Annotated in this window: 102 protein-coding genes, 1 tRNA gene, 2 pseudogenes and 4 other annotated features (1 of these 109 running past the window's edge); of the genes and pseudogenes, 64 read left to right on the forward strand and 41 right to left on the reverse strand. The window is 36.3% G+C overall.

What is annotated here, in order from left to right:
- Window positions 1–612: pseudogene (locus WAX78_RS12170) on the reverse strand (collagen-like domain-containing protein); the annotation flags it as partial.
- A gap of 286 nt (window positions 613–898) precedes the next feature.
- On the opposite strand from WAX78_RS12170, the gene WAX78_RS12175 reads away from it, so the two are divergent.
- Entirely contained in the window at window positions 899–1,960 is a 1,062-nt protein-coding gene (locus WAX78_RS12175) for a glycosyltransferase family 2 protein (protein ID WP_336483013.1), read from the forward strand.
- Window positions 1,961–2,069: 109 nt separating this feature from the next.
- Here the strand turns inward: WAX78_RS12175 and WAX78_RS12180 are convergent, their stop codons facing one another.
- Window positions 2,070–2,579, reverse strand: a complete 510-nt coding sequence (locus tag WAX78_RS12180; RefSeq protein WP_336482531.1) for a hypothetical protein — start codon at window positions 2,577–2,579, stop codon at window positions 2,070–2,072.
- Between the two features lie 239 nt (window positions 2,580–2,818).
- Between WAX78_RS12180 and WAX78_RS12185 the strand changes: the two genes are divergently transcribed.
- Window positions 2,819–3,733, forward strand: a complete 915-nt coding sequence (locus WAX78_RS12185; protein ID WP_336482532.1) for an NAD-dependent epimerase/dehydratase family protein — start codon at window positions 2,819–2,821, stop codon at window positions 3,731–3,733.
- A 289-nt stretch (window positions 3,734–4,022) separates the two neighbouring features.
- Window positions 4,023–4,187, forward strand: coding sequence for a hypothetical protein (locus tag WAX78_RS12190; protein ID WP_336482533.1), 165 nt, complete (start codon window positions 4,023–4,025; stop codon window positions 4,185–4,187).
- Between the two features lie 43 nt (window positions 4,188–4,230).
- Here WAX78_RS12190 and WAX78_RS12195 read toward each other — a convergent pair whose 3' ends face one another.
- Window positions 4,231–5,100: an exosporium glycoprotein BclB-related protein gene (locus WAX78_RS12195; RefSeq protein WP_336482534.1), complete on the reverse strand. Its 870-nt coding sequence runs from the start codon at window positions 5,098–5,100 to the stop codon at window positions 4,231–4,233.
- Between the two features lie 407 nt (window positions 5,101–5,507).
- Here WAX78_RS12195 and WAX78_RS12200 point away from each other — a divergent pair, with 407 nt between their 5' ends.
- Window positions 5,508–6,212 carry a CotO family spore coat protein gene (locus WAX78_RS12200; RefSeq protein ID WP_336482535.1) on the forward strand — a complete coding sequence of 235 codons (705 nt, stop codon included), beginning with the start codon at window positions 5,508–5,510 and terminating at the stop codon, window positions 6,210–6,212.
- 53 nt (window positions 6,213–6,265) lie between these two features.
- Here WAX78_RS12200 and WAX78_RS12205 read toward each other — a convergent pair whose 3' ends face one another.
- Window positions 6,266–6,712: a CotY/CotZ family spore coat protein gene (locus WAX78_RS12205; RefSeq protein WP_336482536.1), complete on the reverse strand. Its 447-nt coding sequence runs from the start codon at window positions 6,710–6,712 to the stop codon at window positions 6,266–6,268.
- 135 nt (window positions 6,713–6,847) lie between these two features.
- Here WAX78_RS12205 and WAX78_RS12210 point away from each other — a divergent pair, with 135 nt between their 5' ends.
- Window positions 6,848–7,207 (forward strand): DUF1360 domain-containing protein, encoded by a 360-nt coding sequence (locus tag WAX78_RS12210; RefSeq protein ID WP_336482537.1) that lies wholly within the window; start codon window positions 6,848–6,850, stop codon window positions 7,205–7,207.
- A gap of 73 nt (window positions 7,208–7,280) precedes the next feature.
- Complete coding sequence (locus WAX78_RS12215) at window positions 7,281–7,445, forward strand: cytochrome C oxidase subunit III (protein ID WP_176524710.1); 165 nt, start codon at window positions 7,281–7,283, stop codon at window positions 7,443–7,445.
- 180 nt (window positions 7,446–7,625) lie between these two features.
- Here WAX78_RS12215 and WAX78_RS12220 read toward each other — a convergent pair whose 3' ends face one another.
- From WAX78_RS12220 to WAX78_RS12235, 4 genes are all read right to left on the reverse strand, one after another.
- Window positions 7,626–9,692 (reverse strand): ATP-dependent helicase, encoded by a 2,067-nt coding sequence (locus tag WAX78_RS12220; protein WP_336482538.1) that lies wholly within the window; start codon window positions 9,690–9,692, stop codon window positions 7,626–7,628.
- A gap of 201 nt (window positions 9,693–9,893) precedes the next feature.
- Window positions 9,894–10,316: a GNAT family N-acetyltransferase gene (locus WAX78_RS12225; protein ID WP_336482539.1), complete on the reverse strand. Its 423-nt coding sequence runs from the start codon at window positions 10,314–10,316 to the stop codon at window positions 9,894–9,896.
- Between the two features lies 1 nt (window position 10,317).
- Entirely contained in the window at window positions 10,318–10,836 is a 519-nt protein-coding gene (locus WAX78_RS12230) for a YjcG family protein (protein ID WP_336482541.1), read from the reverse strand.
- 93 nt (window positions 10,837–10,929) lie between these two features.
- The gene (locus tag WAX78_RS12235; RefSeq protein WP_336482542.1) at window positions 10,930–11,661 is read right to left on the reverse strand and encodes an alpha/beta hydrolase; all 732 of its coding nucleotides are present in this window, start codon (window positions 11,659–11,661) and stop codon (window positions 10,930–10,932) included.
- A gap of 140 nt (window positions 11,662–11,801) precedes the next feature.
- Here WAX78_RS12235 and WAX78_RS12240 point away from each other — a divergent pair, with 140 nt between their 5' ends.
- Window positions 11,802–12,713: a DMT family transporter gene (locus WAX78_RS12240; RefSeq protein WP_336482543.1), complete on the forward strand. Its 912-nt coding sequence runs from the start codon at window positions 11,802–11,804 to the stop codon at window positions 12,711–12,713.
- Between the two features lie 52 nt (window positions 12,714–12,765).
- Here WAX78_RS12240 and WAX78_RS12245 read toward each other — a convergent pair whose 3' ends face one another.
- Window positions 12,766–13,143: an Ig-like domain-containing protein gene (locus tag WAX78_RS12245; RefSeq protein ID WP_336482544.1), complete on the reverse strand. Its 378-nt coding sequence runs from the start codon at window positions 13,141–13,143 to the stop codon at window positions 12,766–12,768.
- A 170-nt stretch (window positions 13,144–13,313) separates the two neighbouring features.
- A complete protein-coding gene (gene putP, locus WAX78_RS12250) occupies window positions 13,314–14,777 on the reverse strand; it encodes a sodium/proline symporter PutP (protein WP_336482545.1) in 1,464 nt (487 codons plus the stop codon).
- A 303-nt stretch (window positions 14,778–15,080) separates the two neighbouring features.
- Window positions 15,081–15,319 (forward strand) — a binding site (T-box leader).
- A gap of 42 nt (window positions 15,320–15,361) precedes the next feature.
- Window positions 15,362–15,596, forward strand: a binding site (T-box leader).
- Between the two features lie 51 nt (window positions 15,597–15,647).
- On the opposite strand from putP, the gene trpE reads away from it, so the two are divergent.
- The 13 genes from trpE (at window position 15,648) to WAX78_RS12315 (ending at window position 29,090) form a co-directional block, all read left to right on the forward strand.
- Entirely contained in the window at window positions 15,648–17,066 is a 1,419-nt protein-coding gene (gene trpE / locus WAX78_RS12255) for an anthranilate synthase component I (protein ID WP_336482546.1), read from the forward strand.
- The gene (locus tag WAX78_RS12260; RefSeq protein ID WP_336482547.1) at window positions 17,063–17,650 is read left to right on the forward strand and encodes an anthranilate synthase component II; all 588 of its coding nucleotides are present in this window, start codon (window positions 17,063–17,065) and stop codon (window positions 17,648–17,650) included. Before trpE ends, WAX78_RS12260 begins: the two co-directional genes overlap by 4 nt.
- On the forward strand, window positions 17,647–18,672 hold the full coding sequence (trpD, locus tag WAX78_RS12265) for an anthranilate phosphoribosyltransferase (RefSeq protein WP_336482548.1): 1,026 nt from the start codon (window positions 17,647–17,649) through the stop codon (window positions 18,670–18,672). The genes WAX78_RS12260 and trpD overlap by 4 nt, the downstream gene beginning before the upstream one ends.
- Window positions 18,673–19,434, forward strand: a complete 762-nt coding sequence (gene trpC / locus WAX78_RS12270) for an indole-3-glycerol phosphate synthase TrpC (protein ID WP_336482549.1) — start codon at window positions 18,673–18,675, stop codon at window positions 19,432–19,434.
- Window positions 19,431–20,039 carry a phosphoribosylanthranilate isomerase gene (locus WAX78_RS12275; RefSeq protein ID WP_336482550.1) on the forward strand — a complete coding sequence of 203 codons (609 nt, stop codon included), beginning with the start codon at window positions 19,431–19,433 and terminating at the stop codon, window positions 20,037–20,039. Before trpC ends, WAX78_RS12275 begins: the two co-directional genes overlap by 4 nt.
- Complete coding sequence (gene trpB / locus WAX78_RS12280) at window positions 20,036–21,229, forward strand: tryptophan synthase subunit beta (protein WP_336482551.1); 1,194 nt, start codon at window positions 20,036–20,038, stop codon at window positions 21,227–21,229. Before WAX78_RS12275 ends, trpB begins: the two co-directional genes overlap by 4 nt.
- A gap of 3 nt (window positions 21,230–21,232) precedes the next feature.
- On the forward strand, window positions 21,233–21,985 hold the full coding sequence (gene trpA, locus WAX78_RS12285) for a tryptophan synthase subunit alpha (RefSeq protein WP_336482552.1): 753 nt from the start codon (window positions 21,233–21,235) through the stop codon (window positions 21,983–21,985).
- Window positions 21,986–22,171: 186 nt separating this feature from the next.
- Window positions 22,172–23,668: an L-lactate permease gene (locus WAX78_RS12290; RefSeq protein ID WP_336482553.1), complete on the forward strand. Its 1,497-nt coding sequence runs from the start codon at window positions 22,172–22,174 to the stop codon at window positions 23,666–23,668.
- An 84-nt stretch (window positions 23,669–23,752) separates the two neighbouring features.
- The gene (locus WAX78_RS12295) at window positions 23,753–24,223 is read left to right on the forward strand and encodes a GNAT family N-acetyltransferase (RefSeq protein ID WP_336482554.1); all 471 of its coding nucleotides are present in this window, start codon (window positions 23,753–23,755) and stop codon (window positions 24,221–24,223) included.
- 78 nt (window positions 24,224–24,301) lie between these two features.
- Window positions 24,302–25,636 (forward strand): FAD-dependent oxidoreductase, encoded by a 1,335-nt coding sequence (locus WAX78_RS12300; RefSeq protein ID WP_336482555.1) that lies wholly within the window; start codon window positions 24,302–24,304, stop codon window positions 25,634–25,636.
- A 487-nt stretch (window positions 25,637–26,123) separates the two neighbouring features.
- Complete coding sequence (locus WAX78_RS12305) at window positions 26,124–26,834, forward strand: response regulator transcription factor (RefSeq protein ID WP_336482556.1); 711 nt, start codon at window positions 26,124–26,126, stop codon at window positions 26,832–26,834.
- Window positions 26,835–26,838: 4 nt separating this feature from the next.
- Entirely contained in the window at window positions 26,839–27,909 is a 1,071-nt protein-coding gene (locus WAX78_RS12310; RefSeq protein WP_336482557.1) for a sensor histidine kinase, read from the forward strand.
- Window positions 27,910–27,992: 83 nt separating this feature from the next.
- Window positions 27,993–29,090: a hypothetical protein gene (locus tag WAX78_RS12315; RefSeq protein WP_336482558.1), complete on the forward strand. Its 1,098-nt coding sequence runs from the start codon at window positions 27,993–27,995 to the stop codon at window positions 29,088–29,090.
- A 288-nt stretch (window positions 29,091–29,378) separates the two neighbouring features.
- Here WAX78_RS12315 and WAX78_RS12320 read toward each other — a convergent pair whose 3' ends face one another.
- Window positions 29,379–30,197: a hypothetical protein gene (locus WAX78_RS12320; RefSeq protein ID WP_336482559.1), complete on the reverse strand. Its 819-nt coding sequence runs from the start codon at window positions 30,195–30,197 to the stop codon at window positions 29,379–29,381.
- 58 nt (window positions 30,198–30,255) lie between these two features.
- Window positions 30,256–31,182 carry a DMT family transporter gene (locus WAX78_RS12325; RefSeq protein ID WP_336482560.1) on the reverse strand — a complete coding sequence of 309 codons (927 nt, stop codon included), beginning with the start codon at window positions 31,180–31,182 and terminating at the stop codon, window positions 30,256–30,258.
- A 192-nt stretch (window positions 31,183–31,374) separates the two neighbouring features.
- Here WAX78_RS12325 and WAX78_RS12330 point away from each other — a divergent pair, with 192 nt between their 5' ends.
- Window positions 31,375–31,944 carry a helix-turn-helix domain-containing protein gene (locus WAX78_RS12330; RefSeq protein ID WP_336482561.1) on the forward strand — a complete coding sequence of 190 codons (570 nt, stop codon included), beginning with the start codon at window positions 31,375–31,377 and terminating at the stop codon, window positions 31,942–31,944.
- Between the two features lie 45 nt (window positions 31,945–31,989).
- Here WAX78_RS12330 and odhB read toward each other — a convergent pair whose 3' ends face one another.
- On the reverse strand, window positions 31,990–33,237 hold the full coding sequence (odhB, locus tag WAX78_RS12335) for a 2-oxoglutarate dehydrogenase complex dihydrolipoyllysine-residue succinyltransferase (RefSeq protein WP_336482562.1): 1,248 nt from the start codon (window positions 33,235–33,237) through the stop codon (window positions 31,990–31,992).
- A gap of 105 nt (window positions 33,238–33,342) precedes the next feature.
- Complete coding sequence (locus tag WAX78_RS12340; RefSeq protein ID WP_336482563.1) at window positions 33,343–36,192, reverse strand: 2-oxoglutarate dehydrogenase E1 component; 2,850 nt, start codon at window positions 36,190–36,192, stop codon at window positions 33,343–33,345.
- 1,033 nt (window positions 36,193–37,225) lie between these two features.
- Between WAX78_RS12340 and WAX78_RS12345 the strand changes: the two genes are divergently transcribed.
- The 4 genes from WAX78_RS12345 (at window position 37,226) to WAX78_RS12360 (ending at window position 47,274) form a co-directional block, all read left to right on the forward strand.
- Window positions 37,226–38,584: a carotenoid oxygenase family protein gene (locus WAX78_RS12345; protein ID WP_336482564.1), complete on the forward strand. Its 1,359-nt coding sequence runs from the start codon at window positions 37,226–37,228 to the stop codon at window positions 38,582–38,584.
- A gap of 1 nt (window position 38,585) precedes the next feature.
- Window positions 38,586–39,218, forward strand: a complete 633-nt coding sequence (locus tag WAX78_RS12350) for a VC0807 family protein (RefSeq protein WP_336482565.1) — start codon at window positions 38,586–38,588, stop codon at window positions 39,216–39,218.
- 443 nt (window positions 39,219–39,661) lie between these two features.
- Window positions 39,662–43,573: a choice-of-anchor L domain-containing protein gene (locus WAX78_RS12355; protein ID WP_336482566.1), complete on the forward strand. Its 3,912-nt coding sequence runs from the start codon at window positions 39,662–39,664 to the stop codon at window positions 43,571–43,573.
- 47 nt (window positions 43,574–43,620) lie between these two features.
- Window positions 43,621–47,274, forward strand: coding sequence for an S-layer homology domain-containing protein (locus WAX78_RS12360; RefSeq protein ID WP_336482567.1), 3,654 nt, complete (start codon window positions 43,621–43,623; stop codon window positions 47,272–47,274).
- Window positions 47,275–47,356: 82 nt separating this feature from the next.
- On the opposite strand, the gene WAX78_RS12365 is transcribed toward WAX78_RS12360, so the two are convergent.
- Window positions 47,357–48,244, reverse strand: coding sequence for a DMT family transporter (locus WAX78_RS12365; protein WP_336482568.1), 888 nt, complete (start codon window positions 48,242–48,244; stop codon window positions 47,357–47,359).
- 710 nt (window positions 48,245–48,954) lie between these two features.
- Here WAX78_RS12365 and WAX78_RS12370 point away from each other — a divergent pair.
- Both WAX78_RS12370 and WAX78_RS12375 read left to right on the forward strand, forming a co-directional pair.
- The gene (locus WAX78_RS12370) at window positions 48,955–49,572 is read left to right on the forward strand and encodes a hypothetical protein (protein ID WP_336482569.1); all 618 of its coding nucleotides are present in this window, start codon (window positions 48,955–48,957) and stop codon (window positions 49,570–49,572) included.
- A 381-nt stretch (window positions 49,573–49,953) separates the two neighbouring features.
- Window positions 49,954–50,182, forward strand: a binding site (T-box leader).
- Window positions 50,183–50,228: 46 nt separating this feature from the next.
- Window positions 50,229–50,456 (forward strand) — a binding site (T-box leader).
- Between the two features lie 106 nt (window positions 50,457–50,562).
- Window positions 50,563–51,894 carry an amino acid permease gene (locus WAX78_RS12375; RefSeq protein WP_336482570.1) on the forward strand — a complete coding sequence of 444 codons (1,332 nt, stop codon included), beginning with the start codon at window positions 50,563–50,565 and terminating at the stop codon, window positions 51,892–51,894.
- A gap of 320 nt (window positions 51,895–52,214) precedes the next feature.
- On the opposite strand, the gene WAX78_RS12380 is transcribed toward WAX78_RS12375, so the two are convergent.
- Entirely contained in the window at window positions 52,215–52,760 is a 546-nt protein-coding gene (locus WAX78_RS12380; protein ID WP_336482571.1) for a GNAT family N-acetyltransferase, read from the reverse strand.
- A gap of 595 nt (window positions 52,761–53,355) precedes the next feature.
- On the opposite strand from WAX78_RS12380, the gene WAX78_RS12385 reads away from it, so the two are divergent.
- Window positions 53,356–53,631: a DUF1292 domain-containing protein gene (locus tag WAX78_RS12385; protein WP_336482572.1), complete on the forward strand. Its 276-nt coding sequence runs from the start codon at window positions 53,356–53,358 to the stop codon at window positions 53,629–53,631.
- 129 nt (window positions 53,632–53,760) lie between these two features.
- Here WAX78_RS12385 and WAX78_RS12390 read toward each other — a convergent pair whose 3' ends face one another.
- Complete coding sequence (locus tag WAX78_RS12390; protein ID WP_461781924.1) at window positions 53,761–54,267, reverse strand: DUF4825 domain-containing protein; 507 nt, start codon at window positions 54,265–54,267, stop codon at window positions 53,761–53,763.
- 475 nt (window positions 54,268–54,742) lie between these two features.
- Between WAX78_RS12390 and WAX78_RS12395 the strand changes: the two genes are divergently transcribed.
- Window positions 54,743–55,396, forward strand: coding sequence for a YdeI/OmpD-associated family protein (locus WAX78_RS12395; RefSeq protein WP_336482573.1), 654 nt, complete (start codon window positions 54,743–54,745; stop codon window positions 55,394–55,396).
- 194 nt (window positions 55,397–55,590) lie between these two features.
- On the opposite strand, the gene WAX78_RS12400 is transcribed toward WAX78_RS12395, so the two are convergent.
- The 5 genes from WAX78_RS12400 to WAX78_RS12420 form a co-directional block, all read right to left on the reverse strand.
- The gene (locus WAX78_RS12400; protein WP_336482574.1) at window positions 55,591–55,992 is read right to left on the reverse strand and encodes a DUF1259 domain-containing protein; all 402 of its coding nucleotides are present in this window, start codon (window positions 55,990–55,992) and stop codon (window positions 55,591–55,593) included.
- Window positions 55,993–56,246: 254 nt separating this feature from the next.
- Complete coding sequence (locus tag WAX78_RS12405; RefSeq protein ID WP_336482575.1) at window positions 56,247–56,684, reverse strand: BclA C-terminal domain-containing protein; 438 nt, start codon at window positions 56,682–56,684, stop codon at window positions 56,247–56,249.
- A gap of 843 nt (window positions 56,685–57,527) precedes the next feature.
- Complete coding sequence (locus WAX78_RS12410) at window positions 57,528–57,899, reverse strand: hypothetical protein (protein ID WP_336482576.1); 372 nt, start codon at window positions 57,897–57,899, stop codon at window positions 57,528–57,530.
- A 576-nt stretch (window positions 57,900–58,475) separates the two neighbouring features.
- Window positions 58,476–59,654 (reverse strand): NAD(P)/FAD-dependent oxidoreductase, encoded by a 1,179-nt coding sequence (locus tag WAX78_RS12415; RefSeq protein ID WP_336482577.1) that lies wholly within the window; start codon window positions 59,652–59,654, stop codon window positions 58,476–58,478.
- A gap of 40 nt (window positions 59,655–59,694) precedes the next feature.
- On the reverse strand, window positions 59,695–60,126 hold the full coding sequence (locus WAX78_RS12420; protein WP_413789193.1) for a helical membrane plugin domain-containing protein: 432 nt from the start codon (window positions 60,124–60,126) through the stop codon (window positions 59,695–59,697).
- 683 nt (window positions 60,127–60,809) lie between these two features.
- On the opposite strand from WAX78_RS12420, the gene sstT reads away from it, so the two are divergent.
- Window positions 60,810–62,048 carry a serine/threonine transporter SstT gene (gene sstT, locus WAX78_RS12425; RefSeq protein ID WP_336482578.1) on the forward strand — a complete coding sequence of 413 codons (1,239 nt, stop codon included), beginning with the start codon at window positions 60,810–60,812 and terminating at the stop codon, window positions 62,046–62,048.
- A gap of 281 nt (window positions 62,049–62,329) precedes the next feature.
- Here sstT and WAX78_RS12430 read toward each other — a convergent pair whose 3' ends face one another.
- Window positions 62,330–63,055 carry a MurR/RpiR family transcriptional regulator gene (locus WAX78_RS12430; RefSeq protein ID WP_336482579.1) on the reverse strand — a complete coding sequence of 242 codons (726 nt, stop codon included), beginning with the start codon at window positions 63,053–63,055 and terminating at the stop codon, window positions 62,330–62,332.
- 254 nt (window positions 63,056–63,309) lie between these two features.
- Between WAX78_RS12430 and WAX78_RS12435 the strand changes: the two genes are divergently transcribed.
- Entirely contained in the window at window positions 63,310–64,746 is a 1,437-nt protein-coding gene (locus tag WAX78_RS12435; protein WP_336482580.1) for a glycoside hydrolase family 1 protein, read from the forward strand.
- A gap of 359 nt (window positions 64,747–65,105) precedes the next feature.
- Here WAX78_RS12435 and WAX78_RS12440 read toward each other — a convergent pair whose 3' ends face one another.
- Window positions 65,106–65,495: a DUF1259 domain-containing protein gene (locus WAX78_RS12440; RefSeq protein ID WP_336483016.1), complete on the reverse strand. Its 390-nt coding sequence runs from the start codon at window positions 65,493–65,495 to the stop codon at window positions 65,106–65,108.
- 652 nt (window positions 65,496–66,147) lie between these two features.
- Here WAX78_RS12440 and WAX78_RS12445 point away from each other — a divergent pair.
- On the forward strand, window positions 66,148–66,516 hold the full coding sequence (locus tag WAX78_RS12445; RefSeq protein WP_336482581.1) for a DUF4180 domain-containing protein: 369 nt from the start codon (window positions 66,148–66,150) through the stop codon (window positions 66,514–66,516).
- Between the two features lie 675 nt (window positions 66,517–67,191).
- Here WAX78_RS12445 and WAX78_RS12450 read toward each other — a convergent pair.
- The gene (locus tag WAX78_RS12450; protein WP_336482582.1) at window positions 67,192–68,130 is read right to left on the reverse strand and encodes a phosphotransferase enzyme family protein; all 939 of its coding nucleotides are present in this window, start codon (window positions 68,128–68,130) and stop codon (window positions 67,192–67,194) included.
- Window positions 68,131–68,499: 369 nt separating this feature from the next.
- Window positions 68,500–68,572, reverse strand: a tRNA-Val gene (locus WAX78_RS12455).
- Between the two features lie 199 nt (window positions 68,573–68,771).
- Here WAX78_RS12455 and WAX78_RS12460 point away from each other — a divergent pair.
- The 6 genes from WAX78_RS12460 to WAX78_RS12485 all read left to right on the forward strand — a co-directional run bounded on the left by WAX78_RS12460 (window position 68,772) and on the right by WAX78_RS12485 (window position 73,841).
- Complete coding sequence (locus WAX78_RS12460) at window positions 68,772–68,999, forward strand: hypothetical protein (RefSeq protein ID WP_336482584.1); 228 nt, start codon at window positions 68,772–68,774, stop codon at window positions 68,997–68,999.
- Window positions 69,000–69,153: 154 nt separating this feature from the next.
- Complete coding sequence (locus tag WAX78_RS12465; RefSeq protein ID WP_336482585.1) at window positions 69,154–70,389, forward strand: D-alanyl-D-alanine carboxypeptidase family protein; 1,236 nt, start codon at window positions 69,154–69,156, stop codon at window positions 70,387–70,389.
- A 145-nt stretch (window positions 70,390–70,534) separates the two neighbouring features.
- Window positions 70,535–71,110, forward strand: a complete 576-nt coding sequence (gene sipW, locus WAX78_RS12470) for a signal peptidase I SipW (RefSeq protein WP_336482586.1) — start codon at window positions 70,535–70,537, stop codon at window positions 71,108–71,110.
- A gap of 135 nt (window positions 71,111–71,245) precedes the next feature.
- Window positions 71,246–71,851: a TasA family protein gene (locus WAX78_RS12475; RefSeq protein WP_336482587.1), complete on the forward strand. Its 606-nt coding sequence runs from the start codon at window positions 71,246–71,248 to the stop codon at window positions 71,849–71,851.
- A 256-nt stretch (window positions 71,852–72,107) separates the two neighbouring features.
- The gene (locus WAX78_RS12480) at window positions 72,108–72,839 is read left to right on the forward strand and encodes a DUF4047 domain-containing protein (protein ID WP_336482588.1); all 732 of its coding nucleotides are present in this window, start codon (window positions 72,108–72,110) and stop codon (window positions 72,837–72,839) included.
- 402 nt (window positions 72,840–73,241) lie between these two features.
- Window positions 73,242–73,841: a CalY family protein gene (locus WAX78_RS12485; protein WP_336482589.1), complete on the forward strand. Its 600-nt coding sequence runs from the start codon at window positions 73,242–73,244 to the stop codon at window positions 73,839–73,841.
- A gap of 95 nt (window positions 73,842–73,936) precedes the next feature.
- Here WAX78_RS12485 and WAX78_RS12490 read toward each other — a convergent pair whose 3' ends face one another.
- Window positions 73,937–74,260 (reverse strand): helix-turn-helix domain-containing protein, encoded by a 324-nt coding sequence (locus WAX78_RS12490; protein ID WP_336482590.1) that lies wholly within the window; start codon window positions 74,258–74,260, stop codon window positions 73,937–73,939.
- Window positions 74,261–74,344: 84 nt separating this feature from the next.
- Window positions 74,345–74,536 carry an anti-repressor SinI family protein gene (locus WAX78_RS12495; RefSeq protein ID WP_336482591.1) on the reverse strand — a complete coding sequence of 64 codons (192 nt, stop codon included), beginning with the start codon at window positions 74,534–74,536 and terminating at the stop codon, window positions 74,345–74,347.
- Window positions 74,537–74,831: 295 nt separating this feature from the next.
- Here WAX78_RS12495 and WAX78_RS12500 point away from each other — a divergent pair, with 295 nt between their 5' ends.
- The 10 genes from WAX78_RS12500 (at window position 74,832) to WAX78_RS12545 (ending at window position 87,890) form a co-directional block, all read left to right on the forward strand.
- The gene (locus WAX78_RS12500) at window positions 74,832–77,216 is read left to right on the forward strand and encodes an immune inhibitor A domain-containing protein (protein ID WP_336482592.1); all 2,385 of its coding nucleotides are present in this window, start codon (window positions 74,832–74,834) and stop codon (window positions 77,214–77,216) included.
- Between the two features lie 404 nt (window positions 77,217–77,620).
- On the forward strand, window positions 77,621–78,988 hold the full coding sequence (locus WAX78_RS12505; RefSeq protein WP_336482593.1) for an aldehyde dehydrogenase: 1,368 nt from the start codon (window positions 77,621–77,623) through the stop codon (window positions 78,986–78,988).
- Between the two features lie 326 nt (window positions 78,989–79,314).
- Window positions 79,315–80,298 carry an ABC transporter ATP-binding protein gene (locus WAX78_RS12510; protein WP_336482594.1) on the forward strand — a complete coding sequence of 328 codons (984 nt, stop codon included), beginning with the start codon at window positions 79,315–79,317 and terminating at the stop codon, window positions 80,296–80,298.
- On the forward strand, window positions 80,295–81,140 hold the full coding sequence (locus tag WAX78_RS12515; RefSeq protein ID WP_336482596.1) for an ABC transporter permease: 846 nt from the start codon (window positions 80,295–80,297) through the stop codon (window positions 81,138–81,140). Before WAX78_RS12510 ends, WAX78_RS12515 begins: the two co-directional genes overlap by 4 nt.
- Before the next feature lie 6 nt (window positions 81,141–81,146).
- The gene (locus WAX78_RS12520) at window positions 81,147–81,947 is read left to right on the forward strand and encodes an ABC transporter permease (RefSeq protein WP_336482597.1); all 801 of its coding nucleotides are present in this window, start codon (window positions 81,147–81,149) and stop codon (window positions 81,945–81,947) included.
- A 44-nt stretch (window positions 81,948–81,991) separates the two neighbouring features.
- Window positions 81,992–83,044 (forward strand): polyamine ABC transporter substrate-binding protein, encoded by a 1,053-nt coding sequence (locus tag WAX78_RS12525; RefSeq protein ID WP_336482598.1) that lies wholly within the window; start codon window positions 81,992–81,994, stop codon window positions 83,042–83,044.
- A gap of 57 nt (window positions 83,045–83,101) precedes the next feature.
- Window positions 83,102–83,749: a phosphatase PAP2 family protein gene (locus WAX78_RS12530; protein WP_336482599.1), complete on the forward strand. Its 648-nt coding sequence runs from the start codon at window positions 83,102–83,104 to the stop codon at window positions 83,747–83,749.
- A gap of 212 nt (window positions 83,750–83,961) precedes the next feature.
- Entirely contained in the window at window positions 83,962–86,157 is a 2,196-nt protein-coding gene (locus WAX78_RS12535) for an MMPL family transporter (protein WP_336482600.1), read from the forward strand.
- Between the two features lie 108 nt (window positions 86,158–86,265).
- Window positions 86,266–86,682 (forward strand): histidinol dehydrogenase, encoded by a 417-nt coding sequence (locus tag WAX78_RS12540; protein WP_336482601.1) that lies wholly within the window; start codon window positions 86,266–86,268, stop codon window positions 86,680–86,682.
- A gap of 287 nt (window positions 86,683–86,969) precedes the next feature.
- Entirely contained in the window at window positions 86,970–87,890 is a 921-nt protein-coding gene (locus tag WAX78_RS12545; RefSeq protein WP_336482602.1) for an RluA family pseudouridine synthase, read from the forward strand.
- 176 nt (window positions 87,891–88,066) lie between these two features.
- Here the strand turns inward: WAX78_RS12545 and WAX78_RS12550 are convergent, their stop codons facing one another.
- From WAX78_RS12550 to WAX78_RS12565, 4 genes are all read right to left on the reverse strand, one after another.
- On the reverse strand, window positions 88,067–88,888 hold the full coding sequence (locus WAX78_RS12550; RefSeq protein ID WP_461781925.1) for a CAP domain-containing protein: 822 nt from the start codon (window positions 88,886–88,888) through the stop codon (window positions 88,067–88,069).
- Window positions 88,889–89,630: 742 nt separating this feature from the next.
- The gene (locus WAX78_RS12555; protein WP_336482604.1) at window positions 89,631–90,962 is read right to left on the reverse strand and encodes a (Fe-S)-binding protein; all 1,332 of its coding nucleotides are present in this window, start codon (window positions 90,960–90,962) and stop codon (window positions 89,631–89,633) included.
- Window positions 90,959–92,371, reverse strand: coding sequence for a glycolate oxidase subunit GlcD (gene glcD / locus WAX78_RS12560; RefSeq protein WP_336482605.1), 1,413 nt, complete (start codon window positions 92,369–92,371; stop codon window positions 90,959–90,961). The genes WAX78_RS12555 and glcD overlap by 4 nt, the downstream gene beginning before the upstream one ends.
- A 121-nt stretch (window positions 92,372–92,492) precedes the next feature.
- Window positions 92,493–93,608: a CdaR family transcriptional regulator gene (locus WAX78_RS12565; RefSeq protein WP_336482606.1), complete on the reverse strand. Its 1,116-nt coding sequence runs from the start codon at window positions 93,606–93,608 to the stop codon at window positions 92,493–92,495.
- A gap of 138 nt (window positions 93,609–93,746) precedes the next feature.
- Between WAX78_RS12565 and WAX78_RS12570 the strand changes: the two genes are divergently transcribed.
- The 9 genes from WAX78_RS12570 (at window position 93,747) to WAX78_RS12610 (ending at window position 101,883) form a co-directional block, all read left to right on the forward strand.
- The gene (locus tag WAX78_RS12570) at window positions 93,747–94,718 is read left to right on the forward strand and encodes a YncE family protein (protein ID WP_336482607.1); all 972 of its coding nucleotides are present in this window, start codon (window positions 93,747–93,749) and stop codon (window positions 94,716–94,718) included.
- Complete coding sequence (locus tag WAX78_RS12575; protein ID WP_336482608.1) at window positions 94,715–95,386, forward strand: response regulator transcription factor; 672 nt, start codon at window positions 94,715–94,717, stop codon at window positions 95,384–95,386. Before WAX78_RS12570 ends, WAX78_RS12575 begins: the two co-directional genes overlap by 4 nt.
- 1 nt (window position 95,387) lies before the next feature.
- Window positions 95,388–96,779 carry a sensor histidine kinase gene (locus tag WAX78_RS12580; protein ID WP_336482609.1) on the forward strand — a complete coding sequence of 464 codons (1,392 nt, stop codon included), beginning with the start codon at window positions 95,388–95,390 and terminating at the stop codon, window positions 96,777–96,779.
- Window positions 96,780–96,993: 214 nt separating this feature from the next.
- Complete coding sequence (locus WAX78_RS12585) at window positions 96,994–97,683, forward strand: FadR/GntR family transcriptional regulator (protein ID WP_336483017.1); 690 nt, start codon at window positions 96,994–96,996, stop codon at window positions 97,681–97,683.
- Window positions 97,684–97,860: 177 nt separating this feature from the next.
- Window positions 97,861–98,577 (forward strand): (Fe-S)-binding protein, encoded by a 717-nt coding sequence (locus WAX78_RS12590; RefSeq protein WP_336482610.1) that lies wholly within the window; start codon window positions 97,861–97,863, stop codon window positions 98,575–98,577.
- Window positions 98,578–98,595: 18 nt separating this feature from the next.
- The gene (locus tag WAX78_RS12595; protein ID WP_336482611.1) at window positions 98,596–100,017 is read left to right on the forward strand and encodes a LutB/LldF family L-lactate oxidation iron-sulfur protein; all 1,422 of its coding nucleotides are present in this window, start codon (window positions 98,596–98,598) and stop codon (window positions 100,015–100,017) included.
- Entirely contained in the window at window positions 100,017–100,727 is a 711-nt protein-coding gene (locus WAX78_RS12600; protein WP_336482612.1) for a LutC/YkgG family protein, read from the forward strand. Before WAX78_RS12595 ends, WAX78_RS12600 begins: the two co-directional genes overlap by 1 nt.
- Before the next feature lie 111 nt (window positions 100,728–100,838).
- Complete coding sequence (locus WAX78_RS12605) at window positions 100,839–101,555, forward strand: prepilin peptidase (RefSeq protein WP_336482613.1); 717 nt, start codon at window positions 100,839–100,841, stop codon at window positions 101,553–101,555.
- A gap of 13 nt (window positions 101,556–101,568) precedes the next feature.
- Window positions 101,569–101,883 (forward strand): cyclic-phosphate processing receiver domain-containing protein, encoded by a 315-nt coding sequence (locus WAX78_RS12610; RefSeq protein ID WP_336482614.1) that lies wholly within the window; start codon window positions 101,569–101,571, stop codon window positions 101,881–101,883.
- 162 nt (window positions 101,884–102,045) lie between these two features.
- On the opposite strand, the gene WAX78_RS12615 is transcribed toward WAX78_RS12610, so the two are convergent.
- From WAX78_RS12615 to phaQ, 7 genes and pseudogenes are all read right to left on the reverse strand, one after another.
- Window positions 102,046–102,894 (reverse strand): formate/nitrite transporter family protein, encoded by an 849-nt coding sequence (locus WAX78_RS12615; protein ID WP_336482615.1) that lies wholly within the window; start codon window positions 102,892–102,894, stop codon window positions 102,046–102,048.
- A 197-nt stretch (window positions 102,895–103,091) separates the two neighbouring features.
- Complete coding sequence (locus tag WAX78_RS12620) at window positions 103,092–103,895, reverse strand: TerC family protein (protein WP_336482616.1); 804 nt, start codon at window positions 103,893–103,895, stop codon at window positions 103,092–103,094.
- Between the two features lie 375 nt (window positions 103,896–104,270).
- A pseudogene (locus tag WAX78_RS12625) lies at window positions 104,271–104,573 on the reverse strand (potassium transporter TrkG); the annotation flags it as partial.
- Window positions 104,574–104,696: 123 nt separating this feature from the next.
- Entirely contained in the window at window positions 104,697–104,882 is a 186-nt protein-coding gene (locus tag WAX78_RS12630; protein ID WP_020061915.1) for an alpha/beta-type small acid-soluble spore protein, read from the reverse strand.
- A 137-nt stretch (window positions 104,883–105,019) separates the two neighbouring features.
- Entirely contained in the window at window positions 105,020–105,463 is a 444-nt protein-coding gene (locus WAX78_RS12635; protein WP_336482618.1) for a MaoC family dehydratase, read from the reverse strand.
- Window positions 105,464–105,564: 101 nt separating this feature from the next.
- Window positions 105,565–106,089 (reverse strand): polyhydroxyalkanoic acid inclusion protein PhaP, encoded by a 525-nt coding sequence (gene phaP / locus WAX78_RS12640; RefSeq protein WP_336482619.1) that lies wholly within the window; start codon window positions 106,087–106,089, stop codon window positions 105,565–105,567.
- Window positions 106,090–106,132: 43 nt separating this feature from the next.
- The gene (gene phaQ, locus WAX78_RS12645; protein WP_336482620.1) at window positions 106,133–106,582 is read right to left on the reverse strand and encodes a poly-beta-hydroxybutyrate-responsive repressor; all 450 of its coding nucleotides are present in this window, start codon (window positions 106,580–106,582) and stop codon (window positions 106,133–106,135) included.
- A gap of 195 nt (window positions 106,583–106,777) precedes the next feature.
- Between phaQ and phaR the strand changes: the two genes are divergently transcribed.
- The 5 genes from phaR to WAX78_RS12670 all read left to right on the forward strand — a co-directional run bounded on the left by phaR (window position 106,778) and on the right by WAX78_RS12670 (window position 112,075).
- Window positions 106,778–107,245, forward strand: a complete 468-nt coding sequence (phaR, locus tag WAX78_RS12650) for a polyhydroxyalkanoic acid synthase subunit PhaR (protein WP_336482621.1) — start codon at window positions 106,778–106,780, stop codon at window positions 107,243–107,245.
- Window positions 107,246–107,397: 152 nt separating this feature from the next.
- Entirely contained in the window at window positions 107,398–108,141 is a 744-nt protein-coding gene (gene phbB / locus WAX78_RS12655; protein ID WP_098310903.1) for an acetoacetyl-CoA reductase, read from the forward strand.
- Between the two features lie 82 nt (window positions 108,142–108,223).
- Window positions 108,224–109,309 (forward strand): class III poly(R)-hydroxyalkanoic acid synthase subunit PhaC, encoded by a 1,086-nt coding sequence (phaC, locus tag WAX78_RS12660; RefSeq protein ID WP_336482622.1) that lies wholly within the window; start codon window positions 108,224–108,226, stop codon window positions 109,307–109,309.
- A 201-nt stretch (window positions 109,310–109,510) separates the two neighbouring features.
- On the forward strand, window positions 109,511–110,713 hold the full coding sequence (locus WAX78_RS12665) for an NAD(P)/FAD-dependent oxidoreductase (protein ID WP_336482623.1): 1,203 nt from the start codon (window positions 109,511–109,513) through the stop codon (window positions 110,711–110,713).
- A 12-nt stretch (window positions 110,714–110,725) separates the two neighbouring features.
- Window positions 110,726–112,075 carry a TrkH family potassium uptake protein gene (locus WAX78_RS12670; RefSeq protein WP_336482624.1) on the forward strand — a complete coding sequence of 450 codons (1,350 nt, stop codon included), beginning with the start codon at window positions 110,726–110,728 and terminating at the stop codon, window positions 112,073–112,075.
- A gap of 42 nt (window positions 112,076–112,117) precedes the next feature.
- Here WAX78_RS12670 and WAX78_RS12675 read toward each other — a convergent pair whose 3' ends face one another.
- A complete protein-coding gene (locus WAX78_RS12675; protein ID WP_336482625.1) occupies window positions 112,118–112,453 on the reverse strand; it encodes a DUF3905 domain-containing protein in 336 nt (111 codons plus the stop codon).
- Between the two features lie 176 nt (window positions 112,454–112,629).
- Here WAX78_RS12675 and WAX78_RS12680 point away from each other — a divergent pair, with 176 nt between their 5' ends.
- The gene (locus WAX78_RS12680) at window positions 112,630–112,782 is read left to right on the forward strand and encodes a hypothetical protein (protein WP_176524721.1); all 153 of its coding nucleotides are present in this window, start codon (window positions 112,630–112,632) and stop codon (window positions 112,780–112,782) included.
- A 383-nt stretch (window positions 112,783–113,165) separates the two neighbouring features.
- Window positions 113,166–113,948 (forward strand): DeoR/GlpR family DNA-binding transcription regulator, encoded by a 783-nt coding sequence (locus WAX78_RS12685; RefSeq protein WP_336482626.1) that lies wholly within the window; start codon window positions 113,166–113,168, stop codon window positions 113,946–113,948.
- Window positions 113,949–113,996: 48 nt separating this feature from the next.
- Here WAX78_RS12685 and WAX78_RS12690 read toward each other — a convergent pair whose 3' ends face one another.
- A protein-coding gene (locus WAX78_RS12690) for a B12-binding domain-containing radical SAM protein (protein ID WP_336482627.1) crosses the window boundary here: on the reverse strand, window positions 113,997–115,343 show its 3' portion. Its footprint extends 405 nt past the window's final position; 1,347 of the gene's 1,752 nt are visible here — the last part of the coding sequence; the start codon falls outside the window, past its right edge — the gene reads right to left on this strand; its stop codon occupies window positions 113,997–113,999.

A 115,343-nucleotide genomic window follows, 5' to 3' on the forward strand; every position in this document is an offset into this window, starting at 1 on the left:
ACCTTGAGGTCCGGTAGCGCCAGTGTCGCCGGTAGCCCCCGTTATGCCTTGGATACCTTGAGGCCCAGTGTCGCCGGTAGCCCCCGTTATGCCTTGGATACCTTGAGGCCCAGTAGCACCAGTGTCGCCGGTAGCCCCCGTTATGCCTTGGATACCTTGAGGCCCAGTAGCACCAGTGTCGCCGGTAGCCCCCGTTATGCCTTGGATACCTTGAGGCCCAGTAGCGCCAGTGTCGCCGGTAGCCCCCGTTATGCCTTGGATACCTTGAGGCCCAGTAGCGCCAGTGTCGCCGGTAGCTCCCGTTATGCCTTGGATACCTTGAGGCCCAGTAGCGCCAGTGTCGCCGGTAGCTCCCGTTATGCCTTGAATCCCCTGAGGTCCGGTAGCGCCAGTGTCACCAGTTACGCCTTGGATACCTTGAGGTCCAGTAGCGCCAGTGTCACCGGTCAGACCTTGAAGTCCCTGAGGCCCTTGAGGTCCAGTAGCGCCAGTGTCACCGGTCAGACCTTGAAGTCCCTGAGGCCCTTGAGGTCCAGTAGCACCGGTAACGCCAGTCGGCCCTTGAGGTCCAGTGGCTCCCGTAGCACCGGTAGGACCACTATTTCCACCAGGTGGGACTGGCGGCAGAGTAGGACCTAATACAGGAGAAACAACATACTCTATTGAATGGAATTGATTAGCGGATTTTTCATTTTTCATTAATTCACCTCCAAAAGCTATTCAATATATATTAAATGCAGAAGGGAATCGAAATGATATGGTTGTTTTGTTTATTTTAAAAACATTATATTCTGATTATATGTATTTGTATTAGTAAATTTTCCTTACTTTTTTCATATACTACAAGGGGAAAGGAGGAAGGGCTTTGGTAACAGGGAGCATTACAATTAGCTTATGTATGATTGTGAAAGATGAAGAACAGACAATTGCTAGATGTTTAGAATCAGTACGAGCGGTTGTTGATGAAATTATTATTGTAGATACTGGTTCAACGGATCAAACAAAAGAGATTGTTAGAGAGTATACTCCTTATATTTATGATTTTGAATGGATAGATGATTTTGCAGCTGCTCGAAATTTTGCATTTTCGAAAGCGACAAAGGACTATATTTTATGGCTAGACGCCGATGATATTTTAGTGGAAACAGAAAAAGAAAAGTTGTTACATCTGAAAGAAAACTTGGATTGTAATGTAGATGCAGTTTCGATGTCGTATTATCTTGCGGTTGATGAAAATGGGCAACCTACTTACAGTTCTGTTCGAAATCGTTTAGTAAAGCGGATGAGAAATTTCCAGTGGATTGGATTTGTCCATGAATATTTAGCTGTTTATGGGAATATATTGAAAAGCGATATAGCCATTATGCATAAAAAAGAAAAAGAACATACAGATCGTAATCTTCAAATTTTCGAGAAGGCACTCCGAGAAGGGAAAATTTTTACACCGAGGGATATCGTTTATTATGCTAATGAATGTGTCGATCATAAAAAGTATGAAAAGGCAATTGAATTATATAACCAGTTTTTAGATGGGAAAGAAGGTTGGGTGGAAGATTGTATACACGCATGTGGGAAATTAGCAGATTGTTATAAACAACTGCAAAAGTCGGAAGAAGCACTGCAAGCATGTTTTCGTTCTTTTCAATATGACATTCCAAGGGGAGAGATTTGTTGTCGCGCCGGTCACATATTTATGGAAAAAGAAGATTACAAGCAAGCAACCTTTTGGTATGAGAGGGCGATTACTGTCCCGTTTCAAGATTCAACTAGATTTATAGATTATGCATCTTATACATGGGTTCCCCATTTACAACTATGTGTTTGCTGTAGTCGGTTAGGGGATAATGAGAAAGCAAATTATCATAATGAACAAGCGGCAGTATATGTACCGGACCATCCTTCGGTGAAATATAACCGTGAATATTTTCGAAATCTATTTAAAGACCATACAAAAGAATAAGTTGCTTTATAAGAAGATTCATAAAAAGGAATGTATAAACATTTGATAAATTGATTCCCTTTTAAACGAAAAACAAAGCCATCTCACAATATATGAGGTGGCCTTATTTTTAAGCAATTTGTGTGACTGTTAAAGTAGCAGAGCGAACATCTACAGTGCTTGCTGAGTTTACTATATCTGTAGGGACAATTTGTATTAAGTCATTTTGGTATAAGTTAATCAAAGTTACGCTGCTTGTTACTATAACTAGACCTGTGTCATCGAAAGTTGTACGTACAGCCGTTCCAGAGCCGGGGATAGAATTAGAGACAGTCGTACCATTTAATGTTAAGAAAAATATAGCAGATTCGCGGCCGTCAGGTGAAGCAGGAGAATTATCTAAAGAGACTGTTAATGTATAGTTAAGCTGATAAATACCAGATCTTTTGATGAGAAGCCCATGCCCAGTACTTTCTACATCAAGAAGAACAGGGGTGGACACGTTTGGATTTGTATTATTATTTGGTAAAGGAATTGGTTGACCTGTAGAAACAGGTGTAGAGCTTACCGAAAAAGCAATCCCAAAGGCAGGGAATTCTTTTACTGGCAAAGCAAAGAAATTATCGCAAGAATAATCCATATTTTCCCTCCTTTATATATTCTCATTCTAGTTAATGAAAAAAATAAATGAAACGTTATAGACAAGATGCTAATTTCACTAAAAATAAGAAAAGCGCCTAATTGTAGCAAAATGTGTATAGTTTACATAAATTGTAAGAATATTGTTTTTGTAGAAATGCTAACTTCTTTAATTAAAAAAACAAGTATTTTTATTTGTCTTATATGTAAGGAAATATCGTTTTGGGGGAGGGGCAGGATTTGAAAGTTCTAGTCACAGGTGGAGCGGGTTTTATAGGTTCACATATTGTTGAAACCTTATTAGAAAACAATATAGAGACAGTGGTTATTGATAATTTGGTTACTGGTCATAAGGATAACATCCCATCAAGAGCTGCTTTTTATCATGTTGATATACGTGATCCCGATATTGATAAAATTTTCAAGATAGAAAAACCAGATTTTGTAATACATCAAGCGGCACAGGTATCTGTGCAGGAATCTGTAAAACAGCCACTTTATGATTGTAGTGAAAATATTATGGCCACTATAAATATTCTACAATCTTGTATAAAGTATAACGTGAAAAAATTTATCTATGCATCAACCGCTGCTGCATATGGGAATCCTAAATATTTACCTATTGATGAGAATCATGATCTTAATCCTGTATCATTTTATGGTTTGTCAAAATTGACCAGTGAAACCTACATTCAATTATTTGCAAAGCTTTCGGGTTTAAAGTATACGATTCTTAGATATTCTAATGTGTATGGCGCAAGGCAGGATGCAAATGGGGAAGCTGGTGTTATTTCTATTTTTATTGACCGACTATTAAAGAATGATAGTCCAATTATATATGGTGATGGAAAGCAAACAAGAGATTTTATTTTTGTTAAAGATGTAGCATATGCTAACTTCTTAGCTCTAAGGAATGCTGACAATCAAATATGTAATATTAGTTCGAATCAACAAACTTCAGTCAATGAATTGCTGAATATAATTTGTAGTGTAATGAAAATAGAAGATAAGAGAATATACAAAGAGAAAAGACCGGGAGATATTATTTCTAGCTCTCTATTAAACAATAAAGCTAGAAAACATTTAAATTGGGAGCCGCAGTTTTCATTGCTTCAAGGGCTGGAAGAAACTGTTTCTTTCTTTCGGAAAGAATAAATTGAGTGAACGTCTTCTAGAAAAATTATCACACTCCCTATAAAACTATTACAAATGCTTTTAGGAATAGATTTATAGGGAGTGTCGATTACTAATTGTAGAAATGTCTACTTTCTATAATTTTACAGACTTATTATTAATCACGGTAGGCAAATGAGGGAAAACTATGCACTAGAAGCATGTTTTTGTGGAATACCTGTACTTTCAACAAATATCGGATAAGTAAAAAAAGGTAACCAATTCAGGGTTTCTAATATTAGGTATTAGCAGTACGATTCCTATCTTATTTTTGAATTGGATTATAGGACATAATTTTACTTCATTTAGTAGAAATGGATGGATTGAAAAAGATGCTAATATTCACAATGTAAATAAGCAAGAAAAGGAAAAAGTAAATAATGAGGAGGCCGCAGTGCCTCCTCATTATTTACATATTTTTCGTTTTGTTGAATAGGTGTAGCGATGTTATGAAAACTTTACTACAGAAAATATTTCAACTAAACAATTTCAACTCCGCCACTTGCTGAACCTGTAAGAGTAGCAACAGAAATAAGACCACCAGTATCGATTATAGAAAAGACCATTAATAAACGATCTCCAGCAGTTACTGGCTGACTCACTGTAGTATTGGAACCAGCGAGATTTACAGGAAGTACAATTAATGATGTGATATTTGGACTTAAGTTTACAACAGTACTTGTAAGTTGAGTGAAAACGTTGGTGTTATTATTTGCCACAGTGTTTATATATAAAGATGCTTCAACGATGATGCTACTACCAAGAGGAAGAGATACATTAAGACCTGTAGCAGTAAAATTTGCCCATACTGATTCAATGGTGCCGTTACGAGGCATTGTAAATGCTTCAGTTGCTAGGGAAAGTGTAAGAGTATTAGGAGACGTTCCTAATAAAGTGATACTAGGAATAGAAGACCCAAAGCCAATAGCACTTCCAAGGGCAAGAGTTGTGCCTAAAGCAGTAGCTGGTGTAATAGGTGTTGTGCCAGATGCAAATGGAATGATAGTACTAGAGCCAGCAGGTCCAGTGCTACCAGTTTGTCCAGTCTGTCCAGTGGCGCCGGTCACACCTTGAATACCCTGAGGTCCTTGAGGTCCGGTATTACCAGTAGCACCTGTAACGCCTTGAAGTCCCTGAGGTCCTTGAGATCCGGTATTACCAGTAGTGCCTGTGACACCTTGAAGTCCCTGAGGTCCTTGAGGTCCCGTAGCGCCTGTGTTACCTTGAGGTCCAGTCGGCCCAATCGGTCCTCCAGACGGTCCAGTCGGTCCAGTTGGTCCGGTTGGGCCTATTTCTGGTATAGGAAATGCACAAGGAAACGGCATAAATCTATCTTGATTATTACCCAAATTTTTATCCTCCTTAATGATTTTATAAAAATAGTGACGTCAATACATTTTATGAATAATGCAGAAAATGGTACTAGGTTGTCTCTCAAAATGGGACATTTTCTTTTTAAAATCGCACTGTAACTCAAATTGTTTTTAAATTGCTTTTTTCTTGTGAAGGTAACCTAATTTCATTGTTTTATAAGAATTACATATAAACTTTATTTGAATGAACCAAGTTGACGCCTTCTTAACTTTTTTATAAAAAATGAAGGGAATAGAAAGTGTTATAGAACAATTTCTAATTTTAAGGCAATGGGTAATATACTTTATGTAGATAGATAAAGAATCGATTTTTAACGAAACTTCTCCGTCCTATATGAATATAACTGTAATAACGTACGTTTCAGTAAAAAGGAGGATTGAGGATGGCGGACAAACAAATAAAGGAAGGGAAAAATCAACCGTTATTATATACACAACATTTGGATTTATATAAACTCCAGCGCCATATGCAGCGGAGTGTGATTGTGAAACAGACGAAACAAACGGCTGAAATACAGGGAAACGAAATAGATAACGTTGAAAATAGTGAACAGACTCACCGTATTGTTGAGGAGATAGATGTCATTGATCAAGAAACCATGCAAACGGATGTAGAGGAGATAGATGTCGTTGATCAAGAAACCATGCAAACGGATGTAGAGGAGATAGATGTCGTTGATCAAGAAACCATGCAAACGGATGTAGAGGAGATAGATGTCATTGATCAAGAAACCATGCAAACGGATGTAGAGGAGATAGATGTCATTGATCAAAAAACCATGCAAACGGATGTAGTGGAAGAGAATCAATCAAAACAAAACGATGAACAATTTGTAGAATCTTCTAGTAACACATGGCAGAATAAGTCGTTTAAAGATATGAATAACGAAGAGAAAATTTATTTCTTGTTACATCGACCTCATTATATACCAAATGTGAAATGTATTGTAAAAACAGAAAAAGCTTCTTATGTAGGGGTTATTTCTTCTTATGAAAATGGGGTGCTGCAAATGGTGGTACCAGGCTATATTAGTAATTTTTTTCTTAATATAGAAGATATCATATCGATTCGAATGATGGGTTTTTAATGTGGAAAAGGTGGTAGGATTCCTACCACCTCAATAGTTTTTTGGTTTACACATTATACGCCTGCAACGTGTACGTCGCGTAAGCATTGAATTCCACAGAAACAATTTAAATCAACAGTAATAACAGCAGATGTTGCTTGTAGTGTAGCAGTAGGGGTGTTTAAGAAATAAGAAATTGCATTTTGACCATCTGGTACACCCACTACCTCTAATACACGTAATACTGCATAACAGTCATCTACGCTTTCTACGCGAAGAACAGAAGATAAAACTTCTGGACCATTAGAAGGGATATATGCACTGAATACAGCCCCCTGACCGTTATATAACACAAATGGGCGAGTGTTTGCGAGTCTAGAGCCTTGATGTGCACCAAGGAATGGAACATCGCATCCTGTTGGGCATGTGCCTGTTGCGCAGTCTTGTAATTCATTGATGAAGTTTATAACATCACATACGCAATTGATGTTTAAAACCTTTTTGTCATCATTGTTACCCATTCTTTTCACTCCTTATCATAAGTTTTGATTACACTATTAGAATATTGACTGCAGGGTAAATCTGTTCCTGCTCTCAAGTTGTTTTTTTCAACGGATAAGCCTGTATTTAGAGGACAAGAAAAGGAGATGAGGAACTTGGTTTTTGAGAGTTGGCTTATGTTTTTTATTTTCTCATTCGCAGTATTTCGGTTAACACATCTTCTTGTATATGATAAGATTACGTCTTTTATTCGTGCGCCTTTTATTGAAGAAATACAGATTACAGAAGAGGATGGTACGGTTTCAACGTATATGAAAATAAGAGAAACGGGCATACGTAAATTTTTTGGTGAATTGTTAAGCTGCCATTGGTGTACAGGAATATGGGTGAGCGCTCTATTGCTTTTGTGTTATGAATGGATTCCTAAAGTAGCAGAGCCAATTATTTTGTTATTAGCAGTTGCTGGGGTTGCAGCAATGATTGAGACGCTTGCGGGTCGAATGATGGGGAATTGAGAAATGAAGGAACGAAACAGAAGGGTTGTTCATATAGTAAAGAGAGCGTTTAAAAATAGAGGAGATGTTTGCCATGGCGAATTATCAGCAACCTAATCCATACAATAATCTTCAATATTGGTACAAAATGCAGCAACAGCAACAAGGGCAGCTGAATCAGCAGCAACAATTAGAACAACTAGGATATATAAAGAAACAAGGTTGTAACTGCAGCGGAAATAAAAAGAAAAATCAGTAACAATCAAAAGAGGTTTAAGGGATGAAAAAATTCCCACTGATAGAAGTTTTATTTTATGAAAAATAAAATAAAAAACACCTTGTTTTATCCTCTTTGTAAGGAAAAACAAGGTGTTTTTTGTTTTGCAGGATGATTATATTTCAGAAAGTTTCGCGTAGTGGCGTTTCAGGAAGAAATCATTTAATTTGTTATTTTGTTTTTTTGTAAGTCATCCCTCGTCAAAAATAAAAATCTAGAAACATCAAGTTTCTTCCCTCTAAAAAATTGCGGAGAAGAAATATACAATTCTTCTTTTGCACGCGTAATAGCAACATATGCTAAGCGGCGTTCTTCCTCTAATGCTTCCGAAGTATCAGTGACGCGATCGTTTGCGTCTTTTAAGGAGGAAGCATGCGGTAATATCCCATCGCTTGCACCGAGTAAGAAAACACATGGAAATTCAAGGCCTTTGGCGTTATGAATAGACATAAGCGATACAGCATCTTGCTGCGTTCTTGTTTTTAATGCTTCCATTTCTTTTTGATTTTGTATAGCTGTGTTTATAAATTCTAAATACGCTGGAATATCCGAAAAGCGATTTGCAGATTCAATAAGTTCTTCAAGCATTTCTTCTTGTATTTCTTTTTGCATCGTAAAGGAAGAGCGGTCATTGCTCTGCAAATACTCCAAATATTGTCCTTTTCCCTTAATGATTTCCTTTAATGCTTTTTTCGGTTCGAGCTCTTTAATGAATTTTAGAAAATCAATACGATCGTTAATTTTTTTTACTTGGAATGGCTTTAAATTTGGATTAAGTAAAAGAAAATGTAAAAGGGAAGGGAAGCGACCTTCACCGTATTTCCATTGTTCTCGTTCAATAAATGATATACATTCATCACGTCCAATATACATCGTTGGCAAAATACTTGCGAGTGATTCTAAACGAAATGGTTCAAAGGCCAAACGTAGTTGATCTAACACGGGTTTAATAAGTGAGTGTTCATAAAACGATTGACTTGCCCCATATTTGACGAACGGAATTTTATGAATTGTAAGCTGATCGAGTAAGGAACGGCTTACAGAATGCGTCCGGTATAACAAACAAAAGTCTGTATAGTTTCGTTCACCATTTGCTACTTTATCTTGAATGAGTTGCAGTACTTGATTTGCTTCATCTAATGTTGTTGCTGGTCTTGAATAAAATGGTTGTATACCTTCTTCGTGAACGGTGTACAATTCTTTGTTAAATCGTTCTTGATTCAGCTTAATGACTTCATTACCAAGTCCGACAATGTATGGATTTGAACGATAGTTTGTATTTAAAGTAATAATAGTTGTATCATCAAATTCTTTTGGGAAAGAAAGGATAATTTGATGACTAGCTCCGCGCCAACCGTAGATGGCTTGATCGTCATCGCCTGCAATAAATAAGTTGTTTTGCGGTGCTGCTAATAGTTTTACAATTTCATACTGGGCGTATGATGTATCTTGAAATTCATCCACTTCAATATATTGAAAGCGCCCTTGCAGCTGTGTTAATAATGTTGCATTATTTTCTAGTAAATAAAACGTTTCAAGTAAAATATCATCAAAATCTAGATAGCGATGACTTTGCTTTACGTCTTCATAGCGTTGATATACTTCTTGGAATTCACGTTCAACGGGTGTTTTGGCCTGTACATCTTTCGGTCTATTTAATTTATTTTTTTCAAGTGAAATCATTGCTAGCATACTTTCTGCATCATAGTCATCTTTTAAACGAAGTTCTTTTAAAATTTTCTTTATAATAATTTGCTTATGTTTTTCGTTTGCTAAAATTTGTTGGTTGTATCCTTGGCTGCGAAGTAATTTTAAGAAAACAGAGTGGAATGTTCCAGCAACAAGATATTGGCTCGCTGCATGTGTCATACCAGGTAATGTTGCTACGCGGCTTCGAATTTCTTCCGCTGCTTTTTGTGTAAATGTGAGCAGCAATATGTTGCGCGGGTGAACACCTTTTACGTTGACTAAATAGCCAACGCGCGTTGTTAAGACAGACGTTTTTCCACTGCCAGCGCCAGCTAATGTGAGAACGGGTCCTTCTGTCTGACGAACAGCTTCTAATTGTTTTTCATTTAAATGTATTCCTTGTTTTTCAAGAGCGCGAAAATAGGTAACATCTGCATCATTTTGATTAATTAATTCGGTAGATGTTTTAGGAATATGATAAGTTGCGCGAGGTATATTCGAATGTGTTAATGATTTTTGCGAAAAATTTTCCTTAGTCATAATTTCACCTTCAATAAGTAGCATCAACTTATAACTTTATCGGAAGATAGGGGAAATGGCAATGTAAAAAAGTGAGACATCGATGTGGTTGAATTTGAAAAATAGGGTGTTTTCGCGTAATTAGTAAGGTGAAAAGTGAATCACACGTTATTTCACTAGATGTAAAACAATATTAAAAAGAAGCGCTAATTAGCGCTTCTTTTATAGTTTTTTTATCATCACAACATGCGGAATATCAGCTTCCATAAACATTTCAGAAATTGTCTCATATCCAAGCTTATTATAAAACGGTTCAGCATGTGTTTGAGCATGAAGCTTTAGTTTTGGAAGAGCTTCCTCTTTCGCAAGAGTTTCTAACGCATTCATAATGATTTTCCCGGCCCCTTTTTGACGATGAGAGGATAGGACACAAATACGTTCCATTTTTCCTATGCCGTCAACGATACGAAAACGCCCAGCACCAACTGGAACACCTTCATCGTATAAAACAACATGTTTTGCGACATCTTCATATTCATCGTATTCTTCTTCGGCCGAAACATTTTGCTCGTCCACAAAAACCTGTTTGCGAACGGAAAATGCATCTTCTAGCTGCTTTTCATTTTGTACGACAATAACTTGCAAATTACTGTTGCTCCTTTCCTAAATGGAATGTCTCATATACTGTCCATGTCCCATTTTCTAATTGATATACTAAATGGAAACGGTCAATTGGTTGTTCATAATAGAAATCTTTCATTTTTAGGCGACCTAAAACATCAGCATGTTCAGCATCTGATAATTGTTGTCCAATTGTAAGGTGTGGCACAAAAGCATATTCGCGATCTTGTGTGAATATACCGCTATGCATTTCTTCATTTAGAAATGTTAATTCTGGTGTTTTTTCCACTTTAAAGTAAATAACATTATTTACAGGTGCAAACGAGCTCACTTTTCCAACATGTAGTGTAAACGGATTTGTTTTGCTTCCGATTGTACGCAGCTCGTTTACAATTGTTTCTAACTGTTCATCAGCCGCTTCAAAAGGTGTTTTTAATGTAATGTGTGGTGGAACTAATGCATAATGTGGATCGTAACGCTTACGCAGACCGTTTGCTTTATCTTGAATCATTTTTGATGGAAAAATTACAATACCTAGTTTCATCTCTAAATTCCTCCCTTTGTCTGAACGTAAAATGTTTTTGTAAAAAAAGAACTCTTCTTCATTATATCAGATGATTCTGAAAAATACTGTGTATTATTTCATTGATAACATATGAGAAAACGCATGTGGCAAGTTTTTTTGCCAATATTTCCATGTGTGATTACCATTAAACTCTTCGTAATAGGTTGTAAATCCCTTTTCCATAAGAAGATTATGCAATTCTCGGTTTGGTGCTACAAAATCAGAAATATTGCCATCTGTTGTTTTTACATTTGTTTCTTCTGTACCGATAATATGGTATAAATCTAACGTTTGCGGCTCCGTAAATGTTTTGGCACGTTCTAACACAGATTCATTAACAAATGGTGATTGCATAATCACTTTACCGAATGTATGCGGATACATAAGAGCTGTCATAAATGAAACTGTACCACCTAAAGAATCTCCAATTAAAACGCGGCCTTTTCCCATTTGATACGTTGGGTACTTCTCATCCAAATATGGAGCAAGCTCGTGAGCTAAAAAGCGAATATACATGTCATTTTGCGATCCGTTTGGATGATATTTTTCTTTTCGGTCGTGTACATCTTTATATGGAATACCAACAATAATAGTTCGATCAATTTCTTCTGTTTCACGAAGTGATTCTATCACGCGATGTGCTTTGCCGAGTTGAAAATAATCTCTTCCATCTTGTGCAATTACAATGGTGTGCTTATGAAGCGGCGTGAAGTTTGCTGGTAAATAAACGAGAAGCGAAATTTCTTCTTGCAATGATTTACTGTAAAATGTAAGTTCTTCAATTTTGCCTATTGTTTGTGTCATTGTGTAATCTCCCCTAATTTAAAAGTTACTACAATTTTATTTTAGCATAAGAATGAGAAGAATCTAAAAAATTAGTATTCAGTAATCGAAGAAAGGAGCTATAATGAAATAGGAATTTTTCATAGATAAGGAGATGACATATGAAGCAGCCAAAATCGATTGCCCTGCCGTTAGCGATTTCGATTATTACGATTTCATTTGCGGCTATTTTTGTAAAAATGTCCACAGCACCATCTTCTATTTTAAGTATGTATCGTTTATGGATTGTTGTGCTTATTATGCTTCCTATAGTTTGGAAGAGAAGAGAGGAATTTACGAGAATTCAGAAGAAGGACTGGGGATTTTTAATTGGATCTGGTTTCTTTTTAGCATTGCATTTTCTTCTGTGGTTTGCATCGTTAAAATTTACAACAGTTGCAAGTTCAACGATTATTTTAGCACTGCAGCCGCTCGTATCTCTTGTGGGAGGATTTTTCCTATTTAAAGAAAGAACAACACTTGTTGCACTTGCAACAATGGGAATTGCAATTATTGGTGTAGGGTGTATTGGATGGGGAGACCTAGGACTGAGCAGGGAAGCTATATTAGGAGATATACTATCATTTTTAAGTGTAATTGCAGTGGTTGGATATTTGTTCATTGGGCAAACAACAGTGAAAAAAGTGTCCCACTGGATATATAGTTTTACTGTCTTTACATTTGCAGCTTTATTTTTAAGTGCTTATAACATGATGCTGCAAATTCCATTTACAGGTTATTCATCAGGGGACTGGACTGTATTTTTCTTACTTGCAACTGTACCAACTGTATCTCAAATGATTCATAACTGGTTATTAAATTATGTGAATGCGACGACAATATCTATGAGTATTTTAGGGGAGCCTGTTGGTGCAACAATTCTTGCTTTCTTTTTACTAGGTGAAAAACTAAATGTAATGCAAGTAGTAGGAAGTTTTTTTGTATTATGCGGTGTAGGTCTATTTTTAGTACAACAGCAAAAGAGTGTATATAAAGAGCAAGTAGAAGGTGCGGTTTATACGCAAAAGACGTAATTATTATCGTGTATTGAACAGAAGTGAAACTTCCGCTATTGGAAGTTTCACTTTATTTTGGTTGTGTCATGTACGACTGAACGTGGACGATACATAAATCACGAAATTTTCCTTCTGCAGTTGTGACAATAATAACAGCTCGTCCAGCTTGTTTTCCTGTTACAGTTGTTTTATGCTTTACGGTATTAAGCTCTACAATGTCAGGATTCATGCTCGTCCAAATTAGCTCTTGGTTACTTGCTAGAGAAGGAAGAACAGTTGCTGTGAGTTCTGCACGTTGTCCAGTTTTTAGCTTTAATTTAGCTTTGTTTAGTTGTACGCCGATGACCGGCACAACAGAAGGAACAAGTTTAATATGAGGTGTATCTGTTTGTGTTTTAGCATATGAAGAAGTTGTAAAGTGTTTTTGTAGGCGAAATGATGATAACATGTGAGCGGTCTCCCTTCTGTATAATGTCTTTAGTTATACTATACATAAAAAATGTTAGGCTTAATTTAAGATAACATAAAGAATTTGTTAATTTCCAGAAAATTCAGTATGTAAGCGAGAAAAAAATCCCTGCTGCTATATCATAGAGGCAGGGATTTTTTTTTCTGAGATTAAGAAGCTATTTTTTCGAATTCTTCAAAGTCTTTTTGAACGTTTTCTGCTGGCTTTGTTAATAGACTTACAATGATAATAGCAAGTAAACTAGCAGCGAAACCAGGAATCATTTCATATAACATATCTTTTAAAAATTGAAATTGTGTCCACGTAATAACAGTTGTTGCCCCGGCAATCATACCAGCAAGAGCGCCCCATTTCGTCATTCGCTTCCAGTATAAGCTTAATAAAATGACTGGTCCAAATGAAGAACCAAAACCTGCCCAAGCGTAACCAACAAGTGCTAAAATTGTGCCATTTTGTTTAAAGGCAAGTCCACTTGCAATTAACGCAATGACAAGAACGGCCATACGTCCTACAAAAACAAGTTCGCGATCCGTTGCAGAACGGCGGAAAAATGTTCGGTATAAATCTTCTGTGACAGCACTTGATGTAACAAGAAGCTGTGAAGAAATGGTACTCATAATTGCTGCTAAAATGGCAGCTAATAAAAAGCCGGTAATGAGTGGGTGGAATAAAATATTTCCAAGCTCAAGGAAAATCGTTTCTGGATCTGCTAATTTTTTGCCCATGTCAGCATAATATGCAATCCCGATTAGTCCAGTAAACATAGCACCGACGATAGAGAAAATCATCCAGCTCATTCCGATGCGGCGAGCACTTTTTAATTCGTTTACAGATGAAATCGCCATAAAGCGAACGATAATATGAGGTTGTCCAACATAACCAAGACCCCAAGCGAATAAAGAAATAATGCCGAGTACAGAAGTACCTTTAAAAATATTTAATAATGTTGGGTCGATAGAGCGAATGGTATGAAATGCTGGTCCAAGACCATTTACATGCATAATTGTTACAATTGGAACTAAAACGAGTGCGACAACCATAATAATCCCTTGCACGAAGTCTGTCCAACTTACAGCTAAGAAACCACCGAATAACGTATAAGCTACAACAACAGCGGCAACGATGAAAAGTCCCATATGATAGTCCATTCCAAATGTATTACGAAATAGAACAGCGCCTGAAACTAATCCCGAAGCTACATAAAATGTAAAGAAAATCATAATAACAAGTCCGGAAACAAGGCGTAGCATATGAGATTTGTCATGGAAACGATGTTCTAAAAATTCTGGAATTGTAATCGAGTTGTTTGCCAGTTCAGAGTAGGTACGTAAGCGAGGAGCGACGTATAGCCAGTTTGCGTAAGCGCCGAGTGTTAAGCCAATCGCAATCCAACTGCTGCTTAGACCTGTTGCAAACATAGCACCGGGTAACCCCATTAACAGCCATCCGCTCATATCAGCAGCGCCTGCACTTAGTGCTGTTACTGCGGGACCTAATGTACGCCCGCCAAGCATATAATCTGTTAAGTTTGATGTTCGTTTGTAGGCAATGTAGCCAATTACTAACATCCCGATCATATAGATCGAAATTGAAATTAAAATCTGTGTATTCATGTAAGTCCCCTTTCGTAAGTAGTATCTTTTGATGTACCCCATAACTATAATCTAGCATAATTATGTATAAAATTCCATACACAAATAAGAATTTTCAGAAATGTAAGTGTTTTTTGATGGTATTTTATTTTTGTGATATAAAATCTTCTGACAATAAACAGCTATTTTTATAGAGTATTTATTATTTTTACATAAAGATGAGATATTTTGTCAATATAATATTTAACGTATGGATAAAAAATTTTTTTCGGAAAGTGTTGACTTCTAAAAAAAGAAAAGCATATAATGAGTTCAAATTTAAAAACGTGAGCGTTGATGAAGAAGAGTACATATTACGGACATGGCAGAGAGCTGATGGTTGGTGCGAATCAGTATGAAAGTAATATGGAATGGGCTTCGGAGCTTCCAAACCGAAACGAAAGAAGTAGGCTTTGGCGAAAAGATCTCATCGTTACAAGAGACACGTATTGTATTTCGATACGGAAAAGTGCGTTACTTTTGTAACGAATTAAGGTGGCACCACGGGAGTACCCGTCCTTTTTATAGGATGAGTACTCCCTTTTTGTATAGAAAAAAATGAATATGATAAATCGATGAGTAAGAAGAGTACGTACATTGGAGACGTTCCAGAGAGCCGGGGGTAGGTGAGAGCCCGGTGCGGTGCCAAGTACGGAATGGGCTTACGAGAGGTATGCTGAACGATAAGTAGGCAACCCGGGTTCCGCCGTTACAAGGATTGGGTATAATATTGTACCTGAAAAAGCGGGATGCTTTGCATCCAACAAGAGGTGGTACCGCGGTAAATTTATCGTCCTCTGCATATTTCCATATGCAGGGGACTTTTTTATTTTAGGCAGAGAGGTGACAGTGATGATAACGAAAGACCAATTTATGATGCGAAAACAACAAGGGAGAACCTTTCTTGTTATTCAAGAAGAAGAAGGAGATAGTTTGACACCTATTGCGTTATATCGCCGTATGAAAGGTGAGAAAAAATTTTTACTCGAAAGCTCGCAGCTTCATCAAGATAAAGGGCGTTATTCCTATTTAGGGTGTGATCCTTACGGTGAAATCAAAAGTATTGGCAAGGAAGTAGAGATTACGATAAATGGTGTGACGGAAAAGGTAAACGGAAACGTATTAAAGGAACTGGAAAGAATACTTGCACCAAATCAAGTCGAGAGTCCATTTCCGTTTTGCGGAGGAGCAGTTGGCTATATTGGCTATGATGTCATTCGGCAATACGAAGATATTGGAGAAATGTTGTCTGACCCATTAAATATTCCAGAAGTGCATGTGCTGCTTTATCGTATGTTTGTTGTATATGATCATCTGCGACAAAAGCTATCGTTTGTATATGTGTACCAAGGCGATGATACGGACTCGTATGAAGAAGTTTATGAGCAGCTGCAAGTATATAAACAGAAATTGTTACATGAATCAGAAGAACATGTGAAAGAGCTGTGTACTTCTTTATCATTTACATCTTCTGTAACAGAAGAAAAGTTTTACGAAATGGTTGAACAGGCAAAGGAACATATTCGGGCAGGAGACATCTTTCAAGTTGTGCTATCACAGCGTTTGCAAAGTGATTTTGCAGGGAACCCATTTGCGTTATATCGCCGGCTTCGCACCGCGAATCCATCTCCTTATATGTTTTATATTGATTTTCAAGATTATGTTGTACTCGGTTCTTCACCGGAAAGTTTGCTTTCTGTACGAGATGAAAAGGTTATGACGAATCCAATTGCAGGAACAAGGCCACGCGGAAAAACGAAAGAAGAGGATGAAAAGATAGCGAAAGAGTTGCTTGCAAACGAGAAGGAACGGGCGGAACATATGATGCTTGTAGATTTAGGGCGTAATGATATTGGCCGGGTGAGTGAGATTAGTTCAGTTCAATTAGATAAATATATGAAAATCGAGAAGTATTCGCATGTGATGCATATTGTATCTGAAGTTTCCGGAACATTGCGAAAAAATATGAACTGCTTTGATGCGTTAGCGCATTGCTTACCGGCAGGAACTGTATCAGGAGCTCCCAAAATTAGGGCAATGGAAATTATAAATGAATTAGAGACGGAAAAACGAAATGTGTATGCCGGAGCAGTTGGCTATATTGCTTTCTCGGGGAACATGGATATGGCACTTGCGATACGAACAATGGTTGTAAAAGATGAAAAAGCATATGTACAGGCGGGGGCTGGTATTGTGTATGATTCGAATCCCGTAGCAGAATATGAAGAAACATTAAATAAAGCAAAAGCGCTCTTGGAGGTAATGAAATGATTGTCCTTATTGATAATTATGATTCATTCACATATAACTTGTATCAATTGTTAGGTTCCAGCGCAGAGAACATCGTTGTGCTGCGTAATGATAAGGTCACAGTCAAAGAGTTGGAGGAAATGAAGCCACAAGCAATTATTCTTTCGCCAGGACCTGGAAGACCAGAAGATGCAGGGATTTGTATTGAAGTGATTCAACATTTTTATAAAAGTATTCCGATTCTTGGTATTTGTCTTGGACATCAAGCGATTGTTACTGCTTTCGGCGGAGAAATTGTGCAGGCAGAGCGGATTAAACACGGAAAAACGTCACTTGTGAAACATAATGGTACATCGATATTCTCATATGTAAAACAGCCGCTGACAGCGATGCGTTACCATTCACTCGTAGCAAAGCAGCATACTCTTCCTAATTGTTTTGATGTATTAGCTACAGCGATGGATGACCGAGAAATCATGGCAGTTCGTCATAATTATTATCCACTTTTCGGATTGCAGTTTCATCCGGAATCAATTGCAACTGAAGAAGGCGGGAAATTAATACAGGCATTTTTATCTAATGTGAAAGAGGTGGAGAGAGTATGAATCGCTATCTTCGAAAATTAGTAGAGAGGCAGAATTTAACGGAACATGAAATGTATGAAGCGGGGATTGCGTTATTAAGCGAAGATATTTTAGAAAGTGAGATTGCTGCTTTTTTAGCATTGTTAAAAGCAAAGGGAGAAACGGCGGATGAAATATACGGCCTTGTTCGCGCTCTTCGTGAAAAAGCATTGCCATTTTCTCATCATATTGTAGGTGCGATGGACAATTGCGGAACGGGCGGAGATGGGGCGCAAACATTTAATATTAGCACAACATCAGCCTTTGTACTTGCTGGTGCCGGTGTAAAAGTTGCGAAACACGGTAACCGTGCCGTTTCTAGTAAAACGGGAAGTGCGGATTTATTAGAGGAACTCGGTGTCAATATTGCATGTACACCAAAGCAAATTGATTATTTGTTAGAGTCAGTCGGGATTGCCTTTCTATTTGCACCGGCGATGCATCCAGCACTGCGCCGCATTATGAAAGTAAGAAAAGAATTAAATGTTCCAACAATCTTTAATTTGATTGGGCCACTTACAAATCCAATTGAGTTAGAAACGCAGTTCGTCGGTATTTACAAACGAGAGATGTTGCTTCCGGTAGCAAAGGTATTGCAAAAGCTTGGGAGAAAACAAGCAATTGTTGTAAATGGGAGTGGGTTTTTAGATGAAGCATCTTTGCAAGGAGAAAATCACGCAGCAATTTTAAAAGATAACAAGATTATCGAAGTAAGTATTTCCCCAGAAGAGTATGGATTTTCACGTGTGAAAAATGAAGCGATTAGAGGCGGAAATGCAAAGGAAAATGCCAATATTACATTAAATGTCTTGCGAGGAGAAGATAGCGTATACCGTGATACAGTGTTATTCAATGCAGGGCTTGCTCTTTTTGCAAACGGAAAGGCAGAAACAATTAAAGATGGTATTCGCTTAGCGGCTCATAGTATTGATTCGGGAAAGGCGTTAGAGAAATTAAATTTATTAATCGCGGCAAGTAATCAAAAGCTAGAGAGGGTGAACTAAATGGAAACGATTTTAACGAAAATTATCGAGCAAAAAAGGAAAGAAGTAGCGGTGTTATATGAAACATATACACCAGCGAAGAAAATGCGTAAATCATGTTCTCTTGTAGAAGCGCTGCAGCAATTTACTGTAATCGCAGAAATAAAACGTGCTTCACCGTCTAAAGGAGATATCAATTTACATGTTGATGTTGCTAAACAAGCTCAGCTCTATGAAACAAATGGTGCAGGGGCAATCTCTGTTTTAACAGATGGTCATTTTTTTAAGGGCTCTTTTCATGATTTAGAAACGGCAAGGGCACATACGAATGTACCGCTTTTATGTAAAGACTTTATCATTGATAGAATCCAGATTGACCGGGCATATGATGCGGGAGCAAATCTTATTTTACTCATTGTTGCTGCATTAACAAAAGAAAAATTATTTGAGCTATATGCGTATGTAAAAGAGCTCGGCTTAGAAGCGATTGTAGAGATTCATAATGAAGAGGAGTTAGAAACAGCATTAGAGTTAAATCCTGATGTCATTGGAGTAAACAATCGAAACTTGAAAACATTTGAAGTGGATTTACGTATAACAGAACGGCTCGGGGAGCGGTTAAATGAACAAAACGTACTTTGGATTAGCGAGAGCGGTGTTCATACGAAAGAAGATATTGTACGTGTTAAGCAAGCTGGCGCAAAAGGAATTCTTGTCGGAGAAGCATTCATGACAGCACCGTCTGTCGGAGACTTTTTTCAATCGCTGAAGGTGACGATATGAAAGTAAAGATTTGTGGTATTACCGATGTAGAAACAGCAAGAATTGCCTGTGAATACGGCGCCCATGCCATTGGATTTGTGTTTGCGAAAAGTAAGCGGGAAATTACCCCAGAGAAAGCAAAACAAATTATTGAAGAGCTTCCGGTGAATGTGATGAAAGTTGGCGTTTTCGTAAATGAATCAATCGACGTGATTCAGAAAATTGCAACATATTGTGGTTTAACACATGTACAACTGCATGGGGATGAGGAAAATCATCATATTAGGAGATTGAATATTCCGTCTATAAAAGCGGTTGGTGTAAGTTCGAGCGAAGATATAAAACGAGCACAAGAATATGAAACTGATTTTATATTATTTGATAGTCCAAAAGAAAAGTTTCATGGTGGAAATGGCAAAACATTTTCATGGGAGTTATTACGGTCAAATATCATTGAAAAAAAATGTATATTAGCTGGTGGATTACACCTTGAAAATATTACAGAAGCGATTGAAATCGTTCAGCCATATATGGTTGACGTGAGCAGTGGTGTTGAAACAGATGGTAAAAAAGATATCGAGAAAATAAAAAAATTTATAACAAAAGCGAAGGAGTGTTACAGATGAAATATGCATATCCAGATGAAAAAGGTCATTACGGGATTTATGGAGGACGTTACGTTCCAGAAACGTTAATGCAGTCTGTTTTAGAGTTAGAAGAAGCATATAAAGAAGCAATGCAAGATGAAGCGTTTGGGCAAGAGTTAGAGCATTATTTACAAACATATGTCGGGAGAGAAACACCTCTGTATTTTGCGGAAAATCTTACGAAGTATTGCGGCGGAGCCAAAATTTATTTAAAGCGAGAAGATTTAAATCATACAGGAGCTCATAAAATTAATAACACAATTGGGCAAGCGCTTCTTGCGGTGCGAATGGGTAAGAAAAAAGTTGTAGCTGAAACTGGTGCTGGGCAGCACGGGGTAGCAACAGCAACTGTATGTGCCCTGCTCGGTTTAGAGTGTGTTATTTTTATGGGAGAAGAGGATGTAAAACGCCAAAAGTTAAATGTTTTTCGGATGGAATTATTAGGTGCGAAAGTTGAAAGCGTCGCAGCAGGAAGCGGGACATTAAAGGATGCAGTAAATGAGGCACTTCGCTATTGGGTTGCACATGTACATGATACGCACTACGTAATGGGATCTGTTCTTGGTCCACATCCGTTTCCGCAAATCGTACGCGATTTTCAAAGTGTGATTGGTAAGGAAACGAAGAAACAATATACGAAGTTAGAGGGGAAATTACCAGAGGCAGTTGTAGCTTGCATTGGCGGCGGCAGTAATGCGATGGGAATGTTTTATCCATTTGTACAAGATGAAGAAGTTGCTCTTTACGGCGTAGAAGCAGCAGGGAAAGGGGTTCATACAGAGAAGCATGCGGCAACATTAACGAAAGGAAGCGTTGGTGTTCTGCACGGATCTATGATGTATCTTTTGCAAAATGAAGAGGGACAAATTCAAGAAGCACACTCCATTTCAGCAGGGCTGGATTACCCAGGGGTTGGTCCGGAGCATAGTTTATTAAAAGACATTGGCCGTGTATCTTATCATTCAATAACAGATGAAGAAGCGCTGCATGCTTTTCAGCTGTTAACGAAAAAAGAAGGAATTATACCAGCGTTAGAGAGCTCACATGCAGTGGCGTATGCACTTAAACTAGCGCAGGCTATGAAAAGTGATGAGGGGCTTGTCATTTGTCTATCAGGGCGTGGAGATAAAGATGTAGAAAGTATAAAACGTTATATGGAAGAGGTGTAATTGATGGGAGTAGAAAGAATTACTGCAGCGTTTCAAAATGGAAAAAAAGCATTTATCCCATACGTAATGGGAGGAGATGGCGATTTACAAGAACAAATTCGTTTCTTAGATGAAGCCGGGGCAAGCATTGTTGAAATTGGAATTCCTTTTTCTGATCCAGTTGCAGACGGACCAACGATTCAAAGGGCAGGAAAACGCGCATTAGATAATGGAACAACGTTAGAAGGAATTTTCCAAGCACTAGCGGAAGTGAGAACAGAAGTGCAAGTTCCATTTGTCTTAATGACATATTTCAATCCTATTTTAGCATTCGGGAAAGAACGTTTTATCGGGCGCTGCATCGAAGCAGGCGTCGATGGGATTATCGTTCCAGATCTTCCGTATGAAGAACAAGATATAATTGCACCATTGCTACGTGAGGCACAGATTGCTCTTATTCCGCTTGTAACAATAACAAGTTCGATTGAACGAGTTCAAAAGATTACAAGCGAATCACAAGGATTTGTATATGCTGTTACAGTAGCGGGTGTAACTGGGGTACGACGTGACTTCGAGCAAGAATTGCAAACTTATTTAGAAAAGGTGAAAGCGAATGTTCAGCTTCCGGTTGTTGCAGGATTTGGCATATCAACAACGGAGCAAATAGAAGAAATGATTAGAGTATGCGACGGAGTTGTCGTTGGGAGTAAAGTGATTGAGCTGTTAGAAAATGAAAAACAAGATGAAATTCGTGAGCTCATTGCTGCTGTGAAATAAAGTGAAACTTTCGTCAGTGGGGGGGATGTTACTGCCCGCGAATAGCGGGATAGAAGGGAGAGGCTGCTATTAAGGCAGCTTCTTTTTTGTATTATTGCTGGTAAAAAGGAATTCGAATTAATTGAAAATTCTTTCTTCTATTATATAATAAATACAATTGTATCTTCAAAGAAATGAGATGATTGTATGGCAGTATTGCTGGCTCTTATTCCAATTATGATGATTTTTATTTGTTTATTTGTATGCAAGCAAACATCGCTTAAAGCCTCATTAATTTCTTATGTTGTATGTATTGGAATCGTTTTATTAACACCGGCGTTTCGATTGCAAATTGGTGAGGTTGTCCATGCAACAATTAAAGGTGGTTTAATTTGTTTTATCGTTGGATATGTTTTGTTTTTCGGTATTTTTTTATTTCACCTTATGAATAAAATGGGGTATATCAATCAAGTTGCTCGCTTTATGGAACATGTTACACATGACCGTTTATTGCAAATGATGCTTATGTGTTTTGGGATTTGTCCTCTTATTGAATCGGTAAGCGGATTTGGAATTGGCTTTATGGTGGCGGCTCCTATTTTTCTTTCGCTTGGTTATAAGCCGTTTCAAGCAGTTTTACTTTCGTTTATCGGTTTATTAGCAAGCTCATGGGGAGCGATGGCAACTGGAACAATTATTGGATCAGGGCTTATTGGTATGCCTTTAGTACAACTTGGATCTGGTACGGCGCTATTAAGTATCCCGATATTTGCGTATTTTATCATGCTTTCTTTATATATAGTTGGCGGCTGGTCTGCAGTGGTACAAAAATGGAAAGAAGCAATGGGGTTTTTTCTATTATTCTCGTTATCTATTTATTTGTCCAATGCATATGTGAGTGTTGAATTAGCTGGGATTTTAAGTGCAATTGTAACGATAACATTTGGGTTTATCATCATTAAAATGACGGCAAGGCAACAGAAGGAAGTATACTCAGAACATGCAGCTGCCGAGCAGCAAGAAGTTTCTATTGTAAAGATTATTAGCCCGTATTTATTTTTGACAGTCTGTATATTACTCTCTCGCTTAGTTCCATCGTTACATAGTGCGTTACAATCATATGCTGTTATTAACCTGCCATCATACTCTTATAAACTTGAATTATTGTATTCACCAGGGTTTTGGCTTGGGATTACGTGTTTATTTACCATTATTTTCTTCCGAGTTCCTTCTATTATAATAAAGCAGTCATTGCAGCAAACAGTAAAACAATGGATCCCATTTGCGATTACAACGACTATGTTTATTGCCATTTCGGAACTAATGGGTGCATCAGGTATGCATATGTTATTAGCGGAAGCAGCCGGTCACGCATTTGGAATGATGTTTGTTTTCGTTGCACCATTTATCGGGGGTGTTGGTGGTTTTTTAACAGGAAGTAATGCTGGGTCAAATGCGATGTTTATTAAATTACAAATGCAGACAGCGCAAAATGTAGGACTTCCGTGGCAATTTGTCACAACGGTGCAAAATACAAGTTCTTCTTTTGCTACAATTGCTTGTCCATCACGAATTACGCTTGGCGCTTATTTGTGTAACATTCCATTCCGGGAAAATGAGTTGCTGAAGAAGACGACGCTTATGATTTTTGGTGCTGTTTTGATTGTGGTAGGAGAGGTTTTGGTGTGGTATTTGATTATGTAAAGAAACGCTTCTCTTATAGGAGAAGTGTTTTTGTTTGTAGAAATATATAACGTTGTAGATTAAAGAAGAAAGAGTGAGCATGGAATGAGTATAAGTTTGCGAGATATTACGAATGAGAATTGGATAGAATGTATATTCCTAACGACAAATAAAGAAGACAAACATTTCGTTTGTGAAGAGTTTGTAGCTTCAAATGCTTTATCATTGGCACAGTCAAAAGTTCAAAAAGGCTGGATTACAAAGGGAATATACAGCGATGAAACAATGGTCGGATTTACAATGTATGGATATTGTGAACAACATAACTTTTTTGAAATATGTAGACTCATGATAGATCATAAATATCAAGGAAAAGGTTACGGGAGGACAGCGCTATTACATGTAATAGAAGAGCTGAGAAAAGATGCTAATTGTAATGAAATTTTTTTATCTTTTGCACCGAAAAATCTAGTTGCAAAACAACTGTATGAAAGTATTGGATTTGAAGATACAGGGAGAATGGTTGAGGGGGAATGTTTGTATAAAATGCTATTAAAAAAGAGCTCACAATGTTAATGAAGAATGCAAAAAATGACTGATAAATGAAGAAAATGGGAAATGTAAACGATAGATGAGGATAGAAGGAGTGATACGGTGAAGTACGTTATTATAGGCGGAGATGCAGCCGGAATGAGTGCTGCTATGCAAATTATTCGGAATGACAAAGAAGCAAGTGTAATAACCTTAGAAAAGGGCGAGATATATTCGTATGCACAGTGCGGTCTTCCTTATGCGATTAGCGGAGTGATTGAGTCTACTGAAAAACTAATTGCCAGAGACGTTGATATATTTCGGAACAAGTATCATATTGATGCTAAAGTATATCATGAAGTGACACGTGTAGATCCAGCAAGTAAAAAAGTGTGCGGCATACATACGCAAACATCACAACCGTTCGAATATGAATACGATCGTTTATTAATTGCAACGGGAGTGCATCCGATTATGCCGGACTGGAGGGGGAGTAAGTTACAAGGGGTTCATGTATTAAAAACGATTCCGGATGCAAAGCGAATTATGGAGACACTTCATAATCAGAAAGTTGAACATGTTACGATAATTGGCGGCGGGGCAATTGGTCTCGAAATGGCAGAAACATTTGTTGAACTCGGTAAAAAAGTACGTATGATTGAGCGAAATCAATATATAGGTACTGTTTTCGATGAGGATATGGCAGCATATATTCATGAAGAAGCAAAAAAACATAACATTGAGATACTTACAAATGAAAATGTGAAATCGTTTCAAGGAAAAGAGCATGTTGAATCTGTGGAAACAGATAAAGGAACGTACAAAACAGATCTTGTTTTAGTATCAGTTGGAGTCAAACCAAATACTGATTTTCTAGAAGGAACAGAAATAATCAGAAACCCAAAAGGCGCTATCCAAGTTAACGCTTATATGCAAACAAATATAGAGGACATTTATGCGGCAGGAGACTGTGCTACGCAGTACCACATTATAAAAGAAAAACATGACCATATCCCGCTTGGAACAACGGCAAATAAACAAGGGAGAATTGCAGGATTGAATATGGTTAATAAACGAAGAGCGTTTAAAGGGATTGTCGGAACAGCGATTATGAAATTTATGGATATAACTTTAGGAAGAACGGGTTTGAACGAAAAAGAGGCAAAACAATTGCAAGTACCATATGAAATTGTAAAAATTGATGCGACAAACATAGCGGGGTACTATCCAAGTAAGAAACCACTGCATGTGAAATTATTGTATCGAACAGACACACAGCAAGTGCTAGGCGGACAGTTTATAGGAGAGCAGGGTGTGGATAAAAGAGTAGATGTACTGGCGATGGCACTGTTCCATAAAATGTCGATTCATGATTTAGAAGACGTAGACTTAAGTTACTCTCCTCCTTACAACAGTGTGTGGGATCCATTGCAGCAGGCAGCAAGAAGGGCAGAATAAAGCATCTCTTTTTTCAAGAGATGCTTTATTTCTGAAATTGCTTCCCATCCTAGTGCCCAATCTTCCTGCTCTGATGCATGTTTTTTATATTCTTCTAAAATCAATTCGTATTACCTCTTTAATCTTGATAAGGTTATATTATTACAATGACAAAATAATAGAATACTAACTTCTACTACTCTTCTTTAGCCTTAGGTTATATTTCCTTCGTATGTTTATATGTAAAATTATGTAAACTATAACCACTTAAACGCTAACACGTTTTGAAGTGGGGGCCTGAAAAAAGCCCTGGTTGTCTAGCCTCGGTCTTTCGTGGACTCCGTTCGTAGGTTGCATATCCAAGAATGATTCCCTAGTTCTTGGCTCTATGGTGGCTCTGTAACAGTTCTGATTGGGAAGGTGATTATCATTATTAAGCTATCAGAAATTGTCCGAAATCTTGAAGATTCAATGTTTAGTATATCTTATTACAAAGGTGGTTGAAGTCATGCGGAATGAAGCGATATTAGTGGTAGATGACGAGGAAGGCATTTTAACTATGCTTGAGAATCTTCTTCGAAAAGAAGGGTATATCCATGTTACTAAAGCAAGTTCCGCTGCTGATGCACTCATGGCTGTTCGAACAACACGCTTCGATATAATTGTGCTTGATATCATGCTTCCTGATATGGACGGATTCTCCTTGTGTATGGAGTTACGTAAAACCATAAAAACCCCTATTCTATTTCTTAGCGCCCGTTCCAGTGATCTGGATAAGTTGCAGGGGCTGTATTTAGGCGGGGACGATTATGTAACCAAACCGTTCAATCCGATGGAAGTTATTGCACGAATTCAGGCACATTTGAGACGGAGCACTCTCTATGCGTCTGATGTTGTAAGCGCTGAGGATTTGTATCAATATAATACTTTTTCGGTTAGCCGTACTACCGGACAACTGATTGTTAACAATGTAGATACTCCTTGTCCGGCCAAAGAACTCGAACTACTTCTCTATTTTTGTAAGCATCCAAATCAGGTATTTACAGCCCAGCAATTATATGAACAAGTGTGGGGGACAATGGTGCAAGGGGATGAGAAAACAGTCGTTATCCACATCTCCAGACTCAGAAAGAAGCTTGAGGTTGATCCGTCTAACCCAAAATTGATTGTTACCTTGAGAGGAATTGGATATAAATTTGTTCCACCCGCAGGAGGTTAGAACAATGAACTTTATGCTTCGCATAGCATTGCAACTGCTAATGGCCTTCTTTTTTCTGTTTGTTTGTATTCAAATAATTGTCATTGGGACGGCCTGGCTTTTTTGGCCACAAACAATCACGGATGGAAACAGTTCAGACATCTTTACGCTTTATGTATTGGTGGTGTGCGCCCTACTTTTTCTTCTGACTCTGCTTCTGATTGGGTGGTATCTTGGGAAGCCAATTTATTTCATTATTGTTTGGATTAGACGTTTGGCAAACGGTCAATATGATTTTCCTATACGCTGGGATGAGATCCACTCTCGTAAAAGCGGAACGTTGAAATTTCCATATGCAGTCTATAAGGAAGTGTTCGAGCATTTACGGATGCTTGGGAGCACACTCCAAAAAAACGAAAAAGAGTTGCGGGAGTCGGAACAAGCGAAACAAGAATGGATTCGAGGTATATCGCATGATTTAAAAACACCATTAACTTACATATCCTGTTATTCCACCATGCTGATAAATACGGAGTATCAATGGAGTGAAACGGAACAGAGGGAATTCTTGTCTATCATTCAACAGAAATCGGCTCACCTAAAAGAAATGGTGCAAGATCTCAATGAAACGATTCAAGGCCAGATTCCTCTAAAGGTCGAGGAAGTGGATACAGTTGAACTCGTACGCAGAGCAATGGCGGATGTCAGTAGTGCACCTTGGGCGGCCGGTCATCTGTTCATGATGGATTCGGAGCCAGAACAAATTTTTGTAACTTGCGATCCAAAGCTGTTGACACGCGCTATCCGTAATTTACTTGTCAATGCAGTCGTTCATAATCCAGAAGGCACCGAGATTGTGATTTGTATTTCGCAGCTTTATGACCGGATGGCGGAAATTCAGATTAAAGATAACGGGATTGGATTTAGTGAGTCGTTTGTTAAAAGTGATGCCGTAATAATACCCTCCGAACGCTCGGGCTTGGGACTGTCTATCGCCAAGCAACTAATTGAAGCCCATGGTGGAAAATTAATCGTCATCAGTAAGCCGAACGAAGGGACTTCTCTGTCGATTAGATTATTATTGGCGCAAATTTAAGGTGAAATTTATCGTCCGTTTACCTCCTGTTTACTAGCGCACCATATACTAAAAGAAATATCATATAAGGAGTTGTGATCTTCATGGATCCTGTAAATTTGAATACTGCATCTCATCCCAAGATGACTGGAGCAAAACATACATTGTTTCGCTGGTGGAGACTTTGGCCAGAATGGGTTCGATATGCAGCAATCATTTGGACTCTCATTTATGGTACGTTGGGGGTGTATTGGTCGCTTGGAGGCTTAGGTTTTCCATTAGGCTTGATGAACGATCCGAATGCGTTACATTCAGTTTTTAGACATGTTACAGCTACTGATGCAGGGCCAGTCATTGCTATTCTTTGTTTTTTGGGTGTGGTAGTGCTTTTTATGTTTAAGTTCAAAGTGCGTGGTTTTATCCGAACGATTCTCATTTTTTATGCTTGGAGCGTCGCGATGATTCTTTGCTTTACAATCCCGGATACCCGCCCAATTATGTTAGTAGCTTATGCTCCTATTTGCTTGATTGGGACTCTTTTCGGGCTATCGTTACATTATTTCGATCACATGACATGGCCGGTGGTAAATCAATTTATTTGTCTTGTAGGAGGGGGGCTATGGGCAGCGACGGTCTTGTCCTTTCAACGTCAATCCAGAGATGCTTGCAGATATTGTGGGCATAAAAATGGCACGAAGCGTTCGATGGCTTCCAATTCTATGGCGCGCTGGGGAAGATTAGTAACCTATGTTGCAATCCTTGCTCCTGCTTATTACGATATTACCCGCATTGCATGGCTGTTGGGAATACCTCTAGGAATTACAAAGGAATTATTTCAAAGTCTTCAAGATTCAGGGGCTGTATGGGCTGGAGCAGGCCTAGCTTTGGTATCGATTAGTGGAGCCATTCTTACCCGTGGACTTATAAAGCCGTGGGGAGAAATCTTTCCTCGTTGGATTCCGTTTTTGGCTGGGAAGCGCGTACCTCCTGCTTTGGCCATCATTCCTGCTGGATTTGTCTCCATAATGTTAACCGTTGCCGGTATTCAGATCGCCCTTGATTTCTCTTTTAGCAGCAACTTTCAGAATTGGGGAGCATCAACGCCTCTCTTGTTATTTCCAATTTGGGGAATCGCGTTAGGAGTGGCTACAATTTTCTATTATTACAAAAGGAAGGGGCGCTGCAATTATTGCGGTCAATAGGGGGGACAGGGACAGGTATATCGCACTGCTGCTTGTCAAAACATGAAAAAAATTGCCCTACATCTAATCTAAAAGGGTCAGATGTAGGGCAATTCCTCTTATTTTTTAGTGTGTGAATATCTAGCTAGATGCATTTACGTTTTATCCCGCTATTCGTGGGCAGTAAGACCCCCACCTCAAGATTCAAAGAAAAACGAGAAAGATAGGTGGGGGATAACTGCCCGTAAAAGTACGATTGGGCAGGCTTTCCATCAGTGGAGATGAAGAAAACCTCCACTGATGGAAGTTTCACTTTATCCGGTAAAGAATATAGCTGATGGCAAGAGTGACGCAAGAAAATAAAATAGCGATGCTAGAAAAAGCAAGGAAGTAAGCATTATACTTCGCTATATTTGCGATAATTGTATGACTATCAAAGTGAAGAAGGCCTCCTATAACGTTAAAGAGAAATAGGAGCAAGAAGATTGTAATCAGTCCATCTAATGCACCTTGTATGTCAGGTTTACTTAAGGCAATATGTGTAGAGATGCAAATTGCTAGGATAAGAAATATCCAAAAGTAAGGATTTAATAGATTACTAATAGTAAAAATACTTTTTAATAATAGGATAGAAGATAATACAGTGTGTTTGATCATATCACTCATAGCGCCGTTTGGTTCAATATTTGTTTCAATACCATTCATAAATACCGAGTATGAGTGGGGGATAAGACAATACATTAAGCCAACTAGCGCTGCAATTCCTGAAAAAATAGGGGCAACACCGATGAAAAAATTACCTATTTTTTGATAGATACTTTTCGGATTATATTCGTGCTGTACATATCCTAAATACCCATTATTTGTATTCGTTGGAAACCATTGAATACCCACGATTTTATGCCGAAATAAGATGCACATAAAGGCATGCCCAAATTCATGAATGGGTGTTCCAATCCATGAGGTAAGTAGGAATCCGTTTCTTCCAAAGGCCTTTGTCCAATATGTTCGCGAACGATTTTCTAAATATCCTAATAAAAGTCCAACTAAAATAATGCATCCTACTAACGAAGCTAGCTGTATAAAGGTTGTAATAAGCGTATTAAAAAAGAAGTTTCCTAATTCCATTTTGTCACCTTGTCTATATGTTAGTTTATAAGTAGTAGATTACGATAATTTCTTAGTGTTAGTCTACTGTTATTTTTGTATGTCTCGTTTTGTTTTCTAACTTTACAGGTTTATTGTACATTAAGAATAAAAAGATACCCGTTAATATAATACTAGACCCTACCAATTGCTGAACAGTAACTACCTCATGCAGAATAAAATAAGCTAATACACATGTCCCAACTGGTTCACCTAATATACTCATTGAGATCGTTGAAGTATTGAGCCATTTAATGAGCCAATTAAAAATGGTTTGCCCAAGTAATGTTGAAATAAATGCTAAACAAAAGAACCATAGCCAGTCATATGATGAGTGACCTGTTAGAGGATATCCCAGAGTAAACGAATATCCAAATAGGAATAAGGAACTAGTTGCATAACCAATAAAGGTATAAGGGAATAGGGATAAACTTTTTCTTAAATGTTGTCCGATTAAGAAATAAGCTGTTATCATAGCAGCTCCGAGCAAGGCAAGAATGTCGCCAAATAAGGCTGTACCGCCGATTTTGAAATCTCCCCAGCCAATTACAAAACTACCAGCAACAGCAAATATTCCGCCTCCAATTGCAAGGCCTCTTAATCTTTCTCCAAAAAGGAAGTACCCTCCAACGAAGGCGAATAAGGGTTGAAGTGTAACAAGTACAGTTGAGCTTGCTACAGATGTAAAACGTAAAGATTCAAACCAAAGTATATAATGAATAGCAAGAAAAACTCCAGACAGGCTACCTAGCATCCATTGTTTTTTTGTTAAATGTCTAATTTCCTGTATAGCATTTTTATTAAAATAGAACATAGGTAATATAAGGATAGTAGAGAACAGCATCCGATAAAAGGCTATAACAGGTGCAGGAGCGCTAGAAAGTTTTACAAATATAGCTGATGTTGAAAGAGCAAAAACTCCGAAAAATAATAAAAAATAAAGTAAAAGAGCGCGTGGTTGATTCAAAGTGAAGTCCTCCTATTTATTCAAAGTTTGGAAATATAGTGTTTATTATTTTGTACAATGTTTATTATAATTAACTAATCATAGTATATATAACAGAGAGTGTAGCGTTCAATATATTAAGACGATGTTTAGTATGTTAAACGGTAATCGTATATTTGTACTAAAATAATAAAATCGATCGGGAGCTGTATGATGTCAAACTATAGTTTAGGGAATACAATTTTAGAATATAGAAAAAGTAAGGGATATAGTATACGAGAATTTTCGGAAATAGCAGGCATAAGTACATCTTTAATTAGTCAATTAGAAAGAGGAATTGCAAATCCGTCATTAAATGTATTAAAAATTATTGCAAAAGCGTTAAATGTACCGCTGTTCACATTATTTGTAAATGATATTGACCATGAATCATTGATTGTTAGAAAAGAGGAACGAAAAAAGGTGTATCGTTCGAATAATGAACATATTGTCTACGATATATTAACTCCAGATTTTATGAAAGCAAATGTAGAAATATTAATGATGGATTTAAATCCAAATTCACAAACGACAGAAAGCCACTACAAGCACAATAAAGAGGAGATTGCCATTATCATGAGAGGAACAGCTTGTGTTGTACTTGAGGGGGAAGAGTATGTTTTACAAGAAGGAGATGTCATTCGAATTCCCCCTTTTATGAAGCACAAGTTTAAAAATGAAACTGAAGATATGGTAAATGTTTTGTTTGTTTTAACGGCACCTTCTTATGGGGGTAGAAATTAAGAAAACCCCCTTGCATTTGCAAGGGGGTTCTACAATCTATAATGATCAACCTTCTAATAATAATGATTTTGGATCTTCAAGCATTTCTTTAACCGCAACAAGGAAGCTAACAGCCTCTTTTCCATCTACGATGCGGTGGTCATAAGATAGAGCAAGGTACATCATTGGACGATTTTCCATGCGTTCTGCATCAATCGCAACTGGTCTTACTTGGATTTTATGCATACCAAGAATACCTACTTGTGGGCTGTTTAGGATTGGTGTTGACATAAGAGAACCGAACACGCCTCCGTTTGTAATTGTGAATGTTCCACCTTGTAGTTCTTTCAGTGTAAGTTTGTTATCACGAGCTTTTTTACCAAGATTGCTAATTTCGCTCTCAATTTCAGCGAAGTTTAATTGATTTGCATCACGTACAACAGGAACAACTAATCCATCTGGAGCTGCTACAGCGATTCCGATATCATAGAATTTCTTGATGATAAGCTCATCACCTTGAATTTCAGCATTTAATAATGGGAATTGTTTTAATGCTGCTACAACTGCTTTTGTGAAGAATGACATGAAGCCAAGACGAACATCATGTTTCTTTTCAAATGCATCTTTACGTTCTTTACGTAATTCCATGATAGCTGTCATATCAACTTCGTTAAATGTTGTTAACATTGCAGCCGTTTGTTGAACTTCTACAAGACGATTTGCAATTGTTTGACGGCGGCGGGACATTTTTACGCGCTCAACTGGTTTCTCAAACTCAGTAGTTGCAGCTGGTTTTGGACTTTGTTTTTCTTGTTTTGGTTGTTCTTTTGGTGCAGCAGCATGTGCTTGTACATCATGCGGTCTTACACGGCCAAGTGGATCAGTGCTGCGTACTTCATTTAAGTCGATTCCTAATTCACGTGCCATTTTTCTAGCAGCAGGTGATGCGATAGGGCGGTCTGTATTTGGAAGACCTTGCATCGGTGCTTTATTTGGCGCCGCACTTGGAGCCTCAGCTTTTGGTGCTTCAGTAACTTCTTGTTTTGGTTCTGCTGGAGCAGGTGTACTTACTGCAGTTCCGTTTGCATCTAAAATTGCAATAATATCACCAATTTCAACTGTATCCCCAGGTTCACCTAGTAGTTGTGATACAATACCTGAATCTTCTGCAATGATTTCTACATTGACTTTATCTGTTTCAAGCTCAACAACGCTTGCGCCTTTCTCAACTTTTTCACCTACGTTGATAAGCCATTGTGAAATAGTTCCTTCTGTAATAGATTCTGCAAGCTCAGGTACTTTAATTTCGATCATTTTAAATGTCCTCCCCTATTTGCCTAACAATTGATTTGATATGTTTTGTGATAATCTTCTCTAAACATGAATGGGGGAATGCCCCCCATTCATGGGAATACTTGATTACTTATTGTGAACGAAGTCTTTTTCTTCTTGTAACTTGAAATTGATATTAAGTGTTTGATTAATAATTAACTCTTGCTCTTTTCTATGAACATGTGGATCGCCGCCTGATGGACTTGAACGATCTGGACGTCCGATATAGTTCACTTTCATATTACCAGAAGCAAGCTCGAATAAAATTGGTGCGATATAATGCCAAGCGCCCATATTTCTTGGCTCTTCTTGTACCCATACGATTTCTTCCAAGTTTTCATAACGCTCAGCGATTGCTTGGATTTTCTCTTTAGGGAATGGATACAGCTGTTCAACGCGAACGATATGCACTTCATCTAACGTATGCTCTTGTTTGTTAGATTCAACATCAACTGCTAAGTCGATTGCCATTTTACCTGTAGATAATACAAGACGCTTCACTTTACTTGTTTCTGTTCCAAGGTTTGGTTGCTCTACAACCGTTTTGAAGCTGCCTTCACTTAGCTCAGAAGCAGGTGAAGATGTAAGTGGATGACGTAACAAGCTCTTTGGCGTCATAATAACTAATGGTCTTACAAAGTCTGTTCCAAGACTTGCTGCTTGGCGGCGCAGAATATGGAAATATTGTGCTGCACTTGTTAAGTTTGCAACTGTCCAGTTATTCTCTGCAGCAAGCTGTAAGAAACGTTCTGGACGAGCGCTGGAATGCTCAGGACCTTGCCCTTCATAACCGTGAGGAAGGAGTAGGACAAGTCCAGATTTTTGTCCCCATTTTGCTCTTCCTGCTGAAACGAATTGATCGAACAATGCTTGAGCTGTGTTAGAGAAATCTCCGTATTGAGCTTCCCACATTGTAAGTGTTTCAGGAGAAAATACGTTATAGCCATACTCAAATCCTACAACAGCAGCTTCAGAAAGCGGACTATTATGAACCGCGAAGGAAGCGCGTGCTTGTGGTAGACGATGCATTGGTGAATATGTTTCGTTCGTTTCTGTATCATGTAGTACAACGTGACGCTGTGCGAATGTACCGCGCTCTGAATCCTGTCCTGTTAGACGAATTGGCGTACCGTCTTGTAAAATCGAAGCAAACGCTAACGCTTCGGCATTTGCCCATTCTAGTTTACCACCATCTTTAAATGCGCTCTCACGGCGTTCAAGAATTTTTTTCAACTTTGGATATACGTTAAAACCTTCCGGCCATTGCAGAAGACTAGTATTTAGTTCTTGAAGTGTTTCTAATGGAACACCTGTCATCATTTGTGGAATTCCATTTGCAACTACTTCTGGAACTGGAATATTAGCACTTACTTCTTTTTTATCTGAAGAAACTTGATTATATTCAGCTTTCAAATGCTCTTGCACAAATTGTGTAATTGTTTCTACTTCTTCAGCATTTAGAATGCCTTTTGTTTGTAACTCTTCAGCATATAAAGCTCTTACAGTAGGATGCTTGCTAACTTTTTTATATACTTTCGGTTGTGTAACTGCTGGATCATCCATTTCGTTATGACCAAAGCGGCGATATCCGATTAAGTCAATTAGGAAATCCTTTTTGAACAGCGTACGGTATTGGAAAGCAAGAGTAGCTGCAATCAGACAAGCTTCAGGGTCATCAGCATTTACGTGCACAATCGGAATATCAAAGCCTTTCGCAAGGTCACTAGAATATCTTGTAGAACGAGAATCAGAACTATCAGTTGTGAATCCTACTGCGTTATTGGCGATAATATGAATTGTGCCGCCTGTTTGATAACCTTTCAGTCTGCTTAAGTTCAGCGTCTCAGGTACGATACCTTGACCAGGGAACGCAGCATCACCGTGTACTAAAATTGCGAAAGATTTAGAAACATCTTGTGCTGGATAACCTGCTTGCTCACGATTCTCTTGAGCAGCACGAGCAAAACCTTCAACAACTGGGTCGACAAATTCTAAGTGACTTGGGTTATTAGCTAAAGTAACTCGAGTAAGAGCACCATCAGAGTCAATGAATTGCTCTTTACCTAAATGATACTTCACATCTCCCGTCCAGCCGACATTGTTCTTGCCTTGCATCGGTGCTGAATGCTTAAATTCAGTAAACATGTGACTATAAGGTTTTTCCAATGTATGAGCAAGCACACTGAGACGTCCGCGGTGAGCCATACCAATCATAATATCTTTCACGCCGCCCTTAGCACCTTCAGAAATAATTTCATCAAGCATAGGGACAAGCATGTCAACTCCTTCTATAGAAAAGCGTTTTTGACCGACAAATGTCTTATGCAAAAATTGCTCGAAACCTTCGACTGCTGTTAATCGTTTTAAGACTGCAATTCGTTTTTCGTTTGATAATGGATGATACAGAGAAGTTGATTCCACCATTTCTTGCAGCCACGCACGTTCTTCGCTATCGTGTACATGAGCGAACTCATAAGCTAAAGATTTTGAATAAACATCTTTTAATCTATTAACGGCATCAAATGCTGTTGGAACATCCGCAGGTGCGTTTGCCCAAACCATTTTTGCTGAAATCGCTTTCAAATCATTTTCGCCTAGTCCCTCTAAAGAAAACTGCCCATCCATTTTTTCCTCCAGCGGATTAATGTGCGCAGATAGGTGACCGTATGAACGAATATTTTCTAAAACCTTTGCAGCTTTTAGAACTTTTTCTATATCTGTATTGTTTTGAGAAGAAAAATTAGAGACATTACTGTTTACATTTGTAAAATCTGCATGAAAAGGAGGAGCGCCCCATCTTGCAAAAAGCTCTTCTAACTCCGGATCAACAGAACCTGCCTGAGCTACATAACGATCGTACTGTTCAATGACATAGCCAAGGTTAGGACCATGGAACTTAGCCCACGGGTTGTTTGTATTTGTATTCTTACTCGTCATTTGACTAAACCTCCTACTCGTTAGGCTGTTTCTTTCAATATGAATGAAATAGTAACGAGTGCAATTCATTTTATATTTCTTATGTTATTACGATAATTTACATAATACAAAACGTTATTACTTATCTGTTTTGTACAAAAACATTCACAATTACTTATCACCCAGAGGATTATTCCTATTATCTAGTAAATGGATGTGAAAAAATTGCTACATAACATAGATGCGAATGATTTTTAGGGATAATATGGAAATGTATCACCTGTTGGAAAATAGTCTGAAATATATGAATGTTCAAATAAAAACGTTTTAAATTATGTATATTAAAATAATAAACGCTTTCAAAAATATTATACAACAATATAACAAAGTATAATAGGAAAAAAGATAAAATTTAGAATTGATTGTTAATTTTTATTGATTGAGAGATGAAGAGTAGTAGAAGGAGGTGTAGGTGCTAGATTAGAAGTAAAGAAATGTTAAATTATCTATTTTTATTCCGCTTTCCATCAGTGGGGAACACTGATGGAAGTTTCACTTTATTTTTGTAATAAAGCTCCCAACTCTTTTATAGAAAGGATCATATTTTTTAGACGTAATATTCTATGATAGTTTGAACAAATAGTTGTGTAAATTAATAGAAGTTAATAAAAAGAAGAAATAGTATAGAGAACGATGATTAGAAAATAATTTTAAAGAAAATTATCAATACAATTTTTGTAGAAAGATTTGTGATTTTTATTCAGTAGCGAACATAGTTTTTTAGTAATGTTTTGGCTAATGGAAAAGTAGAACGTATTTATCCCGCATTAACGGGCAGTAATACTCCCATCGCAAAATTCAGCGAAAGCAAAGAAGTAAGGCGGGAGATAAACTGCCCGTAAAAGCCCGATTGGTTCAACTAATAATCAGTGGGGATGAAGAAAACAAAACCCCCACTGATTAAAGTTTCACTTTATTCCGCTATTCGTGAGCGGTAAGACCCCCATTTCTGCCGGCATGACTTTCTTATGTTATCTTAAAGGAGGAATGTGAATTGAATACGTTTCAAAAAGGGTTAAGTAGTTTAAATAAAGAGGTGGAAATTGGAAGCTTACCAATTCAAGGACAGATTCCGATCTGGCTGTCTGGCAGTCTGTTTCGAAATGGTCCTGCCCATTTTATGGGAGGGCACTGGTTTGATGGATTAGCAATGATCCACAAGTTTTCGTTTCGTCACGGAAATGTGTCATATACAAATCGCTTTCTACGAACCGAAGCCTATCATCATGTAATGGAAGCGGGAAAACAAGTGGCTGGCTTTGGATCAGCTGGAACCGCAGGGGGCAGTAATAACACTAACGTTAATATTATGAAAATGGACCATCATTTTCTGGCTTTAACCGAATCGCCTGGGATGGTCGAATTTGATCCGCTAACTTTAAATACTATAGGTGTCTATCAATTTCAAGATAATATTCCAGCTCATATGACTACAGCTCATCCTCATCTAGATCCTCATAGTGGTCAACTCATCAATTTCACTATTCAATTTGGAAAAACAACCTTCTACCATATTTACACCATCGATCCTATGACAGCACACAGGCAATTAATTGGCAGTATTGAAACAGATCGACCAGGTTATATGCATAGTTTTGCGATTACAAATCATTATATTATTTTGTTGGAATTTCCTTTAGTAATTCAGCCTATGTTGTTAAAGACGGGTAAGAATTTCACAGACAGTTTAATTTGGAAACCAGACCAGGGCTTACGTTTTCTCGTTGTTAGTAAAGCAGACGGAAAGTTGCATCGCATAGTGGAAAGTCAAGCGGGTTTTGGTTTTCACGTAATCAATGCGTTTGAGCAAGGTAAAGATGTTGTTATTGATGCGTGTATTTCAAAAGAAGCTTCAGCTGTTACGAATCTTTCGATTGATCAGCTTACAGGCGATTCTCAAATCGGATCGCACCCCCAATTTAAGCGTTATATTTTAGAGGAAGGTCGCTCTGTTGCAGTGGAAGAGATTTTATCATTAGAAAGTATTGAACTGCCATCGATTCACTACCAAAGGTACAATGGACAAAATTATCGATACGCTTATGGTGTAAGTACAAGTCTTCTTCACCCAGAGAATATGGATAATCAGTTGATTAAAATTGATACCCGGACAGGGGAGAGTAAGATTTGGTCTCAAGAAGATTGTTATCCTGGTGAACCAGTATTTGTGGCTACACCTAACGGCACCAAAGAGGATGAGGGGATTTTACTATCAGTGGTTCTTAGCGGGGTTCAAGGACGTTCATTTTTATTGGTTTTAGATGCTCAAACCATGGATGAAATCGGAAGAGCAGAGGTTCCTCATCATATTCCATTTGGGTTTCATGGGATATATACAGAGGAGGGGATGTAACATGGAGCGAAAACAAATTGTACGTGGAATTATCCTTTCTTTACTTATTAATGCGGCATTGCCCATTTTAGTTTACGAGCTGTTATTAGGCCATGTGTCGAACATCACAGCGCTCATAATTGCCACAATGATTCCTTTAGTAGAAACTATAATCTATTTTCTGAAGTATAGAAAATGGGACGTATTTGCAGTGTTTATGTTAGTCGGATTTATTCTTGGAATTATCGCAGCTCTCATTGGCGGAGACGAAAGACTCATTTTAATTCGGGAATCCTTTGTCACAGGAGTTATGGGATTAATTTTCCTTGGCTCTCTTATCACGCGAAGACCGCTAATTTATTATTTCGCCTTACGATTTACTGTCGGAAAAACAAAAAAAGAACAAGTGGCTTTTGCTGATAAGTGGAAAAATGCTTACTTTCGTAAAGTATTGCGAATCATGACAGCAGGATGGGGAATTGTCTTATTAGGCGAGGCATTGTTGAAAGTAGTGCTTGTCTATAGTCTTTCCGTTTCTATGTTTTTAGCAATTTCTAGTTTAGTCACGTATGGATTCATTGGACTCGCAATCATTTGGACTGTCCTGTATCGCAGGAAATCACGTCAAAAAATAGATCCAACAAAAAGAATGTAAAATGATATAGCTTATATTGTTAAGCTTTCTTTACAGTCTGAAAAAGCGATCTCTTATGGGATCGCTTTTTTTGTGATTGTCTAGCTGTACACGTCTCGAATTGCGGAGGCGGCATTAAGACGATATGGTGAGAGCAGAAAATCTAATTTTCTGCGGAGAAACATAAGGGTCATATGAGGTACCGAAATCGTGATAAGCCGGCTTATCTAATAAGCTATCGCTCAAATACTAGTTAGTATTTTTAATTATTAAATTTCATTTTGATTTTTGTTGCTTTAATGTTGTCGAAAAGTATTTTAGAGACAAGAAGTCATTACATTATAAATGCTATTGAATTAGATAATAGAAATAGACTAATATAAAAATGAACTTGTAATAAAAGGTAAAAAAGGGGGGATGCAGGAAGTTGGTGTGTTTATGAAAATTAGGAAGGGGATAATCAGTTGAGGAAAAGGCAAAGTTATTTTCGGTATGTGTTAATAATTTGTATCGTTGCTACTTTGTTATTGCCACTACCGCCTTTTTATGTAAAGGCAAATGGGGAAGAAGAAAAAAAAGAGGAAAGAACATTTCAAACAATGAGTGTGCAAGAAGCGGGGAAAGATAGTAACAAAGACATTTCTGTTTCAACTTTAGATGAGAACTTAAAAGCAGAACAATTAGCAAAACAACTTGTTGGAGATGGTGCGGAAGTTCGAAGTGTGAAATATACAGGAGCAAATCAGGCAGCTGGAGCATTTCAAGCTAAACAAAATATTTTTGGACTGAACGCAGGTGTGATTTTAAGTACTGGGAATGCAAAAGGAATTATTGGCCCCAATAAATTTAAGAGCTATACACAAATAAATAATCAACCAGGGGATAGTGATGTAGAAAAGCTGTTTTTTCCGTTCTTTCCTAGTATAAAAACATATGATGCCAGTGTTTTAGAATTTGAATTTAAGCCGTCAAAAGAAAAGATGAAGATACAATATGTATTAGCATCCGAAGAATTTTCGGAATTTACTGATTATAACGATGTGGTTGGTATTTTTGTTAACGGTAAGAATATTTCGAAAGTACAAAATTCAACAATGCCGGTAGCTGTTTCTTCTATTTTTTCAGATAGGTGGTATGAAAAGTACTATACTTCAAATATAAATGGTGTGAAAAATACAGAGATGGATGGTATAAGTGCTGTACTTAATGCGGAGTCTACTGTCAATGTAAATGAATGGAATACAATTAAGTTAGTCATTGCTGATGGAAAAGATAATGGTGTCGATTCAAATGTGCTTATTAATTCTATGACATTTGAAAATGTAAAGGCTCCTGAAATTGATAGTGAAGTTTATTTCGCAGGTGCATCAATTGAGGATAAAGGGAATGACAAAGTAATTTTCACAGCACATATTGGCCGAACAAATAACATCGATAAACAAGACAGTGTGAAGTGGAAACTATCTCTTCCTAAAACAAACAATAATGCAGAGGAAATTAAAAATTCTGGTGAAATAGTCTTTAAAAAAGGTGAATCTGAACAGACGGTGGTAATGGAAGTAAATAAGCAGGACCGAGATATACAATTTGTCTTACATTCGCCCTCGGAACATACGCAATTAAGAGGGACAAACGTCCACCCTGTATTTATTCGAGAAATCTTTGTGAATCCTCAACCATTGCAATTAAAGGTGGGAGAAGAACAAACTTTTCAAGTAATCGCTCGTTATTATGATGAAAAAGAAGTAGATATTACAGAAAAAGTAGAAATAGAGGTTCATAATTCAGATATTGCAAAGGTTAGTTCAACTAATAAAATAATTGGACAAAGCGCTGGCCGGACATTAATGAAAGTTTCATATGGTCAAATTCCTCATTGGATAGATGTAAATGTAGGTGAAAAAAAACAAATAAAGGACATTGAGTTGGATAAGAAGGAAGTTAGCTTATATGAGGGAGAATACTCGCATATTAATGTTACAGCAATCTATGAAGATGGTGATGTTACCTATCCGAATTACGGAGTAAAATTAACGAGCTCGGATGAAAAGATAGTGCGTGTTTTGTATGATTTAACATTTGAAGCTGTTAGTGCTGGGGAAGCAACAATTACAGTCGAATACGAAGGAATCAAGAAAGAGATAACTGTAAAAGTAGAAAAGGACGACAGTAAAATAAAAGGAATTGACAGTAATATAAAGTATGATCGTATTCGTGTAGGAGAACCTTTTGAGTATTATATTTATGCAAATTACGATAATGGACGTGGACAAGATGTTACAAGTAAAGCAAAAGTAGAGTCTTTACATCCAGATATTATTGAAGTGGATAAACAAGGACATGCATTAATTGGAAAGAAGAAAGGGAAAGCAACATTAAAAATTACGTATAAAGATTTTACAGAAGAGGTAACAGTAGAGGTAAAAGAAAGAGTAAAAGAACTGGTAATCAGTAAAAGTCAGTTTGAATTGAAGGAACACGCTACAGACACATTTACTGTAACAGCAAAGTATGAGAGCGGCGAGGAAGAAGATGTCACGAATCAAGCTTATGCTAGCATAAATGATTGGCAATTAGCTTCGGTATCTAAAGCGGGAGAGATAACAGCATGGAAAGAGGGACAAACGACACTTCTTGTTCGTTATGAAGAACAAGAAGTCCGTATTCCAGTTTATATTCATAGTAGTCTTAAAGATATAGAAGTAGAGCCGTCAGAGATTAGCCTTCCTATTAATGAGAAACGAAGATTGCAAGTAATAGGAATTTATGAGGGCGATACGAAATCTTCTATTCAAACAGAAGCAACGTTTTCTAGTAATAATGAAAACGTAAAAGTAGATAAATTAGGAAATATAGTAGCTCAAAAAGAAGGGGATGCAGTGATTACTGTGTCTGTAGGAGCTTTTACAAAAGAAGTGAAAGTTCATGTAACAAATCAATTATTAGAATTACATGCTAGTACAAGTCATATTTCATTGAAAACAAATGAGATATATGACTTGAAGGTAACGGGAGTTTATGAGGATGGTTCTATACAAGATGTTACGAGTGGTGTAACTTTTAAATCCTCTAATTCTTCTGTTGTAACAGTAGATTCTTCTGGCAAATTAACAACTCTGAATCAAAAAGGAAAAGCAATCATTACAATTACAAAAGATGGTCAAACACTAAATATTCCCGTTGAAGTAACTGAAAAAGAAATGGGGTTATTATTAGACGTACAAGGAACGAATGGACAAGCAGTAGAACATGTTAGCATCGTAGTAGAAGATGCACAGAAGAAAATGAGTAAATTAGTAACAGACGGGAGCGGCACATTACTATTAAAACCACAAGAAGGTGCATATAAGGTATACGCATATAAAAAAGGGTATAAGCCAGTTGTAGTAGATGTGGATGTAAAGAAAGGTGAAATAACGAAGAAAAAAATAATACTAGAACCTTCACAATTATTCGATGGAAAAATGAATGTACAGCAAATGACAAAAGAAGAAATACAAAAAGCAGGTATAGATATAAATGATCCAGCGAACCGTTATGTATATAAGTTTGAGCTGTATTTAAAAGTGGAGAATGAGGATAAGAAGGTAGATTACGTCATTAATGGTAAGGGAAATATTCTTAATGGTAATTCAGCCATTGTAATTGGGGGTAATCAAGTTTATCCAGTGGTAATCCAAGGCCGAGAAGAAATGCCACCTGCTGTTGGATATATGGTCGTACCAGGGCAAGTGAGCTGGCTGAAGGAATTCTTTAAAGTAGAACTTGTTATACAAAATTTTGCAGACGAACCATTTGAATTAACGAATTCAAATGTGTCCTTACAACTACCGCAAGGATTAAGTTTAGCTCCTATCGCTACTCAGCAAAGGAATGATGTTTATTTAGGGACAATAGGCGGCAATGAAGTAAAGAGAGCGGAGTGGTATATTCGCGGTGATCAAAAAGGTCAGTACAACTTAGAGGCGCTTTTCTCTTCTACATTATATCCGTTTGACGAAGCTGTTTTTGCAAATTTCAAAACAGTAAAACCGATTGAAGTATCGGGAGAAGATGGAGTAAAGATGCACATAAAAGTGGAAAAGAAAGCTCATAAAGGCTTGCCTTACTTAGTGAAAATAGGAATCGAGAATAAATCACCAAATGCTATTTACGATTTACATGTAGAGTTAAATAAAGAAGGAAAGAAAAATTATATTTATACACCAGGGACAGTGCTTAAACGTGTTGTAGATGTTGTGAAAACTGGAGAAACGCAGTGGTTCGACTATTTGTTATTGCCAACAATAGAGGGAGATTTAAAGATTGATGAATCGTTTATTAAAAAAGTTGGGGGTAATGTAAATATCGAGACCGTTTTGTCTACAATTGATTAAAATTTTGAGGGTGCCTTTTTTCCCTCAGATTAGAAGGGGAATAATGAATGAGGAAAAAAATAAAGAAGAGATTTCAGTCTAGTTTCATTGTATTGCTATTTCTATCTTTGTTATTTAATAGTGTCCCAATCTATGCGATCGGTGATAACGTAAATACAGCGACAAAGCCTTCTGTGTCTACGATTGATAATAATGAGATAGTATTTCGTGATATTCCTACTACACACTGGGCGTATAAAGAGATTAAGCTTTTAAAAGAGTTAAAGATTGTATCAGGAAAAGATGGTGAAATATTTGGACCAGAAGATCGTTTAACGAGGGAACAATTTTTAACGATGATTGTTTTGCAACAAAGCTATGATTTTATAAATGGAAAGCAAACATTTAAAGATGTACCAACAAATAGATGGTCCAATAAATATATTGAAACAGCATTAAAACAAGGATTGATTACTAAGGAAGAATACGGCGCGAATTTTCAACCAGAGAAAGAAATAACAAGAGAAGAAATGGCGATAATTCTTGCGAAAGTATTGAAATTAGCTGAAGTAAATGAGGAAGTTCCTTTTCAAGATAAGAACGATTTTTCTAAAAATCCTAAGCTAATAGCGGCATTAGTAAAAGCAAAAATTATTGCAGGTTATCCAGATGGGACATTTAAACCGAAACAATCATTAGCAAGAGCAGAAGCAGCAGCTGTCGTTGTTCGTGTCATTGAATATGAAAATGTATTCGATGATGTTCCAAAGAATCATTGGGCATACAAAGAAATTAAACGTTTAAATGAGTTAAAGATTATATCTGGAAAAGGGAATAGAATATTTGGACCAGAAGATCGTTTAACAAGAGAACAATTTTTAACAATGATTGTACGACAACAAAAGTATAAGTTAGTTGAAGGAAAAGAAACATTCCAGGATGTTCCAGTAAACAAATGGTCAAATGTATACATTGAAACGGCTTTAAAAGAAAGCATTATTGATCAAAAAGATTATGGTGTTACATTTAACCCAGAGCAGGAAATAACGAGAGAAGAAATGGCGCTTATTACAGCAAAAGTACTGAAGTTAACGGAAGTAAATGAAGAAGTATCCTTTCAAGATAAGGATCAGTTTTCAAAGAATATTAAATTAATAGCAGCATTAGTAAAAGCGAAAATTATTACAGGTTATCCAGATGGAACATTTAAACCGAAGCAATCATTAGCAAGAGCAGAGGCAGCAGCTGTAGTGAGTAAAGCAATTGATTATAAGAAAGATGAACCAACGACAGGGGGCGGAGGCGGCACTACCCAGCCGGAAAAAGAGAAAGACAAAGCAGATGTTGTTTATAAGAAAAACGTTTACGAAATAGCTGAAAAGTATATGAAGGATATTAAAAAAATCCAAGATGATACATTGGTCTTTAAAAACGAAGCAGCTACACTTCAACCGTTAAAAGTAGGAAACATTTTAATTTTACCGTCCACTAAAGAATTTCCGATGGGATTAGCTGTCAAAATTACATCCATTACAGCGGGGGATAATGGTTCAAAAAGTGTGAAGGTAGTAACACCGGAAGCGTCGGAAGTTGTTGAGAAGTTAGATGTGAAAGGTTCGATGGATGTTACACCTGAAAATGCTACACCTGTCTTTTTAGCTGAAGGGGTTACGTTAACCAACCAGCAGCCGCTTGTGAAGAAGCAAAGCTTTTCTTATCCTATGGAGGATATATTGAAGAAAAATCTCGAACCAGCAGGTAACACGTTGCAACTATTGAAAAGTAATCTAGATCCTAAAGCAGAGTTTAGTATGAAGTTAGATGTGAAATTAAAACAGAAGGATCTAATAGGTGGAAAAAGTGATTATGGAGATAGTGTATTAGGAGTAGAAGGAGAAATAAAAATTTCAGATGTGCATATTGAGTATGAAGATGTGAATAATTTATCGGATTTGAAATACATTATGGAAATGAAAATCGAGAAAAGTTTGAAAACTTCGATTAAATACGAGAATTGTAAGGGGACAGGAAAGTCGTGTGAAGATGTTATAGACGATGAGTGGAGAGAGTTATTAACTAAGCCGTATGAAGAATGGAAAGACCAAGTAGAAAAGAAAAAATTAAAAATAAGAGGATTAAATGAGCCGCTTTTTGTTTTTCATGTCCAAAATCCAACAAACCCTATTTTTGGTGCGTTAATTGAAGGGTATCTAGTTGTTAAGGCAGATTTAACGATTGGTGTTGAAGTAGGAGTAAAAGAAGTTGATTCTTATCGTATTGGATATGAGAAGGGAAAGGAAATTCGGAAACATGAGAACGATGGTCTGAAATTTGAAGGATCAGGAAACGCAAAAATAGAAGGAAATTTAGGTATAGGAGCGAAGGGCGGCTTAACAATTGCAAATTTAATTTTAGTTGGAGCGTTTATTGAAGGTGGAGCTCAAATAGAGGGAGAAATTAGAGAATCTGGGATTGCAGATCTGAAATTAGACCAACTGGATGAACTAGATGTTTTGCAAAATGGGAGAGCGGGTTTTTGTGGGAAAATATCCTTAGCACTTTATGCCAAAGCTGGATTAGAAGCAAGCTTAATTATATATAAAGATGCGAAACTGAATATAGAATTATTAGGGAAAGTAGAGCCATTTGGCGGCTGGAATAGTTGTGAGAAGACAACACTACAAGCTAACAAACAAAATTTACGCCTTGAAGAAGGAGAACAGGGTAATTTAAAAGTATTTAAAAAGGAATTTGATGACGATCAACTGCAATTACAAACAAAAGAATTATCAAAGAAAGAAGAAATTCGAGTGACAAGTAAAGATAACAATTTAGTAGGAGTTAAGAAGGAGGGGGCAAATGACTTTTCCGTCCGTGTAAAACCGAATGCGAAAGAGAATCAAAAAGTAAATCTTGTATTTGAATTAGTAGACGATGGAGAAGTCAAAAAAGAAATTGAAGTGCCGGTTTATATTGTGAAACCGACAAAATTGAGAGTATCTCCTGAAAAAGCATTTGTGATGAAAAAACAAAAAGAACCATTAAACATAGAACTTGTAATACCGGTTCCAAAAGAGATTATTCAAAAGCAAAAAGAAGCAGGACGTCCAATCGACGATTACTATCATAAAAAAATTAGCGATTCGAATCTCGTATCGTATAAAAGTTTAAAAGATTTCGTTGCTGTAAATAAAACAGGAGAAATTACTGTAAAAGATGATGCAAAATTAGGAGATACAACGGAAGTGCAAGTTCAGTATAAAGACTTACACGGGAAAGTAAGTGTACAAGTATCTGGAAGTGAAGAAGATAAAAATGCAATTTCAGGCCTATCTTTAGAGAGTGCCAAGCAGCTTATTTTAGACGCTGAAAAACATGCAGATTATATTTTACGTGCAGCAATCTCTTCACAAGAAGAAGAATCTTTTGGAGATTTACAAAAACAATTGAGTAAATATTATGAGCCTACATTTACGGAAAAACAATTTGAAAAAGCTTATAAGTATAATAGACAATGGATTTTAGATCCGTATTACTTGTATCCGGTTACGAATGTATATCACACAGATGCGATTCAAACGTTTTCGAATGTAGCAGAAACTCCATCCACTTTAAGTGTGAAAGTAAGTGTACCAATTAAAGAGGATCCAACTCAATCATTTACGTACAACTATGATTTAGTGAAAAAAGATGGTTCTTGGTATTTAGAGAATATTAAGTAAGAAAAAGACACATCCTACTAATGTCTGTAGGGTGTGTCTCTTTTTTTATAAAAGTGGATGTCTATCTACCATGGCAAAATATCTATTCTATATTTTTCTTATAACTTAGCTTTAATAAACTCTTTAAATCTAGTTCAGCAATGAATACACTTAATAATATGAGTGTTGCACCTAAGTAACCTTTCAATGTAAGGGTTTCACCTGTGAAAAAGAAAGCAAAACCTGCAGAAAAAACAGGTTCTAATGAGAAAATAAGACCTGTATGTGTAGGGCTGGTGTGTTGCTGTGCAATAACCTGAACAATGAAAGCTATTGCTGTACAAAATATGCTTAAGGCTAAGATTGAAGACCATGATTCAACAGTGTCAGGTAGTTTTGGGGTTTCCATAAACATGGAGAAAATAAGACTAAATAGACCGACAAAACCTAGTTGTACTACCCCAAGAGTAATTGAATTAACATGCTTAGTCATTGTTCCAGTAACGATGACATGAACTGCATAAAATAAAGCGCATAAGATACATAATATATCACCAGAAGCTATCTTGAATTCGCTATTTAACGTTAATAATCCTATTCCTACTATGGTTAAAACGATTCCAAATACAACTTTTCTTTCAGGTCTTTGCTTTAAAAATATAGATGATAATATTGGAATAAAGATGACTGTGAGACTCATTAAGAAACCGGCATTAGAAACACTTGTATACTTTGTACCAAAAGTCGCAAAAACATAAACAATAAACAAAATAGAAGCTAATATAAACGCATATTTTACAGTTTTAAAATCGATTTTGGTTAAGTGCTTGAAAAATACTATAGCTGATAAAAGAAAAGCAATAATAAAGCGTAATGCGATTAAATTATATTCTTCTATGTAATTGAGGCCCACCTTTGTAAGTAAGATGGATGCACCCCAAAAAAATGTAACCATAAGTAGCATTAAATCAGCTTTTAATTGTACTTTCATCTCTATCTCCTCGTTATTTATAATTTGTAATTTTCATAATCCCTCTCCTGTTATTTATTTTAATGTTAATTCTAAATATTTCAAATAAAAAAATCCATCTATTCTTCAAGATGAATCGATCCATACAGTAGGGTAATTGGGAAATACCAAAATATAAAAGATTTTAAGTGACGATAATGAAATCTATTTTGTAGCTATTCCGAAATTCATTAATTAATGGATGAAGAAAAAGTAAATCCTTGGGAGAATATATCGGTTTATTTCAAAGTTACACCGCTTATATAATTACCTGTGATATACTAGAATTGGATTATTTTGTAATGCAGGTAAAAGGGAGAGGGGTTAGGATTAGAAATCTTATAATCTGTCAGACCAATTATTCTGTTGGTGATGAATCTTTTTATGGTTCTGAAATCACCTAAAATGGAGAAGTTCAATGGTTGCAACTCTCATTCTATTCGTAGGCGTTTTTTATTATTCCTGGATCTATATTTAAGGTATGACACATGGTCCTTTTTAAAAGCGGGAAGGTGGAGCTGTATATATAGAATAAGAGAATCAGTATAAATGATATGAAAAAATGTATTTATTAGGTACTCCACTTATCATGTTCAAACAAACAGGCATAAGGTTGAGGATTTGTATTTGCAGACTAAAAATGTATTTTTGTAAAAAGTAAATGCTCTTATTTACATAGGGAGGGTATTTTGTTGAAGGGAAATCAAGAATATAGAGGATATTGGAGAAGTTTTATTATTTTTACATGTATCGTTGGTTTCATTGTTGGTTTTTTTTCGGTTGTTTCTGATAACTTACCTGATTTAAGTAATGGCGCAACAGCTTTTGAATTCATCATTTCCTATTTAGCAATAATGATTAACTCCTTGCCAATGTGGTTTATACTTGCAATGCTTGTTGGGTATATATATGCAAAGGATATTAAGAAATCTGTATTACTTGGTGCTATCTATACAATCACTGCAATTACATTTTATTTCGTGATTGGCTATTTTTATCAAGATGTACCAGTAGCAGTACCATTTAAAGAACAGGTAGTCGCATATGCGACTTGGTACGGAGCATCAGCTGTCGGTGGTATTTTGGGTGGGGTTGTAGGATTTTTTATGAAAAAAACATCTTATGCATTACTGCCTTTAGCTGTAGGATTAATCTTACAATTATTTGTAAACGGTAAAAATAGCTGGAACGACGTTATTGGTATTGCGCAAAATGTTACCTATTGTCTAATGATAGGAATCATTGTTATTCATTTAATAATTGAAAGGTTTAACGTAGTCTTAGTAAAAAGACAAGAAGAACGGATGTAGCTATCTTGCTTTTGATTTCGAACTTTATATCAGCCAATCACGAAATTTTTCGGTTGCTTTTCCTTTTTTTGAATAGAAATAGCAAGGTTTTCTATTACTACTTATTTTAGTGTTCATTTTAAATATTTAAAATGAACATACGGAAATGCCCCTGTGAAGTTAACATAACCTATTGTTATAGAGATAGAGAATAGTTTCTTCATAGATGCGTTGATAGCGTACAGGCGCAGCTCTCTTTGCATAAAAACGTTGTATTATTTCCTTTAGCAAAACATACCTAAATAAATATTGCTTAAAACCATTGACAGAATATTAATGCACCCCCTATAATACAAAACATACTTACTAAAGAACGTAATTACGTCATATAAATTGAAATATAATTGAGCAATGAAGGGAATATAAGTAGTGCTTATCTCACTGTTTTAGAGAGCTGATGGAAGGTGAAAATCAGTACAAAGATAAGGATGAATTTCGATCCTGGAGCATTTTTTTCGAAGTAAAGGGCAACCTTTATGAAGGGAAAAACGGTCAAAAATGATCGTTAACAAAATCGAGCGGCAGACTAAGTCTGCAACTAGGGTGGTACCGCGATATATTCGTCCCTACTGATACAATCAGTAGGGACTTTTTTATTATATAGAAAACATAATATAGGAAATGCAATGAAAGGAATACAGTAATGCTTATTTCCCTGTTTCAGAGAGCTGATGGAAGGTGCGAATCAGTACATAAATAAGTGTGAATTTCAATCCCGGAGCATCTTTTTCGAAATAAAGGGCGACCTTTATAGAGGGAAGGACGGTCAAAAGATCGTTAACAAAGTCAAGAGGCAGACTTAAGTTTGCAATTAGGGTGGTACCGCGGTGTAAATCGTCCCTGTCATTTAGGACAGGGGCGATTTTTTTATTGGAAGAAAAACTACACTTGATTCTATTGAATCTTTTGTTAAATAAAAAAATCTTTATATTAAAATGAGGAGGAAAAATTATGGAATTACAAAAAAGGTTATTGCCGCGACATATCCGTTTGATGGCACTCGGAGGAGCAATCGGCACAGGTATATTTAAAGGGACTTCTGAAACAGTATCGATAGCGGGGCCGGCAGTTATTTTTTCTTATCTGTTTGCCGGATTATTGCTTCTTGTTGTAATGAGTGCAATTGCGGAGATGGCTATCGCTTATCCTGGGATGAATATGAAAGGATTTATTCATAAAGCATTTGGAACGAACGTGTCGTTTGTGATTGGATGGCTGTACTGTTTCATGTGGTTAGTTGTATGTGTTATTGAAGTGATAGCTGCGGGAAGCTTTCTGCAATATTGGTTTCCTTCTATGTCTTTATGGTCTTTAAGTCTTATTAGCGCTATTTTCATTGTGGTTATTAATTTTATGAATGTGAAGAATTACGGAGAGTTTGAATTTTGGTTTGCCGGAATTAAAATTACGATGATTGTTCTATTTCTTGTTTTAGGCGCAGGTATTTTATTTGGCATTATCCCGAGCGATGGAACTAACTATATGCAAAACTATGTACAGCACCAGGGATTCTTCCCGCACGGCTGGTCAGGAGTATTTTCCGCATTGTTAGTCGTAATTTTTTCTTACGGTGGTTCTGAACTTATCGGATTGACTTTAACAGAAACAAAGGATGCAGAGAAGGTATTGCCTAAAGTGATTAAAGGAGTAATTTGGAGAATCGTATTATTCTATACGCTCCCAATCCTTGTCATTTGCGGATTAATTCCATGGAATGAAATCGGCAACCAAGCAAGCCCGTTTGTGCAAGTGTTATCTGCGGTCGGATTTAAAGGAGCGGCTCATATTATGAACTTCGTCCTTATTACAGCTGTTTTGTCCGCTGCAAACTCCGGTGTTTATGGCTGTACACGTATGCTGCATTCCTTAGCTACAGAAGGGGAAGCACCGAAGCTGTTTTCACATGTTTCCAAGAATGGTGTTCCATTATATAGCGTTATCTTAAGCTCTATTGTTCTTATTGGGGGGACATTTGTTGCGTACTTTTCCCCTGACCGTGTTTTTGGGTATTTGATGGCAATTCCGGGATTTACGGTATCAGTGGTGTGGATCAGCATATGTTTAGCACAACTGAAGCTTCGCAAAACATATACAAAGTTGCCGCATTTTAAAGTATGGGGATTTCCATATGTGACCTCATTCACTGCAATAGCGTTAACTATTAGTTGTGTGGCATTTGCATTCAGCGATCAGAACCGAGCAAGTATATTTCTTTGTTTAGGCATTTTAATAATCTTAATTCTATGTTCTGTTTTTGTAGGCAAAAAGCAAAAAATGGACTAATACTACATTTTAAGATAAATGAAAAGGCAGACTGTTAATTGTTTTTATTAAGTAACAGAAAAAACAGGGTATTCTTGATTAAGACTACATCTCTTATATAATATTATAGTTTTTATAGGAGAGGAAATGAGGAGAATAGATACAAGCAGAGACTATGTGCTTGATCTATTCTTTTTTTGTACAACATATGACATCATTTACTACAACATAGAAGAACCGATGTTACAGTAAGACCCTCAATAAGCGGTGTACAAAAAAATGAAGACCGCGCGGCCTTCATTTTAGTCGACATAGTTCCCGTTATTGGAAGTGAAATGGGCTTACACATCCAAGCTGTTGATGATAGCTAATATTTGATGATCTGTCCATTTGCCATTAATCTTTAGATTTTCTTTAGCTATACCTTCTTTTTTAAACCCTACTTTTTCTAATACACGAATAGATGCTATATTGTCAGGCATAGCTCCTGCTTCAATTCTATGTAGTTTTAATTCTCTAAAAGCAAAATCTACAACAAGTTGAAGAGCTTCTGTTGTATAGCCCTTTGCATTATATTCCTTATCTAAAGTAAATCCCGTATAACAGCTTTGTACGTCTCCCCTAGTAATTTGAGTTAATGAAATGTCTCCGATAAGTTTATCAGTTGCTTTTAAAAAGATTCCAAAAGCATATATTTGCCCTTCATCTTTCTTTCTTAATGCCCGTTCAATGCGTATTTTTTGATGTTCTTCTGTATAAAAAGCTTCTGGGAGTAATGGGCAAACTCGTTGGAAAAATTCGCGATTTCTAGTATGTAATTTAGCTAACTCGCTGGCGTCAGAAATCTTGTAAAGTCGAAGATATATTTGTTGTCCTACTAGTTTCATAAAACCCCTCCGATATCCTTTTAATACAATTTTATCATGGTTAATGAAAGAAAAGATTGATAAATATCATATTCATGTGAAGTTAACATAACGTATCATTATCAGCAGTAATCAAATCCCAGAAACCCATTCATACCAGGAGTTTTCCAGCCTTCTGTTCCCTCCACTGTATGCAGGATTTAATACAGCCCTGTCACAATAGCATTGGCAGTTTAAACCGTTTTCGTAGCCTGCATGAAACCCTGCATATCCTTAACATATAAAATCCTCGTTTTACCGTCAGTACCCTATGCCCATCAAGATAAGATTTTGACATATCCCCAAAACGAAAAATTTATATCTCGACAGTTATTTATGAGAGTTCAACTCATTTTTTTCGTTTTAGGGGCAACCCATTTCTAAAGTTGATGGGCATGTGACGAGAGCTCAAAATGTATTCATTCATATTCACAGATGATATCCTTTTAGTTGGATTCTTACGCTGAAGTAGCAAGAAATTGTTGTTCTTTGAGCATTAATTTGATATTTTATGGAAAGATATACTAGTAAGTATACGATTTGAAAATTCTATTTTTTAGAGTATAACAGGAGGAGAATGAATATGACGGAAATTGAAGTAGGCGAAATTTTTACCCTTAGCGATGAGAGTAATGAGGAGCAGGAAGTTGAAGTGCTCGGAACGATGAATGTCGAAGGAGCAGAATACATTGCTGTTGGCTTTGTAGAAGACATTCAAACGGAAACAGAGGAAGACATTGATATCTTCTTTTTAAAAGTAGAAGAAGATAATGAATTCTCATACATTGAGAGTGACGAGGAATTTGAAAAAGTATCTGCTGCGTTTGAGAAAATTATGGACGAGCAAGAATAATATTGGTTGGACACAAGAGGCGGATGCATATCTGCCCTCTGTTTTTGTTTTATAAATTTGGCTCTGTTAAAGATAGTTGTTGATAATATCCTAAAAATAAGAGTGCCCTGGATTAGAGCACTCTTGCTTTTACTGGTGAAAAAACTGATTAACTGAGTCCTCAGACTTCAAGTGTTCCTGTATCAGTTTCTTTAAGTCTTGTTCATTTTCAAACCCATCCAATTTATTGTTGTACCAATCTTGCAATTTCTCTTTTGTTACAGAGAATTCTTGGTCTGGAAATTTGAATGTAATCCAATCTACATTTTTAATTAAAGCAAAAAGAAATGTAGAGTTTGATATAACAGTTTCCTTCATTTCTTTATCTACTTTTTTTACATCTATATCTTTGTATTCCAAAATAATTCCATATGGTTCTTTCTTGGTCTCAAGTGAAATTTGATTTAACTCTTTGTTATGTGCCAATTGTTTTACGATATTTCCAACTGCACTGTTGTCACCTACATATGAATTCTTATATTGAAACAAATCTGTTTTTGAATCAGCATTTAGACTACATCCACTCAATAATATCATTAGCGATAACAATGAAATAAAATAAATGGTAATCCTCTTCACTGTTTCCTCACCTTTCATCTGATATTTTTATCTAATCTTATCATATTCGATAAAATCCCTTCTAATAATTTCTTGTTTTGGGATTTTCAAAGCAATCAATTTACAGAGAATTTAGAGGGTGCTTATTTATATAAAAATAAATGATTAAGTTTCTACCGCAACATTGCATTTTATGTTGTAGTAAATGAGGACATATGTTGTACAAAAAAATAGATACAAGCACAATGATACAGCTTGTATCTATTTTTTAAATCTTTCTCCTATAAAAACTATAATATTATATAAGAGTTATTGTTTTAATCAATCATATTTTCGTTTTTCAGTTACTTAATAAAATAATTGGATGGTCTGCCTTTTTATTTTAAGCAGTTATTTACGAACGTCTATACACCAGTGATCCTCTTTACAGACATTTTTATCTGAATAAGGTACACTTTATTAGAAAAATAAATGAAACTTAAATTGTAATAAATCAAAAACGAAGGAGCCCATTATGACAATTATTGATAAATTAAAATTAAATAAATTCACAAATATGGCTGTAATCAATCAGCCAAGCGACTATAATGTCTTTACTGAACAAACGACTACCTTTTCGAAAGATCATGATGCTATTTTCATTTTTGTAGAAACAATTGATGAGATGGTTACACATACACAATTTATTATTAATAATGAACAGCTTTTACTTGAGAAAGGCTATGTATTTTTCGCATATCCGAAAAAGGGGAATACTCGTTATAAAACCTTTATTCATAGAGATGAAATGTTTCCAGCAATGAACGTTGGAGAAGATGGATATATAGGGAATAGTGATATTAAGTTCGCGCGTATGGTAAGCATGGATGACGTGTTCACTGTTGTTGGTTTAAAACGTGAAAAAAAGAAAGAAAAGAAAACATCGAAGGCGAGCCAATGCGTTGCCGATTATGAGAACAATGTGAAGGATGTTGAAGCATTATTAGCGAATCATCCGAATGAACTTAAGTTTTATCAAAGCTTAACACCTGGATATCAAAAAGACTGGGCACGTCACATATTCTCGGCGAAGCAACAACAAACACGCGATAAGCGTCAGCAACAAATGGTTGATATCCTTTCACAAGGGTACAAAACAATCGATTTGTTTCGTAGGAAGAAGAAATAAAGTGAGACTTCCATCAGTGGGGATTTTCATTCCCCACTGATGGAAAACTCACTTTCAAAGCTAAAAACTAACTTATTTCCATTTTGGTAATGGATTCATCAAAACTTTATTATTCAAGATATTTAAGCTTGTACATTTGTATTACTTATAGAAGAAAAACAAAATTTGATGTTTCTTTAGTTATTCAAAAATATTTATTTTATTCCAGCTTTCTTAAGAGCTCTAGCAACCTCTTTTGCAAACTCTACAGGATCTTGAACTGATTCAAGATGTACATAAATGAGTCTTGGCTTTTCAAACAACCAGTGGTTGTGTATAGCTGAGACCTTAATTTCATCACTCTTTTTGATAGCTTGTAAAAAAGGATTTACTTCTTCTTGTAATAAAACAAGTTCAGCTAGATTCAAAGTTTCATTTCTGTTAGAAATAGGTTCGAAACTAAACTCTAAAGAAATGACCATTTCCGAATGTGTAGGATGTCCAAGAATTGTTACTCTTAAATCTTCTCTCTCCCTTGTTACCATGCATACATCGTTTTTTTGTTCAGCTTCACCTTTGAGGATTTTTGCTAGTTCCCCACATAATGTTTTAGCCATGAAATTTCCCTCCTAAAAATTTAGATATACTTCAGATTATGAGAGAATGCGTGTTGGCGAACTAGTCAAAAGTCTACTATTACAAAATAGGTTTAAAATTGGTGCTTATGTTTTGCTATAAAGGCATAAGCAATTCTATCAGTAGTTGAATAAGTAGGTTTGCTAGTCTTTGATATGTATTTATGGATTAAAATAGCGTTCTATCAATAGATAGAACGCTATTTTAATCCCAACTGCTGCACAAATAAATTATACTAGTTAAGCTTCTCAATAGTTAATGATGCAGCATTAACTTTGTGTCCGTTTAGAATTGGCAGTAACACATCTGTAGTTGATCCTATATTTCTAAGTTGTAGTGTTGAACGTTTAGGAATATGGATAATAGCTTGTCCAGTAAGCATCAGACTCGCTCCATCCACTTGTCTTTGTATACCATAATTAGTAAGTAGCCCACTTACTAAAGAATTATTTAAAATTAAACCATATACTGAGGTAGAAGCAGGACCATCAATTAATAATATAAATTCGATTTTATAGTCTCCTGATTTAGGAATTATTAGGGTGTCACTAGGCGGGTTAAACACGATATGGTTTAATGGACCGTTTCTATTAAATATTATGTTTGCGCCGGATCTGACTCCTATAGGATTGGAACCCACAAGTGTAACGTAACCATAGGCTGGCTTCGCCATTATTACACACCTCCTCATCTATTATTTTTATCATTGTATGTGATCCAGTTAAAAATGATTGTGTGCTTGTCTGATAAAAAATAATTATGTATATCCTAAGATAAAATAATACACTTCCTATTTCGTTAGTGAAAAGAAGACAAGAGACGTATAACTACTAGTCTTAGCCGGCGCCATCTGCGCAGTAGGCGGGTATGGAGTTGAACAAATCGTGCTCTTATTGCTTGCGAATAGCGGGCTAAAGAAGCGTCAATGTAAAGGAACCGGACGAAATACGTCATCATGAAAGGGTGACACGAACAGTATATTTTCTGGTACAAAAACTTCAGAGCGATTGCAAGTAATCTCTAAATCTTTGACATACCGATATTGTTATTCTGAAAATTTGTATATAGGTTACTTAGAATTGCATAAAATACAGCACATAAGATACATAATATATCAACGTAACCTATCAGTAACGGTAGTTAGTCTGCCTAATTTAAAAGGAGAATAAGCTCCTTTATTTTTTTAAAGCATAGCATGTAAAAGACTATGAAATATTTATAAAAAGTAGGTGAAAACATGCTATTAGATTCTCAACGTATAGGTTTCCCAGGCATGGGCCTCCTAGGCAGCCTCCTAGGCAAGGGTAAGGGCGGTTTCCCAGGCATGGGTATGGGCGGTTTCCCAGGCATGGGTATGGGCGGTTTCCCAGGCATGGGCATGGGCGGTTTCCCAGGCATGGGCATGGGTGGTTTCCCAGGCATGGGCATGGGTGGTTTCCCAGGCATGGGTATGGGTGGTTCCCCAGGTATGGGCATGGGCGGTTTCCCAGGTAAGGGAGGCCTCCTAGGAAGCCTTCTAGGCAAGGGTAAGGGCGGTTTCCCAGGCATGGGTATGGGTGGTTTCCCAGGCATGGGTATGGGTGGTTTCCCAGGCATGGGTATGGGTGGTTTCCCAGGCATGGGTATGGGTGGTTTCCCAGGCATGGGTATGGGTGGTTTCCCAGGCATGGGTATGGGTGGTTTTCCAGGCATGGGTATGGGTGGTTTCCCAGGTATGGGCATGGGCGGTCCCCCAGGCATGGGTATGAATGGTTTCCCAGGCATGGGCATGGGCGGTTCCCCAGGCATGGGTATGAATGGTTTCCCAGGCATGGGCATGGGCGGTTCCCCAGGCATGGGTATGGGTGGTTTCCCAGGCATGGGTATGGGTGGTTTCCCAGGCATGCAATAATCTTGATTTTTAATACTTGATATCTGGATAGGCTACACTTAGTTGGATAGAAAAGTTAAGGTCAAGTAGACTACATTTAATATGAATTAGGAGAATCAAGTTTAAATTGAAACCAGAATGAAAAAAGCCCCAATCCCTTCAAAATAAAAGGATTGAGGCTTTTTATTTTGTATAATTCCGACTGGGTCCGAAACAATTAGCTTCTTTTTCGATGGGTTAATATGTTATCCGAATGAAAAGGAGAGGTAAGGTATTAAAATATTCAATTTGTATATGTATGATTTACGTTGGATTTACAAAATAAGCTGGTTATAAAAAATGGCTGGGGGTCAAAACGTTGTGGATTGTTTTTTTGGATAGATGGAAAAATTTTAATGGATGTATGAACACTTTGAGTATGACCAAAAGGCTTCGGGTAAAGAAGCCTTTTGATTTAGGGTTGTGTGTGAAATGATAACATCTCACATCTTTAGGATACTTAAAAATATTGTAACTTATACAGAATTCCTTCTACATTTAAATCTGTTTTCATTTAAATATACAGGATGTTTTACACTTTGATACCCGTTTGGCTTAATGAGCCAAGCTAAACAACGCATGAATATGTGATAAGTAACGAGTGTTGCTTGCATGCTTCATTAGGGATGCTGGCATTCCTTTAAGCTGAGTGGAGCTGGCTCCAATTGTGGCAACAGCATCTTTACGGCCTAGGCTTGCAAGAGTTCCTGAGTTGATTGGATTAAACTCTTCGAATGATTTATTTTCTAGATATGCAAATAAATTGTAGCCGATTAGTTCTCCCATTTGCCAAGCAATCTGCGCAGTAGGTGGGTATGGACGATCATCTGGACCAAACACAACGGCACAGTCACCAGCAACAAACACATCTGGATGAGACGTAGATTGAAGGTGATTATTAACAGTTGCACGTCCGCGATTTACTTCAAGGCCGCATTCACCTACTAGAGGGTTGCCTTGTACGCCGCCTGTCCAAACGAAAGTATTCGCTACAATCTTCTGACCATCTTTTAAATCAATGACATTGTCTGCAACATTTGTTACGGGAAGACCTAATAGGAACTGAACGCCGCGCGCCTCTAAGCTAGTCTGTGCACGTTCAATGAGCGAATCCGGTAGAACAGGAAGAATTTTTGGACCCGCTTCGACAAGCAAAAGCTTCACTTCTTTAGGGTTTACTCCATGGCCTTTAGCAAGGTTAGGAAGCTTATCAGCAATTTCACCGACCAGCTCAACACCGGTTAATCCGCCGCCGCCGATTAAAATGGTAGCATCAGCTTCATTTTTTGTCTTTGCATATTCATGAATACGCTGTTCAATATGTTGATGGATGTTGTTAGCATCCTTCACTGATTTTAACACTAAGCTATTCTCTTCAAGTCCTGGAATACCAAAATAAGCAGTTTTACTTCCTAAACCGACGACGAGAGCATCATATGTTAAAGTGGAACCATCCGAAAGTTTTATTTCTTTTTTGTCTACTGAAAAAGAATCAACCTTATTGATCTTAAGATCGATGTCTTTTCCCTTGAAAAGCTTTTTCAGTGGTATGGATACAGCTTGCTCAGCAACGCTTCCTGCCGCAAGACGGTGCAACTCCGTGATGATTTGGTGTGTTGGATACTGGTTTACTACAGTAACCTGTGCATCATCCTTGCTTAAGTACTTGCGAACGTTTAAAGCTGCTAGAAGTCCGCCATAACCAGCGCCTAAGATGACAATATGTTTTACCATCATTTATCCTCCATCCTTATTAATTTTGAATATAAAAGATTTATTCGTGTCTATTGTGTTCCCTGCTAATTTGGAGATAGGCATTTATAAAACGGAAAAGCTTCTGTGCTTGCGGGTCTTTCATCATTCTTAAAAGAGTAAAAAGACCGATTACCTCATTGCTTTCCTCAGCACGATCTTTCGCTTCTATAGCAGTGGCTGCAATGTTTCTCACGCAGTCTGTTACAGGATCCATCATTTCTTGAATCGCTCCAACGGTATCACTCTTTAATACCTCATCAGTAGCGACTGCTTGGACAAAGTCATAAGACTTAGTCAATATGCTTACAAGCTCAGTCAATTTTGGCAACTGCTCTATTAAGGCAGTTAAGGATTGCTGAACCTCGGGTTTTAATAGTTCATTCAGTACAGCATGTTGTTCCAAATTAGCAGATGAATTTGATAACTCTTGTCCTGCCATTGTTTCTGACATATCTGATTCTCCTTTACGAAAACAATATTGCTTAAACTTAGTGGTTAAAGAAAAAGACCTATCTTCTGTAAGATTCCCCAAACTGTTAAGAGCTCGAGATGATTTTTGTATTTTGAAAAATTTACAAGCATATAAATAAATCTTTTGTATAAATTTATCATTGCCATTGAATGCTTAATTATGTCTTATCTTTAGAACCGGTGATAATTTTTAGGGAGATATAAAAATGATCTAAAAGGAAATAGGCAGTGTTTTTGCGTAATTAAAGCACTGTTTTTTCTTTTAGTTATGAAAGCATAATTCATGTAGAACATATATGAATTTAAAATTTGACAATTAAGATATTTTTAAAAATAAAGAAAATAATATTGTTATATATGAAAAGAATCATTATAATACTACTTATTGGTAAGATAGTTGTCTTCATGGAGTAGAACGCAAAAAAAAATGACCATCCATAAAAATAATTATCTGAATTTTTCTATTATGAAAATCTTTGGAGATATTCTGAAATAACGTAGTAGGAGAAAATCAAAAGCACAACTCTAGGATAGAGATTGGTACATATTGAATAAAAGTCATCTATTATTTAACCGATTTAATTTTATTGTAGGGTTGTGAGAAATAAATAGCTCTGTACTAGCGATGTTGCAATTTTATCTTAAACTAATGGGGGAATATTCATGAACAGTATACTGAAAAAGTGGGGGCAAGTGAGTCTGGTAAAACAAATCATTGTAGGTTTGATTATTGGTATTATTCTATCCGTGACAATCCCAGCAGTAGCAAAACCTGTTGTAATTTTAGGCACTTTATTTGTAGGTGCTTTGAAAGCAATTGCGCCTGTATTGGTACTCTTCTTGGTTATGTCAGCTATCGCTCAACACAAGAGTGGTCAACAAACGAATATGAAGTCTATTATCTTCCTATACCTTTTAGGAACATTTTTAGCTGGATTAATCGCTGTTGTTGTAAGTTTTATTTTTCCTGTAAGCTTAACACTTGCAAAGGGCGCTGAAGGTGTGACTGCTCCTGGCGGTATTGTAGAGGTTCTCAAATCATTACTGCTGAACATTGTTGATAACCCAGTTAAAGCAATTTTTAATGCGAACTATATCGGTATTTTAGCTTGGGCGACACTCCTTGGTTTGGCTTTACGAAATGCTTCTGATACGACAAAAACAATGATTTCAAATTTTTCAGATGCTGTATCTAAAATGGTTACGTGGGTGATTAAGTTTGCACCATTAGGAATCATGGGTCTAGTAGTGGATTCTATTACTACAAATGGAATCGAATCGTTACTAAGCTATGGAAAATTACTTGCCGTTTTGCTTGGTTGTATGGTCTTTGTGGCGCTGGTTGTCAATCCAATCATTGTGTTCGTATTTATACGTCAAAATCCTTACCCGCTTGTTTTTAAGTGCTTAAAGGAAAGTGGTATTACAGCATTCTTTACACGTAGCTCAGCTGCGAATATTCCTGTAAATATGAAATTATGTGAAAATCTAGGTTTAAATAAGGATAGTTATTCAGTATCCATTCCATTAGGTGCAACGATTAATATGGGTGGTGCCGCTGTTACGATTTCTGTTTTGACACTTGCGGCGGTTCATACACTTGGTATTCAAGTAGACTTTCCTACAGCAATCATTCTCAGCGTACTGTCAGCTGTATGCGCTTGTGGTGCTTCAGGGGTTGCTGGTGGATCTTTATTACTGATTCCTCTAGCATGCAGCTTATTTGGAATCTCACCTGATGTTGCTATGCAGGTAGTTGGAGTAGGCTTTATCATAGGTGTTTTACAAGACTCTTGTGAAACGGCACTTAACTCATCCACAGATGTACTTTTCACAGCAACAGCTGAATTTAAAGAGTGGCGTAAAGCTGGGAAAAAAATAAATATCCGCAAAGCATCATAAAGTGAAACCTCCGTCAGTGGGGGGGTTCTTCATTCCCCACTGACGGTTAGTTGAACCAATCGGGCTTTTACGGGCAGTTATCTCCCAGCTATCTTCTTTGCTTCTCTCTCAGTCTTGAGGTGGGGGTCTTACTGCCCGTTAATGCGGGATAAAGAAGAAATCTAGTTCTGATGCAAATATAAAAGACAGTGAGCAACAAGCTCCTGTCTTTTTATATTGAAAATTCGATTGATAGTTAAAGAAACCGGTATTCACATGCTATGGGTGCAGAAGTAGTCAGCTTATTGATTAAGTTTATGTATTTCCCGAGCCATAGATTCTAAAATATAAACAACAGGTACTTGCGTAGTAATATTAGATTCCTCGAAAAATTCCTCTGTTACATAATAGGGAATGTTTATATCAGAGATTTTTGCAATGGTTGAGAGTGTATTGTTTGTAATACTAATGATTTTACTTCCTTCTTGTTTAAGTTGGTTAAGATGAGTGACGGTAAAATTATTTTCTCCTGAGACAGATAAAGCAATTGTTACGCTATTATTGCGGAGTTTAGAGTGAATCGGAAAGTGAGGATCTTTAATATATAGCGAAAATTTACCTAAACTTGAGAAATATCTTGCACCATACTCAGCAAGAATACCAGAGCTGCCGATCCCAATAAAAATAACGTTATCTGCTTTGATAACGAGACTTGCAGCCTCCTTAATTTTTTCTTCTAAGTCACCTTTTAATGTTCGCTCAAAAAATTCTATTACTGATTGTTGGGAACTTTTTATAATCGTTTTTTTATTCTCTTTTAAGTGCATTTTAAGTTTTACTTTAAATTCGGAAAACCCCTCACAATGTAGTTTCCTGCAAAAACGTAAAATTGTAGCTGTTGATACATGAGTTTCATCTGCCAGTTCACGAATTCGCATATAAGCCACTTTATCACCGTTTTGACAAATATAGTTGTATAAAGAAGTTTCTAATTCATTAAAAGAAGCAATTATGTCATGTGAAAACATTGATTCAGTTTCTCCTTCAGTAAAAAAATATCGTAATCTGTAAAAAATGATAACTACATTTTAGCACAAGCTTTTCATGAGAAACATAGCGTTACATTTATGTAACAAATCACTTTTTCCGTTATAAAAAACTAAACACGCTTCATTTATTTACTATCCTGTTAAACGTAGTTATGATTTTTTTTGTAGTTACTTATAAGGAAGAGAAATTTAAACAAAAATAATGATGGCATAAATTTCTGGAGGTAATCCAAATGAAAACATATCAATTCCCTAAAGATTTTTTATGGGGAGGGGCAACTGCAGCCAATCAAATAGAAGGCGGATTTAATGAAGAGAATAAAGGACTAAATATTGCCGATGTTCTTCCAGGTGGAAACGAACGGTATAAAATATTAATGAATCCAGGTTTTGATTTTGAAATTCATCGTGATCAATACTACTATCCAAATCATGAAGCGATTGACTTCTATCGTCGGTATAAAGAAGATATTGCGTTGTTCGCAGAAATGGGTTTCAAGGCATTCCGTATGTCGATTGCCTGGACACGAATTTTTCCAAACGGCGATGAGTTAGAGGCAAATGAAGAAGGATTGGCTTTTTACGATCGTGTTTTTGATGAATTGCATAAATACGGTATTGAACCAGTTGTAACCATTTCTCATTATGAAATGCCCCTGCATTTAGTAAAAGAATATGGTGGTTGGAGAAACCGCCAAGTGATAACGTTCTTTGAAAGATATGTAAAAGCTATTTTCAATCGCTATAAAAATAAAGTAAAGTTTTGGATGACTTTTAATGAAATCAACAGCAGCTTGGTAATGCCGATTCAAGGACTGGGTTTTTCCATTCAAAAAGAAGAAGATAAATACCAGCCTACCTTCCAGGCATACCATCATCAATTTGTCGCAAGCTCCATTGCGGTTAAAGCATGCCATGAGATCATTCCTAACTCCAAAATTGGTTGTATGATTCTCTTTGCACCTGTATATGCCTTTGATTCCAATCCGGAAAATGTAATGTACGCCCTTCAAGAAGAGCAGCTTTTCAATTATTATTGTGCAGATGTGCAAGTACGGGGTGAGTATCCAGCTTTCATGAAGAGATACTTTAAAGAACATAATATCGAATTGGAGATTCAAGATGATGACTTAGAATTAATAAAGGAAGGCACTGTTGATTATATTGGCTTTAGTTATTACATGTCTCGTACTGAGAAAAAAGTGAAGACAGATGAGGAAGAGGCGCAAGGGAATATTATTGGCGGCATAAGAAATCCGTTCTTAAAAGCAAGCGACTGGGGTTGGGAAATCGATCCTGTAGGATTACGCATCAGCTTAAACAAATTATATGATCGCTATCAAAAACCACTATTTGTTGTAGAAAATGGATTAGGAGCTTATGACAAAATAGAAGAAGATGGCACGATCAATGATAACTATCGAATTGACTATCTTCGTGAACACATAAAAGCAATGAGTGAAGCCATTGAAGATGGTGTTGAATTAATAGGCTATACAAGCTGGGGCTGTATCGATATGGTAAGTATGTCAACAGGTGAGTTCTCCAAACGTTACGGTTTCATCTATGTTGACAAACATGACAATGGCAGTGGAACATTAGAACGGAAAAAGAAGAAGTCCTTTTTCTGGTATAAAGATGTAATTGCAACAAATGGGGAAAGGCTATAAAAATCTATTAATTTTCTTTTTACAAAGGAAATACTTCTGTTGAGAGCTACTGAGGTAGCATATATTCAAAAGACAACAGATGTTAATGCTTTGCGTAAGATTTTATGGGATTCTGTTACAAAATACGAATTTAAAACAGAGGCTTTGGAGGATTACTATCAGGGATAACTTTTGAAGCAGGATTTATCGAAGCCAAAAATTTAATTTTAGAATGTAAAAAAAGAGAATTAATTTTTAGAAGGAGAGAATAAGTAATCTTATTCTCTCTGAATTTTATTTTATCTAACTTGTAAGGCGCATATGGTCTTACGTCAAACGAAAAGAGAATGAGGTTCCTTTAATTGGTACAAAGATTATGGTTAAATCGCTTTTAACGCTTTTTTGACTTTTTTTGCAAAAGTCAATGGTTCTTCAACAGCTTCGATATTGACATAAATCAAACGTGGATTATCGAACAACCATTCATTGTGGATAGAAGAAACTATTATTCCCTGATCACGAATTACAGTAATAAATGGCTCCACTTCATTTTGTAAAAGTGCTACTCTTCCTAAACATAAAGCTTCGCCATTTGAATTATTTATTGATTCGAATGAGAAAGAAGAAGTCACCCCAAATCTCTTTCCCAAAATCGTCGCGTTTATTTCATCACGAGATATTGTAGCTACACACTTTCCGCCCGCAAATCCTGATTGACCGCCTATAATTTTTGCAAACTTACGACAAAGTGTTTCTTCATTGTTCATCATTTTATTTTTCACCTTCTTTACACTGTATTTTGTTTTTTTACAACTTTCCTCTTTCTTTTGCAAACTACGTTAACTCCTATAAAAATATAAATCTTTCATAATATCCTATTAAAATTCAAATAAAGTTGTACAGGCAGTTGCAATAGAGAAATCGTGAATTTATTAAGCGAGCAGTTGTAATGGTTTAAGTTGACCTTAAAGCAATGGGCCAGCTTCCTTGCCAAAAGAATAATCAACTGTTTAATTATTTTAAAGTGATTCTTCAAGGTAAAGGCCGCCTTTTATTTCATAAGAAAGTTTGTGAAGTATGGTACTTAAACTATCAGGGGCTTTAGTTATATAAGATAGACCATCATTATTGGTGGTCTTTTTTTATAAATATACATAGTTCCCTCGATAAATAAAGAGATAGGTAAAAGGGGCGAAGCACGGCAGTAAATAAACCGATTTATCGTTCACGAATAATAAAATTGTTTAAAAAAATAATAGAGTCATTTAGATAATAAAGTTGTTTCAAAAAAACGGTACTAAGAATTAAATGTCATTTTTTTTATATTGTAATAATTATATAAAAGATAGATTTGTGAGTATTACGTGAGAAGGGTTACCTATGGATGATACATATACGTATAAATTAAAAAGGAGGGGGATTATGAATATAGAAAAGGTAGAAATAAATGGGAGAAATATTGCCGTAGTGAGAAGCAATAAGATATTAATATGGGATGTTCAGTCAGCATTGGACCTTATGGCAACCGTACAATATGAAGTAGGCTGCAATCGTATCGTTATAAACAAAGCGCTACTAAGTGAAAGTTTTTTCAATTTGAAAACACGTCTTGCAGGCGAAATTCTTCAGAAGTTCATCAATTATCGAGTGAAGGTTGCAATAATTGGGGATTTTTCTGCGTATTCAAGTCAAAGTTTAAAAGATTTCATCTATGAATGTAACAATGGAAACGATGTCTTTTACTTACCAACCGAACAACAAGCAATTGAAAAGTTAAGCACGTTGAAGTAGAAAATGGAAAGATAATATTAAGCTTAGAATGTACAGAGTAAAGTAAGTGGTATTCTAGGCTAACCAGTTAAAACAAACAATAGCTTTATTATTGTTTGTTTTAAGAAAAATGAATACTAGGTGACTAAAAATGGTACTTACAGAAATAAAAAGATTCCAGCTAGTGACTGCTCATGTACTTACTTTGAAAAATCAGTATTACCAACAAATGCTACCGTACAAGCTATTCATTATGGCAAAGAAACTGTACTAAACAAGTCATGTAAAGCTTGTGGTAAAGGCTTTAACTCAGTATCTAACAGGACTGTTTATTGCGGTGATCTTTGTAGGAAATCACACATTAAATACAACCATAAAAAGGGTTAAATAACGACAATTAGAACTAAATAAACTTAGTCATATCAAGCGTTTCAGAAGTCAAAAATTAGGATCAGGTAGTTTAGTATTCAGACAGTTTCTAACTGTCGTTATCATGAAAAGATGGTTATGTTAATGAAAAAATCGACTATCAAGCCTTGTTAGATAAATATTATGGTGCTGGTACAATCACAACTATAGACCGTTATCACTTAAACCCTGAGGCTAGTTTATTGCACAAGTGTAGCAAGTGCCACAGGTAATTTTACACTATGCCCCTGAATATGATTGACGTTTTAGTTTAACAATAAAAGTTGGTTAAATATTCAGAATGGAGTAATTATGTTCAATTCTTATTCTAAAGTGGTTCATTATTCGTACTTGTTCTTCAGTTAACCTCTCTTTATTCCAGTACATATGCATTAAGTTGTATTCAAATATTTCCTTTAATTTAATAAATAGAGAAAGTTTCCCTAACATCTCTGGAGATATATCATTTTCCTCTTGATATCCGTCGATTATTGCTTTCGTAATAGAACGCCCATAGTCAGCTATGTTGCCATTCCCTACAAACGAATACTCCAACGCACTATATATTGGAACAGCTAAATCGAATATATAATAATGTTTTTCACAATCTTGAAAATCAACCATTGTCAATTTCGAATCACTATCTACTAATATATTTTCTAACCATAAATCCCCGTGTAGTAAACCATATGTTGAATGACATTTTGGTAAATTTTTAATTGTAGATAAAACCTTATGTGCAATTTCTCTAATAGTGCTTTCTTCTTTAGGGATATATTTATGAAAATCATATTCCTCATTATCATGCCAATCATTGATATATTTAGTCGACATTATATTCTCAAATTTCTTTGATAAACGATGTAATCTACCAATTTGCCGACCTAATTCTTTTAATACATTGGCATTCCATTGATTTCTTGGTAAGTGTACACCAGAAGCTGCATTATATAAAACAGTTAAAACGTCCTTATCAAGTGTTATCTTTTCTACTAATTTACCGTTTAAAGAAGGTATGCCTAGCGGGACACTAAATCCTTCATTAGATAAAAAGTTTGTATATTTAACCTCTTCTAACTGTTCATCATATGTTTTATAGTTCGTTATTCTAGCGAAGAAGTTCCCTTGTTCTGCGATACACCGATACATTTCATTTGTTACTGATTCGACTTTAAGAAAATTCACTGGATATATTTCGTTAAGTAATTCAAGTATCTTTTGTTCCATATAGGTTTTAATTCCTCCAATCCAATATAGATGATGACTTCCTTACAAAACTAACCTGCTTCGTTAGTTTAATAATAAGGCAATTCTTCCAGCTTCAAAAAACCTCCTTCGCACTTAATAGTATATCGGATGTGGCAAACTTTTCCATAAAAAATTTCAAAAAAATGGTGTATAAGCTTTGTAGCGTTTTCGGCGTAACATTCTTAAATTCTCGATCGTCCAAGAAATCAAGGACAGCAAATTTTAACAACAAAAAAACCACCCCGCATTTTTTGCGAAGTGGTTTCCGTTTAGTCATACCAGTTTGGTAGTGACCAAAACATTTTTAATTGTTAAGAAACGCTTCAAACTATTGATATAACTAATGTATGATCCCGACTGGGTTCGAACCAGCGACCTCCACCCTGTCAAGGTGGCGCTCTCCCTGCTGAGCTACGGGATCAGAAAATTTATATGTAATAAACTAGTATGCAATTAATTGTATGATAGTCTTATAGTAAAATCAAGTAATATATGTAATTATTTTAAATATTTAGATTTTTTAGGGCGGAATGCGTGTTAATTTTTTGCTATTCTATTAATATATTATATAAAGGAATAAGTAATATTTTGTATAAAAATGTATAAATGAAGGGGTATATATGGTAAGAAAAAATTTTAAAATGTATGTACCAAGATATAGAACAATTGCTATTAATGGAGCAGTTCTTGATGTAGATATAACTCATGAGGAATTTTCAGATGAGTTTCTGAAATGGGTAGAGTCAAAGAACTGGTCATTTATAGGGATAACGGAGGAGACAACAGAAGAGGAAGCTGCTAATAATTTTATAGATTTATTAAAAGATGAAAAAGATGAGGAGGAATAGTTCCTCCTTCTTTTTATGCCGTTTTTTTATGTGTTTTTTTGCAAAATTATGATATAGTGAAAGATAGTGAGTAAAAAATATATATTATTTTATTTCAATATTATTATTAAATAATTTATGTATGCATATAAAGGGAGATGAAAAGGAGAGTTGTATGGATAATTTAAAGAAAATTTTGGCTTTAATTATTGCAAGCAGTTTATTTTTTATTGCCCCCGCTAAATTTTATGCAGAAACTCCACTGGTACCGAATGTGTTTGGACAATATGCAGTTTCTGTTGATGCGAAGACAGGGGATGTTTTGTATGATAAAAACGCGCATCAGCATGCTTATCCAGCTAGTATAACGAAGGTATTGACAAGTATTTTATTGATGGAGCATACGAAGCCAGGAGAGCAAATTGCATTTTCTCCAAAAGCTCTTGAAGAAGAAAAAAGTAATTATCAAATTGAATTTCAAGCAGGAGAGACAGTAGATCGAGATACTGCACTTATGATTTTAATGGTGCTAAGTGCAAATGATATGGCATATGCGATTGCAGAGCATATTGCAGGAAGTCCGGAAAATTTTGCGAAAATGATGAACGAGAAGGCACTGCAGCTGGGTGCAAAGGATAGTCATTTTGTTACGCCAAACGGTCTTCATGATCCAAATCATTATACAACACCTTATGATATGGCAATGATTACAAGAGGTGTGATGAAGTATCCGGAAATTATAAAGGCAATGAATACGAAACGAACAACTGTTACAACGTCAAGACAAACAGCTTCTATTTTTAACAAAGGAAGATATTTTGAAAATCCATATTGTATTGGCGGGAAAACAGGTTTTACAAATGAAGCTCGTAATACGCTTGTAGAAATAAATGAAAAAGATGGAAATCGTATTATTAATGTCGTAATGGCTTCACAAAAGCCAGAAATTTACGAAGATATGAAACAAATTGCTGATTATGCTTTTCCGCAATTTGCAAAACAACAAGTACTTGATAAAAACAATTGGACAAAGGAAATGCCTTACTTGAATAAGTCAGTAAACGGTGAATTAGAACGAAGCGTGGAACTTGTGTTAAAACAAGGTGAAGCAAAAAATGTACAAGCTGTTTTTAAGGAAAATCCTATTGATAAAGAAAAATTATATAAAACAGGTCTTCACCGCGGTGATATTGTTGGGACGGTAGATATTAAAAAAAATAATGAAACGTTAGAGAGTATAAAGGTTCTTTCGAAAGAAGATGTTGCATTTGAGAAATCACAAGAAAGTAATATAACAAATTCAACTCCTTCATATGTACTTATGGCTGGAATTGGTGCAGGTATTCTTACTATCATTGGTATTGGAGTATTTCTGTGGAAGCGTAAAAAAAAGCGAGCATTGTCGCAGTAGAAATAGGCAAATAAATTTTGCCTATTTTTTTATTGCGGTCCCTTGTTGTTCATTATAATATAATTATAAGTTCTTTTGAACGAACGTTTAATTTAAATATGTTCAACTTTTGCTTACATAGAGACTAAGGAGAGGGATGAGGCACATGAAATTAATTTGGAAAATTCTAAGTAATGCCATTTCGTTTGTTTTGTTTGCTATCATGGTTTGCTTAGCGTTTGTTGTGATTTCAGCAAAGGCAAGCGGCGGCGAACCAACAGTGATGGGATATCAATTTAAGACAGTACTATCAGGGTCAATGGAACCTACGTTTTTAACAGGATCTATTATCGCAATTGAGCCAACAAAGGATGGTTCAAAATATAAAAAAGGCGATATTATCACGTTTAAAGAAAAAGATAATAAGCTTATTACTCACCGTATTATTGGTGTAAAAAATGCAAATGGGCAAGTATCCTACGAAACAAAAGGGGACAACAACAACGGTCCTGACTTACAACCTGTTCTTGCAGAAAATGTAGTTGGAAAATATGCAGATATAACAGTTCCATATGTTGGATATCTATTAAACTATGCAAATTCTAAAGCGGGAGCAGCATTGTTATTAATTATTCCAGGTGTCTTATTGTTAGGCTATTCTGTGGTTAATATTTTTGGAGCGATACGCAGTGTAGACTCCGAAAAGAAAAATAAGTCTTCTGATGTAGAGCATTCTGTATAAAGTGAAACTTCCATCAGTGGGGGGGGCTCTTCATTCCCCACTGATGGAAGCATGACCAATATGCGGGGTAAAATGGTTATACACTTCGACTATCGAGGGTTAACAAATACATATGGAACTTAGGGGGATGTTGGGATGACTTTAAAGAAAAAATTAGGCATGGGGGTAGTATCGGCAGCACTAGGAGCAGCATTAGTTGGTGGAGGAACATTTGCGTTCTTTAGCGATAAAGAGGTATCAAATAATACATTTGCAGCAGGCACACTTGATTTAGCGTTATCGACAGATACAGGTAAACCAACATCAGCAATTATTAATGTGGACAATCTTAAACCAGGAGATACAATCAAACGTGATTTTAATTTAGAAAATAAAGGTTCTTTAGATATTAAAAAAGTATTATTGAACACAGAGTATAGTGTAGAGGATGCAAACAAAGATAATAAAGGCGACTTGGCCGATTATATTAAAGTAACTTTTTTAAGAAATGTTGATAAACATGAAACAATCGTGAAAGAAACAACTTTATCTAAATTAAAAAAAGATACCCTTACAGCAGTAAACAATGACCTTGTTGCTTTGTTCTGGGATGAGAAGGGTATTTCTGTAGGAAAATCTGATAAATTCACAGTGAAATTTGAATTTGTTGATAATAACAAGGATCAAAACGAATTTCAGGGTGACAAACTTCAATTAAAATGGATATTTGATGCACAGCAAACTGATGGTGTAGAAAAATAATAGGTCTTCGAAGGAAAGAGGCTGTTTCATTAGATAGTCTAATTCTTTATAACGAATAAAAATTTTATATGAAGTTTTGTTGTCATTTATATAGAGGGTACTTTTCTTTTTAATTGTGTTAGGTAAGTTTTGAGGTAAATAAATCATAAATATGTAATATCTTTATTTTAATTTATGATTTATTTTTTTGTTTACTGTAATGGAATTATAAAGTTTTTTATAAAGAACTTAAATGCCCGTAATGGGGGATGTGACTATGAAAAAACCAACAAAAAAAGTAAGAAATATGCTCATATTGCCGTGTGTATGTTCTATAGCCTTTTATATGGGATCTCAAGTAGTAACGTATACGGAAGCATCTTTTTCAAATCAACAAACAGTAGAGGCTACTCTATCTACCGCAACAGTTTTTCCGAAAACAATTGAAAAGTTAACAGAAGAAGCAAGGCAACATAGGGAAGCTGCTTTCAATCATTACAATGTAATAAGTAGTGGAGCAAACTCACATGCAACGGTTGCAGAGTTAGAAAGTAAGCTTGCTACATGGAAACAGAACCGTGAAGCAATCCAGACAGAAATAGCAGCGCTGGGAACCATTTATACAGAGATTGAATCGTATTACAACAAAGTAGTAGAAGAGACACAAGCTGAAAACAAGGAATCCACACAAGCTGTATTCAAATATGTACAAGCTGGGTTTACAACAATTCAAAGTATTCACAGTGATGTGGACAAGCAAGCAATTTCACAAAAAGCCGATGAGAAGATTCGAGCATTAGAAAAACAAATTAATGAAGAAAAAACGAAACAAGAGAACGAAAAACAGAAACAAGCAAATGAAAAACAGAAACAACCGTCTGCACAACCTGAAACTTCTTCTCAGCAAGAACAACAGCTGAACCAAGTTCATCCAGCATCTCCTAAATCTGAGGAGAGTAAAGAAGAAGGAAAGCCCGAAGCACCAAATCTGCAGGAAACAAATCAGTAATGTAATTTTGAGTCACAATGGTGTCTATTTGTGGAACATTTGTATGCCAAAAGAAAGGATAAGGCACTTCTTATTTCAATAGCAAATAAGAAGTGCCTTATCTTTTTGCTTGGAAATATTATGTTTGCATGAAAAAAAGAGAATTTGTAAGAAAAATGCCGAAAAGGAAAGGAAAATAGAATAAAACGAAATAAAATCAGAAAATTTAGAAGTTTTTGGTGTTTTATTTCATCGCTATAAGTTCTTTATAATGAACATGAGGTTGCTTATTAAAGAACATACATAGAGATAAAGAGGTATCATACTTATAACGTTTATGTCGCAGCAAAACAATTATTCTATCAGTTACACCTCTTATCTACATAAGAGCTAACTAAAAAAAGAAAATTGGGGGAAATTAGAATGGGTCTTAAGAAAAAGTTAGGTATGGGAGTAGCATCAGCAGCATTAGGGTTATCTTTAATTGGTGGAGGAACATTTGCATTCTTTAGCGATAAAGAGGTATCAAATAATACATTTGCAGCAGGTACGTTAGATCTTTCAGTCAATCCAAAGCAAATTGTTAAAGTTGATAACCTAAAGCCTGGTGATACAGTATTAAGGGAGTTTAAGCTAGTTAACAAAGGTACACTTGATATTAAAGATGTAAAATTAAAAACAGATTATAAAGTAGCAGATGCAAAGAATGATAACGGTGCTGAAGATTTCGGAAAACATATCAAAGTTAAGTTTTTCTGGAATTGGGATAAAGAAAGTCAGCCAATATATGAAACAACATTGGCCGATTTAAAGAACAAAGTAGATGCACCTGATGTAGTTGCAAAAGATGTATTTGCTCCTGAATGGACTGAAGAAGGCGGCTTAAAAGCTGGCACAGAAGATTACTTATGGGTACAATTTGTTTTCGAAGATAATGGACAAGATCAAAATATCTTCCAAGGCGACAAATTGAATTTAGAATGGACATTCAACGCTTCACAAACTGCAGGCGAAGAAAAGTAAGAAATATAACAAAAGCAGCGGGGGAATTTCCCCCGCTGCTTTTGTTATACAAATAAAAAGAGTATCTTCACAGAAAATACTCTTTTTACATTATATTATTTTTGTTTCTGTTTCCACTTATTAAACTCTAAAAATTCGCGAAATTGTTCTTTTGAAACACCAGAATGCATGGCTTCTTTAACAAGATTTATCCACTCTGAGTCCATTGCATTTTCTTCTGTTGGCTTATCATGAAGAAGTACATCAACAGGAACATGCAGAACATTTGAGATTTTTTCGAGAAATTGAATTGAGGGGTTTTTTTGTAAGTTCCGTTCGATAGAGCTAATATATGACTTTGCAACGCCCGCTTTTTCAGCAAGTTCTGTTAAGGAAATGCCTCTTTGTAATCGCAGTCGTTTTATACGTTCTCCAATCATGTTAGCGCACCTTTCTTACTGTATGTAGTCGACTTAAGATGTAATTTATTATAACACATTTTTCTTTAAAAAGAACACTAATGATTAATTCTGTGATCCTTGATTTGCATGTTTCAAAAAATTCACGATTTCCTGGATATTAATATTCATGTCTAAAGCTTCCGCTAGTAAATCGATCCACTCTTGATCTAGTATTTCGTTTTCATTTGTTTGCAAACACGATTCCCCCTTTAACATTTTCTGTTTATATAAAGATATAAAAATAAATAATGGCATAAACACTATTATAATATTAAAAACTATAGTTCTGTTAAAGAAATGTAAAATTTTTGTATAATTTAAAAATTTATGAAACACAACTAGGATTTTGTAATTCTATATAGAGATTTTAATAGGTTTATCAATATTTATCAATATTTTCTAAAAATATAGATAAATCCGTATATAAGCGTATCTGAAATGAGGGATTTTTTCAAAAATGTTACAAATTAAGACAATATATTGTAAAAAGATAGAATTTTTAATATTATCAAAATATTGAAACATATTCAAGTTTAGGGAGGAAATAGGGATGAAGAAAAAGCCTTTTAAGGTGCTGTCTACGCTTGCGGCGGCAGCTGTGTTTAGTTGCACATTTGGGTTTGGAAGCCAATCTGCTTATGCGGCAACACCTTCTAATGTAATAACTTCTAGTCCAGTCGATGATCATTTAATTCCAGAGGACAGATTGGCTGATGCATTACAGAAGCGTGGCGTAATTAGTGAATCGGCGTCGAAAACAGACACGTTAAAAGCTGTTGAAAATTATGTAGAGAAAAAGAAGGGTGAAAAACCTGGAAAAGAACCAGCAGCGGGGGATAGTGTTACGAAAGAAGCCTCTGACTTTTTGAAAAAAGTTAAAGATGAAAAAGCAGACACGAAAGAAAAGGCAAATGGACATGTCGGCGGTCCGGTAGCTGGACAAGCTGTTGGTAAAACGGGACTAAACGGTAAAGTACCAACTACTTCAGCAAAGCAAAAAGAATATAACGGGCCTGTTCGCAAAGATAAAGTTCTTGTATTACTTGTAGAATATGCTGACTTTAAGCATAACAATATTGATCAAGAGCCTGGTTATATGTATGCAAATGATTTTAATCAGGAACATTATCAAAAAATGTTATTTGGTGATGAACCGTTTACATTATTTGATGGTTCAAAAATTGAAACATTTAAGAAGTACTATGAAGAGCAATCAGGCGGCAGCTATACAGTAGATGGAACAGTAACAAAATGGTTAACAGTTCCAGGTAAGGCAGCAGATTATGGTGCTGATGCTGGTAGTGGTCATGATAATAAGGGCCCAAAAGGACCTCGTGATCTTGTAAAAGATGCATTAAAAGCAGCTGTAGATAGCGGTATTGACTTATCTCAATTCGATCAATTTGATCAATACGATTTAAATGGAGACGGAAATAAAAATGAGCCAGATGGCCTGATTGATCACTTAATGATTATTCATGCTGGAGTTGGTCAAGAAGCAGGTGGTGGCAAGTTAGGTGACGACGCAATTTGGTCACATCGCTGGAACCTTGGAAAACCATATCCAATTGATGGTACAAAAGCAAAAGTTAATAATTGGGGCGGTAAAATGGCTGCATACGATTATACAATTGAACCGGAAGACGGAGCAGTTGGTGTATTCGCACATGAATATGGTCATGATTTAGGTCTTCCTGATGAGTATGATACACAATATACTGGAGCAGGTGAGCCGGTTCAAGCTTGGTCTATTATGAGTGGCGGCAGCTGGGCAGGAAACATTGCAGGTACAACGCCAACAAGCTTCTCAGCGCAAAATAGAGAATTTTTTCAAAAAACAATTGGCGGTAACTGGGCAAATATTACTGAAGTAGATTACGACAAGTTAAATAAAGGGATTGGTTTTGCAACATTCTTAGATCAAAGTGTAACAAAATCAGCTCGCCCTAATCTAATTCGTGTTAACTTACCAGATAAAGATGTAAAAGGCATTGAGCCTGCATTTGGTAAGAAATATTACTACAGTACAAAAGGTGATGATCTTCATACAACATTAGAAACACCTGTGTTTGATTTAACAAATGCAACAAATGCGAAATTTGATTTCAAATCATTGTATGAAATTGAAGCTGGTTATGATTTCCTTGAAGTACATGCCGTTACAGAAGACGGTACAAAGACTTTAGTGGATAGAATTGGTGAAAAGAATGTTAAAAATGGTCTAGACACAACTGACGGTAAATGGGTAGATAAGTCCTATGACTTAAGCCAATTTAAAGGGAAAAAAGTAAAATTAGTATTTGAATATATTACAGATGGTGGTTTAGCTCCAAACGGCTTTACGTTAGATAATGCTACATTAACTGTAGATGGCAAGGTTGTGTTTTCTGATGATGCAGAAGGTACACCACAATTTAAATTAAATGGCTTCGTTGTATCAAACGGTTTTGATAAAAAGCCACATAACTACTATTTAGAGTGGAGAAACTATGCTGGTGCAGATGAAGCATTAAAATATGGCCGCGGTCCAGTGTACAATACAGGTCTTCTTGTATGGTATGCAGATTCTAGCTTTACAGATAACTGGGTTGGTGTTCACCCAGGTGAAGGATTCCTTGGTGTTGTTGATTCTCACCCAGAAGCAATTGTTGGAACATTAAACGGTAAACCAACTGTTGCAAATAGCACACGATACCAAATTGCAGACGCTGCGTTCTCATATAATCAAACACCGGCTTGGAAAGTTGTATCTCCAACACGCGGAACATTTGATTACAAAGGGTTACCAGGCGTAACGAAGTTTGATGATTCTAAAGCGTATATGAACACTTTAATTCCAGATGCAGGACGTAAAGTGCCTCAGCTTGGATTGAAGTTTGAAGTAGTTGGACAAGCAGACGATAATTCTGCAGGGGCAATTCGCGTATACCGCTAATCATGTAGAAGCTGTTGAAAGAAATTTCTTTCAACAGCTTTTTTCATGGGCAAATATATTTTAAGTTATTCGTAAAGTAATATATAATAAAATTTTACATATCGTTTTATCCTGCGTTAATGGACAGTAAGCCCATCACCTTAAGATTTAAAGAAAAGCGAAGAAGATAGGTGGGGGATAGCTGTCCGTAAAAGCCCGATTGGTTTAACTAACCACTGATGGAAGTTTCACTTTATCATTCCTTGCCTTAGAAACCCTGTTAGGGATAACTACTAGCATGTGCTTGATTGGTGCGAGCTTTTCGTTAGTCGAGGATGGAAAAAATTATTCATAGAAGTTTTATCTTAAATAGGAAGAAACAAGAAGATATTATGGAGTATGATGAAATAGAGGGGTGAATATTTATGGAGATTGCATCGATTATAGAACGACAAAAAGCGTACTTTTATAGCGGGAAAACAAGGGCAATAGATGAGAGAAAGAAACAGTTACAAGCGCTATATGCAGGTATTCAGCGCTATGAGTCTGAAATTTTTCAAGCGCTAAAGCTTGATTTAAATAAATCAGAGCATGAATCGTATACAACAGAGATTGGGTACACATTAAAAGAAATTTCTTTTATGATAAAGAATCTTTCTAAATGGAGTAAACCAAGGCGAGTTAAAACAGCAATGACTCATATTGGATCAAAGGGAAAAATTATTCCTGAGCCATATGGCGTAACATTAGTGATTGCCCCATGGAATTATCCATTTCAACTTGCGCTTGCCCCGTTAGTCGGAGCACTTGCAGCTGGAAACACAGTTGTATTAAAACCTTCAGAGCTAACGCCGAATGTCTCTAAGCTTATTGCGAAAATATTAACGGAACTATTCCCATTAGAGCTTGTCGCTGTGGTAGAGGGTGGTGTTGAGACGAGTACAGCTTTATTAAAGGAGCCGTTTGATTATATTTTCTTTACCGGGAGTGTCGGAGTTGGGAAAATTGTTATGGAGGCAGCTGCAAAGCAATTAACACCTCTTACACTTGAACTTGGTGGTAAAAGCCCTTGTATCGTACATAAAGATGCAAAACTTGAAGTTGCAGCGCGGCGGCTTGTATGGGGGAAATTTTTAAATGCAGGACAAACATGTGTTGCACCTGATTATGTATATGTTCATTCCTCTGTTAAAGAACAGTTTATAGAAGAAATGAGAAAGGCGGTACGTGAACAATACGGAGAGCGGCCTTTGCAAAATGAAAAATATGTTCGTATTGTGAGTCAGCGTCATTTTGAAAGATTGTGTTCATTTTTGGAAGATGGGAAAGCTGTAATAGGCGGTAATTATGATAAAGATAAACTACTTATTGAACCTACAGTGCTTACAGGTGTGACATGGAATCACACGGTAATGGAAGATGAGATTTTTGGGCCAATCTTACCACTGTTAGAATATGAACATATAGACGATGTTATTGCAATTGTTCAACGTCATCCGAAGCCGTTAGCATTATATGTTTTTGCAGAGGACCGAGATGTGCAAAAGCAAGTGACGCAATCCATTTCTTATGGAGGTGGCTGTATTAATGACGTTGTGTATCATTTAGCGACTCCATATTTACCATTTGGTGGTGTTGGTTCAAGCGGATTGGGTAGTTACCACGGAGAGTATAGCTTTCAAACCTTTTCGCACTATAAAAGTATTTTATCTCAATCGACAGTGTTTGACATGAAAATCCGCTATTCTTCTACAAAAAGTGCTTTAAAATTCATTCGAAAATTGTTAAAATAGTGATGGTATTTATCTATTAGCGTAGCTGTATGATAAACCCCCTTCGTAATTGAAGGGGTTTTTCTATTCAAGGTGTGTATTATATAAAATGAAATTTTTATCGATAGGGGTTCTCCCCATCTATTTTTTTGATTCCTCGGAATTTTGAGGTGGGTGAATAGCGCGGTAAAAATGAATCAAACATACTACATAAAGTGAAACATTCGTAATTACTCAGGCCTTTACTGCCTATTAGTGTGATATAAAACGTGATTTTTGTCTAGCTTTATATAAAAGTAATAATTCGTTATGAATACAAAAAAATATGAGATAGATAGGATGAGGAAATGAAAAATATTATTAAGGTCGAAGCAGTAGAGAAGCATTTTGGGGATCAAGTTATTATTCCGCCGCTTTCTTTAGATATTAAGGAAGGAGAGTTTGTAACAATTCTTGGTCCGAGTGGTTGTGGGAAAACAACGTTACTTCGTATGATTGCTGGTTTTGAGACACCAACAAAAGGTACGATTGCACTTGATGAAGAAAAGATTAACGATTTGCCTCCTTATAAACGTCATATGAATTTAGTATTCCAGCATTATGCGTTATTCCCGCATATGACTGTTGAGAAAAATATTCGTTTTGGGCTGAAGATGCAAAAAGTTGCTGAAGCTGAACAACAAGAGCGTGCTGAGGAAGCGATGCGTTTAACACAATTAACAGAATTCCGTAATCGTAAGCCAGCTAAACTTTCTGGTGGACAACAGCAGCGTGTGGCGATTGCGCGTGCAATTGTAAATAATCCTCGTGTGTTGTTATTAGATGAGCCATTAGGAGCGCTAGACTTTAAGCTTAGAAAAGATTTACAACGTGAATTGAAAAACTTACAACGTAATCTTGGTATTACGTTCATTTATGTGACGCATGATCAAGAAGAAGCGATGAGCATGAGCGATCGCATCGTGGTTATGAACAAAGGTCACATTGAACAAATCGGAACACCAAAAGAAATTTATCATAAACCAAAAACGTTGTTCGTTGCGACGTTTATTGGAGAAAATAATATTATTCGCACAGGGGAAACCTATGCAGCAGTACGTCCAGAAAATGTGAAAGTACGTTCAGTGGAAGAACAAGCTCTTCCTGGATACCACCTTGGTCATATTGAAGATATTGAATTTGTTGGAAATATGGAGAAATTATATATTCGCGATGAGAAGACGGCAGAACTATGGATGGCATATCAAGGTGCAGAAAAAGAAATGCAGTGGAACATTGGCGATAATGTATCTGTAGGCTGGGAGCAAGCGGATGAGGTGACCTTAAATTGAAAAAAGGGAAATTACTTGCGTTACCTACATTTACTTGGCTGTTTATCTTCTTCTTAGTTCCGCTTTTGTTTGTATTAGCTTTTGCATTTTTACAGCGCGGGACGTATGGGACAGTTGAGATGAGCTTTACGCTAGAGAATATTAAACGTGTGTTTGATTCGCTCTATATGGAGACGTTGTGGCAAACAGTGAAAATTGCGGTTATTACAACAGTACTTTGTTTATTAATTGGGTATCCATTTGCCTATACGATAACAATTGTTGATCAGAAATGGCGTTCTATTTTACTACTTCTTGCAACGATTCCGTTTTGGATTAACTTTTTAATACGTTCGTATGCTTGGATTATTATTTTACGTTCACAAGGAATTGTCAATACTGTATTGATGAAATTAGGCTTTATTAGTGAACCTTTAAATTTACTATATAATATGCCAGCTGTTATTTTAGGAATGGTATATTCGCTATTACCGTTTATGATTTTACCTGTATATGCAGCAATTGCACAGCTTGATAAGAGAAAATTAGAAGCTGCATATGACTTAGGAGCTACACCGCTTAAAGCGTTTTGGCATGTAACTATTCCAATGACGATGTCAGGGATAGCGACGGGTTCGATTTTAGTATTTGTGTCATCTATTGGTATGTTTGTTGTATCCGATATTATGGGTGGTTCGAAAGTTGCATTAATCGGAAACGTTATTCAAAATCAGTTTTTAGGTGCACGTGATTGGCCGTTTGGATCAGCATTATCTATCATTGTTGTGTTATTCTCCGTTCTCTTAATTTACTTATATTATCGTGCTACGAAAGTATATAACTATGGAAACGGAGGGGAATAAACGAATATGAAAAAGTTTTTAGTCACCTATTCATGGCTGATTTTATTGTTTCTTTATTTACCAATGATGGTACTCATGGTGTATTCGTTTAATGACTCGCGTATTAATGCGGAGTGGCAAGGTTTTACACTTCATTGGTATACAGATTTATTTCAAAAACAGGATGTACTGGATGCGTTTGTAAACAGTTTAACAATTGCTGTTGTTACGACAATTGTTTCCACGCTGCTTGGTGTGTTGTTTGCAATTGCTCTGTATCGTTATAAATATCGTTTTGAAGGTGCAATTAATGGACTTGTATATTTACCAATTTTAATTCCAGATATTTTAATGGGATTATCACTTCTCATTTTATTTAGTCAGCTTGGTATTGAACTTGGGCAAATGACAATTATTATTGCTCATATTACATTTAGTATTTCATTTGTTGTTATTATTTTATCAGCACGACTTTCTGGTATGGGACGTGATTTAGAAGAAGCGGCAAATGATTTAGGGGCGACCCCGTGGCAAACGTTTCGTTATGTGACGTTACCAGGGCTCACACCAGCTATTATTTCAGCGGCATTATTGACATTTACATTATCTATTGATGATTTCGTTATTAGCTTCTTCGTATCAGGACCAGGATCAACAACATTACCGCTGTATATTTACAGTATGGTAAAACATGGTGTAACGCCAGAAATCAATGCGCTTTCTACAATTTTGATTGTTGTGATTGTCGGATTAATGATTGCTTCTGAAGTGTTCCGTAATAAGGGTGCGGATGGAGAAGAAAATTCAGGAGGCCATCTGCCGTTATAATAGATGGGGGCATTTATTAAGCTCAAATTAGGGAGGGAATGCAAATGAAATGGATGAAAGTAGCTGCAAGTACAGTACTTACTTTTGGAATTACTGCTGGAGTGTTAGCGGGATGCGGTGAAAAGAAAGAGGAATTAAATATTTACAGCTGGGCTGATAACTTCGATGAGCAAGTTATTAAAGACTTTGAAAAAAAATATAACGTTAAAGTGAACTATGATAAGTATGCAAGTAATGAAGAAATGCTTGCGAAATTACAAGCAGGCGGTGCACAGTATGATTTAATTCAACCGTCTGATTATATGGTAAAAACAATGGTAAACATGAATTTGTTAGAGCCGTTAGATAAAAAGAGCATTCCGAATGTAGAGAATCTTGTTTCGAACTTTAAAACGCCTCCGTTTGATCCGGAAAATAAATATTCTATCGTTTATACATGGGGCGTAACAGGAATTGCTTATAATAAAAAATATGTGAAAGAAACGCCAACAAGTTGGAGTGATCTTTGGAATGAAAAATATAAAGGTCACGTAGCGTTATTAAATGATTCTCGTGAAGTCCTTGGTATGGGACTTAAGAAAAATGGATTTTCAAATAGTACGCAAAATGATGCTGAATTAAAAACAGCTTTCACGGATATTCAAAAATTATTACCAAATGTATTAGCGTTTGATACAGATAATATTAAGCAAAATTTCATTACGGAAGAAGCATGGATTGGTACAGTATGGTCTGGAGATGCAGCATTCATTGCAAAAGAGAATAAAGATGTTGATTACGTAGTTCCAAAAGAAGGCGGAACAATTTGGGCAGATACATTAGCGATTCCAAAGGGTGCAAAACATAAAGAGCTTGCAGAGAAGTTTATTAACTACTTAATGGATCCAAAAGTTAGTGTGAAAAACTATGAATCCATTGGATATAGTAACCCAAATGAAAAAGCTCGTTCTCTTCATAGTAAAGAATATCAAGAGAATCATATGATTTTCTTAACACCAGAAGAGTTAAATCGTACAGAATGGCTTGTCGATGTGGATGGGAAATTAAAAGATTATGATCGTTATTGGACAGAACTAAAGACAGGTAAAGGAAAATAATAAAAACGCGATTTCTTAGCGGAAATCGCCTTTTTTTATAGTAAGGGGAACTAAGGTTTGAAAAAGAAATTACATATGTATGAGATGATGTGCATCATACTTTTACTTGGATTATTTAGTATCATTGTATGGAAAGTACGTTCAGGCGGAGTGACAACAGTCGATGAATATGTAAACATGATGGTAAAAGGATTCCAAACAGAAGCATCACTTTCGTTTTTTCGTTATTTTACAAAACTCGGTTCTACAATTGGAATTGTAAGTGTGCTAGTAGTAAGTCTTTTCTTTTTTTGGAAGAAGCGTTATTACGTAGCGATGGTACTATATCCTCTTTCTATTATTAGCACGAATCTTATGAATAAGCTCATCAAATCCATTGTAAAAAGAGATCGTCCGAATATAAATGAGGCGCTAGATGCACTTGGATATAGCTTTCCAAGCGGGCATGCGATGTTAGCGATTGTTACGTATGGATTTCTTGTCTATATCATCGCAGCAAACGTAAAAAGTGTAGTAGCGAAATGTTTTGTAACGATATTAGCAATTGCAGTCATTATCTTAATTGGACTAAGTCGCATCATTTTATCTGTACATTATCCAACTGATGTTTTAGCTGGCTATTGTACGGGTGGTGTATTACTTATTATCACAATCTACTTACATCGTTTGTTTTCAGCTCGTTTTCAAATGAATCAGGAGCGTTAAAATGAGACTATCCTTTTGGTTAAAAGGATAGTTTTTTTTATCCTGCTATTCGCGGGCCCCCACCTCAAAATTTAGAGAGAAGCGAAGAAGCTGCTAGGTGGAGGATAAAAAAACACTGATGGATGTTTTACTTTATGAGCTAGAGAATGGATATGATACACTAAGACATAGAATATGAGATAGAAATGGAGAAGAGGGATAGGTGATATTTGGTGAAGACGACTGTACATAAAGTAGATGCATGGGGAAAGGTTGGAGCGTTCTTATATCGATTTCGCTATACAACGATTGCTCTATTAGTATTGCTAGCTGTGACACTTGGCATATTTGCACCGAAGCTTCCAGGTGTATTAGGCGGGGATGGATTTCAAACGAAAGGCGATTATCAAACGACAAAAGGGATATTAGAGAAAGATTTTAAGCAGTCACAAGATACGCTCCTGCTCGTCTTTCAAAAAGAACAAGGTGTGTCTCAGCAAAGATTTACAGAGAGAATTGATGAGATTGTAAAAAAAATTCAAAAAGAAGAAACATACGATTCTTTTCATCATCCTATAGAAAATAAAGCAATGTTACAGGATGATATTGCTTATGCAACTATTTTATTTTCCGGGAAAACAAGTAAAGAGCGGAAAGAAAAAACATTAGCCTTTGCAAAAGAGATTCAAAAAGAAAGTAACGGGGAAGTAAAAGTGTCTCCAACTGGATATCCAATCATTAATGATGAAATAAATACAAGAACACAAAATGATTTGAAAGTAGCAGAGATGATCGGTTTGCCGATTGCTTTTCTTGTATTAGTGCTTTCTTTTGGTAGTTTGTTTGCATCTATTTTGCCTATTTTAAACGGTGCGCTAAGTGTCATTAGTACGATGGGGATTTTATATTTTGTCGGAGAACAAAAGGAACTTTCTATTTTTGTACTAAACGTGGCGCCGATGATTGGGCTTGCTTTATCTATTGATTTTGCTCTTTTATTTGTGAATCGTTTCCGGGAAGAGCTTGTGCATCGTTCTGTCAAAGAGGCAATTATGATTACATATCAAACGGCAGGGCGCGCAATTATTTTTTCAGGTTTATGTGTATTTGTCGGTTTATCCGGTTTGTTCTTTTTCAAAATCGATTATATTCAATCTGTCGCAATTAGCGGGATGATTGTTGTAGTAATGAGTATTTTATTTTCGTTAACGATGCTCCCGGCATTGTTAACGTTAATGGGAAAACGTTTAATAGGAAAGAACCAAAATGTTCATCGTACAGCACCAATGTGGCGTAAATTTGCACAGTTCGTAATGAAGTATCCGATTGTGATGACAGTTGCTGTGCTTACATTTATTGTTATTTGTTTGCTGCCGCTTCGCAGTGCAGATTTACAGTTCCCTGGTGTAGAAGCATTGCCGAAGAAAAGTGAAGCTCGCATTGCCTATGAACGTTATGAAGACGCGTTTAATAAAATAATCAAAACTCATGCAGATGTGACACTTGTTGTTGAGACAAAAGGAAATGTAACAGAAAAAGAAAATTTACAATCGTTGCAAAAGGTTGTACAGAAATTAAAGAAGGATAAAGATGTATATGAAGTGAAAAGTCTATACGAGCAGCTTGGAAATATGTCGGCAGAGCAACTGGCAGCAATGCTGCAATCGCCAAATCGTGCGCAAGTAGAGCCAGTATTAGATGCATATGTGAAAGATAATAAGACAACAATTGGAATCATTTTAGATACAAAGCCAAGAACAGAAAAGGCAAAGCAATGGGTGCGGGATTTTAAAGAAAACTATAAAACGGAAGGTATAACATATTATGTAGGCGGAATGACAACATTGCAACAAGAACTAGAAGATGAGATTAAAAGTAAAGTTGTTGTTGGTATGTCTGTTATTTTCACTTCAACATTTCTGATTTTATTGCTAGCATTTCGCTCTTTACTTATTCCGATTAAAGCAATTGTGATGAATGTGCTTAGTTTAAGTGCGACCATTGGAATTATCCTTTGGCTCTTTGAAGGAGGCCATTTTGGATTAGAACAGAGCTCAGTATTATTTGTATTACCTATCTTTATTTTCGGGTTAGTATTTGGATTAAGTATGGACTATGAAGTATTTCTTATTTCACGTATTTATGAATTATACGGAGAGACAAGAGATAATGATTATGCAACATTAGAAGGATTAGTGTCAACGAGCCGAATTATTACATCAGCTGCGTTAATTATGATTGTTGTTACAGGTGCATTTGCTTTTACTGATATTTTGCCAGTGAAACAAATGGGGATTGGCGTTGCGCTAGCTATATTCCTTGATGCAACAATTATTCGATTAATTCTTGTGCCAAGTTTAATGAAAATGTTTGGTGAGTGGAACTGGTGGCTCCCATTTACGAAGAAGAAACGGAAAGAAATGCATTGAGAAATAGCTCTCATCTTATATGGTGAGAGCTATTTGTATGAATAGCCTCCTACCCTTTTAGCGAATAGTATGAGATAAGGAGATTACATATAAGAGTGGGTGAAGGCAATGTTTCGTTATTTTAAATTTAAATTGAATGATACTGTACAATTTGCAGAAAATGATGGGCATATGTATCGCATTGTCGGCTATCGGTTAGAAAAAGGTTTTTATCCAAATGATGAATGGACACATATTATTTATGAACTATTGCGAGAGTTTGATGGGTACACGCTAGATGCGGAAGAAGATGAGCTTGTGAAAGTGATTCAAGTAGAGGAGGAGTATTATAAAATTCATGATATAGGAGAATATCGTTATCCTGTTAAACTGAAAACACAGTTAAAAAAATGTAATCATGAATCGATAGATCAATTATTAGATGCCTATAATGACTACAAGAGATTAGCTGAATTTTTTAAGGACTTATCATATGAAAGAAAAGCTGAAGAAATGCTGCAAGAAATGAAAAAACTACGCGCATAAATTGAAACTTCCATCAGTGACTTTCTGATGGTTAGCCAGACCAATCGGGCTCTAACGGGCAGTTATTTCTCAATAAATTTCTTTGGTTTCTTTAGAATTTTAAGTTGCGAATTTTACTGCCCGTTAGAGCTGGATAAATTGAAACTTCCATCAGTGATGTTCTGATGGTTAGCCCGACTAATCAGGCTATTAAGGACAGTTCATTAGTTGTTGAACTGTCTTTTTAACTATGCATGAGAAGGGATTTTCCGTTACAATAAGAGCATTAATAAGAATAAGGTGATTGAATGAAAGTAAAGAAAATGGGAGAATGGTGTGAAATTACGGTTCCTTCTGTATGGGAGGGACGAACGATTGATTCTATTTTGAAAGAGGAATGGCAAGTTCCGAAAAAGTTATTACATAAATATCGTATGGAAAAAAGCATTCTTGTTAATGGAGAAGGAAAACGATGGAGTGACCAACTGCAAGAAGGAGATAAATTGCAAGTTCATATGTTCATGCAAGAAGAGTATGATGTGGAACCAGAGTTTTACGATATAGAAGTCATATATGAAGATGACCATGTATTAATTGTTAATAAACCAATTCAAGTAGATACACATCCTGCAAATAAAGGTGGGACAGGAACATTAGCAAACTATGTAGCATTTCATTTGCAAATGCAAGGAATTGAAACAAAAGTACGTCACATTCACCGGCTAGATAAGGATACAACAGGCGGAGTCGTCTTTGCAAAGCATGCATTAGCTGGTGTGATTATGGATCGATTATTGATGGAACGAAAAATTAAGAGAACATATATGGCACTTGTTGAAGGGAAAATACAAAAGAAGCGGGGCACAATAGATGCTCCAATTGGACGAGATCGTCATCATGCATCGAGGCGCCGTGTTTCTCCAAAAGGTGACCGTGCTGTAACTCATTATGAGGTCGTGCAATATTCGAAGGAAAGTAACATAACGCTTGTTAAAGTTCAATTAGAAACGGGAAGAACACATCAAATACGTGTTCATATGAGTTATCTTGGTCATCCACTGATCGGTGATGTATTGTATGGCGGTAAGACAAAGCTACTTTCTCGTCAAGCATTGCATGCTGCTCATATTACAATGTTACACCCGATTACAGAGCGTCAAATTGACGTAGATATACCTCTTCCTCATGATTTTTCTCATATATTACATTCTTATATGTATACAAAATAAATAGAGCCTTTTCAAAAGGCTCTATTTATTTTGCTATTTGCAGGCAGTAATCCCTCAACTTTAAATTCAGCAGAAAGCAAAGAAGTTAGATAGGGATAAACTGCTGGCATGCGCCCTATTGGTGTAACTAATAATCAGTGGGGAGAACCCCCACTGATTAAAGTTTCATTTTATGCTTACTTTGAAATAAATTCTTGTGTCCAGTAGTTTCCGCTTTCTACATAGCCAACACCGATATGTGTGTATCCGCTATTTAAAATATTTGCGCGGTGACCTGCACTATTCATCCAAGCTTGTACAACTTCTTCTGGAGTCTGTTGTCCCTGTGCAATATTTTCACCAGCAGATCTGTATGAAATACCAAACTGTTTCATCATATCAAACGGAGAACCGTATGTTGGGCTAGTGTGGTCGAAGTAATGATTTTTTTGCATATCTTCTGATTTAATACGAGCCATTTTGCTTAACTCAGTATCTACTTTTAATGCTGGTAAACCTTGTTTTGCACGTTCAGCATTTGTTAAATCAACAACTTTTTGCTCAAATGCGCTTAATGAACCTTTTGAGTCTTCAGCTGGTTTATCAGCAGGCTTATTAGCAGGCTTATCAGCTGGTTTATCAGCCGGTTTAGTTGCTTGGTTGTTATCAGCTGGTTTATCAGCAGGCTTATTAGCAGGCTTATCAGCCGGTTTATCAGCAGGCTTATTAGCTTGATTGTTATCAGCCGGTTTATCAGCAGGTTTATTAGCTTGGTTGTTATCAGCTGGTTTATCAGCAGGCTTATTAGCTTGGTTGTTATCAGCTGGTGTATTTGCTTCATTGTTATTAACTGGATTTGTAATTACAACATCTCCCCAAGGAGTTGTAATAGTTACGTTAGTTGGTTGTCCAGGAATTACACAGTTACCTGATTGGAAAGCACCTGGATTCCATTTTGCATATGAGTTTAAAAGAGATGTTATGAAAGATTGGAAGTCTTGTTGATTCATATGCTGCATGAAAAATGGAGATTGCGAAATATTTTGAACTTTAATTGCTGATGGTTGCACTGTTTCTGCTTTCGCACCATTTGTCCCTAATCCAAATGTAAGAGCAGTTGCTGCAGCTACAGATAGTAAAACACGTTTTTTCATTGTTAAATTGTCCCCCTAATTATGTATAAAGTTATGAAACTGTTATCACACAGATTTTATTTTTGTCGGCCTGTTTGACTGACACATTCATCGTAGCATAGATTTTGTCGAAAAAAAGTTGGAAAAAAATTCATAGGTTATGAGATTTCCTTTTTTATCCTAGATTTTAGAGGAAGAACAAATGCCGAAATACTAGATGTTATAAGGAATAGACAGTATTTTTTATGAGGAGAAATAAAAGAGAAATTGGATATAACTTCCGGTGGAGAGGAAGAGAAAGGGGATAACATCAGCATTTATAGAGGATTAACGAGGAATATTATGGATGCTTTTTTACATAATTGTAATCTTTTTGTCGTTCTTTTTTACGATACAGTAACATACTTTTAATGTTGTAGACTATAAAAAAGACGGGCGTATCTTTAATAGAGAAAGGTACGCCCGTTTTTCGTTTAAAATTATCCCGCTATTCGCGGGCAGTAAGACCCCCCACCTCTAGATTCACAGAAAAGCGAAGAAGATAGGTGGGAATAACTGCTGGCATGCGCCCGATTAGTGAGAGCTTTCCATCAGTGGGGATAAAGCTCCCACTGATGGAAGTTTCACTTTATTGTTCTTTTTGTGTTACTGCTTCAAGTAATAAGTCTACAATATGAACTCCTTGCATTTTATGGGAAAGGCCTTCACGTTCAATACCAAGTTTCATTTGCAGTAAACAGCCAGGATTTGCTGTTACAATTGTTGTTGCTTCGGTTTCATGAACTCGCTCCATTTTGTAGTCTAAAAACTCCATTGATAGTTCAGAATGTACAATATTATAAATACCAGCTGAACCACAGCAACGATCAGCATCTTTCATTTCTTTATAAGTTACACCTTGAATCGCTTGTAATAGCTTGCGAGGTTCAGAAGATGTACGCATCACGTTTCGTAAATGACAAGAATCTTGATACGTAATGACTTGCGGTGGAAGACGTAAGTCGGTGCGTTTATGAAAATCTAATTCTACTAATATAGTTGAAATATCTTTAATTTTCGCAACAAATTGTTTTGCACGGTCTGCCCATTCTGAATCATCTTTTAATAAATAGTCGTAATCAACTAAATAGGCACCGCAGCCACCAGCGTTTGTAATAATATAATCAATTTTTAAGTCTTCAAATGCTTGAATATTTTTCTTCGCAAGTTCTTTTGCACCGCTCTTTTCACCAGCATGGCCGTGCAGGGCACCGCAGCAATTTTGCTCTTTTGGAATGTCAACATCACAACCTGCAATTTGCAATAGTTTCATTGTGGCATTATTTGTTTCTAAGAACATTGTATCCATTAAACAACCTGTAAAGAAGGCAACACGTCTTTTTTTTGCCGTTTCTGCTGGCAAAAACTCAGGACGGCTTTTCATTTCTTTCATTTTTGGTACTTTTGGAAGAACGAGATCCATTGTTGCTAATGTTTCAGGAAATAACTTCATAATCCCTGTTTTATGTGTGAATGTTTGTAAGCCGGAACGCTGATAAAACCCAATCAGTCCTGTTAATGTCCGCATACGATTTTGATGAGGGAATAACCCTTCAAAGACAATTTTGCGAACAGCCTTGACTGGTATAGAGAATTTTTTGTTTTGATTTATAATATCACGTGCTTCTTCTAATAGATGTCCATAATTAACGCCCGATGGACAAACAGGTTCACAAGCGCGGCAGCCAAGACAAACATTTAGCGTGTTTTCTATGTCTTCATCTGGTTCAATTAAGCCATCAACGACCGCTTTCATTAGCGCAATGCGCCCGCGCGGAGAGTGGGATTCTTGAAGCCCAGATTGAATATAGGTTGGACATGTTGGTAAACAAAAGCCGCAGCGCATACAGTTCAGCAGTTCATCTTCATTTAAACGTTCTTTAAATTCTTTTTGAATTTGCTTTGTATTTAATGTAGTCATTGCTGAGCCACCACTCTTTTGCGAGAGTCTTTTGCAAACATTTTACCAGGATTCATAATATTGTTCGGATCAAATGCTTGCTTAATAGCTTTCATTGCCGCTATGCCTTCTTTACCAAGCTTTAGCTCTAAATAAGGAGCTTTCATCGCACCAACTCCATGTTCACCTGTAATGGTGCCGCCAAGTTCAATCGCTTTTGCAAAGATTTCAGCAAATGCTTGTTCGGCACGGTGCATTTCTTCTTCATTACGAGCATCTGTCATACAAGTAGGGTGGAGATTACCATCACCAGCATGACCAAATGTACAAATTGGAATGTTATATTTTTTAGCAATTTCATTAATTGCCTCTACCATCGGTGCAATTTGCGAACGAGGCACTGTTGCATCTTCTAAAATTGTTGTTGGTTTTAATCGTGCTAATGCAGATAGCGCACTGCGGCGTGCTGTGCGAAGCGCATCTGCTTCTGTTTCATCTTTTGCAACGCGAACATCAACAGCATGAAGAGAACGGCAAATGTTTGCCATCTTTTCAATATCACGGTCTACTACTTCCGGGGCACCATCTTGTTCAATGAGCAGAACGGCCTTTACATCTGTTGGTAAGCCGATTTGAGCAAACTCTTCTACGACTTCAATTGTCGGTTGATCTAAAAATTCTAATGTTGCCGGAATAATTTTATTTGCAATAATCGCAGAAACAGCACGTGCAGCTTCATTAATATCTTGATATAAAGCTAGCATTGTTTTTTTCGTTTCTGGTATTGGAACAAGCTTTAGAACTGCTTCTGTTACAACGCCAAGTGTTCCTTCAGATCCAATAAATAAACGTGTTAAATCATAGCCAGCTACATCTTTTGCTAATTTACCACCTGTGCGAATCATATCACCATTTGGTAGAACGATTTCAAGACCCATGACATAATCACGCGTTACTCCGTATTTTAAACCGCGTAAACCACCAGAATTTTCATTAATGTTTCCACCGATTGTTGAAATTTTCATCGAGCTTGGATCTGGTGGATAAAATAATCCCTTTTCCTCGGCAGCTTTAATAATATCTAATGTAATGGCACCAGCTTGCACTGTAATTGTTAAGTTTTCTTCATCAATTTCTAAAATGCGATTCATATGGCGGAAAATAAGGACGATCCCGCCTTCTAGCGGACAAGTTCCTGCGCAAAGATTCGTTCCAGAGCCGCGTACATATACAGGAATCTTATGCTCGTTACATACTTTTAAAACTTCTGCTACTTCTTGCGTATTACGAGGTGCGACAACGGCATCTGGCATTGCCTGAAAGTTTGGAGTCGCATCGTAACTATACGTTAAACGTCCCATGTTAGACGTATCTACATTCTCTTTACCAACAATGGATATGAGTGCATCAACAATTTGTTGTTTTAGCATACTGAAAATCCCCCTCAAACTGTTATGCAAAGCTTTTTTGAATACAAACTTTGTCACAGTGTTTTTCTATTTTTATGATAAAAAAAAGCGGGGGTTTCCGCTATGTGTGAATAAACAAATATTATCCTATTTTTCCTTCTTTTTTTGGATGATTATCCAATAGAAGCAGGGCGAAATATAAAATGACTAAATCCTTTATTTGCTTTGGATCTAATTTGGTGTATTCTTCAATCTTCTTTAGTCGGTAATGCAGTGTATTAATATGGATATGGAGCATTTCCGCTGTTTGTTTATACGATTGATTGTTTTCAATAAATAAACGCAATGTTTGAATCAATTCTGTTTCTGCATGAAGTTTGTGAATTGTGCGCTGTAAAAATTCTTCACGCGTATAGGGATTAATATCTTGAATGCACATTTCTAGACGCAAATCTTCATTAAAAATAATATCTGTCGTTTTTTGAGAAACAATAAGTGCCCTTAGTGCCTGTTCATAAGAGAGGTGCATCTCACTTGGTGCAACTATTTGTCCAATACCGATGCTTAATATAATAGGAAATAATGCTTCACACTCATATTTTAATCGCTTTAAAAATTGAAACGCTTCTTTTTTTGTTTCAAACGACTGAAATAAAATAAACCGGTCGTTGCCCCAGCGTACAAACAAGTCTTGTTTTGGTAAAAGATTACGTATATGTTGCCAAATTTTTCGTTGGAGCATCGTGTCATCTTGATTATATGAAAGTAAAATGAGTTGTTTCTTTTTTTGTAAATCAATTCCAAGGGTTTTTGCACGGTCTAAGAAGGTAGGAGACCAATCATTACCTTGAATCCAATCAAATACGAATGCCTCGTATGAGCGCTGTTCAAGTTCTAGTTGTTCTATAAAATAGTTTTCGTGAATTAATAGCTCAGTCATCTTCCGTAATATTTCTCCGTATTGTGAAATGTTTTCTGGTTCACCTGTAATACCAATTACACCAATCACTTCATCATGAAAGAGAAGAGGAAGGTTGATGCCCGCTTTTACGCCACATAGACGCTGTTCATCTTCGTTTGTAATAATTACCGTCCTTTTTTGCTCAGCACAGCGAAGAGCTCCTTCATGAAAGCTTCCGATTCTTACTTGGTCTGTACTTGCGATAATTGTTCCATTTACGTCAATAATGATAATATTTTCAGTAATGAGTCTACGTACTTCACGGACAATTTTATTTGCTAAGTCGGGAAAAAGCATACTTCTAACACCCACTATTTTTATATTTGTTTTACTATTATATAGTGATCATTATAAAGAAAAAAGATTTCACACTTTCCTCACAATTATTTGCTATTTTACAAGTATAACGAAACTGTCCATAATGGAGGTAATCTTTTGAAAAGGTGGCTTATTTCACTTTGTATCGTACTATTACTTACAGGGTGTAAGGGAGGGGATTATCAGTCTATTGATCCGAAAAAGCCTCTTCTTATAACGACAAACATAAAAGAAGGAAGTATTAGCTTTATTGATACTGATACGAAAAAAACAATTACAACGTGGCATTTAAATGAAGCTATTATGGGAACAACGTTGTTCCCAGACGGGAATCGTTTGCTTGTGTATGGAAAACAACTAGAGTATATATATGTGTATTCTTTAAAAGATGGAAAACAGCTTGAAAAATGGAATACAGGAAAGGGTATAGCAAACGTTCTATTATCTGAAAACGGAAAAGAATTGTTCGCAGCGGATCAAAATCAGCAAAAAATTCGTACTTTCACAACCGATGGAAAAGAAAAAGAGAGTATTTCAGTGGGGAAAGGCCCGCTTACTATGGTGCAACATAATGAGATGCTATATGTTCTCAATTTTTATGATACGAAATTGTCTAGTATTGATGTGAAACAAAAGAAGGTTGTGAACTCTTTTATGATTCCACCAGCTTCAACAGGTGCTGTTCTTAGCGAAGATGGAAAGGACATCTTTATTGGTGGACACGGTGACGGTAAACAAGTAAATGAAAAAGTACTTGAGTATTCTCTCGAAAATGGCGAAATGCTTCAATCGTTAGATGCACCATTTATGCCGGTCAGTCTGTCTACAGATAAACAATTCATTTATGTACTTAGTCACGGGTCCAATATGCTGAGAAAATTTGATGGGAAAACGTATAAAGAAGTAGATTCTCTTGAAGTAGGATCGAATTCATTTGCATTTTGGCAAATTGGCAATGAAGGATATGTTGCAAGCTATGATAGTGATGAAGTGTACGTTGTAGATTTAAACGAAATGAAAATAAAACAGACGATTTCAGTTGGGAAAGGGCCATTTCAATTTGTGCAAAGAGTAGGGGAGAAGAAATGAGTAAGTATAAAGTATTACTTGTTGATGATGAAAGTGATATGAGGCAACTTGTTGGTATGTATTTAGACAATTTTGGTTATGAGTGGAAAGAAGTTGAGAATGGAAAACAGGCACTGCACATACTGGAAACAGAAGACTTTGATTTTGTTATTTTAGATATTATGATGCCAGAAATGGATGGGATTACAGTATGTAAAGAAATTCGAAAAACATCAGATATTCCAATTATCTTTTTGACAGCAAAAGGGGAAGAGTGGAATCGTGTAAATGGACTACGCACTGGGGCGGATGATTATATTGTCAAACCATTTAGCCCTGGAGAATTAATTGCACGTATGGAAGCGGTATTAAGGAGATATACGAAATATGAAGAACAAGAAGAGATGGAATTTGGACCGATTGTAATTAATGAGAAAAGCCGCCGCGTTGAAATAGAGGGCGAAGGTATTTCATTAACTGTTAAAGAATTTGATTTACTTTATTTTCTTTGTCAGCATAATGGCCAAGTATTTAGCCGCGAGCAATTGCTTGAAAAAGTTTGGGGCTATGATTACGCTGGAAGCACTCGAACAGTTGATACACATGTGAAAACAATGCGCTTAAAGCTTAAAGAACAGGGGAATTGTATTCAAACTGTTTGGGGCGTAGGCTATAAATTTGAGGTGTAAGATGTTTACGATGGTACAAAAGTTATGGCTTACAGTTGCATGTGCTGTGTGTGTAACAGTTTCGTTTTTATATTTTGTCTCGCTGTATTCGTATGAGAAATTATATGTTCAAAATATTGAAGAGACATTAAAAACAGAGGGAAATCGTCTTGTGGCGCAATATAGAGCAGATGAGCCCGTAGATGTATTTGAAGAAAAGGTAAAATCATTCGATAAAATTGCGAGCGCAGATGTATTGTTTGTTAGCAATCCGCGTGATTTAAGTGCATGTCTTCCATTTGACGTTCATTACAATTCAATTATTAGTGAGAATGATCGGCAGACATTACTAGAAGGAAATACGGTTACAAAGATTGGGTATGAAGAGCATTTTCATCGTAACATTATGGGTATCGTTATTCCTGTGTTAGACAATAAAAAGCTAGTCGGTATTGTATATTCTTATATTCCTTTAAAGAGCATTAAAGATTTAATTTATGAAATGGGACTCATTTTAGCTCCCCTTGCCCTTGTAATGATTGTGTTAACGATATGGATTGGACGAAAGATTGTTATTGCAATTACAAAGCCGCTTTCACAAATGGAACGAGTCGCGAATCATATGGCGAAAGGAGATTTTTCGCAGCGGATTACGATTTCATCAGAAGATGAAATTGGAAGGCTGGGCAAAGCATTCAATAAAATGGCAAGTTCATTAGAAGAAGAGGATGTACAGCGAAAAGAATTTTTAGCAAATGTGTCACATGAGCTTCGAACACCGCTTAGTTATATTAAAGGATATAGTGAAGCGATTATTGATGGAGTAGCAAAAGGAGAACAGCAATTAAAATTTACCCAACTTGTTCATAAAGAAGCAGGGCGTATGCAGCGTCTTGTTCATGACTTGCTGGATTTAGCACAACTTGAGGGAGAACGTTTTCCTCTTAAAAAGCAACCAATTGTATTTGCGCAATTAATTGAAGATGTGCTAGAGACATATGAATTACAAGTGATAGAAAAAAAAATTGCATTGCATACAATTCTCGATCCAGATATTATTGTCAATATTGATGAAGATAGGATGCAACAAGTGCTTCATAATGTATTAGATAATGCCATTCGCTACACAGGTGAGAACGGTGCTATTCATGTGCAATTAGAACAACAAGCAGAGAAATGTAAACTGGAAATTATAGATACTGGGATTGGCATTGGAGCCGAGCATCTTGAAAAATTAGGTGAACGTTTTTATCGAGTCGATAAAGCAAGGAGTCGTCATAATGGTGGAACTGGGCTAGGACTTGCAATTGTAAAACAAATTGTGCACATTCACGGTGGAACGTGGCATATTGAAAGTGAGGAAGGCAGAGGAACGAAAATTTCGATTTATTTACCAATTATCTCTTCGGAATAATTTTTTGTCTATTTTATGAACAAAATGTTTGTACTTCTGCGTATTTAGTTCTAAAATAGATGTGGATGCTATTTTCTATATAAAGTGAAACTTCTAGCGGTGACAAGGGAGTTCATCCCTCACTGCTCGGTAGCACGGTATAAATTGTTGTCATTGTTGTTTGGATGATACTGGGGTGATACAACTGGAGTACAAATCTATTAAGCCGAAAAAAATTTACGAAGAAGTATCGGAAGCCATTTTAGCAATGATTAAAAATGGTACTTTAAAGCCTGGTGACAAACTTCTTCCTGTTCATCAATTGGCAGAGCAGTTTCAAGTTGGCAGATCTGCTGTGCGCGAAGCGTTAAGTGCCTTGCGAGCAATGGGCTTAATTGAGATGAAACAAGGGGAAGGCACGTATGTGAGGAATTTCGATGCATCTTCTTTAACATCGTCATTAAATACAACCCTATTAATGAAACAAGAGGATATTGTGAATTTATTGGAAGTGCGGAAAGTGCTTGAAGTAGGAGCAGCTCGTGCGGCAGCAGTAAAACGTACAGAAGAAAATTTGCACAATATGCAGCATTGGTTAGATGAGATGCAAAAAAGTGTAGGAGATGAAAATGCTGGTGAAAAAGCAGATTTCAATTTCCATATGGCAATTGCAGAAGCTTCACATAACAATATTTTGTTAGAATTGATGAACCATGTTTCTGAAATGATTGCTGAAGCAATTGGTGAAACAAGACGAATTATTTTATATGGTGAACAAACAACAGCAGAAAGACTTCTAGAAGAGCATCGAAAAATTTATGAAGCAGTGTTAGAGAATGATATTGAAGCAGCGCAGCAAGCGATGCAAGATCACCTAACGAATGTGGAATGTATGGTCACAGGCATCGAGAAAACAAATTCGTAATATTGTACTTTCAAAATTTTATTTTTTTGATAAAATAGAGAAAGTATAAGTAAGCGTTTTCTGAAATAGAAGAAAGAATAAAACATGAATAATTTATGTTTCGCTTCTTTCTTTTTTACTAAGTCATCTGATGACCATATGATTGTTGACTGAGTTGAGATGAGGGGGAACTATAATATGAAAGTTACATTATTTGTTACATGCTTAGTCGATATGTTTGAAACAAATGTCGGCAAAGCAACGGTTGAAATTTTAGAGCGATTAGGTTGCGAAATTGAATTTCCAGAAGCGCAAGTTTGCTGCGGACAACCAGCTTATAATAGCGGTCACGTAGAAGCGGCAAAAGAAGCAATGAAACATATGATTAGCACATTTGAAAACGCTGAGTATATCGTTACACCTTCTGGTTCTTGTGCGACAATGTTTCACGAGTATCCACACGTATTTAAAGATGATCCAGAATGGGGACCACGTGCGAAAAAAGTAGCTGAAAAAACATACGAACTGACACAATTTATTGTTGATGTGTTAAAAGTTACTGACGTTGGTGCTCGCTTGGATGGCGTAGCAACGGTTCATAAATCTTGTCATATGACACGTTTACTAGGAGTAAAAGAAGCTCCAGGCATTTTACTATCAAATGTGAAAGGTCTAGAAGTAAGGGAACTGCCAAATGTACAAAATTGTTGCGGTTTTGGGGGAACGTTCTCAGTAAAAATGACACCAATTTCTGAACAAATGGTAGATGAAAAAGTCGACAGTGTCATGGAAACAGGAGCGGATTATTTAATTGGAGCAGACTGTGGGTGTTTGTTAAACATTGGCGGGCGTATCGAGCGTTTAGGAAAAAATGTGAAAGTAATGCATATTGCTGAAGTATTGAATAGCCGCTGATGGAGGGGGAAGTAAGCTATGTCTATGAAAACTAGTGATAAAAAATTTAATGAGCGTGTTGGCGAAAATCTTCAAGATTCATTTATGCGCGGAGCAGTATCATCTGCACAAACGCGTCTATATACAAAACGTTTAGAGGCAGCTGATGAGCTAGGAAACTGGGAAGAATGGCGTGATCTTGGTGAACAAATTCGTCAGCATACGCTAGAAAATTTAGATTATTATTTAATGCAGCTGAGTGAAAATGTATCAAAACGAGGCGGCCATGTTTTCTTTGCGAAAACGAAGGAAGAGGCAGCTGAGTATATTAAACAGGTAGCTGAAAAGAAACAAGCGAAAAAAGTTGTTAAATCAAAATCAATGGTAACAGAAGAGATTGGTATGAACCATGTGCTTCAAGAAATCGGCTGTGAAGTTGTTGAAAGTGACTTAGGAGAATACATTTTACAAGTAGACAACGATCCGCCATCTCACATTGTTGCACCAGCGCTTCATAAAAATAAAACGCAAATTCGTGACGTATTTAAAGAAAAATTAGGATATGAAAATTCTGATGATCCATATGAAATGACGAAGTTTGTTCGTAAACACCTTCGTAAAAAATTTATGGATGCAGAAATTGGCGTAACAGGATGTAACTTTGCAGTTGCTAACACAGGCTCTCTTTGTTTAGTAACAAATGAAGGTAACGCAGACCTTGTGATGTCCATCCCGAAAACGCAGATTGCGGTAATGGGTATGGAACGTATGGTTCCGACAATGGAAGAACTCGATGTTCTTGTTGGTTTACTTTGCCGTAGTGCTGTTGGTCAAAAGCTAACAAGTTATATAACAGTAGCAGGACCAATTCAAGAAGACGAAGTAGATGGACCAGAAGAGTTCCATTTAGTTGTTGTAGATAATGGCCGTTCTGAAATTTTAGGTTCTGAGTTCCGTGAAGTATTGCAATGTATTCGCTGTGCGGCATGTATCAATGTATGTCCTGTATATCGTCATGTTGGCGGTCACTCTTACGGATCCATTTATCCTGGACCAATTGGTGCGGTATTAACACCACTTTTAGGTGGATATGATGATTATAAAGAACTTCCATATGCATCTAGTTTATGCGGAGCATGTACAGAAGCTTGTCCGGTAAAAATTCCATTACATGACTTGTTATTAAAACATCGTCAAGTCATCGTGGAAAAAGAAGGACGTGCACCGCTTGCAGAAAAGCTTGCGATGAAGATGTTTAGTATGGGCGCTTCTTCTGCTGCTTTATACAAAATGGGATCTAAAATGGCGCCAGCTGCAATGAGCCCATTCACATCTGGAAACCGCGTTTCTAAAGGTGTGGGACCACTTAAAAATTGGACGGAGATTCGCGAATTCCCAGCTCCAAGTAAAGAAAGGTTCCGTGATTGGTATAAAGAGCATAAGAAAGGCGGGAATAACTAATGGCAGGAACGATTCAAAATCGTGATTCATTTTTAGAGAATGTCGCAAAACAACTTGGACGTGAGCGTAAAACAGAAGGTGTACAACGCCCTAAATGGAAAAATAATATAAATTTAGAGACGTTAAACGATTGCTCACAAGAAGAACTATTAGAAGTATTTAAGAAACAATGTAACAACATTCATACGACTGTCATTGAAACGAATAGAGATGGATTAAGTGCAGCAATCAAGAACGTTATCACAGAAAATGGCGGCGGGCCAATTATGTTATCTCAAGATGATCGTTTTGAAGAGTATGGATTACAACAACTGTTTGGAGCGGAACTTCCGAGTGAAAATGTAGAAGTAAATACTTGGGATCCAGAGAAGAAAGATGAAAACATGAAGCTAGCGGAACAAGCAAATATCGGAATTTCATTTAGTGATTATACGTTAGCGGAATCTGGTACAATTGTAGTGCAAAGTCATAAAGGAAGAGGGCGTTCACTACACTTCTTACCAACTATTTATGTAGCTATTATTCCACGTGAAACATTAGTACCGCGTATTACACAAGCGGTTCATGATTTAAATACACGTGTAGAAAATGGAGAAGCACCAGCTTCTTGTATTAACTTTATTACAGGACCAAGTAACTCTGCTGACATTGAAATGAACCTTGTCGTTGGGGTACATGGACCATTAAAAGCATTTTATTTTGTTGTATAAATGGAAAAACAGGCCTAGTAAAGGCCTGTTTTTTTGATAGGGAAAAGTAAATTTTAGGGAATACAGCATATTAAATTTTCTTGTTATACTAGGCCGAAAGGAGATGGTGAAATGCTATTTTATGTGTATGCTTTTTTCACTGGTTTGATATTAGGCTCTTTCTATCAAGTTGTTGCCTGTCGTATTCCACTCGGTTATTCTATTATAAAACCGCGCTCACACTGTTTGCATTGTCATCATGTATTACAAGTAAAAGAGCTGATTCCCATTTTATCATTTTGTATACAAAAAGGAAGGTGCACAAACTGTAATATAAAAATTTCACCTTTTCATCCACTCTTTGAAGGTATTGCAGGTATAGCGTTTCTCCTTACAGCACTTTTTATCGGTCCTAATGAGCAGCTTATTATCGTTTGGACCTTATTATCACTTCTTTTCATTGTTACAATTACAGACCTTCTCTATATGGTAATTCCAAATCGGATCTTATTCTTTTTTGCAGGGCTATTTGTAATAGAGCGTTTTTTTATCTCACCTTCACTATGGTGGGATGGACTATTAGGAGCAGCAGTTATGTTTGTACTCTTATATATCATTCAGGTAATTTGTCCAGCGGGTATTGGCGGCGGTGATGTAAAACTGCTCATTTTACTTGGATTTGTAGTTGGGACAAAAACGATATTACTATCACTTTGTTTTTCTTCATTGTTTGGTATTTGCTTTTTTACTATTTCTATTGCTTTTCGATGCATGACTTATAAAGAACCGCTTCCTTTTGCGCCGTTTATTGCATTTGGAACAATATGTGCATACAGTATGTATGTGTAGAGGAGGGGATGAAATGAATGTATATATGGATGATCAAAGACCTTGCCCAGCAGGTTTTATGTTAGCGACAACGGTCGAACAGACGCTGGAGCTCATTCGGAATAATAAAGTACATACGTTATCGCTTGATTATAATATGGGATTGCGGCAGAGAAATGGGTTGTATTTTATAGATGCCTTTTGTAAGGAAGGATTACATGTCAAGGAAATTCATCTTCATACAAATGATACGATAGGACAATATTATATGTTAAATCGGATACAAAAAGGAAAGGTGTCCGGAGAAATTTCTTCATCTATTATAATCAAATGTGTTGGAAGTTATTAAAAAATCTGCATTCCAAATTTCTTGGAATGCAGATTTTTGATGCTATCCCGCCCAAACGGTCGATAAGAAGTAAGGCAAGGAAGAGAGTCAAACCGTCTGTAAGGGTCCGATTGGTTCAACTAACCTTCTGGGAAAAAGACGCTCCCAGAAGGAAGTTTCACTTTATTTTACATGCGCTGGCAATGGAATAATTTCTTCAGTTTGTTCAGAAGCGATTTCTGGTTTTGTAGATTTTGTTTCACTTTTTGTTTTAGTCAAATAATGATAAACCATACCAACAAATACAGATCCACCAACTATGTTACCGATTGTAACTGGAATTAAGTTATGAATTGCACCCGCAAAAGAAACTGTATCAGGATGTGGAACAAGTAAGGCAATTGAAAATATTGATAGATTTGCGATGCTATGTTCATATCCTGACAAGAAGAAAGTAAATACAGTAAATAATATCATAAGTATTTTAGCTGTATCTCCTTTTACTTGAGATGGAAGGAAACATGCAAGACAAACAAGCCAGTTACATAAAATAGCTTTGAAAAATAAGTGCATTGTTGATGCGCCCATCTTTATTGTGGCAACTTCATTTAATAAGTGATTGTGACTTATTGTTTCAAAAATACCAGTTGCATAAAAGAGTAATGCGAAAAATACTGCCCCTACTAAGTTACCTACATAACAAGCACCCCAGTTACGCAATGTATCACCAATTGTTGTCTCTTTTCGCAAAGTTGCGACTGTGAAATACATTGTATTTCCTGTAAATAATTCAGCTCCACCATATATAATTAAAATAAGTGCAATTCCAAAAAACATAGAGAATGCTAAATATGTTGCGGGTGAGTGTGCATCATGAAAGAAATTTCCTAATTTAAAACATAGTACAATAACAAAGCCCATATAGATACCAGCTAGCGCTGCTCGAAGAAAATATTGCATTGGATTGTTATTTAACATTTTAGTTTTTTTCTTTGCAAGCTGTACTAGGTAATCTACTCCTTGTTCTAGCATAAATCATTACGCTCCTTCAATACATCGATTATAAATACTCTTTATATGGATAAGGTACACGTATTTGTTCTTACTTTCAATAAGTTTGTTCAATGTTTCACAAAAAGGACATTATTTTTGAGAAACATTGAACAATGTATTCTTCAAAAATTGAGAAACTTCACCTATTTTTGAAGAAAAAAGAAAAAGCGCTGAAATTACAGCGCTTTTTCGTTATATTTTTTCGAACCTTGTTGTACATTTGGTGTTGTTTCTTTTGATAAGAACCAACCACCTGCACCAATTGCAAGCAATACAATCCAAAATGTAATTTTCCAAGTAGCTGATTCTGGGAATCCATGTGGAATCACGCCTAATGCGGGATGAGCTAACGTATGAACTGCTAATTTCACACCAACCCAGCCTACAATCATAAATGCAGCAGTTTCCAACCCAGGTTTACGTTTCAGTAAGTTTACGAAAGCAGATGCAGCAAAGCGCATAATGATTAATCCAATCATACCACCTGCGAAAATAACGAAAAACTGTGCTGTATCGAGGCTACCAATCGTACCAAGATTTGTTTCCGGTAATGTCACAGCTAATGCAACAGCTGCTAAAATAGAGTCAACAGCAAACGCAATATCAGCAACCTCTACTTTAAATACAGTTAACCAAAAGTTTTCTTGTTTTTTCGTCGTTACTTCTTCAGTGTTTTCTGAAGGTGTATTCTTCTTCACATAAGTTTTTACAAGATGGTTACCAGCAATAAACATTAAATAGACAGCACCAATCGCTTGTACTTGCCATACATCGACAAGAAATGAAATCATAAACAGCGATCCGAAGCGAAATACAAAGGCTCCTGCAAGCCCATAAAATAAAGCTTTTTTACGTTTTTCTTCCGGTAAATGCTTTACCATAATTGCAAGGACAAGCGCGTTATCTGCTGCTAAAATTCCCTCCAAAACAACTAAAATAAGTAATACCCAACCATACTCCAATAATAAAGATAGATCCATTTACATTCTCCTCCCGTTTGTATATGTGCTAAACAAAAGAAGAAAATTCCCCATTGTTTAGCTTCCCCAAATAAGCTCTATCAACGGAGAAGGAATTTAGAAAAGAATGCAAAAAAGACCTCTGCCGTTGATAGGCAAAGGTCTTGCTAGACATATGTAATAAGATATGCCAACAAAGCCGGAGGAACACAGTTCCACGTAATGACGACTTTGTTTCAGAGAATATTTTCTCTGACGCTACTCCCCTTTGGAAATATGCTGTTACTTATAATATACGAGAGCTGTTAATGTTTGTCAACCCGTTAAAAGGTCTTCGTTCGGATATTTAATTTTTGTACGCTTTCTACGAGCAAAGGAAAAGGCGAATGTAAGAGGCCCTATTTTTCCAAAAAACATCATAAAAATAAGGATAGCAAAGCTCATAATTCCAAGCCCACCAACTTGGATAAGTGTTAAAATCACAAGTTGCCCAAATAAAGTAAATACAGTTCCTGTATCAACGACTCCTAATCCTGTCACTGTAAAGGCAGAGACTGTTGTAAACAATGCATCGATCCATGAAACGTGTGTTGTTGTGGCAATGGGAAGTTTTAATAAGCATGTTCCGATCATAGATAATATGACAAAAGATAATATAAGAACTTGTGGTGGGCTCAATTTGATGTTAGTCAGCTTCATGTTCCGACACCTTTCTATTCTTTTGCTGATGATAGTATGTGAAAGGAAAAAAGATTATATGTTGTGAAGATCAGAAAAGAAAAGAGGCAGAGAATATCTGCCTCAAATCCATTATTTATTTAATTATCCACGTAATTGTTGTTGTGCAAGAGAAACGAGACGTTTTGTTACTTCACCGCCAACAGATCCGTTAGAGCGAGAAGCTGTGTTAGAGCCTAAATTCACGCCAAATTCTTGAGCTATTTCATACTTAAATTGCTCTAGTGCTTGTTCAGCGCCAGGGACAAGTAGTTTATTTGTTTTTGCCATATGAGTTATACCCCTTTTTTTATTTTCAGCTTATGGTAGCTGATAATGTTATTGTATGTGTTCTGTTTTCACTCATACGCGGAAGTAATCGGTCATACTAACAGTTCTTGGATGAAATGAAAAAAAGAGTAGCAGTGCTACTCTTTTTTCAGGACAGTTGCTGTACCTTCAACAACAACTTTATCGTATTGATTATATACATTTGTTTGTAACGTGATGATTCTTTTGTCATCGCGTTTTTCAATTACTTCAGCGACAACACGTAGCGTATCTCCAATTTTTACAGGAGCACGGAATGCCATATTTTGAGATAAATAAATGGTATTTTTCCCTGGAAGCTTTGTTCCAAGTATTGTTGAAATAAAGCTAGATACAAGCATACCATGAGCAATGCGTTCTTTAAACATCGTTGTTTTTGCAAAAGAATCAAGTATATGAATGGGATTTACATCGCCGGTAAGTTTTGCGAAAGCAAGAATATCTTCGTCTGAAATCGTTTTTGTTAAAGAAGCCTGATCACCAATGTGAATCTCATCATAATAAAGCTCAGGGACAGATTCTGCTTCTTGAAAAAGATTCATTTCTTCCTCCTTCTTTTCCATGTTGAAAAATGGGAGCCATCCTGATGTAGTGGGAGAAAGAAAGAGACGAGTATTTTTTGCAGTAAGTTTCCACATTTTTCTTATTTCATGGAAGTAAATAGATTGTTTGAGTTTTCCTCGAACTTTTTTACGAGGTCTAGTTGCATGGATTTGAATTCTTCTAAAAAACTTTCCATTTGTTTTTGAACCTCTTGACGTTGTTGTTGTTGTTGGCTAATTAATTGTTTCACTGCTTCTTCGAATTGCTCACTTGTTTGTGAAAGTAAAGACAGAGATGCTTTTGTTGGAGACACAGTAAGTTGTTGCATATGGTTAGAAAGTTCATTCCATTTTTCTTGCCAGCCGTCAATTTGTTCATTAAAGGAATGCCCAGCAAATTGTTTTACATATTCGGTATATTGCGCGTTTGCTTGTGCTGAAAATTGATGGATTTCTTTTTCGATTTCTTCTGTACTTTCTGTTAATTTATGCAAAGCTTCCTGCTGATGTTTCAACGTTTCTAATGTAAGCTGTTCCATTTGTTTTCCCGCTGAAGAAAAAAGAGAAAGAGAGTGTGACCAATTTTTCCAGAATGCATCAACAAGTTCGTGTGGTTTCGTTTCCATGACTTGACCTCCAAATAAATTATTTACATATTGTGAACGCAGGTTAATCTGCTGTGTCACCAAAAGAGGACGAAGGTTTCTCATCCTTTGTTGGAACAGTGGAAAATGGGAAGAATGCATTTGTGTACAGGTTAAAAAACGTACGAAGCATTTTTTGATATTGTTCAAATGAAGTAGCGCAAGATGTTAAATATTCCTCTCCATATTCCGTTAAAGAATAAATCCGTTTTGCTGGACCTCCTTCACTGGTATCCCAAGTAGAAGATATGAGGTTTTCTTTTTCTAGTTTGCGTAAAGTCCTATATACATTGCCTTGATCAATAGAAGAAAAGCCAATATCCATTAGCATTTGAATGAGTTTGTAACCGTGAAGACTCCAGTCTTTAAGACAGAGAAGTAAGAATGGAACTAAGAAGTTTTTTGGCATGGAGTTTGGTTGTTTCGTTTGGTTTGGATCCAAACTTTCTTTTTTTTCTGGTTCATTTTGTAGCATGATTGTGCATCACCTCATGAATCAGTTAGATGGAATTTTTTTCTTATATGTGCAATTTACACCTATCTGTATTTTTTGTCAATGTATTTTTGGAAAATAAAAAATTAAATACACACTTGAACTTTTAGTCGGAATATTAGAAAATAATGAATAGATTGAATTGTTTCAATAACTAAATAAGGGAGTGTAGGAGAAGTGATTGAACAAAAACTCGATCCATTACAAGCTTGGAAAGAAGTTTACGAACAGACAGAAAAGTTTTGGGGAAAAACGCTCAATGAAACAGTCCAGACAGAAGAATATTCTGCGTGGATGGGAAGCGTTCTAGATTTGAATTTGTTTTATCAAAAGATGATGAATGATGCAACGAAGGGGTATTTAGAGAAAGTGAATATTCCAACGCAAGAAGATATTGCCAGAGTTGCTTCTCTTGTTATTAATTTAGAAAACAAAGTCGATAATATCGAGGAGTTTTTAGAAGAAAATACAGAGTCCCTTGGACAATCTCCTACAATAAAACGTGATGTCACAAAAGTGAAGCAAGATATTCGTACATTAGAAAATAAATTAGATAAAATTTTGGGGCTGTTAGAAAAACAAAATGAAGTATTAGAAAAGTTACAAGTACCAGCAGTACAAGCAAAAACAGATACTAAAAAATAATTTCGTTAAATATATATTCGTTCAGAAAGCGGAGGGGAGCACCTCTTTCTAGGGCGGTATATCATTTATAAATGTGTCTATTCATTGCGGTGTACGTCTAAGAAAAGCTCATCCATCATGTAGCCGCGAATTATAACAAAGGGGGAGCAAAAATGGCTCAATTACATGGAAAAGTAGCAATCGTAACAGGTGGAGCAAAGGGGATTGGAAAAGCGATTACAGTAGCACTAGCAGCAGAAGGTGCAAAAGTGGTGATTAACTACAATAGCAGTAAAGATGCTGCTGAGAACCTTGTGAATGAGCTAGCGAAAGAAGGACATGATGTATATGCTTGTCAAGCGGATGTTTCTAAATTAGAAGATGCAAAGCGTCTTGTAGAAGAAACAGTACAGCATTTTGGAAAAGTAGACATTTTAGTTAACAATGCTGGTATTACAAGAGATCGTACATTTAAAAAGTTAAACCGTGAAGATTGGGATCGCGTTATCGATGTGAATTTAAGCAGCGTATTCAATACAACAAGTGCTGCACTTCCGTACATAACAGAAGCTGAAGAAGGACGAATTATTAGTATTTCTTCTATTATTGGACAAGCTGGTGGATTTGGGCAGACGAACTATTCAGCTGCAAAAGCTGGTATGATTGGGTTTACAAAATCTTTAGCTTTAGAGTATGCAAGAACGAATGTAACAGTAAATGCAATTTGCCCAGGGTTTATCGATACGGAAATGGTAGCAGAAGTTCCGGAAAACGTTCGTGAGCAAATCGTAGCGAAAATTCCGAAGAAACGTTTTGGTCAAGCAGATGAAATTGCAAAAGGTGTTGTATATTTATGCCGCGATGGTGCATACATTACAGGACAGCAATTAAATATTAACGGCGGTTTATATATGTAATCTAACAACAAAGAAGTGCATGTCTATGATAGGTATGCACTTCTTTCTTTAGAAAAGAAATGAAAATAAAGGAGTTGTGAAAATGACAACATTAAGAGCGGAATGGGAAAAACAATTAGAGTTATATCCAGAGGAATATCAAAAAGCATATAAACGCTTTAGACGAGCAAGTGAAGTGTTACTTCGTGAACCAGAGCCACAAGTAGGCTTAACACCGAAAGAGGTTATTTGGACGAAAAACAAAACGAAGTTATATCGTTACATTCCAAAACAAGAAAAAACACATTCTGTTCCTATTTTGTTAATTTATGCTCTTATTAATAAGCCGTATATTATGGATTTAACGCCAGGGAATAGTTTAGTGGAATACTTAGTAGACCGTGGCTTTGATGTATATATGCTGGACTGGGGAACATTTGGTTTAGAAGATAGTCATTTGAAATTTGATGATTTTGTTCTTGATTACATTGCAAAAGCTGTGAAAAAAGTATTGCGCACAGCAAATGCGGAAGAGATTTCTCTTCTTGGTTATTGCATGGGCGGAACCTTAACTTCTATTTACGCTGCGCTTCATCCGCATATGCCAATTCGTAATTTAATTTTCATGACGAGCCCATTTGACTTTTCGGATACGGGTTTATATGGACCATTATTAGATGAAAAATATTTTAATTTAGATAAAGCAGTTGATACATTTGGAAATATCCCTCCAGAAATGATTGACTTTGGAAATAAAATGTTGAAACCACTTTCGAATTTTGTAGGTCCGTACGTAGCGCTCCTTGATCGCTCAGAAAACGAACGGTTTGTAGAAAGTTGGAAATTAGTTCAAAAATGGGTTGCGGATGGAATTCCGTTTCCGGGAGAAGCATATCGTCAATGGATTCGTGAGTTCTACCAAAAGAATAAGTTAGTAAAAGGGGAACTTATCATTCGCGGCCAACAAGTGAAATTAGAAAATATTAAAGCAAATGTATTGAATATCTCTGCTCAACGTGATCATATTGCACTTCCATGTCAAGTGGAAGCATTGTTAGATCATATTTCTAGTGTAGATAAACAATATGTGTGTATTCCGACAGGGCATATGTCAATTGTATACGGAGGAACGGCAGTGAAACAAACATATCCGACAATTGGTAATTGGCTTGAAGAGCGTTCAAAGTAAAGCGAAACTAACTATTAGTGGGCGCTCTTTCTCGCTGATAGTTAGTTGAGTACGGGTGATTTTGCATTGAGAGAAGTGGAAAATACCACTTCTAAAGCATGATAGTAAAATCCAGCTAGTGAAAACTAGCTGGATTTTTTTATGGAAAATAACGAAAAATAATGGGATAAAGAAAGATAAACTTATTTTAGGAGAGATTTGATGGAACTGCTACTTGGAAAATTGTTTTGGGATGAAGGGATTTCTATACCTTGTTATGAAAATTTGGAAAATGATATGATATGTGATGTGCTTATTATTGGAAGTGGTCAAGGGGGGGCTCAACTTGCATATATGTTATCGGCAATTGGACTACATGTGGCAGTTGTAGATAAAGGAAAAGTTGCAAGCGGAAGTACGCTTGCGAATACAGGGTTGTTACAATACACTCAAGATAAATCATTAACTTCGTTTGTGCATACATTTGGTGAAGAAAAAGGAGTTCGAGCATATCGTTTATGTTATAATGCGCTGGATACTTTGGAGCAAGTAGTAACAAAACTCGATATAGATCCTGAATTTATTCGTAGAGGAAGCTTATATTATGCAAGTAATAAAGATGATGTTTCATTTCTAAGAAAAGAGTATGAAACCTTAAGATATTATGATTTTCCTGTTGAGTTTTTTACAGAAGAAGATATAACGAAACGTTATTCATTTACAAAACCAGCTGCTTTATACACAAGAGGAGATGCGGAAGTGAATCCGTATGTGTTAACACATGCTCTTATTCATACAGCGCAAAAGAATGGAGCGGCTATTTTTGAAGATACAGAGATTATTCATATTAAATCTGTTCATAAAGATACAATCTGTTATACTAAAAATGGAAAGAAAATTATATCTAAGGCTGTTATTATAGCTACAGGATACGAAACGCAACAGATAAAAAAAGAAGCAAATGCAACTTTGGCAACTTCTTATGCAATTGTCACAAATGAACAACCAAATTTTGAGGGATGGTACGAGCAGTCTTTAATTTGGGAAACTGCGCGTCCGTATTTATATTGCCGCACGTATAAGAATCGAATTATAATCGGTGGTCTAGATGAACCGAGTATGTTACAAAAATATGGTGACACACATCTACTACATAAAAGAAATCTTCTTGTTCAAATAACATCAAAATTATTTCCACAGTTGAAACACGTACAAGCAGAATATTATTGGGCAGCAATATTTGGAGGAACACATGATGGAATGCCCATTTTGAAAGAGGATGAATCAATTGCAAACCTCTATTATGCATTAAGTTATGGAGGGAATGGTACCGTTTATAGTATGGTATTTGCAAAAATATTTCAGGAATTATTTGCACATGGCAGTAGTTCGGATTTCGAAATATTTCGTCGTAAAAAAAGTTAAAGAAGTGATGGAATGAAAGCTATTAGGAAATTGCTACAACATTTAAGGCCGGTACAGCTTATCGTTTTATTTTATGGTATTGCTGTTATTGTGTCTGTTATATTATTAAGCATGCCATTTGTTATAAAGCCAGGGGTTAAGTGGACATTTATTGATGCTTTGTTTACATCTGTTAGTGCAGTAAGTGTAACCGGTTTATCCGTTGTATCGATTCCAGATACATTTACTACAGCGGGTATTGTTATATTAGCGCTTGTTTTACAATTAGGCGGGCTGGGTATTATGGCGCTTGGTACGTTTGTTTGGATGATCACAGGAAAGAAAATAGGCCTGCAGCAGCGGCGCTTAATTATGGCGGATCAAAATCAAGGAAATTTAGCTGGACTTGTTCATTTAATGCGCTCTATTTTAATATTGATTGTTTCAATTGAAGTAATTGGTGCACTGTTATTAGGAACAAGATTTTTAAATTACTTCCCTACTTGGAAGGAAGCTTATTTTCATGGCTTTTTTGCAGCTGTTAGTGCTACAACGAATGGCGGATTTGATTTGACGGGACAATCGCTTGTACCGTACCAAGAAGATTATATCGTACAAATTATTCATATGCTTCTTATTATTTTAGGGGCAATTGGTTTTCCAGTATTGATTGAAGTGAAGCAATATATAGGTAAAAAGAAACATGAATTATTTCGGTTTTCATTATTTACAAAACTCACAACGACAACGTTCTTTACTTTAGTGGTTGTTGGGACAATCGTTATTTTTCTGTTAGAGTGGAATCATTTTTTACATGGAAAATCATGGGATGAAATGTTGTTTTATACATTATTTCAATCTGTTACAACAAGAAGTGGCGGCTTAGCAACTTTGGATATTCAAGAATTTTCGCCTCCGACACTTTTCTTTATGAGTATATTAATGTTTATTGGAGCTTCCCCAAGCTCTGTCGGCGGTGGTATTCGTACTACGACATTTGCTGTTAGTATCCTTGTATTGTATACCTTTGCAAAAGGCGGTAAAAGTGTGCGAGTATTTGGGAGGCAATTACACGAAGATGATATTGTAAAAGCATTTGCTGTTACATTGATGGGTGCTTTGCTATGTGCCGTAGCACTATTTGTTTTATGTATAACGGAACCATTTCCATTAATGAACCTTGTTGTAGAAGTATGTTCAGCATTTGGCACAGTTGGTTTATCGACTGGAATAACACCGGAACTCACAACAACTGGAAAAATCGTATTGATTGCACTCATGTTTATCGGGCGGATTGGTATTTTAACGTTCATATTTGTAATTGGCGGAAAAGAGAGACCACCCCGATATAGGTATCCAAAAGAACGGATTATTGTTGGATAAGAAGAAGGATTGTATTTTATAAAATACAATCCTTTTTCTACGTTAATCGTTAATGCCAAACTGCGGATGCATAAAAGTGTCTTCGGAATCATTATTGTTCCTTTGCAGTAATTCCTGATTTTCTTCAGAAATCCAGCCGATATCATTTGTTGGATGTATCCATTGATCTCCGGCCATAATAGCAGGATCAATATCATCGCTCCAATAGTTCAGAGGGCTATTTTCTGAATTATATTGGCTATCACCAATAATTACGCCATACTCATTGGTGAATGGTGGTTGCATCGTGATGCCAGTTCCTTTAAAGGAAGGAAAATTCATTTGATGCGGAATTGTTTCATCAAGAATCGGAGAGTCGATTGGTTGGTTTCTCTTCACATTTACCGCTCCTTGTTTATGAAAGTGAAAGGCATATATACCTTCCTAATTTATAGCATTTCCTCACATTGCATATTCGCAACTTGTTAACAGTTACCATCTATAGAGTGGAGTTTCAATGTCCATATTAGTACTACAAGCATTGGTTTTATATAAAGAATTAAGGAGTGTTTCGTATGGTAAAACGAAAGGTGAGTCGTAACGCAGCTGCAAAGAACAATCAAACTCCAAAAGAAAGCTTGCCGGATGCGGAATTTGCAGTCGAGTACGAAAATGAAGATGTTGCAAAATATGCAAATCGCAACTCAAAAAAAGGAAAGAAAAATTGAGGCGTTTTTTATAAACGTCTCTTTTTTTGTGGGATTTTTTAATTGTTTGTAAATTTATTGTTATGTCGTAAGCGAGAAAAGGGAGAAAACATAGAAGTACCAACGTATTACACAAAAACAAACAACAAACAAAAGATTAATCTTTGTTTAATATAGTTTTTACACTTTACGTTTATATTGAAATTATACATATGAAAACAAAGAGAGGACAAAACATGAAGAAAAATTTTAACAAGAGGGATGGTCTTTTTCTTATTTATCCCGCTATTCGTGGGCAGTAAGACCTCTACCCCAAGATTGAGAGAGAAGCAAAGAAATTATATACATGAGTAAGTAGTATTGGTATAAGAGAAATATGACTTTGTATAATTGGAGGTGAAGTCATGTCTGTTGTCGGAGAAGAGCGTAAGCGAATCATTATTGAACAAGTAGAGTTAAAGGGAAAAGTAAAAGTTACAGAACTTGCAAAAGAATTTTCAGTATCTACAGAGACAATTCGTAGATATTTAGAAGACTTAGATCGTGAGAAGAAATTAAAGAAAGTATACGGGGGAGCAGTTGTTCTTCCTGTAACTGGAATAGAGCCTCCGATGCTAGAAAGAGAAATGTTGTGTATAACAGAAAAAAAACGTATCGGCTATAAAGCAGCAACTTTTGTAGAAGATGGCGATGTGATTGTTATTGATGACGGCAGTACACCGCTACAAATGGTGCCATATCTCGTTCATCGGAAAAATTTAACTGTTATTACGAGCTCATTTCCTGTTGCAACACAATTAATTTCTTCTATTAATAAAAAAATATTTGATGGTCAATTGTTGTTTATTGGTGGAAAAGTAACTCCCGAGCATTGCCGGGTATCAGGGTCTATTTCTCAGCAAGCCATTCAGCAATTTCACTTTGATAAAGCATTCATTTCAATTGATGGGCTTCTGCCTAATTTCGGAGTTTCAAGTTTTGAATTAGAGAAAGCGAAGTTATCAGAATCTATGATTCGGCAATCAGAAGAAACATTTATTTTATGTGATCATACGAAGCTGGGGATAAAAGGAAATTATCGCATTGCAGGATTTTCCGATATACATCATGTTATTTGTGACAAAAGAATGCCACATAGCTTTGAGGAAGAAGTAAAAAGAGTAGGTATCCGCTGGACTATTAGTTAGAATAACAGGGGCTTTCGATAGGAATGAAAGCTCCTGTTTTTTGTGAAATTATGCGCTTGTATTTGTTGCATATAATTCACATTGTGTCGTTTTCGGATTGTAGTAGGCAACAAGGATGGAAGGTCTTGAAATCATTTCACCATGCTTCATGTAAGAGTGGTAGTCAAATGGTATATGCTCTATAATGGTATGTTTATACAAATCTTTTTCTGCCAATTGAAGCGTAGCAAATTCGTCTCCTAGTATGTTCGGGCGTTCCATAATCATTTTGTAGTAGGAATTTACTTCCTCCTTTTTCTTTTGTTCCGTTATCCATGATTTACGAGGACGATATTTATGATTTTGTAAATAATCAACTGTCAATAAAGCCTTAATCGTATGAAGTTGTGTCGTTTCTCTTGATTGTAAAAATTGATACAGACGTTGGAATAAATCTTCTAGTTGGTGTCCAATTCGGCTCCATCCTTGTGTATCCCAATAAGTTCCAAATTCTTGGAAGAAATCAAAAGGTGTATCAAATGTATGAGATATGACATATGACACAGCGTTATCCATACGATGGGCATTCCAATATTTTTCTAATACATCTTCAACTTGTTTGATTCGAATAATTTCATCAAATGATAGGACATTATTTCCAAGCATTTCGTATGGTGCCTGATCCATGTATATATATTGATGATCATTTGCTCGAATTCGAAGGCCCGTACCACGCAACAGTTTTAAAAAGCCAAGTTGTAATTCTTCTGGTCTTAAAGCAAAGACATCATTAAATGTTTTTCTGAAGGAATGATAGTCTTCTTCTGGCAGTCCGGCAATTAAGTCTAAATGTTGTGCGATCTTTTGTCCATCACGAACCATTGTAACTGTTCTCGTCAGTTTTTCGAAGTTTTGACGTCGTTTTACAAGGTCGTTTGTTTGATCATTTGTAGATTGTACACCAACTTCAAATCGGAACAAACCAGCAGGGGCATGTGTGTTTAAAAATTCAATGACCTCAGGCCTCATAATATCGGCTGTAATTTCAAATTGAAATACGGTTCCAGGTACATGTTCATCAATTAAAAATTGAAACATCTCCATGGCATAGCTGCGGCTGATGTTAAAAGTACGATCGACGAATTTTATAATACGTGCACCATTCTTCATTAAGTAGCGAATATCCTCTTTAATACGTTCGCGATCAAAGTAACGAACGCCAACCTCAATAGAAGACAAACAAAATTGACAGCTAAACGGACAACCACGACTTGTCTCAATATAGGTAATGCGTTTACTTAAATGTGGAATATCTTCCGGAAAACGATATGGGGATGGTAATTCTTTTAAGTTTAGTTTCTCACGTTGCGGTTTTATTACATGGGTACCATCAGCTTTTATAAATCCGATACCGTC

The organism is Bacillus yunxiaonensis (assembly GCF_037104695.1).
Lineage (GTDB): Bacteria > Bacillota > Bacilli > Bacillales > Bacillaceae_G > Bacillus_A > Bacillus_A yunxiaonensis.

Bases quoted from the DNA above. Each gene is read 5' to 3' on its own strand.
- WAX78_RS12175 (WP_336483013.1), top strand. From the start codon at position 899: ATGATTGTGAAAGATGAAGAACAGACAATTGCTAGATGTTTAGAATCA.
- WAX78_RS12180 (WP_336482531.1), bottom strand. From the start codon at position 2,579: ATGGATTATTCTTGCGATAATTTCTTTGCTTTGCCAGTAAAAGAATTC.
- WAX78_RS12200 (WP_336482535.1), top strand. From the start codon at position 5,508: ATGGCGGACAAACAAATAAAGGAAGGGAAAAATCAACCGTTATTATAT.
- WAX78_RS12205 (WP_336482536.1), bottom strand. From the start codon at position 6,712: ATGGGTAACAATGATGACAAAAAGGTTTTAAACATCAATTGCGTATGT.
- WAX78_RS12215 (WP_176524710.1), top strand. From the start codon at position 7,281: ATGGCGAATTATCAGCAACCTAATCCATACAATAATCTTCAATATTGG.
- WAX78_RS12220 (WP_336482538.1), bottom strand. From the start codon at position 9,692: ATGACTAAGGAAAATTTTTCGCAAAAATCATTAACACATTCGAATATA.
- WAX78_RS12230 (WP_336482541.1), bottom strand. From the start codon at position 10,836: ATGAAACTAGGTATTGTAATTTTTCCATCAAAAATGATTCAAGATAAA.
- WAX78_RS12235 (WP_336482542.1), bottom strand. From the start codon at position 11,661: ATGACACAAACAATAGGCAAAATTGAAGAACTTACATTTTACAGTAAA.
- WAX78_RS12240 (WP_336482543.1), top strand. From the start codon at position 11,802: ATGAAGCAGCCAAAATCGATTGCCCTGCCGTTAGCGATTTCGATTATT.
- WAX78_RS12245 (WP_336482544.1), bottom strand. From the start codon at position 13,143: ATGTTATCATCATTTCGCCTACAAAAACACTTTACAACTTCTTCATAT.
- putP (WP_336482545.1), bottom strand. From the start codon at position 14,777: ATGAATACACAGATTTTAATTTCAATTTCGATCTATATGATCGGGATG.
- trpE (WP_336482546.1), top strand. From the start codon at position 15,648: ATGATAACGAAAGACCAATTTATGATGCGAAAACAACAAGGGAGAACC.
- WAX78_RS12260 (WP_336482547.1), top strand. From the start codon at position 17,063: ATGATTGTCCTTATTGATAATTATGATTCATTCACATATAACTTGTAT.
- trpD (WP_336482548.1), top strand. From the start codon at position 17,647: ATGAATCGCTATCTTCGAAAATTAGTAGAGAGGCAGAATTTAACGGAA.
- trpC (WP_336482549.1), top strand. From the start codon at position 18,673: ATGGAAACGATTTTAACGAAAATTATCGAGCAAAAAAGGAAAGAAGTA.
- WAX78_RS12275 (WP_336482550.1), top strand. From the start codon at position 19,431: ATGAAAGTAAAGATTTGTGGTATTACCGATGTAGAAACAGCAAGAATT.
- trpB (WP_336482551.1), top strand. From the start codon at position 20,036: ATGAAATATGCATATCCAGATGAAAAAGGTCATTACGGGATTTATGGA.
- trpA (WP_336482552.1), top strand. From the start codon at position 21,233: ATGGGAGTAGAAAGAATTACTGCAGCGTTTCAAAATGGAAAAAAAGCA.
- WAX78_RS12290 (WP_336482553.1), top strand. From the start codon at position 22,172: ATGGCAGTATTGCTGGCTCTTATTCCAATTATGATGATTTTTATTTGT.
- WAX78_RS12295 (WP_336482554.1), top strand. From the start codon at position 23,753: ATGAGTATAAGTTTGCGAGATATTACGAATGAGAATTGGATAGAATGT.
- WAX78_RS12305 (WP_336482556.1), top strand. From the start codon at position 26,124: ATGCGGAATGAAGCGATATTAGTGGTAGATGACGAGGAAGGCATTTTA.
- WAX78_RS12310 (WP_336482557.1), top strand. From the start codon at position 26,839: ATGAACTTTATGCTTCGCATAGCATTGCAACTGCTAATGGCCTTCTTT.
- WAX78_RS12315 (WP_336482558.1), top strand. From the start codon at position 27,993: ATGGATCCTGTAAATTTGAATACTGCATCTCATCCCAAGATGACTGGA.
- WAX78_RS12320 (WP_336482559.1), bottom strand. From the start codon at position 30,197: ATGGAATTAGGAAACTTCTTTTTTAATACGCTTATTACAACCTTTATA.
- WAX78_RS12330 (WP_336482561.1), top strand. From the start codon at position 31,375: ATGTCAAACTATAGTTTAGGGAATACAATTTTAGAATATAGAAAAAGT.
- odhB (WP_336482562.1), bottom strand. From the start codon at position 33,237: ATGATCGAAATTAAAGTACCTGAGCTTGCAGAATCTATTACAGAAGGA.
- WAX78_RS12340 (WP_336482563.1), bottom strand. From the start codon at position 36,192: ATGACGAGTAAGAATACAAATACAAACAACCCGTGGGCTAAGTTCCAT.
- WAX78_RS12350 (WP_336482565.1), top strand. From the start codon at position 38,586: ATGGAGCGAAAACAAATTGTACGTGGAATTATCCTTTCTTTACTTATT.
- WAX78_RS12360 (WP_336482567.1), top strand. From the start codon at position 43,621: ATGAGGAAAAAAATAAAGAAGAGATTTCAGTCTAGTTTCATTGTATTG.
- WAX78_RS12365 (WP_336482568.1), bottom strand. From the start codon at position 48,244: ATGAAAGTACAATTAAAAGCTGATTTAATGCTACTTATGGTTACATTT.
- WAX78_RS12375 (WP_336482570.1), top strand. From the start codon at position 50,563: ATGGAATTACAAAAAAGGTTATTGCCGCGACATATCCGTTTGATGGCA.
- WAX78_RS12380 (WP_336482571.1), bottom strand. From the start codon at position 52,760: ATGAAACTAGTAGGACAACAAATATATCTTCGACTTTACAAGATTTCT.
- WAX78_RS12385 (WP_336482572.1), top strand. From the start codon at position 53,356: ATGAATATGACGGAAATTGAAGTAGGCGAAATTTTTACCCTTAGCGAT.
- WAX78_RS12390 (WP_461781924.1), bottom strand. From the start codon at position 54,267: ATGAAAGGTGAGGAAACAGTGAAGAGGATTACCATTTATTTTATTTCA.
- WAX78_RS12395 (WP_336482573.1), top strand. From the start codon at position 54,743: ATGACAATTATTGATAAATTAAAATTAAATAAATTCACAAATATGGCT.
- WAX78_RS12400 (WP_336482574.1), bottom strand. From the start codon at position 55,992: ATGGCTAAAACATTATGTGGGGAACTAGCAAAAATCCTCAAAGGTGAA.
- WAX78_RS12405 (WP_336482575.1), bottom strand. From the start codon at position 56,684: ATGGCGAAGCCAGCCTATGGTTACGTTACACTTGTGGGTTCCAATCCT.
- WAX78_RS12415 (WP_336482577.1), bottom strand. From the start codon at position 59,654: ATGGTAAAACATATTGTCATCTTAGGCGCTGGTTATGGCGGACTTCTA.
- WAX78_RS12420 (WP_413789193.1), bottom strand. From the start codon at position 60,126: ATGTCAGAAACAATGGCAGGACAAGAGTTATCAAATTCATCTGCTAAT.
- sstT (WP_336482578.1), top strand. From the start codon at position 60,810: ATGAACAGTATACTGAAAAAGTGGGGGCAAGTGAGTCTGGTAAAACAA.
- WAX78_RS12430 (WP_336482579.1), bottom strand. From the start codon at position 63,055: ATGTTTTCACATGACATAATTGCTTCTTTTAATGAATTAGAAACTTCT.
- WAX78_RS12435 (WP_336482580.1), top strand. From the start codon at position 63,310: ATGAAAACATATCAATTCCCTAAAGATTTTTTATGGGGAGGGGCAACT.
- WAX78_RS12440 (WP_336483016.1), bottom strand. From the start codon at position 65,495: ATGATGAACAATGAAGAAACACTTTGTCGTAAGTTTGCAAAAATTATA.
- WAX78_RS12445 (WP_336482581.1), top strand. From the start codon at position 66,148: ATGAATATAGAAAAGGTAGAAATAAATGGGAGAAATATTGCCGTAGTG.
- WAX78_RS12450 (WP_336482582.1), bottom strand. From the start codon at position 68,130: ATGGAACAAAAGATACTTGAATTACTTAACGAAATATATCCAGTGAAT.
- WAX78_RS12460 (WP_336482584.1), top strand. From the start codon at position 68,772: ATGGTAAGAAAAAATTTTAAAATGTATGTACCAAGATATAGAACAATT.
- WAX78_RS12465 (WP_336482585.1), top strand. From the start codon at position 69,154: ATGGATAATTTAAAGAAAATTTTGGCTTTAATTATTGCAAGCAGTTTA.
- sipW (WP_336482586.1), top strand. From the start codon at position 70,535: ATGAAATTAATTTGGAAAATTCTAAGTAATGCCATTTCGTTTGTTTTG.
- WAX78_RS12475 (WP_336482587.1), top strand. From the start codon at position 71,246: ATGACTTTAAAGAAAAAATTAGGCATGGGGGTAGTATCGGCAGCACTA.
- WAX78_RS12480 (WP_336482588.1), top strand. From the start codon at position 72,108: ATGAAAAAACCAACAAAAAAAGTAAGAAATATGCTCATATTGCCGTGT.
- WAX78_RS12485 (WP_336482589.1), top strand. From the start codon at position 73,242: ATGGGTCTTAAGAAAAAGTTAGGTATGGGAGTAGCATCAGCAGCATTA.
- WAX78_RS12490 (WP_336482590.1), bottom strand. From the start codon at position 74,260: ATGATTGGAGAACGTATAAAACGACTGCGATTACAAAGAGGCATTTCC.
- WAX78_RS12495 (WP_336482591.1), bottom strand. From the start codon at position 74,536: ATGCCATTATTTATTTTTATATCTTTATATAAACAGAAAATGTTAAAG.
- WAX78_RS12500 (WP_336482592.1), top strand. From the start codon at position 74,832: ATGAAGAAAAAGCCTTTTAAGGTGCTGTCTACGCTTGCGGCGGCAGCT.
- WAX78_RS12505 (WP_336482593.1), top strand. From the start codon at position 77,621: ATGGAGATTGCATCGATTATAGAACGACAAAAAGCGTACTTTTATAGC.
- WAX78_RS12510 (WP_336482594.1), top strand. From the start codon at position 79,315: ATGAAAAATATTATTAAGGTCGAAGCAGTAGAGAAGCATTTTGGGGAT.
- WAX78_RS12520 (WP_336482597.1), top strand. From the start codon at position 81,147: ATGAAAAAGTTTTTAGTCACCTATTCATGGCTGATTTTATTGTTTCTT.
- WAX78_RS12525 (WP_336482598.1), top strand. From the start codon at position 81,992: ATGAAATGGATGAAAGTAGCTGCAAGTACAGTACTTACTTTTGGAATT.
- WAX78_RS12540 (WP_336482601.1), top strand. From the start codon at position 86,266: ATGTTTCGTTATTTTAAATTTAAATTGAATGATACTGTACAATTTGCA.
- WAX78_RS12545 (WP_336482602.1), top strand. From the start codon at position 86,970: ATGAAAGTAAAGAAAATGGGAGAATGGTGTGAAATTACGGTTCCTTCT.
- WAX78_RS12550 (WP_461781925.1), bottom strand. From the start codon at position 88,888: ATGCAGCATATGAATCAACAAGACTTCCAATCTTTCATAACATCTCTT.
- WAX78_RS12555 (WP_336482604.1), bottom strand. From the start codon at position 90,962: ATGACTACATTAAATACAAAGCAAATTCAAAAAGAATTTAAAGAACGT.
- glcD (WP_336482605.1), bottom strand. From the start codon at position 92,371: ATGCTAAAACAACAAATTGTTGATGCACTCATATCCATTGTTGGTAAA.
- WAX78_RS12565 (WP_336482606.1), bottom strand. From the start codon at position 93,608: ATGCTTTTTCCCGACTTAGCAAATAAAATTGTCCGTGAAGTACGTAGA.
- WAX78_RS12575 (WP_336482608.1), top strand. From the start codon at position 94,715: ATGAGTAAGTATAAAGTATTACTTGTTGATGATGAAAGTGATATGAGG.
- WAX78_RS12580 (WP_336482609.1), top strand. From the start codon at position 95,388: ATGTTTACGATGGTACAAAAGTTATGGCTTACAGTTGCATGTGCTGTG.
- WAX78_RS12590 (WP_336482610.1), top strand. From the start codon at position 97,861: ATGAAAGTTACATTATTTGTTACATGCTTAGTCGATATGTTTGAAACA.
- WAX78_RS12595 (WP_336482611.1), top strand. From the start codon at position 98,596: ATGTCTATGAAAACTAGTGATAAAAAATTTAATGAGCGTGTTGGCGAA.
- WAX78_RS12600 (WP_336482612.1), top strand. From the start codon at position 100,017: ATGGCAGGAACGATTCAAAATCGTGATTCATTTTTAGAGAATGTCGCA.
- WAX78_RS12605 (WP_336482613.1), top strand. From the start codon at position 100,839: ATGCTATTTTATGTGTATGCTTTTTTCACTGGTTTGATATTAGGCTCT.
- WAX78_RS12610 (WP_336482614.1), top strand. From the start codon at position 101,569: ATGAATGTATATATGGATGATCAAAGACCTTGCCCAGCAGGTTTTATG.
- WAX78_RS12615 (WP_336482615.1), bottom strand. From the start codon at position 102,894: ATGCTAGAACAAGGAGTAGATTACCTAGTACAGCTTGCAAAGAAAAAA.
- WAX78_RS12620 (WP_336482616.1), bottom strand. From the start codon at position 103,895: ATGGATCTATCTTTATTATTGGAGTATGGTTGGGTATTACTTATTTTA.
- WAX78_RS12630 (WP_020061915.1), bottom strand. From the start codon at position 104,882: ATGGCAAAAACAAATAAACTACTTGTCCCTGGCGCTGAACAAGCACTA.
- WAX78_RS12635 (WP_336482618.1), bottom strand. From the start codon at position 105,463: ATGAATCTTTTTCAAGAAGCAGAATCTGTCCCTGAGCTTTATTATGAT.
- phaP (WP_336482619.1), bottom strand. From the start codon at position 106,089: ATGGAAACGAAACCACACGAACTTGTTGATGCATTCTGGAAAAATTGG.
- phaQ (WP_336482620.1), bottom strand. From the start codon at position 106,582: ATGCTACAAAATGAACCAGAAAAAAAAGAAAGTTTGGATCCAAACCAA.
- phbB (WP_098310903.1), top strand. From the start codon at position 107,398: ATGGCTCAATTACATGGAAAAGTAGCAATCGTAACAGGTGGAGCAAAG.
- phaC (WP_336482622.1), top strand. From the start codon at position 108,224: ATGACAACATTAAGAGCGGAATGGGAAAAACAATTAGAGTTATATCCA.
- WAX78_RS12665 (WP_336482623.1), top strand. From the start codon at position 109,511: ATGGAACTGCTACTTGGAAAATTGTTTTGGGATGAAGGGATTTCTATA.
- WAX78_RS12670 (WP_336482624.1), top strand. From the start codon at position 110,726: ATGAAAGCTATTAGGAAATTGCTACAACATTTAAGGCCGGTACAGCTT.
- WAX78_RS12680 (WP_176524721.1), top strand. From the start codon at position 112,630: ATGGTAAAACGAAAGGTGAGTCGTAACGCAGCTGCAAAGAACAATCAA.
- WAX78_RS12685 (WP_336482626.1), top strand. From the start codon at position 113,166: ATGTCTGTTGTCGGAGAAGAGCGTAAGCGAATCATTATTGAACAAGTA.